Genomic DNA, 109497 nt, shown 5'->3' with positions numbered 1-109497 from the left:
CGGCCATGTCGGCCAAGGCGCCGACGAAGGATTTGCCGAATCCGGTGACCATGTCCACCAGCGCATCGCCAGCATCCTTGGATCCGGTGGCCACATCGCTCATGAACGAACTGAGCTCGCTCCTGGCGCTGCCGAGAATCGATGTGGTCGCGTCGGCAGCCATGGCCGAATAGTCAGTCGCGGCGTCTGCAAAGTTCTCCCAGGCACTGGTGACGCCATCCATCCAGTTGCTCTGAGCTTCGTCGACCTGGTTGTAGTAATCCTCTTGCAGCACCAGGCGCGCGGCGAGCGCCTCGCTCAAAATCTCGGTCTCCTGCTCATACAGCTCAGCGCTGATATCACCGCTGTTGCGCTGCAGCACCAGGTCGCGCTGCTGGCGGTTGAAGTCCTCCTCGATCGCCAACCGCTCTTTTAAGCGCTCCTTGTAATCATCGCCGCGGCCGGCACCAGCAAGGTCCTGATCAAACCCGCTCCTCGCAGTCTGGTAACCCTCGCGGGCACTGGAACGGAAAGCCGCGAGTTTCTTGGCATCTTCCTCGGCACTTTTCACCTTATTCAGTGCATCAAGTTCTGCAGCAAGCCCCTCCAGGCGCTTACGCTGCTTGTCGTTGATCCCATCGAGTTTCCCGCTGGACACTTCAAAGGCAAGCTTCTCGACTTCTGTCGCGTCTTTGCGCTTGTCCGTGGAGGTGTTGATCAGCTCGATCTGGCGCTTGTAGTTCTCTTCAGTCGTTTCAAAGGTCTGGTTGAGCTTCTTGGCGGCGGCAGCGGCAGCTTTGGCGGCGGCCTGTTCGGCCAGCGTGATGGCTTTGAATGATCCTGGTCCGCCTGTTTTGAGTCGATCCAGAAGATCGGCCAACTCTTTCACTTGGTTAGACGTGCCACCATCACCCGACGCTTTATCGAAGCTGGCCATCAGGTCGCCATAGCCAGTGACCAGAGAGTCCATCTGCGCCTTCGTGCCGCCGATAACCTTGCCCATGGCGTCAACGTTCTTGAAGGCGTTGTAGATCCTCACCGGCGGAAGATATTTGTCATACCACTTGGCGTCCTGCCCTCCGACCATGGCGTTATCTAGGTCTGACAGGGATTTTAGGCCCACGCCCAGCAAGTGGATACCGGCCACCGTACCAATTGCGAACTTGGCCAGGGCCTGAAGGCTAGCTGCCAAATCATCCGTGACTTTCTTCGCGAGTACGCCGTTAATGCTGGAGTCACTCAAGCGCCCAGCGAACTCTGACATGCTTGGTAGAAGCTCTGCCGTGAGCTGATTGGTGATTCCAGAAATGGATTGATCGACTAACCAGTTTGCAGCTTGTAGCTCTTTAGCTGCCTTAATGGTTTTATCATCCATGATAGATCCGGCTGCTTCTGCAGCATCGCCAAATCTTTTGAAGCCCTCACTATTATTTCGAAGAAGAGGAAGCAGAACGGTCGCATCATTTGCAATGGCTTCCATGTAGAAAGTCATGTCGCTCTGGCTGACTTTGGCTTTCTCTAGGCTGGAAACATACAGGCCGAGAGCCTGGCTTCCGCTCAGGTTCCTGAACTGATCAGCAGTCACTCCCACCTTTGGCGCGATCTGCTCGAAGAAATCCTTCATAGCTCCGCCGCCGGTATTTAGGAAGTCCCCGACTTTGTCGTTTACATCTTTCAGGATGTCAGAGAGCTTGTCCTGCTCTACCCCGACAATCTTGGCACCTGAGGCCAGCTTCTGAAAATCGGTTGTGCTGACGTTTGCCACTGACGCCAGCTTCGCTACTTCAGTTGCAGACCTGATAGCCGAAACGGTTATTGCTCCAAGCGCTGTAACACCCGCCGCAAGGCCACCACCTACAGCCGCGCCGAGCTTGGCAGCGCTATCACTGATCTGCTTCATTCGCTTGCTGGCTGAGCGCTCAGCCTTTTCGAGACCCTGCTCGAAACCGCCGACCTTGGCAATCAGGTCTAGCGTTAAAGTTCCTAGCGACCGGCTTGCCATTAGAGCCCCCATAAAAAGCCCGCTGGTGCGGGCCTCGATCTATTCCAACAGTCTCTTCTTTTCTATCTCGTACTCGCTTTCTGTCAGGCTTCCTGAAGACTTCAAGTTTGCGAGACGTTCTAGCTCTTCGTCCTTGTTATAATACTGCACAGGATACGGCTTGAGTCTGTGGCCAAAAATCGCCCACATGAGACATACCAACCAAACAAACCCTGCCCAGCCAAGAAAAAGATTCAGTATGAAAATTGAAGTATGTCTCTCGTGCCTACGATAAAAAGCAATCATCATAGGCACGAAATAGACCACTACAGCCATTGCCATACCGATCAAGTGCCCGGCGTAAAATAGTTCCACCTTGGTTCCCTACTATAAGTCATAGGGGCCAATTTAAAACTTGACCAGCGCCCGGCCAAATCATCCTCTAGCTCCAATCCTCAATTGCCTGTTCCAAGTTGACCGGATCGCGGTCAGCATGAGGCGTGAAATCATCAGGCGTGAAGGGCTGCGGCCTGCGCTGCGGGTCACGAGCCTGGTTAGCTAGAATTGATGCCAGAAGCGCCGCAGCACGCTCTACCCGCATGCCGATGTGTAAAGAGCCGCGGCGATTCCTGTACTTCACCCAGGAGTGAAACTCGCGCAGGCTCAGGGCTTCTTGGGCTTGCGCGATCGTGGGGCCGCCGACGCCGGCGAGGACGAGTTCGTGCCAGAGCTCGTCAAGGGCGCTGAGCTCGTCGTCTTTCCCAGGTTGTTGACCTCATGGATGGCTGTGAGCAGCGCAACGGTTAGATTGCCGTCGAGCGCGCCCATGCGCTTGGTACTGTCCGGGTCCTTGGCCAGCTCATCTTTGTCGATAGGACCATGCGTGATATCCATCGCAGTGAACACGGGGTTGCCGTCCTCGTCGCAGATGGCGGCTGCGATACGTCCCGCGATGCTGTCCTGCTTTCCGCCGGCAGCGAGCACATCGCTCACGGCGGTCTGGTAGCCCAGCGGGCGGACGAACACCGTCGCGGTGATCGTATCGCTGCCCTGCCTCCAGCTGATCTCCTTTTCAACTGGCCGTCCGGTGAAGGAGCCCGCTTTCCGCAGGCTTTCGATGTTGAGCTTCATTGGCTACCTCAGGCAGTTTTACGGATCCAGGCGGAGCCGCCCGAGCGCTGGATGGATACCGCGGTGCTGACCACGGCGTTTGCGGCGAAGTCGAATGGGAAGTCGGCGACATAGCCCTGGAAAACGAACCAAGTCCGATCATCTGGCAGCTCGAAGTCGTCACCTCCGGTGGCTACCGTGGGGACAGATATCTGCTTGCCTTCGGCGTCGACGGGACCATCGGACCAACCAACGGCCCAGCGCAGGGTAGTATCGCCGTTTGCCTCAGACAGCTGGTGCAGACGAATGTGGCTGGAGCTGTTTGGGTCAGCGTTGATGGTCAGAGAGGCTTGACCTGGGGTGCGCAAGCCCGGCTTGTAGGTACGCTCGTTGGAGCTGAGGCAGGTGTCCTCGATCTGCTCCTTGGGAGAGCCGCCAGGGTTGAAGGCGGTTGCGCACTCCACCTCCATCACAGTCATTGGGCCGGTGCCAGAGGTTGGCGGAACCAGGGCAAAGACCTGGGTGCCTTGGGTCAAAATCGACATGGTTCTCTCCTGTCGGGCAAAGAAAAGCCCGCGCTTGGCGGGCATAAAAATAACTGGCTGGGTATCCAGAGTGGATGTAACCCCAGTAACGGATGAGCAGTGGCTCGTAGTAGCGTTGCGCCTCTCTGGACTGGAAACCCACCAAGGAAGCTATATGGCCGATCAAGAAAACGTTGAATCCCTAACCCAGACAATCGGCGAGCTCAAGGATCAGATCGCCGCGATGCGCGCGGGGGTATGCACCGCTATTGGCGCGCTATCCATAGGTCTGCGGGAGGTGCCAGGGTATAACCCTGCCCTCATGGATGCATTTATCACCCACGCCCTGAAACACAGCTGGCCTTTACAGGACGTACCAGACAACGAAGTTAACGAAGAGCAGTTTTCTGCACCGCTTCGGTTTTTGCTGCAGCAGCACGAAGAGGCTCGGAAGTTTCTGAGAGACGAGATAAACCGGAGAAAGTGATTGACCCGGTTTTGAAATTAAGCCGCATGCCGTGAACCGACACTAAGATGTGGGCGCCGGGTTTTTCGTTGTCGATTTCCTTCATAAGTCCTCCGGTTGATCAGCGCTGGACTATCCAGTCCACGTCGAAGCTGGTTCGGTAGTTCTTGGTGGTGGGGTCTCGGCTCTCGCCGCCCCAGCGAGTGATGCTGGCCCTGAGTTCGATAGCGTCCCGGATGGCGTCTCGTACGCCCCGGACAGAGGTACCGGTGGTGCCGTAGATGTCGACCTGCAGCGTAAAGCCGTCGACATCAGGCCGGCCCGCCAGGTAGTTCTCGGGGTTACCGGCAATCACTTGCCAAACGGCGTAGGGCTTAGCCACTCCCTGGTCCGCTTCCCCAAAAGAGTAGAGGCGAATTTCCGCGCCGTTACCGAGCAGCGCTGTGACGGCAGAGCTCTGCAGGCAGGCCTGCACAATTGGTGGAGTCATGACGGCGCCGCCTTCTTCGCTGCGCGCCGGATAGCGCGGTCAATTGCTTTCTCGTACTCGCTGACGAATATGTTGGTGGCCTCGCTGATACTGTTGGCCAAGGCAGGCCGCATGAACGGCACTGCAGCCATTTTCTCGGTGCCGAACTCTATCAATCGCCAGTGCGGCGTCGGGGAGTTCGGGCTGAGGTCGCCACCATTCTTGAGCACGGCGCCGTGCAGCACACCGATTCGGAAACCGAGATCGCCGGTCTGCTTGAACAGCTTGCCATTCCAGCGCAAGGCGATGTTGTCCGCGATCGAGCGGCCAGTTTCCTTGTCGTCGATCCGCTCAGCGCCTTCTTTGGCCTTCTGCGCCACCACCTGTGCTGCCTTGCGCAATGCGGCTCTTCCACCCTTACGGCGAACGTCATAGCTCAGCGAGTCCAGCTTCCCCAGCAAGCTATCCAGACCGGTGAGGCTGAAGTCGACGCCGTCAGCCATCACGCACCCCCTTCGAGACCAGAATGGTCAGGTACTCCAGCCCAGACTTGTCATCCTCCAAGGGGGGACCCTCAATGCTGTACACCTCACCCCGGTAGATGATGCGCATGGTTGGCAGCACGCCTGGCCGATAGCGGATCACCATCCGGCCCGTGGCTTCGGACTGTGCAGCTTTGGCTGCAACCAGGTCGCGGGCCGATAGCGGCTCGACACGCGCCGGGCACTTTGGCCAACGCACCATCCACTGGGGTTCGCCGTATTCACCGGTCAACGGATCTCGGGGCGTGGTCATCTCCTCGATGTCGATGCGGTGACGGAGCTTGCCGGCCAGCATCACACACCCATCCGGATGCGGTATGGCATCAGCAGATGCTGGGACGCCAGGGGTAGCTCGGTGGCGATGGTGCCGGCTACCACCTCCTCGCGGTTGGCGAACAGGTGGCCCAGCTTGAGCAGGCAAGCAGCCTGGATTTGGGCATTAATCACCATGCCATAGGCGATGGCGTCGGCCTGCTCATAGGCGTCTGCCAGCGCCTGACGGGCGTGCTCAATCAGGCGGCAGCGCAGGACGTGGTCTTGCTCGGCCTCAGCAGCCGCCATGGCCGCGCTATGTGCCTCCCTGGCAGTGCGCATTGCCAGCGGCACGCCGGCGCGAGCTTGGTCGAGCGCAACCTGGTCCAGGTAGAAGCGGCGATTGAGGAAATCCATCGCCGCCCCTTCCGCCGCCTCGAGCTGCGCCTGGACCAGAACCTGGTCGTCAGGCTCTGCCAACAGGTGGTGCATGGCCAGGTCGATGGCGATCACGGACATGGCTTACTCCTTGGGCTTGGTGGCCGCGCCCTTGCCGCCCTTGTTGGCCGGTTCCGGCGCCTTCTTGTTTTCTGGCTCTTCAGCTTTTTTCACGTCGTATTCCTCGATGAGCCCGTTGCGTAACAGGTCACGGGCACGTTGCTCATCTACCGCGATGGTCGAGCCGCGCTTCGCGTAGACGCCGTCGTTGTTGAAACCCTTGATGGTCTTGACACTGACTTCTGGCATGGCATGCCGCGCCCCGTTCCCGAGGCGCGCTCCGATGATGGTTATGGGGCGTCGAATTCGCCGTGAACGAACGACTCTTCGCGGTACACCGCCAGCGCCAAACGCTCCTCGGCGCGGATGGTGACCATGTTGGTGCGGAAGTTGTCGCCGTCTTCAGTGGAGACCTCGACCGCGGCTTCCTCGCGATCGAACACCTGCGCGGCAATGTTCATGGCGCCAACGAGGAACTCACCCTCTGGCACAGCGTTGCTGTCCACCACCGGCAGTTTCCATAGGCGCTGCACGCCGCCTTCCTGCACGTTGACCCAAATGTAGGAGCCATTAGCGTCCTTGGTCAGCTCGATGTCGGCCCAGTCCACAGGGTTCAGGGCGATGGCCGAGGCGCGGTATTCGGCAACACGCACCTGCAGGATCGCGCGGCGCAGGGTATCGATCTTGGTATCGCCGGCTTTGCGCAGCGCATCGTTGAACGCGGTTGCCTGAGGGATCAGGCCCAGCAGGTTCTGACCGGTACCGTCGCCCGCCAGGATCTGCTCTTCCTCTTTGTACTTCAGGCCGTAAATGGCACGACCGTTGATGTAGCTCTGCAGAAGCGGGATGTCCGACAAGACCTGCTTGGAGGCTTTGAACCAGTGAGCAATGGTTCGAACTGGCGTGGTTTTCAGCTCGAAGGAAAGGTCCGACTGGGCCTTCATCGCGCCTTCACCGGCCTGGGCCGCTGCCATGTTCTGGAAGCCGCTTTCACGCACGTACTCGATGGAACTGGAGGACGTTCGGCCCGGCATGATCAGGTCGCGAATGGTGAATTGGCGCTCCGGCTCGGTGACGATTCCGGGCAGGCGAGTCGGCTGGATGGCGACGCCTACGCCACCGGTACCAGTGGTGGCGCTGGTGATGTTGGTGACAGCCTTGCGACCGATTCGCGCGATACCACGCCCACGAGTCTGCAATGCTTGGAAGTCATCGCACTCGGAGAGCTCTTCGCCTACCGACTTCACGTCGATAGGATCGTTGCCCGAGAAGCGGCGGGCCATCTTCTGCTCGATCTCCTGCAGGCGATCCTGCAGTCCCAGGCCGTCTTTTACCAGGCCGTCCAGAATGGTCTTGGTATCGGTCAGGATGGTGCCGTGCTCTTTGATCTCGGCCGCCGCTTTGACGGCAAAGGCCTTGATTTCCTGATCACGCTCGTCGAGCAGGTCGTTGACCGCCTTCAGCTGGACCTTGTCTTCGGCGTGTTCCTTGCGCTGGAACTGGCGGTTTTCGGAGCGAGCCTGGTTGCTCATGGCGTTATGCATGGTGAATCCTCAAAACGATGGGAGAGACAGTGCCGGGCGCGACTTCATCGCCTCGACAAGTTCGATTTCTGCCAGGTCGCCCGCGGACTCGCTCCGGAGCAGGTGCTGCAGGCCGCGGTTGGCAATCACCGCAGACTGGCTTTTCGAGAAACCTGCCTCGCGCAGGAGCAACTCGAATTCAGGCATCGAAGGCAGCCCGCCGTGGGCCAGCTTCGACTTAATGGTGTCGGTTCGCGCTTCGTCGTTGGCCGGAACTGTAACGATGGAGATTTCGATAAGGTCGAGCTTCGTCAGCGTGCGGATTCGGGTCTTCTCGTCAAAACTGGACTCGCGGACGTAGTAACCAATCGACAGGCCGGTAATAGACCGACTCTGCATGCCCCGCTGGGCGATTCGCGCATACGGCGCATCTGGCAGCCACAGCTGACCCTCACCAAACAAACCACGGTCATCTTCCTTGAGGCTGTCGATATCCCAGCTGCCAATCGGCTCGCCGGTGCGGTGCTGCCAGAGCACAGGGAAAGTGCGGCCCTTGGCCTTGGCGTCGGCGATAGACTCGAGAAAAGCGCCAGGCGCGACCACTTCGTTGTAGCTGTCGACCACGCCAAACACTGAGCCGTAGCCAGAAAAAAGGCCGTCGTCGCCGACAGCCTTCACGTCATAGTCGAAAGAGCGATACTTGACCGCCGCCAATCGATCCTTGTGTTTCATTGGGTGTTACCTCTTGGCTGGTCATTGAGCCAGTCGAGCAATGCGGACTTCGCCTGGTTGGCACCGCCTGGATCCTGGCCCAGCATGTCGATAGGCAGCATGTTGGACTGAACGCGGAGCTTGGAGGCGTTCCCCCCCTCTGGTGGCAGGTTCTCTTTCACGCGGCACTCGTCGCTTGTGTAGATGCCGTTCTGAGTCATGGAGCTGTAGAAGGCGGCGCGTGCGGCGCTGTCCATGCGCAATAGGCCTTCTGGGTTGAACTTCACGTAGAAACGGCGACGCTCGTCAGGGCGAAGCAGGCGGCGGTTGGCGCACATCTCGATGCGCTTGATCCAGGGCAGCAGAGTGAACGACAGGAAGCCGATCATCTGCTGCTCCATGCCGGTGCCCCAGCTGGTCGAGTTCTGCGTGTGCCCAACCATCCAAGGCGGGACACGGAACCAACGGCAGATCTCCTCTACGTTGAAGGCCCGCGTCTGCAGCATTTGGGCGTCCTCGGGCGTCATCGATACCTGCTGGTACTTCATGCCCGCCTCGAGCAGCATGGTCTTGCCGGCGTTCGTGGCGCCCTCGTATTGCTTGACCATGTCATCGCGAATCTCTGTCCGCTGTTTTGGATTTAGGATCTGGTCGGTTGAAAGCACCCCGCCCAACTTCATGCCGTTGGCAAACATCTTCGCAGCCGACTCATCGGCAGCCATTGCCGAGCCCAACACTTGGCGCCCGTACGACAGCGGAGAAAGCCCGCACAACGGATCAGTACCGAACGCTCGGACGTGAACCATCTGTTCGTCCGTAAGCGTGTGAGGCTTGCCGAAGGCGTCTATGAATCGGTACTCGATGCGCCCATCGGACAGGCGCCGCGGCGGCGACATATTCTGCGGAAGCAGGAACTCCAAGCTGGTCAGCGCCTGGCCACTCATATGCGGCTCGCAGAAAGCGTTGCCCTGCAGCAGTAGGCTAGCCATGACGTTCTCCCAGAACTCCACTGGGGTCTGATCGGCATTGGGCTGCTGGCTGATCACGAAGTTGACCGGGTGCGCACTGGCCACCGCCGGCGCGCCGTTCTTGTCTTCGTAGAGTGCGATTGGCAGCGTGGCGATTGTCTCGGCGATAAGCCTGACGCACGCCCAGACCGTCGACAGCTGAAGCGCCGTCTGCTGGCTGACTACCTTGCCCGACGCTGAGTCGGTGCCGTAGAACTTGGTCCAGAACGCCGAGTCAGTGAGGCCGATGCGTCTGCCAGCCCAGCTGGCCACGCTCGAAGCCATGCCCGGCTCGGCAGATTTGACCAGAGCCGCCCCAAGCACTTGAGTGAGAGATTTAGCCACCGGTCAGCCCCTTGCGTAGAAATCCGGCAGCTGCGAGGCATGCGGATGCTGCAGCCAAGAGGCTGTAACCCAGACCTGCCAGCACATAGACGCCCGCAACGCCCAGCAGAAGGCCGCCGGCAGCGAGCACCAGAAAGATGATGAGACCAGTTTTCATAGGGTTCCTATCAGCCAAGCACGATGGGGTTGGCGAAGAAGTTATCGAAGCCGCCTGAGCCGCCGGCCACCAGGCGCAGCACCGAGCCAATGGCCATGATTAGCGCGATCGCGCCGTCGATTTTGTTGTCATCGCCCTGCTTGATCGGACGCACCACATCGTCGTTACCGGGCAGGTTCTTGCCGATCACGTTGCCGATACACCAGGTCATGATCGGGTTGCCGTCATGGTGGAAGCGGCCCGCCTCGATGGCTGCTTCCAGCTCCTTCATGGGGTCGGACATGTTCGTATAGTTCTGGGTGACGGTGATGGGGTTGAATCCTTCGTCATCCAGGTCATGGCTCAAGCCTGTCGCGCCGTGTGGGTCAATCGGACTCTCGGTGATCGGCGCAAGTTGGTTTGCTTCCTTCGTGTCCTCAAGAATTTCCCGGTAGTCCACCTCGGCGCCGGGCGTTGTGTGCAGATGGCCAGTGTTGACCCAGGCTTGGAAGCGCTCGGTCATCCGCTTGTTATCCACGTCGTTGGCCGTGTCTTCGGGTACCCAGAACGCCGGCGCCACGCTGTAGTAGTGGATCTTGCCGTCGATCTCGCGCCAGAACAGCCGCGCGCGCGAGTTCATGTCGAGCTTGCGCGCCAGGTCGAATCCGGCGATCCACTCCTGCCCTTCGAACTGCTCAAGCGTGAGCGTCTTGTCCTCGCAGGCCTTCCAGCTCTCCATGTTGAAGAAGCCGGTCTTCGCGCTCACCCAGAGGTTGAGGTGCTTGGTCTTGAACGTGTTGGTGAATCGCGCAGAGCGGATCGCCCTCGCCAGCTGGCTCTCCAGATATTCCTGGAAAACCGAAACCCCCATGCAGGGGTTGGCCTTGGCCAGGTTCTTCGGGTCTGTCCAGTCGTCGCCTTCATCGAGCGTCCAGATGTAGCCGAACAGCTCGTCGTCCGGCACCGTGCCATTGAGCATCTCGATGACTTGGCGCCGCTTGTCGTAGCAAGGGCCTTCGATGTCCGCGCCCGCAGTGGTGATGATGAACATCAACGGCTGCCGGCGGGCGCCCATACCAGTCAGCATGGTGTCGTACTGGGCCGCGGTGTCGTGCTCGTGGAATTCGTCGATGATCGCGCAGGACGGCGATGCGCCGTCACCCGGGTTACCGATCAGCGGCTCGAAGCGGCTGCCGTTGGACGGGATGTTCAGGTTCGAGGCGTTGACCTCGATGCCTGCCGCCTCGATCAACATGGGCGAACGGCTGACCATCAGACGGGCCGGCCGGAACACTTCCCACGCCTGCTTCTCGGTGGTTGCGCCGGAGTAGACCTCGGCGCCGAACTCGTTGTCAGCGGTGAACATGCTGATGCCGACGCCAGCGGCGATCACCGACTTGCCGTTCTTGCGGGGCACCTCCCAGTAGCTTTCGCGAAAGCGTCGGTAGCCGCCCTTCTTCCGCACCCAGCCGAAGGTGCAGGCCAGGCCGAACAACTGCCAGGGCTCAAGGGTGATCAGCTGACGCTTGAACGCCCACTCGCCTTTCGTGTGTGGCAGCAGCTGCATCAGCCGCAGCTTCTTCTCGGCCTTGGCCGGGTCGAACTTGTAGGGGTAGACCTTTGACCGGCTGGCCGCTACGTCGTCAAAGTGCCGCTCAATCGCCTGATGGATGTAACGACAGGCCGGAAACTTGCCTTTGAGAACGGACCTCGCCCAAGCCATTGCCTTGTCGACATTGGTGAACTTGGCTCTGGCCATCAGCTACTCAGTAGGGCTGCAAACTCGTTGGTGGATTTTTGCTTGTTGCCGCCGATGATCCGCGTGCGGCTGGCCGGGTCGAGCCCCAGCATTGAGCCAAAGGTGACCATCTGGCGCATCGCTTCATTCGCTGCGGTCAGTGCTGGGTTTTTAACTGGACCACCTGAAGCGCCCGCGACAACGATGCCATGTTCGCGGACAGACTCTTGCGCCGCCCGCCAGTTGCCATACGCCGTGCAAAATGCCTCGACGTTGTGCAGGTCTGTGAGCGCAAGAACCTTGGCCCTGAGCAGTTCGGGCACCAGCATTTGCCACACGCGGGTGGCGTGTTCGCACAGCCATTCCGGCGCATCAACGTTGGTAACCAGAGCGAAATCGGGTTCGTCCTTGTTCAGCTTGCGCTTGCCGGGATTTCCGGCCAACGCCTTCTGGGCCGTGGGTTTTGGGCGACGGCCGGAGCGCCCGGCAACCCCTGGCATCGGCGCCTCCACTAAACTTTATATTTCGCGGGTGTAAAAAAACGACTGAGGGCGCGGTCTAGAAGCGAAAAGGCCTGAACTTTGGACCCTCCCCCACCCCTAAACGAGAATTCATCTCGATTACGTCGTTATTGGTCGATTTCCGATCAATTTCTGCGTGAGTTTCCGAATCCACCATCCTCAGATGCCGTCTTGGTCGAGTGGCACGGGCCACACAGGGCCTGCCAGTTGCTTCGATCCCAGAACACCGCCATGTCACCCTTGTGAGGCTCTATGTGGTCAACGTCCGTGGCCACGACCACCAGGCCGCGGGCCTGACACTTGATGCACAGAGGATGCTTGGCCAGGAACCCGGCGCGGGCCTGCTGCCACTTGTACCCATACCCGCGAGCTGTCGAGCTTTCGCGAGGCTTCTCGCGAACGAAGCTCTTCACCTGATCAGCGTGGCCATCACAGTAGCCGCTGGCATTCCGATGCAGTGCCCGACACCCTGAGGATCGGCAAGGTCGCTGCGGCCTCAGCGGCATGGTGAGCCGTCCATGTACGTCAGCGGTGGTGCATCTGGGTCTGGTTCATCACCGTCGGCCAGCGCCTCGATCAACGCCAGGTTCTGGGTCGCGATCTGTTCGAGCAGGCAGGTCTGCTTCTGCTGCTGATCCAGGATCTGCTGGAGCAAAGAGATTGCTTGCTCGTTCACGGGCTACCCTCATCCACTTAGTGATCCATTCGCGCCGGGCGGCGCATCCACTGCAGGCCATCGTTACCGCTTCCTCGGACGGTTGAGTGCTCGGCGACCGCACCGAGCGAGGACCATGTCCTGCACTTGGTGAATAGCCATGCAGAACTCATGCTGCTCAAGCGGATGTTCGATCGGCAGCTTCAGATACTCATCCCAAGCGTCAGCGAGCAGTCGAGCCACCTTGGCCTCTTGGTCAGTCAGCTCGGTCTTCATTGATCAACCTTCCGCATGCCAACCTCTCGCGCGATGTCAGAAGCGCGTTCGCGCACCTCCAGCATCTGGCCGTCGAACGTGTGGACGATGGCGCAGACGCCGTGCCACTGCGAACTGGTGCCGGCCTCCTGCACTCGGGCAATCGCGGTCGGTGCCAAGAAGTGCTGTCGGCGGTTGATGTCAGTAAGTGTGATCATTGCGTGCCCTCGCGCCACGAAACGGCGCATGTCTATTTCGTGGCGCGGATCAGTCCACGCGCAGGATCTTGGCAACGTTCCCCTTGGCCCGGCATACCAGTACAGCTGCCAGCAGGTAGAACGCAGTGTTGAACCAGGACGCATCCGCGAAATCATCATGCAGCACCATGCGGCCGATCAGGCTGACGCACTGCATGCCGGTGACAGCGCAGGCTGCCCACGCCATCAGCGATACGCTCAGCTTGTACCGAGCATCTGGGTATGGCCGGTAGCGCAGCCCGATCATCACGAAGATGACGGCACACAGCGCGGCCTGGATGACAGCAACCATTCAACCCTCCTTCCTGGCTCGCAGGCGGAAGACCCACTGCAGCCATGTCGGCATGCGGCCAGTCTGCATCCACTCCAGCAGGCCAGAGAATGTGACGACGCAGAGCACGCCGCATACGAAGGCGCTGAAGCCAGCGGTCTGGGTCCAGGCCCGGCCCATCAGTTCAGCTGCACCGAAGTAGCCGCCGATCCAGCCAGTGAGCAGATAGCCAACGCGGCGCCAGGTGCTCATGTCCTTGGCGAACACGACGTAGAAGAAAGCCCCGCCGAACGCGCCGACCAATGCAGCGAGATCCAGCTGGGGGAATGCAGCACCGAGGCTGACGCTGGCAAGTACGCCGGTCACTGCGAGGGCACCGGTACTTGGCTCGGCCATAAGCACTGCTCCAGAAACGCAAAAGCCCCGGCGTATGCCAGGGCTTTAAGGTGGTTGTCGGTGATGGTGGACTTGCTCTCGCGCACCTACCGCAAAGTAACACGAAAGATACGGACCGGGACCGGGGATGTCAAGCGGCCTCACGCCGAACTTCCAATGCACCATCAATCCAGGCCACGCCTGCCTTCCACAACTGCCGCGTCTTCTCCTCGCCGAAGCCAAGCTTCTTGCCCACGTCACGCAGAGAAGTATCCCGCGAGGTGTAGTACTTCATGATCACAGCCCCGCACTCGGCATAGCGCTTCAACAACCGACCAACCAGGCGGTCAACAAACAGCGCCTCGTCGTCCGTGATGATTGGGTCCAGAACAGTGTTCTCCCTCGATGCGCAGCACGACACGCCCGATCCCAGCACAACCCACCTGCCCCAATGCTCCAGCAGTTCCTCGGCACTTCGTTCCAAATGGCTCATGTCCTTCCCCTCAATCCCCGGTGTAGTTGGTGCCGCCGGCGCCGCGGCGGTTATTCGATTGGTACTGCGCATCTGGGCCCTCAGTGCGCGGTGGCTGCTGGCGATCAACCTGTTGCTCCAGCTCACGCACTCGCAGACCCAGCTGCGTTACAAGTTCTTCCAGCGGCAGCGGTCGGCCCGTCACCGCAGAGACCCACCCCGACGCATTGCACAGTCCGCAGGGCAGCTCATAGAAGACGCCCTTGATGACCGCTTTTCCTCGGCAGTCGTAGCACTGCGTCAGGACGATCCTTTCCTTCTTGAGCGCCGGGCCGTGGCTCTTGCTCATGCTTTCGAGCCCTCAACCTTCACGCAGCGGAACGTCTTGTTCCCCACATAGAAGCCACCCAGGCGCTCGCATTCGGCAGCGACCGTGTAATGAGCACGCAGCCAACCGATGTAGTAGGCCAGCAGCAGGCCCGATGCCTGGTATGCGAAGTCAGCAATGGTCATTTCGAATCCTCGCTAGTAACAAATTCAGTAAGACCGCTTGGAGCCTCGCCGCCCGTGGGCTGCACGCGATTCTGTGAAAATTCAAATAAGGTCTCTGTAAGGCCGTGAATGGCGGAAAAACCGATGCTGTCTAACCAGCCGTGCCACTTCTCCAAGGCTGCCCGGCGCTGCTGCATGGCTTGCGTGTGGATGTAGGTGCTGGCGATCTTGCCCAGCGAATGGTTGAGCAGCATCTCGCCGATGTGCCCGTCGATGCCGAGGTCGGTCCAGGTGCTGCGGGAGACCTTGCGCAGATCGTGACTGGTCCACGCGCCCTGCCCCAACCGGGTGAATACGTTGCTGGCCTGAGTCTCGCTCAACGGCAAGCCTCGACGATTCGGGAACAGGTAGGCGCCGCTGTAGCCTTGGCTCTGCTGCATGGCCCGGTAGCGGGTCAGCAGCGACTTGAGCTGGCTGGTCAGTGGCAGGCGGTGCTCGGTGCGGGTCTTGGTGTTGGCTGCCGGGATGAACCACTCGGACGCAGCCAGCGAGATGTCCGCCCAGCGCGCCATGCGGGTCTCGCCGATCCGGGTGCCATGGGCCAGCATCATGAGAGCCAGCATGGCACCGCCCGGGAAATCTTCGAAAGCCTTGGCCAGTTGCTGCATCAGCTCAGGCAGTTGCACGTCACGCAGTCGCGCTGCCTTGGGCCTGACACGGGCTTTGGTGAAATCCTTGAAGCGCATCCCGGCCATAGGGTTGCGCCCGATCATGCCGAGCGTGTGCGCCTGGCGGAAAGCGATCAGCAGCAGCGCGAAGATCTGCTGCAGGTAGGACAGCGACACATCGGCTTGGCACGGCCACATCAGCTGCTTGTCCAGCGATTCGGCGCTCACCTCGGCAATGGCCAGGCCGGACAGTCGTGGGCGCAGGTGCTGGGCCACGGCAGATCGGGCGCCGGCCTTGCGCTTGGTGGAGAGCGAGCGGTCGTCCAGCATCCGGTCGACATACCAGTCCAGCAGCTCACCTACGGTCGCCATGCCGGACACCGCCACCGGCGCCGCTGAGTCGCGCATTACCCGCCGCCGCAGCGTAGGCAGCTCGGCCAGCACATCGGCAACACTCAACTCCGGCCAATGGGCGATCGGCTCCCAACGCTTGCCGGTGACCATGTGCCAGGTGCCACGCTCGCGACTGGTCCAGAAACGCAGGTACAGGCCGGGGTGACGCGGGTCTCGCAGATCGCGCACCGACACATCGGCAGCCTGCCGGCGGATCTCGGCCTCGCTGAGTTTTACTGCTCGGGTCGCGCTCATGCGGCCACCGTGGCCGGCAACACCAGATACGCCCGCAGTTGCTCCATGGCATCGAAGTGCCCACGGCACACAATAGCCAGGTAGCCCTGGGCATTCAGCCGGCGAAGGCAGTCCTTCTGGCTGGTCGAGACCGGCGCAGGCTCCACGGTCGCCTTGAATTCGATGTACAGGCCGAAGTAGCCGCCGCGTGCCATCGGCAGCACCAAGTCAGGAATACCGGCCTTCACGCCCTGAGCCTTGAGCTTGGCGGCAACAGCCTTCACCCGATGTCCACCGTTCGGGACGTGGTAGATCAGCTCGAAAACCTCTGGGTAGCGCAGCTCAATCTCCCGCATCAGGGCGGCCTGCTCCTGCCCCTCTCGGTCGATTGGCTTGGCGAGGGGAGTTTTGGACTTGAACGGGCGGATGGCGGGCGGTTTCATGCGACGAAAACCCCCTCGTTGATCAGCAGCGAATGAGTGCGCATTACGCCCTCGGCGTGGTACTGGCGGGCGGTATCGCGGTCGACGGCCTTGCTGCGACCATCGCATGCGTCATGGCAGGCGCTGCAGGCCCAGGCACCCTGCAAGTCGTGCGGCTTGGAACCGACGCCGCAGGTGCCCGCCATGCGGTAGTGCGCCAGAACTGTCGTTTCAGGGTTGCCGTTGCAAACGCCCGGGATGCGCACCTGGCAATCCCGGCCGCGCGCGGCGTTGGTCAGTTTCGATTGCCGCATGGGCTGTCTTCTCCATGAAGATCAATGACGAGGTAAGTGCTCGGCCACAGCAGCTTGCCGTGGGCAGTAGCAATCTCCCTGCTGCCATAAAGCGCAATGGGCGGCGCGGGAGCGTCGGATAGTCCGAGCAGGTGGCTCTGGCAGTAGAGGGCGTAGCGGTAGGTGGACGGATCAGGAGCGAGGAGCGTGCTCATACCGACTCCTTGCCGCGGTGGGATTCCCACTCGAAAGGCACCACCACCCCGCCACCCTCGCGGAGACGGTCGTAGCAGCGTTCGCCCATGGCGTGCCGCAGCTGGCCGGGCTCCAAATTGGAGATCACCACAGTGGGGCGCATCTGCTCGTAACGGCCGTTGATGATTGAAAACAGGGTGGTCAGCTCAAATTCGCTCGGTTGCTCCTTGCTCACGCCGACCTCATCCAGCACCAGGAGCGAAGGCTCGATCAGGCTCGCCAGAATGTCGGCTTCGGACTGCTCGCTGTTGCGGTCGTAGGTCGCGCGGATGGCTTGCAGGATCGCACCCACGGTCCGGTAGACGGCTGTCGCTGACGTGTTGCGCATCAGGTCGTTGGCCATTCCAGCACCCAAATGGGTCTTGCCGGTACCGACCTTGCCCAACAGCATCAGGCAGCGCCCGGTACGCTCGATCTCCTCGAAAGCGGCCACGTAGCGCGAGCAGTAGGCCAGGGCTTTGCGCTGCCCTTCGTGCTCAACGCGGTAGTTGGACAGAGTGCGGTCGGCGAAGCGCTTCGGGATCAGCGCCGAACCCAGCTTGCGGGTCATGGCCTCGCGCTTCAGGCGGGTTTCCTCGGCCTGCTGCTTCGCCTCTCGCTCGGCAATGGCGGCCTTCTCGCACTCAGGGCAACGACCTACGATTTCGCGACCCATCAGCACGGTCACGCGCTGCTCAAAGTCGCCGTGATGCTCGCAGTGTGCAGGCTGGACACGGAAACCGGCGGCATTCCGCACGTCGGACATGGTGATCACCGATTCAGATCGCATATACGCCCCCCTCGAGTTCGGTCAGGCCGTCGGTGTAGTCGCGGTCGCTGAAGCCGTGGTGGCGGCTGTTGGGGCTGGCTTTGGCAGGCAACTGGGCGCAGATGCGCTTGGTCACCCACTCAACTTCGAAGCCTCGCCAACCGTTCTCGACGGCGATCTCCAGAGCCTGGGCAGGCTGAATTCCGAACGCCTTGCACTGCTCCAGCTTGGAGTTCAGGGTGGCCCAGATCCTGGCGGTCACCGGGGCCTTGGCGGCTTTGCGGACTACGAGGTAATCAGCGATCAGTGATTCGTCCAGGCCATGCGGGTTGTCGGCCAGCATGGCGGCCTTCCCGAAAGGCGCCTTGCGGTCAGCCTTAGCCGGTGCCGGCGGTTCATCGCTGGGGGGGCATGTAATATCTTCCGTAGGAAGATTTACATAGGGGGTTAGATTCTTAGAATAAAGAAGGGACTCGGCGGTTTTGGTCTGTTTCGACTCTTCGCCGATTCGGACCACCTGGGCCGACTCGGCTGTTTTGGTCTGTTTCGGATCAACGTACACCCAGTCTTTCGGGTCATTCACGCCGATGTCACCTCGAGCACCGCCGTCTCTGAACAACACGCGGCGGCGCAGGAGGCTGGAGACCGCCTTCGAGACAGTGTCAGGATGTGCGTGGATGGCTTTCGCGATGTCGGTAGCCGGGATGCGCTGGGCACCTGCACCGAAGTTGATTGTGGCCTTGGCCACGTACAGCACAATCTTCATCTCCCGAGCAGGGAGATCGATGGCAAGCAAGCCATCCATGAGCTGGTTGTCCATCCGGGTGAACCCCCTGGACTTGTCAAGTGGGACGATATTTGTCATGCTCAAATCCGTATAAGTGCTGTAGAGAAAGCCGCCCTGCCAGGCGGTTTTTTTTCGTCTGCGATTTAGGTACTGGATGGATCAGCAGGTGTTTCTTTGATCTGGCATACAGCGGCGGGCGACTGCATCATTAACCCATCGCCGCTAAGCAGCATGATTCGCAAGGGTTGGCCTTAGCTCTATGGCCCTGACCTTTCCCTTTGTGATTACCTCGGCGCGGATTGCAACCTCAGCGCTTACGCCATGAACCCCGCGAAACCATCCGCTCACGGTTCCCTGCTTGACCCCTAACGCGTCGGCAGTAGCTTGCTGAGAACCGAAGTGGTCGATTAATTGCTGAATGGAACTCTTCATGAACCACCGCCGAAATAAAGGTATACCTCTATGCTAGGCCAAAGGCATACCTTTTTGCAAGATCAAAGGCAAGCCTTTATCTTCACGCCCATGGAACTCAAAGACCGTCTTAAACAGGCTAGGAAGCACGCCAAAATATCCCAGGTGCAGCTGGCCGAGCGCGCAGGAATAGCGCAGTCATCTATCTCTGAGATTGAGCGTGGATTGACTCGAACCAGCGGACACTTGGTTAAATTCGCGACCATATGCGGCGTCAGTCCTGTCTGGCTCTCTGAGGGTGCAGGCCCAATGCTGTCTGCACAGAAATCAAACGTAGAGCCTGGCCCTCCTATCCTTTCTACGACCAGAAGGATCGACATAGTGGGGACAGCGCAGTTAGGGCCCGAGGGATACTGGGTAGGCCTAGACATCGGCGAAGGCTGGGTCGAAACGTACTCGAGAGACGAGGACGCCTATGCATTGCGCTTGAAGGGTGACTCAATGGCGCCAGCAATCCGAAATGGATGGGTTGCGATCTGCGAGCCAAACCACAGGCTTGTGCCGGGTGAGTACGTAATGGTCACCACGACAGATGATCAGAGCATGGTCAAAGAACTGCTCTTCGAAAACGAAGATGGCGTGAGCCTGATGTCAGTCAATGCAGCCTATGGCGAGCGCCGCACGATCCCTTGGAGTGAGATATCCAAGATCCACTACGTGGGGAATATCTTAGCGCCTTCCAAAGTCTTGGGGCGTTACTAAAGTCGACTTTCAAGGAGGAACCAGTGAGAAAAATTGCTTATGCTTTGGCTGCTTTCGTGACCATCGCGGGTTGCGCGCAGCAACCGAAGAAGCCTGACCTGACTGCTGCAGAGATGACACCGACCCCAATATGCAAAGGGGAAGAGCAGTGCTCTAGGATGTGGGCGAGAGCCATTGACGGCATCCAGATGGTTACGCGCATGAGGGTGATGAACGCTAGCGATACGTTCATACAGACCTTCCCGACCTCTAAAGTTGGCTTCATGAATGGCCAGGTCATCAAGCAGAGTCTCGGCGACGGAAAATACGCAATCAAGGCTTCGATTGACTGCGGGATACACAGTTGGTGTGACAACATGAGGAACAGAGGGGTCAGCGTTTTCAATGCCAAGGTGCAGGGGTTCGAGCCCCGAGTCGAATAGCACTAGTTATCCCCAACAAAAAGCCCGCTCCGAGCGGGCTTTTTATCGCCCCACTGAAAAAATAAAGGTATACCTGTTGACTCAAAATAAAGGCTACCCTATATTTCAGCCAGACAGACGCCCCCTTGAAACGATTTTGAGTTGGCGGCTACCGCTCTTTACACAACCAGACGTGACCACCTCGACGCACCCAGGCCATCACCTGGGTCGGGACAAGCTAAGTCGTCGACCATGCAGCCTCTGGATAGCTGCCGGACTCCGCCATCGGAGGACGCCAAACCATGCAGCCAGCCGGGAAGAACACCGAACACGAAATGTGTGACCCGGCCAGGTGGGGATAGCCGCGGCAACGGCATGGGGCGGAAGCAAGATTTCACTGGCTGGCCTTGGCGACAAGGCCAGACGGGAAATCAACCAGGAGCAAAGCTATGAAGCGCGCGGAATATGAAGATCTTGAAGGTTATGCAATGGCGGTCCTCATCGGCTTGCTGAGTCAAGGAGGGACTGACCACAGCGTGGCACCAGCCAAGGCGTTCGATATCGCCGAGGCATTCCAGCAAGAAAAGCTGAAGCGTATCGGCGAAAAGCCACCGTTCGACTGCTGAACAACCAGCGCCGCGTCAGCCTGACGATAACTGCCCGATCTACCTGGTTCCCCATCACCAGGCTGCATCGGTCGTGGCGTTCGCCCTCCCCTTGGTCCGGGAGGTAACGGCAGCGAGCGTCACGACCAATGCAGCCCACCGAGAGACACTTCATGGAAACGATCACCTGCGGCTCATGGATTGGCCAGCTCGGCAAGGCGCTGGCTCCCCGCGAGCTCGAAGCAATCCTGTGGGTGGCCCAAGGCCTCACCACCAAAGAGATCGCCCGCCAGATGACGGTCAGCCCGGGCACCGTGGCCAACCGCATCGAGGCCGCGCTGTTCAAGCTGGAAGCCGGCAGGCGCATCGAAGCCGTCACCAAGGCAATGCGCCAACAGATCATCAGCCCGCTCTGCATCCTGCTGGTCGGGATCATGGCCATGCACTCAGCAGTTAACGACGGCGACCCCATCCGACGCGATCGCCGCGCACCCGAGCGCCGCACCGCCCAAGTTCGAATCGTTCGCAGGGCTGAGGCCTTCGAACTTCACGCCTGACCCACCGAGGATCACCCATGCAAACCATCATGCATCCTGCGTTTCAGGAAAAGCTGGCTGTGCTCGCGGCTCTGCTTGAGTACAGCCGCACGCTGCGGGCCGAGACCCGCGCGAAGATCGGCGCGCCGAGCTACCAGGTGGTCAGCAAAGGACCGGCTTGGGATGTAGTCGACATGGCCACCGACTCGGTGCTGGGCTTCGCATTCAGCTATCAGGCCGCTCTGCGTTTCGCCTCAGCGATGGAGGCCGGCGCCGCCAGCAAGAGAGGCCTGCAGTGATTGGCCAAAACATTCCGGATCAGCGCCAGATCGCTCGCGACTGGCTGAGTTCGAGCGTTGATAGCTTTATCGTTCATGGCGGAGCGATTGAGGTGCTGCCTGGGGCCGGGAATGTGCCGCTGCCCGCCCGCCGCGAACCTGGCCAGCTCGGCGATGCTGCCCAGAAGCCCGTCAACAAGAAGACGGCCGCTCGCCTCAAGCGGATTGCAGAGATTCGCGAACTCGCCAAGACAATGACCTATGCCCAGGCAATGGCTCACACCGGCATATGCCAGGGCGTTCTGGTGCGTTATGCCGCTGACGGAGGCTTCAAATTCCAGCCTGACCCCCGGCGGGGAAAGGGCAATCTCGGCAGAAAGCTCAGTGACCCCATTGAGGACAGGAGAAAGGCCGAGAAGCTCGTTGCCTACCGCGACGCGGGCCTGAAAAGGAAAGACGCCATCGAGCTGCTGGGGATCTCCTACAAGCAGCTATCTCGAATCCTGCGGGAATTCAACCTCACTTTCCCTACGACCGCCGAGAAGAAGGCGAAGCGAAAGCTATGAAACGAATCACCGCGCGCGTCCGGCACGGCCGGCGCCAGCAGCACATAAATCTGCCGCCCAGCGGCTTGGGAGGTATCGAACATGGCGAAATCGCCAGCCCTGCGCAAGCAAGAACAGCGCGAGCGGGACAAGCTCTCTGCGGAGGAGCGAGAAGCCCGATTGCTGTCACGCCGCATTGTCACGGACCTTTACCACAACACTGACAGCGCGCTTAAGCGAGTGATGTCCCGCGCCGAGATCGAAGAAGACCAGGACATCATCACTCGCCTGATCCACGGTGCCGACCGCCTCACGGACAAGCAGCTTGCAGCGCTAATAAAGCTTTCGTGACTGCTCGCCGTGACATCAAACCCCATTTCCACCATGCCGCATCCGGCCACGGAGGGCGGCGCATGCATGGAGAAAGCCATGAGCACCAGCTACCACTACAAGACCACCTGCCCGGCCGTGCTCGAAGCCGTGCGCGCCTGGGATGAGAAACTCAAGGCCTTCCACTTACAGCGCGAGGCGATGACCAAGATCTTCGGCGGGCCAGGCTCCCCGATGTACAGCGGAAACGACAAGTACGTCGGCGGCGTGAAGATCAGCGCCAGCCGGGATCTGGATGTGCACTGGTGTCGGCCGGATGATCACGGTTACAGATCGCTGCGCACCGCCGCGAAGATCCCAAAAGGCACAGCCAAGGAGGCTAGGCCTGCAATCAAGGCTGAGCATGACCGACTCAAGGCTCTTTGGCTCGAGCACTGCCCGGCACGAATCAGCGCCGATGAAACATGGAAGGCCATAGGCCTGGACTGGGGAACGATCTGGCTCAGCGGTGGGGTGTTCTTCGAGCTAGACGGCACTGTGTACCTGCACCTCGGATTCAAGCTCAGCGATGACGGCGACCAGGTCGAAGGCGCCACGGAGATCATGGCAAGCGAGCTTGAAGCTGCGCGCCAGCAAATCCTCCAGCAACGCAAAGCCGCCTGACCCGCGCTGCCCGCCAGCGCCTTCCATGGTCCTTTAAACGATACGCATCCGTTCCGGGTCAGCACGCATGTACTGAATCCACCGATCCTGGTCCCCACGATCAGCGAAATAAACGATTACTTGCGGGATCAACCACCGCGCTGCATCTAGCAGCAGTGTCGATGAACCACTCGGAGCGCCTTTTTCATAGATGTATCGCAGCCCCATGAAGGTATCTTGCTTCAGCTCGAACAGTTCCTCTAGAGCGGCCAGGCCCAACGCCTCCGCTGCGTGCAAAGGTACGAGCTTGTAGAGCTGCCACAGATTATGGCCTCCCCTGAAACCAGGCTGTCGGGCGCTGTACTGCTGCATGACTGTTCCTTTCCTCTCGTTCTCCACAGGAATAGCCAACAGACTCTTCAGCGTTAACTCAATCGACAAGGCGGCGTTCACTTCACTCTCAAAAGTGAGTCCCTCCCTATTAAGCAACGCAGCTGCCCTTGCATAACGATGCGCTGACTCCAGTACCCATCCAGCCATTGTCCACCTCCGCGCGAATGCCAGTTAACGCACCTCGAGCATAAATTTATCACGCCTCCCCGGCGAGGGCGGCGCCTGCAATGGAGGCAGCATGAAGCCCATCCCCCGCTCCTACTCCCGGCCCCGAGTCGGCATGCCCCAGTTCACGCTATCCAATGTATGCGACGAGTGCGGCGGTAGTCGCGCCCACGGCAACCACAAGGCCTGCTCGAAGAAGCGACAGGCAAGGTATCAATCGGAGAATCGAGCATGAGCAATAACCAGATGGTCCTAGCGCCGCGCGAGCTGCTGGAGCGGCTCGACCTCGGAAAGAACACGGCGGTGGCCATGGCTGCGCTGCCGGAGTTGCGCGAGCTACTCGCCAAGCCAGCCGAGCAGCACCAGGGCGAGCCGGTGGCGCTGCCCGAGCGGCGTGACGAAATGACAGCAGACTGGAGAGATGATCCCGGCGCAGTGCAATGGAACGCCTGCCTTGACGAAATCGCCAAGCTTGGCCCGCTCTACACCCGTCCGGCGCAGGGTGAGCCGGCGTTTTGGATGTATGAAATGGACGGCCATATGGGGCCGCACGTTTACACTAAGACCCGTTGGCGCGAGTGCAAAGAGCCATTTACGGAGACGGCGCTCTACACCCGCGCCGATCCTGCCGAGGTTGGCGAAATCAAAAAGCACAACGCCGAACTACTGGGAGAGGTAGACACGCTGACTGCCGAGGTTGAGCGGCTGCGCGCCGAGAATCAAAGTCTGCGCAAGACTCTGCCGAATTCTACCACTGAGTTGGTAGACCTGCGCGCCCAGCTGGCCGAGGCGCAACAACAATACCGCGATGAACTGGGCAAGCGGCTTGCAGGTGAGGTGAAGTCCGAAGCCAAGCTGGCCGAGCGGGATGCGCTGCTTCGCAAGCTGGCAGCAGACCCAGGTGGCTCTATCCGTCACTACATCAACAGTATCGACGCCGCCCTGTCCGCCAGCGCAGAGCCGAGACCCGTTATCGCTTGGCATGTAGGCGGCAACGGTTATGACCGGATCTGCTTCGAGAAGCCAGACGATCTACCGGGACGCCCTTGCATCCAGGCCATCCACGACCAGCGCCAGCTGATTGACCTGCTCAAGCGCTACGACCTGCGCGACGAAGATGTGCCGCCCGATGAGCGGGGACACGGCATCCCGGGCACATCATTTCAGCGCCTGAACGCCCTTGCCAACGAGGGCGAGTAAGCGACGCGCCGCAAAGAGCACATCTGTACTCCACCCCGGCGTAACCCCTCTCCCCTCTATTTCGAAGCGGCGAGGCGGTCAGTTGCAGGAGCACCTTCAGTTGCTATACGGCGAGCAAGCCCCACGCCCCAGGCCAATGCTCTGGTCATCGACTCGCCCGGCCGTGAATTGAACGCCTCTTCATGCAGCGCCTGCCCGCCCGGGGAGTAGACGCCAATAAACATCTGGGTACTGCCAGTGCGCGACAACCTGACCTGCACGTCTATGAATGTGCCGTCATCAAGGGTCTCGTCATGGGTCCGATGATGAAGCGTAGGGTCCGCCCACTCCCAGAAAACGTCGCCTCTAATTCTCATGTCGTTCTCCTACGACTTTGGTCTTGTGAGTGTTACTCGACCATAGCGCTACCCCTGACGTTATCAACTGGTAATGGCCGAAGTCTGATCTGAATCAGACAACCGGCTTAAAAACTTGTACCCGAATCAATAATTTGTACAACTTTCTGCCGCGATATGGCGGCCAAGGAATGCCTGTGTCCGAAGTAGACGAACACGATCTCGAACTTCTCAAACTGGCCGCTAAGGCCGCACGCCTTGAGATTGAACCATGCACCTGCCGCGATCGAAAGTGGCCTTTCCGCCTGAAGGGTCAGTCGGGTGTGAGTGCTCACTGGAACCCGTTGATCAACGACGGCGACGCACTGCGGGTGGCCGTATTGATGGGCCGCGGTGATCGCCTGGGCATCCAGATCCACATCGTCGAGCCGTTCGACGGCGACACGGACGCGTACACCGTTGTGGATGCTGAGCGCTTTGGTGAGTTCGACATCTACCACGGCGATGATCCATTCCGGGCCACTCGCCGGGCAATCGTTGAGGCTGCCGCAGCGATCGGGAGCAGATCATGACCCGCCTCGCCCTCTGCCTCCTGCTGCTGGCCACCGGCGCCAGCGCTGAGCCCCTGCCATGGGGCGTCGAAACCTTCCACGACGACGAGCGCGGCGTCACCTGCTGGTACACCGCCACGGGGCTGAGCTGCATTCCTGACAGCCAGATCAAGCGCAAGACCAGGCAACAGGCCGGCAACGAGCGCCAGCTCTCCCCGCACGAAAAAGATTCAGGACCTACACCCGCACTGGCGCCTGGGCGCTGGATTGATGAGAGGTATGAGCTGTGAACAATAGTTGGCACGGTAAATCCATCCCGCCCGAAGGGACCATTTGCGAGTACAACTCAAACTGGGCGCACGCGGCGAACTTCGAGAGCTGGCACAAGGTGCGCGTTGTCTTCTTGTCCGATTGCACCTATGTCGTGCGGCGTGAAGACCAGGTGGCTGGTGAGATCACTGAGCTGTGCGGTATGGCATCAATTTTCGAGGCTAAGCGCTTCCGCCCCTTCATCACACCCGAAGAAATCGCGGCCGGTGAAATAGAGACGATCTTCAACTGGATGGTTAACCGGGACAGTGAGCGAGGGCTTCTCGGCATCGCGGAGGACCTGCACGCTGATGGGTACCGCAGGAAGCCGCCGCAGCCGCCCGAGGAGAAAGTGTGTTCCTGTCCGATTGGCGACGGCTCACTGCGCTGGCCGTGCCCGGTTCATCCTCCCGCGGAGAAGCAGCAATGATCGAGCAATTCACTCTCAATGAGCTGGAGGCGGCTCTGAAGGGCCGAGCCATCCCAGGCGACCTGCGCTGCGGCGAATCCATCGCCCAGTACCTGCACCGCGAGATCCAGAGCCTTGCAAAAGAGCGCGACAATCTCCGCGAAGACCCCGATGCCATGCTCGAAGCCGGCGCCCACCTGCTGTAACCCCTCCCCCTACTACTCAAGCCCGCCGACATGCGCGGGCACGGAGAGCTATTGCCATGACCAAAGAAGAATTGGCCGCCCAACTGACCGGCCTCGAGTACCCAACACGCATACCTGGTTCGCTGATCGTCGCAGCACAGAGCGCTGGCTTGGTGATCCTCTGCGGCGCCAGCGACGACCTGATGGAGTTCTACGGCGCCCGCCGCGAGGAGATCGGCTGCTACGACGGCGGTACTGCCTTCGTTGACGCAGATGGCGTGCTGCCCGACCGGGACTGCTTGGATGGCGATGAAGAAATTGCCGAGTACGTGCAGCGCCATAAATCAGCCAAGGCGATCGAGGCGCTGTGGTGCAAGGAGGACGGCTACAGCTGGACCTACAAGACCGACATCCCGCATGCGACCTTCGAAGTCGTTGAAGACGGACAGCCCTACTGCCGCGGGATCGTGTTCGCGCTGGCGGAGCTGGCCTGACCACTAACCTGCCGCCACTGGTGGCGTGGAGACCATCCCATGGAAACCGAGATCCTTTCGGACGAAGAGCTGGTCGAGTTGACCGGCTACAAGGCCAGGGGCTACCAGCGCCGCTGGCTCGAAGAGCGAGGCTGGGTATTCGTTGAAACCCGAAGCGGGCGGCCTTTGGTTGGTCGCCACTACGTCCGCATGAAGCTGGGCGTGACCCTTGAAGTGGTGTCGATGAAGCCACCGCCGCCAGCCGCCCCAGCGTGGACACCAGACATTTCGAAGGTGAGGTGAAATGCGCCCAAGGAGCACCGAGAATAGGGACTTGCCGCCGGGTGTTTACCGGCGCAAGCGAACCAGCAAGAGCAAGAAAAACCCGGGAAAGGCGTGGGTCAGCTACTACTTCCGCGATAAGGAAGGGAAGGAAATCCCGCTGGGCACCGACCTGAGCTTGGCGAGATTGAAGTGGGCAGAACTGGAGGCGAAGGAGAAACCGAAGGACCTAGTCACCATGGGCGCAATCTTCGATCGGTATGAGCGCGATGTCATCCCGAAGAAGGCGCCGCGCACTCAGAAGGACAACCTGGCTGAGATTCGCCAGCTTCGTAGTTACTTCGAAAAGGCGCCAATCGACGGGATTACGCCAGCGCACGTGGCGAAGTATCGCGACGCTAGGACAGCGCCGGTCCGGGCGAACCGCGAAATTGCCACCCTGTCGCACATATTCAACATCGCTCGGGAATGGGGACTCACCACAAACGAGAACCCGTGCCAGGGGATACGCAAGAACAAAGAGGTTCCACGGGACTTCTACGCGAACGACTCGATCTGGAACGCGGTATATGCGAAGGCTGTGGGTGAGCTGAAGGACGCCATGGACTTGGCGTATCTGACGGGCCAGCGTCCGGCGGACGTGCTGGTGATGAGGCGGGACGACATCGAGGGCAATGCTCTCGGCGTAAAACAGCAAAAGACCCACAAGAAGCTGCGGATCATGTTGGAAGTTGATGGCGTGGAGAGCAGCCTAGGCGCCCTGATCAGGAAGATGCTGGAGCGCAACCGATCGCATGGCTCGCCGTACCTGCTCCTCACAGATACCGGCAGACGGGTCACGGCGCCGATGCTTCGCCATCGCTGGGACGATGCCAGGGAGCAGGCGGTCAAGGCAGCAGTCGCTGCCGGCGACCAGGTGTTGGCAGGCAGGATCAGCCAGTTCCAATTCCGCGACATTCGCCCAAAGGCGGCGTCCGAGATCACCGATGTCGACCACGCCAGCCTGCTACTGGGACACACCAAGGGCGACATCACCGAGCGGGTTTATCGCCGAGTCGGAGCACTCGCCAAGCCCACCAAATAAAGAAAGTTTCGGAAGCGCTTCCGAAATAAACCATCTTCAATAGTGTTTTCACAGGTCGGTTTTACCTACCCCAGAAAAGCAAAAAGCCCTGAATAATCAGGGCTTTGAATATGGCGGAAGCGTAGAGATTCGAACTCTAGGATAGTTGCCCATCGACGGTTTTCAAGACCGTTGCCTTAAACCACTCGGCCACGCTTCCGTATACAGCGGGCGCCATAATACCGTAATGAAACACGCTGTCAAACTCTCTGTGTCGCGGCCTGCGGTGGCTCTGGTATGCTCTCAGCATCCATAGGTTTCTACCCACAGGAGTGTCGCCATGCGCGAACAGGATTATGCCCTACAACACGGCCAGCAGGCCGATCAACTGGAGGTCAGCAAGGTCCTGCGTAACACCTACAGCTTGCTGGCGCTTACTCTCGCATTCAGCGGTCTGATGGCGTTCGTTGCGCAGCAGATGCGTGTCGGCTACCCGAACATCTTCGTGGTGCTGATCGGCTTCTACGGCCTGTTCTTCCTCACTGCCAAACTGCGTGACTCGGTCTGGGGCTTGGTGTCGACCTTCGGTTTGACCGGCTTCATGGGCTTCATTCTTGGCCCGATCCTCAACCGCTACCTCGGCATGGCCGGTGGTGCGGAAGTGGTCAGCTCGGCGTTTGCCATGACTGCACTGGTGTTTGGTGGTCTGTCGGCCTACGTGCTGATCAGCCGTAAAGACATGAGCTTCCTCAGCGGCTTCATCACTGCTGGCTTCTTCGTCCTGCTGGGCGCGGTGGTTGCGAGCTTCTTCTTCCAGATCAGCGGCCTGCAACTGGCAATCAGCGCTGGTTTCGTGCTGTTCTCGTCGGTCTGCATTCTGTTCCAGACCAGCGCGATCATTCACGGCGGCGAGCGCAACTACATCATGGCGACCATCAGCCTTTATGTATCGATCTACAACCTGTTCATCAGCCTGTTGCAGCTGTTCGGCATCATGGGTCGTGATGACTGATCGTTGATTGACCGGTAACGCAGAAAAGCCCGCTTCGGCGGGCTTTTTTGTGGTCGACGTTTGGCGGCGGCCGACATCACCAGCCCTATCCCACCAGGGATAGGGCTGAAGCGCTGCATTTAGGCTACCCGAATCGGTCAGCGGACCTTAGAATGCGCTCCTTTTTTCTTCCGGGGCAGCTACCCATGAGTTCGATCGAACAAGGGCCCGGCGCGGCAGCGCCTGACAATGAACTGGTCCTTGGCCTGGAGGACAAGCCGCGGCCGCTGATTGCCATGCTCGCTGCCCTGCAGCATCTGCTGGCGATCATCGTGCCGATCGTTACCCCGGGCCTGTTGATCTGTCAGGCGCTGGGCGTTTCAGCGCGGGATACCAACCTTATCGTATCCATGTCGCTGGTGATTTCGGGGATTGCCACCTTTGTTCAGTGTCGGCGCTTCGGGCCGTTTGGTGCGGGGCTGTTGATCGTACAGGGCACCAGCTTCAACTTTGTCGGGCCGTTGATTGCCGGTGGTGCGTTGATGGTCAAGCAAGGCACGCCGGTTGAGGGTGTGATGGCGGCGATCTTTGGTGTGGTGATTGCCGGCTCCTTCGTCGAGATGGGCGTGTCGCGCATTCTGCCGTTCATCAAACGCCTGATCAGCCCGTTGGTGACCGGCATCGTGGTGCTGATGATCGGTCTGACCTTGATCAAGGTCGGCTTGATCAGCATGGGCGGTGGCTTCACGGCGATGGCCAATGGCACTTTTGCCAACGGCGATAACCTGCTGCTGTCGGGGGTGGTGCTGGCGATCATTGTGCTGCTCAACCGCATCCCGGTGGTGTGGATGCGCAGCTGCGCCATCGTCATCGCACTGGCGGCGGGCTATGCCCTGGCCGGTTACATGGGCCGGCTGGACTTTACCGGCATGCATGAGGCGGCACTGTTCCAGGTACCGACGCCGCTGCACTTTGGCCTGAGTTTCTCGTGGGCGTTGTTCATTCCGATGCTGGTGATCTATCTGGTGACGTCGCTGGAAGCCATAGGTGACGTAACGGCGACCAGCAAGGTCTCGCGTGAACCGGTCGAAGGCACGGTGTGGATGCAGCGGATCAAGGGTGGCGTGCTGGTCAACGGCGCCAACTCGCTGCTGGCTGGGGTGTTCAATACCTTCCCGAGTTCGATCTTTGCGCAGAACAATGGCGTGATTCAACTGACCGGGATTGCCAGCCGCCACATTGGTATCTGGATCGCTGCCATGCTGGTATTGCTGGGGTTGTTCCCAACCGTTGCCGGGGTGATTCAGGCAGTGCCGGAGCCGGTGCTGGGTGGCGCGGCGATGGTGATGTTTGGCGCCGTTGCTGCTTCGGGGATCAATATCCTCGCCAGCACGCGGCTGGACCGGCGTGCCCTGCTGATCATCGCGGTATCGCTGGCCTTGGGCCTGGGCGTGGCGCAGGTGCCGGAGTTTCTTGCGCACATGCCGTCGGCGCTGCGTAACGTGCTGGAGTCGGGCGTGGCCACCGGTGGCATCTGCGCGCTGGTACTGAACTGGTTCTTGCCCGAGAGCAAGGCGCAACAGTGAGCATTGCCCCGCCGGTAGCGGTGGCGGGGTTGTTTTGCTTTATCATGGCCGGATCACGTTGCAAGAGCCTCCCATGAAATTCGCCATTGCGGTTTTTTCCCCGGCCCATGCGCCCTCCTCGCGTCGCGCCCTGCGCTTCGCCGAGGCGGCGCTGGCCGGCGGGCATCAGATTGCCCGACTGTTCTTCTATCAGGACGGGGTGCACAGCGCCTCGGCCAACGTTGTCACGCCGCAGGATGAACTGGACGTGGCTGCGCAGTGGCGTGCGTTCATCGAAGGCAATCAGCTCGACGCGGTGGTGTGCATCGCTGCCGCCCTGCGCCGCGGCGTGCTGGATGCCACCGAAGCCAACCGCTACCAGCGCCCTGCCGTGAACCTGCCGGCACCCTGGGAGCTGTCAGGGCTGGGCCAGTTGCACGAGGCGGCGCAGGTTGCCGACCGTCTGGTCTGTTTTGGAGGCGATTGAAGTGGCCAAATCCTTGTTGATCATCAGCCGCCAGGCACCGTGGAGCGGCCCGTCCGCACGCGAAGCGTTGGACATCGCTCTGGCGGGCGGCGCCTTTGATCTGCCGCTGGGCATGCTGTTCATGGATGACGGCGTGTTCCAGCTCGCCGCTGCCCAGCAGCCAGCCTCGCTGCAGCTCAAAGACCTCGCCGCCAACCTCCAGGCGCTGCCGATGTTTGGCGTAGAAAAGCTGTTCGTCTGTGCCCACAGTGTGGCTGAACGCGGCCTGGACCCGGCCAGCCTGAGCTTGCCGGTCGAGGTGCTGGATGATGCAGCGCTGGCGGCATTGATTGGCCGTTATGACCAGGTGGTAACGCTCTGATGACGACCCTGCATGTAATCAGCCACTCGCCCTTTGGCGACAATCGCCTGGCCAGCTGCCTGCGTTTGCTCGGTACCGATGACGCCATCCTGCTCTGCGGCGATGCGGTTTACGCACTGCGCGCAGGCACCGCGCCGCAGCAACTGCTGCAAACGGCACGGTTGCAGCACCGCCTGTTCGCCCTCGCTGAGGATGCCCAGGCGCGTGCCATCGACAGCACCTTGGCCGAAGCGGTGGACTACCCCGCCTTCGTCGAGTTGTCGTTGCGCTTCGACAAAGTGAACAGCTGGCTATGAACGCATTGACTGTCGGCGAGCATCACATCGCTCTGGACAAGGACGGCTTTCTGCTCGACCTGCAAGACTGGTCCCCCGCCGTCGCCGAGGCTCTGGCCGAGCGCGAAGGTATCGCGCTCAGCCCCGAGCACTGGGAAGTGCTCGAGGTGCTGCGCGGGTTCTATCAGGAGTACCAGCTGTCACCGGCCACGCGCCCGCTGATCAAGTACACCGCGCTCAAGCTGGGCGTGGAAAAAGGCAACAGCCCGCACCTCAACCGCCTGTTCAATGGCACTCCCGCCAAACTTGCCGCCAAGCTGGCGGGCCTGCCCAAGCCGACCAATTGCATATGACCGAGCCACTCCCCGAACCGCGCCCGCTGACCCTGCACACCCCTGCCGAGCACCCGTTCGCCGAATTCGTGCGCATCCTCGGCAAAGGCAAGCGCGGCGCCCGCGGCCTGAGCCGTGAAGAAGCCCGTGCGGCGATGACCTTGCTGCTTGAAGGCAAGGTCGAGGACACCCAACTGGGTGCCTTTCTCATGCTGCTGCGGCACAAGGAAGAAAGCGCTGAAGAGCTCGCCGGCTTCACCGAAGCCCTGCGCGCGCACCTGCAAGCCCCGCAGATCGCGGTCGATCTGGACTGGCCGAGCTATGCCGGCAAGAAGCGTCACCTGCCGTGGTACCTGCTGGCGGCCAAGTGTCTGGCAGGCAACGGCGTGCGCATCATGCTCCACGGCGGCGGCGCGCACACCGCCGGGCGTATGTATACCGAACAGTTGCTCGGCCTGCTGCAGATCCCGCTGTGCCGAGACTGGGCATCGCTGGCTCGCACCCTGAATGATCAGCAACTGGTGTTCTTCCCACTGCAGGACTGGGCGCCGCAGTTGCAGCGCATGATCGACCTGCGCAACACCCTTGGCCTGCGCTCGCCGATCCACTCTCTGGCGCGGGTGCTCAACCCGCTGGCGGCGCGCTGCGGCCTGCAAAGCATCTTCCACCCGGGCTATCAGGCCGTACACCGCGAGGCCAGCCGCCTGCTCGGCGATCACGTAATTGTGATAAAGGGCGATGGTGGCGAGATCGAGATCAACCCGGACGTGGCCAGCCATCTGTACGGCGCCAGCGGCGGCGAGAATTGGGACGAGGAATGGCCCGCCATGAGCGCCCAGCGCCATGTCAAACCGGCCACCCTGCAACCCGAGCACCTGCTGGCGGTCTGGCGCGGCGAGGCGCAGGACAGCTACGGCGAAATGGCCGTGGTCGCCACCATGGCGCTGGCCCTGCGTGGCCTGGGCAAGGATCGCGATCAGGCCTTTGCCGACGCGCAGCGGTTCTGGGCGGATCGCAACAAGATCGACTAATTCGATAGATACCACGCAGTCTTTGCGCTATTTATCCGAACGCTAGTCCCTAGACTGGGCTCCAAAGACAAATCACTTTTGTACAAGGAGCTCAGCATGGGCCTTTTGATTGACGGTCGCTGGCATGACCAGTGGTACCAGACCAGCAAAGACGGCGCGTTCCAGCGCGAGAACGCCCAACGGCGCAATCAGCTGCCCAAGGCCGAAGCCGGTCGCTATCACCTGTACGTGTCACTGGCCTGCCCGTGGGCGCACCGCACGCTGATCGTCCGCGCGCTCAAAGGCCTTGAGCCGTTGATCGATGTTTCGGTGGTGAGCTGGCTCATGGGCGAGCACGGCTGGACCTTTGATCAGCAGCAAGGCTCCAGCGGTGATTACCTCGATGGCCTGCAGTATATGCACCAGCGCTACACCCGCGACGACCCCAGCTATACCGGTCGCGTCACTGTGCCGGTGCTGTGGGACAAGCAGGAACAACGCATCGTCAACAACGAGTCAGCCGAGATCATCCGTATCTTCAACAGCGCCTTCAATGCGCTGACCGGCAACCACCTCGACCTCTATCCCGAAGCGCTGCGCCCTACCATCGATGCGCTCAACGAGCGGATTTACCCGGCCATCAACAATGGTGTCTACCGGGCGGGCTTCGCAACTTCGCAGGAAGCCTACGAAACCGCGTTCGATGAGGTGTTCAACGAACTGGACCATCTCGAGCAGCTACTGAGTGGCCAACGCTACCTGGCGGGCGAGTACCTGACCGAAGCCGACGTGCGCCTGTTCACCACGCTGGTGCGCTTCGATGCGGTGTATCACGGCCACTTCAAGTGCAACCTGCGCCGCCTCAGCGATTACCCGAACCTGTCCAACTGGTTGCGTGAGCTGTATCAGTGGCCGGGCGTGGCCGAGACGGTGAACATGGAGCATATCCAGAAGCACTATTACCTCAGCCACAAGACCATCAACCCCAACGGCATCGTGCCCAAGGGCCCGCTGCAGGACTTCAACGCGGCGCATGATCGTCAGCGCTTGCCTGGCAAAGGTATCTGGCAAGGCGCTTGAGCCGAGACCGCCATCGCGGTCTACGCGGTGGCATCTCAAGCGCAGTCAGTCGCGCATGAAGCCACCGTCGACGTCCATGATCTCGCCGGTAACAAAGCCCGCCTCCGCCGATGCCAGAAAGCACACCGCTGCGGCAATATCCCGCGGCGTACCCGCCCGGCCCAAGGGCATCTGCGCCAGCAGCTGGGCGCGGGCCTGCGGTGCCAGCACACTGGTCATTTCAGTGTCGGTCAGGGCTGGTGACACCGCATTGACAGTGATGTCGAACGGCCCCGCCTCGCGCGCCAGACCCTTGGTCAGGGCGATCACCGCCCCCTTGGCGGCGGCATAGCAACTGTTGCCGAGCAAGCCTCCTCCACGCTTGCCGGCCACCGAGGCGATATTGATGATGCGCCCGCAGCGGCGATCCATCATGCCCGGCAGCACCGCCTTGGCGCAGAAGAACACGCTGTTGAGGTCGATCGCCATGACCCGGTTCCATTCCGCCGTGGTCAGCTCCAGCAGCGGTACGGTGGATACGATGCCGGCATTGTTGACGAGGATATCGACCGGCCCGAGCAGCCGCTCGACCTCATCGACCATCGCTAGCACCTGCTCCTCCTGAGCCACGTCCACTGCCACGCCGATGGCCTGAATGCCCTGCGCACGCAGCGCTTCGGCAGCTCGTTCGGCTGCAATCGGATCAAGGTCGGCCAGGGCCACCTGGGCCCCGCAATGACCAAGCGCGACGGCAATCGCATGGCCGATACCGCGGGCGGCACCGGTCACCAAAGCGGTGCGGCCAGCGAGGCTGAAGTTCATCGGGGCGTAGGCGACAGCTGTACTCATTATTGTTATTTCCTTGATGAGGGCGAACTCAGGCTCACCCCCTGCGCAGCAAGGGGTGTTCAAGCAAAGAGGATCAGGTGGGTTGCGGCTCAGGCGCGGCGGCAGGCATCCAGCGCCAGCTGTTCCTTGAGCGGCGGGATATCCAGCCGACGCAGCACCCGGTACAGCGAGGGCCGGCAGATGCCCAGCTCGCGCGCGGCCGCCGACATGTTCCAACGGCAGGTCTGCAGCACCTCAAGCACATCGGCGCGCTCGTCACCAGCGCGGCTCGGGCGGATCGGCGTAACGTTTGGCACCACCACGCGCACAGGAGCGTTGGCGGCGGGAAGCTGGGCGATAAAGTCCACTGGCAGGTCGGCGCGGGTGATCCGCGCGCCTTCCATCACCGCACAGGCATAGCGGATCACCGCGCGCATCTGGCGCAGGTTGCCCGGCCAGGCGTGGGTCAACAGCAGCGACCAGACTTCGGCGCTGATCACCTGGCGCGGGTCACAGCCTGGCAATTCATGGGCGACCATGTTGCACAGCAGTTCGCCACGGTCGGCGCGCTCACGCAGCGGCGGCAGCTCGACCACGCCGGTGGCGATGCGATAGAACAGGTCTTCACGGAAACTGCCGTCGGCTACCCGCGCCGACAGGTCCTGGTGGGTCGCGCAGACCAGGGCGAAGTTGACCGGTACGCTGCGTTCGGCGCCCAGCGGGGTCACCTCACGCTCAGCGATTACCCGCAGCAGGCGAGTCTGCTGCTCGTAAGGCATGTCGCCGATCTCGTCGAGGAACAAGGTGCCGCCATCCGCCTGCTGCACCTTGCCCTTCTTGCCGCCGGGCAATGCCCCGGAAAACGCCCCACGGCTGTAGCCGAACAGCTCGCTCTCGATCAGTGTCTCCGGGATCGAGGCACAGTTGAGCGCCACCATCTGCGCGGCGCGGCGTTGGCTGTGGGCATGCAGGGCGCGGGCGAGGATCTCTTTGCCGGTCCCGGTTTCACCGCGGATCAATACCGCGATGCCGCGCTCCATCAAGCGCAGCGCCCGGCGAAACGCCTGGCGCACCTGCGGGTCACTGTCGTGGGCGATATCGGTTTCGGCAACTTCGGCGTGGCAAACAGCAGGGTCGGTCAGGGAATGCATCAGCGTCACCTTTTATTGTTCTATAGCTTGTGACTATGTCGGCGGGCGACGCTTGTGGCGTGGCCGGGGCCGATGGGGTGTGGCCTGATCACATTAGGTAGGCGGACTTATATTTTCCAATACATAATCAAGCATCCACTGATACCTTTGCGAGCATCATGATCGAACTCCGCCATCTTCAGTACTTCCGCACCCTGGCCGAGACCCTGCACTTCGGCCGCGCCGCCGAGCGCCTGCATATCTCCCAGCCGCCGCTGTCGCGGCAAATTGCCCTGCTGGAAGAGGAACTGGGGGTGAAGCTGTTCGACCGCTCACGGCGGCGGGTCGAGCTGACCGAGGCCGGGCAGCGCTTTTACCTTGATACCGGCACGGTGTTCGCCGCCTTCGAGCAGGCCAAGCGTAACGCCCTGGCAGCGGCACGCGGCGCTGCGGGCGAGTTGTCGGTGGGGTTCATGATGTCGACCGCCTACAGCATCACCCCGGCCATCACCCGCCGGTATGCTGCGTTGTTCCCGCAGGTCAATCTGAAGCTGACCGAGACCCTGCCGCTGGACCTGGCACAGGACATCAGCAGCGGCCACAAAGACGTCGCCATCATGTACCGACCGCAGGACTGCAGCGGGCTGGAGACGGTCACGCTGTACCGCGAAGAGATGACCCTGGTGCTGCCACCCGGCCACCGCCTGATGCAGCAGGAGCTGATCGAGCCACAATCATTGGCGGGCGAGCCGTTCATTATCGTGCCGCGGCGAATCGCCCCGGCGCTGCATGACATGATCTGCAACTACTGCCTGCAACACGGCGTGACACCGAACATCGGCATGGAGATCAACCTGCAGCAGACCATCGTCAACCTGGTCGGCGAAGGCCTGGGCGTGGCCATCGTGCCGCGCTCGATGCGCAACATGCGCCTGGCCACCACCAGCTTCAAACCGCTGCGCAACGCGCCGGTGATCGAAGTAGTCGCAGTGTGGAAGGCAGACAATCACAACCCGTGCATTGCCACCTTCGTCGAGGCGGCGCTGCAAGCCGGCGAGCAGGCTACGCGTGAGGACCACGCGCAGCGGCTGCTGGAGGGATAACGCTCAGATTTCGAGAATGCCCGAAGCCATGAACCCGCCGTCCACCGGGATCACATGGCCACTGATGTAGGAGGCATCCTCGGACGCAAGAAACGCCACCGCACCAGCCATCTCCGCCGGCGTGCCATAGCGGCGCAGCGGCACCGCGCGGGCATACGACTCACGGGTGGCCGCCGAATGCAGCGCCTGGGTCAGCGGCGTATCCACCGGCCCTGGCGCGATGCCATTGACGGTGATGCCGTGCTCGGCCAGCTCCACAGCCATCTGCCGGGTCAGGCCGATCACCGCCGCCTTCGACGTGCCATAGGCGGTACGGCCCATGCTGGCGCGCATACCGCTGATCGAGGCAACGTTGACGATGCGCCCCCAGCCCCGTTCGCGCATTAGCTGCGCGGCGTGCTGGCTGCAGAGCAAGGTGCCGGTCAGGTTGATATTCATCAAGCGCTGCCAGCCTTCAAGCTCGGTATCGAGAAACGCCTGGGTGCGCGCCACGCCGGCATTGTTGACCAGCACATCGCAGCGGCCAAAGCGCTCGCGCAGCGCTGCGAACAACGCGCTGATCGACTGCGCATCACCGACATCGATGGCCATAGCCTGGGCCTCGATGCCCTGCACCCGCAGCCCGGCGACCATCTCCTCTGCCGCCGCAAGGTTGATATCGGCCACCACCACTGTGTGGCCATCGTGGCCGAGGCGCTCGGCAATGGCAGCACCGATGCCCATGGCAGCCCCGGTCACCACGGCCACCCGACCATAGCCCGGCGCGTTGCGTGTTGTTGTTTTCGCAGCTTGGCTCATGACAGGACTCTCTTAAAGGAAACCAATGGAAATCCACGGGAAGCAGGCTACTACCGCCAGCGCTACCAGCAGCGCCCCGAGGTAACCCCAGACGCGACGAATAACGTGGTCGGACGAGGTTTTGCTGATGGCGCAGGCGGCATAGAAACCGACCCCCAACGGCGGCGCGAACAAGCCCACGCCCATCGCCAGGATCACCACCATGGCGTAGTGCACCGGGTGAATGCCGAGCATCTCGGCCAGCGGGAACATCAACGGGCCGAACAGGACGATGGCCGGGATACCTTCAAGCACGCTGCCCAGAATCAGAAACACGAGAATCGTCACCACCATGAAGCCGAAGGTGCCGCCCGGGATTTCCTCGATCAGTTCCACCAGCGAGGCGGAGAAGCCAGATTGAGTCAGTGCCCAGGCCATCGCCGATGCCATGCCGATGATCAGCAGGATCGCCCCCGACAGCGACGCCGCTTCCAGCAGCATCGGATACAGCCGGGCAAAGTCGATATGACGCATGAACAAGTGCATGACCAGGCCGACCAGCACCACGTAGGCGACACCAATCGTCGACACCTCGGTCGCGGTCGCCGCGCCTTCGAGCACTGCCACGCGGATCAGCAACGGCAAGGCCAAGGCTGGCAAGGCGATGAGGAAGGTCTTGCCCACCCGCGACATCGGCGCGCGCTCGATCTTCGGCGCGTCTTCCTTGCGTGAACGCCACCAGCACACCGCAGCAATGGCAATGGTCGCGACCACGGCGGGCATCAGGCCGCCGATGAACAGCGCGGTAATCGAAACGCTGCACACCGCACCGATGGTGATCAGCACCAGGCTCGGCGGAATGGTCTCGGTCATGGCCCCGGTAGCAGCCAGCAGCGCCGCCAGTTCTTCAGGCTTGGAGCCGCGTTTTTTCATTTCAGGGAACAGCGCCGGTGCGACTGCAGCCATGTCGGCCACTTTCGAGCCGGAAATCCCCGACACCAGAAACATCGCCCCCAGCAGCACATACTGCAGGCCGCCACGGACATGACCGAGCAGCGAGGCCATGAAGTCGATCAGCGTGCGGGCCATGCCCGACAGCTGCAGCACCACGCCGAGCAGCACGAACAGCGGCACCGCCAGCAGGACCAGATGTGACATGCCCTCGTCCATCCGGCCGACCACGATCGACAGCGGCGCATGAGTCACCAGCGCCAGATAGGCCATGGTCGCAGTGCCGAAGGCGAAAGCAATCGGGATACCGCCAAACACGCAGGCACCGAGCAACACCAGGAAGAACACCACCAGATTGTAGTTACCCATGGCCGCCAGCAGCGGCTGCGCCAGCCACAGCACCGCGGCCACTGCCGCAACCACCACCAGCCCGGCCATGAACTGGCGCACCGTCGAATAACGCGCCATCCGCGCCACCGCAGCCAGCAGCATCAAAACCGCGCCAACCGGCAAGGCCGCCGCCCGCACACCGTCGGGAATGCCCAGCGCCGGCGTGGTGATCGACATCTGCTCGTGGGAGTGTTCCATGGCCGGTGAGATGATCATCGCCACGAACAAACATACGATCAGCGCCGACAACGTCTCGCTGAACCCGCGCCAGGCAATCGGCAGCTTGTTGACCAAGGCCGACATGCGCATGTGCTCGCCACGGTCGAGTGCCAGCACCGCGCCGAACATCGACAGCCAGATAAACAGCGACGAGGCCAGCTCGTCGGTCCAGATCAGTGGGCTGTGCAGCACATAACGGGAGATCACCCCCGCCAGCAGCACCAGCGTCTCGATTACCATCAAGGCAACGGCGAGTGCGCCAACGACGCGCATGATCCAGCTGTTCAGACAGATCAGCGCCCGGGCCGGCAGGCGCAGCGATTGGTTAGGGGCCATGACGGCTGGCGCGCTCATCAGGCCAGCTTCCCGGAGAACTGCTCAAGAATCGCCCACGCCTCGTCACCGAACTTGCCATGCCAGTCGGCATAGTAATTGGCGCTGCGCAGCTTCTCACGGAACGGCTCGGCCGGCGACTCGACCAGCTCCAGGCCTTTGCCCTTGAGGATGTCGCGGGTGCTGCCTTCAAGGGTGGCAAGGTCGGCGCGCTGGGCCATCACTGCCTTCTCGATGTGCTTGCGCAGCACCTCTTGCAGTTCAGGCGGCAGGCGCCCGATCGAAGCGCTGTTGCCAGCATCCAGAAGCCGTCCCAGACGTGGTTGGTCAGCGAGCAGTATTTCTGCACCTCGTACAGCTTGGCCGACGACACCAGGGTCAGCGGGTTTTCCTGCCCTTCGACGATGCGCGTCTGCAACGCCGAATACACTTCGGCGAAGTTGATGCTGGTCGGCGCCGCATCCAGCGCACGGAAGATCGACATGATGATCGGGCTTGGCGGCACACGCAGCTTCATCCCGCGCAGGTCATCCGGGGTGGCCACCGGGCGCGTGCTGGTGGTGGTCACGCGGAAGCCGTTGTCCCACATCCGGTCATAGGCGAACAGGGTGCCGGTCTTGGCGATCTCGCTGCGCACATGAGCGCCGAGCGCGCCGTCCATGGCACTCCAGACCTGCTGGTAGTCCTTGAAGGCAAAGCCAACGGCGCTGATCTGCACCGACGGCACCATGGTGCCGAGGATCACCGGCGACAGCGAGAACAGGTCGACCGCCCCCGAGCGCACCTGCGCCAGGGTATCGGTGTCGCTGCCCAACTGGCTGCTGGGGAACACCTGCACGCTCAAGGCGCCATTGGTTTCCTCCTTGATCGCCTTGGCCATTTCCCGGGCACGGATATTCATCGGGTGGCTGATGGGCAGGTTGTTGGCAAACTTCAGTTTGAAGTCGGCGGCGCGGCTGTTGCCGCTGTACAGGCCCATCCCGGCAGCGGCGACAGCAGCCCCTGCCAGCGAGGCGGTCTTGATAAAGGAACGGCGGGTGAAATCGCTCATGAAGCTCTCCTGACCTATTTGTTCTTATTGATCGAGTTGCGGCGATGATAGGCATGTTGTTAGCAATACGGGTGCCACGCTTGAGTAACAGCGCTCAGCAGGCCCCTTTGCAGGCTCGTAAGCACCGGGCAAGCAACTGATTTATCTTGAGAAATTATTTATCCGAGGGCTTGTTAGATTTTGTGACAGGCCTGCCAGAGGAGCCCAGCAGGTGTAACAGGTGTCTCCTTGAACTGTCGCCCTGGCAGCCAGGGCGACACCTGTAGACCGGCATTCGCTACCGATAACCACCCTCTTGCGCCAGCAAAGCCCCAGCCTAGAGGGCTCTTACCGAGCTTGGCACCGCCCTTGCTATTGACCTCGCAAACAACATCATGCGAGGACGCACCTCATGGATTCCCCGGTCATCAGCGGTTGGTACCACTCCCCATTCGGCAAGTTTCCCGATATCGACCCCGAGCAGATGATGGCCGATGCCGCCATCGGCGCCCTACAGCACGCCGGGCTCGACGCCGAGCAGATCGACTCGGTTCACGTCGGCCACTTCAATGCAGGCCTGATCTACCAGGACTTCCCTTCCGCGCTGCTGGCCAATCATCTGCCGGCGCTACGCTTCACCCCGTCGGTGCGGGTTGAAAACGCCTGTTCGACAGGCTCCGCAGCGATCCACTCGGCGCTGCAGGCCGTGCTCAGTGGCCAGGCCCGCCATGCCCTGGTGGTGGGCTTCGAGAAGATGAACGGGCTGCCCACCGCCGAAGTCGGCAAGATCCTGCTCAAGTGCTGTTATGCCCGTGAAGAAGCGCAGATCGAAAACGGCTTTGCCGGTGTGTTCGGCAACATCGCCCAGGCCTACTTCGAGCGCCACGGCGATCAGTCCGACGCGCTGGCGATGATCGCTGCAAAAAACCACGCCAACGGCGCCTTCAACCCGTTTGCTCATATGCGCCGGGATGTCGGCTATGACTTCTGCCGTAACCCGTCCGAGAAAAACCCGTTTGTGGCCGGCCCGCTCAAGCGCAGCGACTGCTCGCTGATTACTGATGGCGCTGCGGCGCTGGTGATCAGCCGTGCCGAACAACTGCCCGGGCAACAACCGGCTGTGCGCTTCCGCGCTGCGGTACAGGTCAACGATTACCTGCCGCTGTCACGCCGCGACCCGACCGTGTTCGAAGGCGCCGCACGCGCCTGGCAGCAGGCCTTGAGCGAGGCCGGCTTGAGCCTGGCCGACCTGTCACTGGTCGAGACCCATGACTGCTTCACCATCGCCGAACTGCTCGAATACGAAGCCATGGGCCTGGCGCCACGCGGCCAGGGCGCGCGGGTGATTGTCGAAGGCATCAGCCGCAAGGATGGCCGCCTGCCGGTCAACCCGTCGGGCGGGCTCAAGTCCAAAGGCCACCCGATCGGCGCTACCGGCGTGTCGATGCACGTAATGGCCGCCATGCAGCTAACCGGCCAGGCTGGCGACATGCAGCTGCCACGGGCTGACCGTGCCGGGGTGTTCAATATGGGCGGCGCGGCGGTAACCAACTACGTCAGCATCCTGGAGGCTGTGCAATGACCGGGATCGACAATGTCATGAACCTCGGCGAGCTGCTCGCCCAGATCGCCCGGCGCCTGCCCGATGCCCCCGGCTTCATCCGCGGTGCCGACAGCTACAGCTGGCAGCAACTGCTGACCCGCGTCGACAGCGTCGCCGCAGCCCTGCGCGAGCGCGGCCTGGGCAAGGGCGACAAGCTGCTGGTGCACTCGCGCAACAATTTGCAGCTGTTCGAGAGTGCCTGGGTGGCGTTCCGCCTGGGCATGGTCTGGGTGCCGACCAACGTGCGCATCACCCCGCCCGAAGCGGCTTACCTGGGCAGTTCCAGCGGCGCGGTGGCGATGCTTTACGACGATGGCATGGCGGCCTATGTCGACGCAGTTCGCGAAGCTTCGCCAGCACTGCGCATGGTCATCGCCATCGGCGCCCCGCGCGACGGCGAGCTGAGCTATGACGCCCTGCTCGACCAAGGCGCGCCACTGCAACCAGTGTTTCGCCCCGCCGAGGTGAGCTACCACGACCCGCTGTGGTTCTTCTACACCTCCGGCACCACCGGCCACCCCAAGGCGGGCATCCTCACCCACGGCCAGATGGCGTTCGTCATCAACAATCACCTGGCCGACCTGATGCCCGGCCTGAGCCCACACTCGCGCTCGCTGGTGCTGGCGCCACTGTCCCATGGCGCCGGTATCCATGCCCTGATCAACGCCGCCCGTGGCGCCGCCTGCGTGCTACCGGCCGGCGACCGGCTGGACTGCGACGAAGCCTGGCGGCTGGTCGAGGAGCACCGGGTCGACAACCTGTTCACCGTGCCAACCATCGTCAAGATGCTCACCGAAGACCCGGCCGTCGACCGTTACGACCACAGCAGCCTGCGCTATGTGATCTACGCGGGCGCGCCGATGTACCGCGCCGATCAGTGCCACGCTCTGCGCACCCTGGGCAAGGTGCTGGTGCAGTACTACGGCCTTGGCGAAGTGACCGGCAACATCACCGTGCTGCCGGCGGACTGCCACGATGCCGAGGACAGCCCCCAGGTCAAGGTCGGCTCCTGCGGCTACCCGCGCACCGGCATGCAGGTGGCCATCCTCGATGAGCACGGCACTGAACTGCCAACCGGCAGCGATGGCGAGATCTGCGTGCGCGGCCCGGCCGTGTTCGCCGGCTACTACAACAATCCCAAGGCCAACGCCGAGTGCTTCCGCCATGGCTGGTTCCACACCGGTGACCTCGGCCACGTTGACCAAGAGGGTTATCTATTCATCACTGGGCGCGCCTCGGACATGTACATCTCCGGCGGCTCCAACGTATATCCACGCGAGATCGAAGAGGCGCTGCTGACTCATCCGGCAGTCACCGAAGTCGCAGTACTGGGGCTGCCCGACGAGAAGTGGGGCGAGTGCGGCTGCGCCGTGATCGTGGTCACTGCCGAGGTCAGCGACGAGCAACTGCTGGCCCACCTGGAGCCGCGCCTGGCCCGCTATAAATGGCCGAAGCGTTTTGTGCGCTGGACCGAGATGCCCAAGTCCGGCTACGGCAAAATCGTCAAAAAACAAATCCGCGCCCTGCTCGACGCCAGCGAGGCGGTGCTATGAACCCGCATTTTGAAGAGCGCAACGGCGTGCGCGTTTTCATCCACGGCGGCCAACCGCAACAGCCGCGCTTGCTCGACTGTGAAGTGCCCGACTGCGAAGAGCTGCGCGTAGTGCTGCCACTGGCCTGCAACGTTGCCCAAGGCCTCCTGCAGGCGCTGGAGGGCCGCCGCTATCGCAGTGCAGTCGGGCGCATTCTGTGTGGCGGCGCAGCGCACCTGAGCTATCACCGCATGGTCACCACCACTGACCAGCAACGGCCCTATGACTATGGCCAGGCGGTGGTGCTGGACGGCTATATCACCTTTGTCAGCGGCGCCATCACCGTCGGCCGCGATGCCCACGGCGCGCCGCTGCTGCACTGCCACGCCGGCTTCATCGACCGCGACGGTCAGCAGCATGGCGGCCATCTGGTGCTCGACCGGCTGGTGGTCGGCAGCGAACCGCTGGTGCTGCGCCTGTGCCTGTTCGACCAGGTCGCCTATCAGGTCAAGCCTGATGCCGAAACCCACTTCAACCTGCTTCATCCGGTGTTCCAGGAGGCGTCATGAACACTGCAGCAATCCAGAGCGAAGCGCAGGTACAGAGCGGCCGGCTTGGCCGTCTTGTAGTGGCCCGGCTCAAACCCAACGAAGACATCATCGACAGCGCCGAGGCCCTCTGCGCCAGCCACGGCATCAGCCTGGCGGTGGTCCGTGGCGGCCTCGGCAGCTTGATCGACGGCGAGTTGCAGTACCTGGGCCGCAGCGGCATGCAGGACATCCATGTGCCAGGCCCGGGTGTGGAAATCCTCAGCCTCAGTGGCGAAATCGCCCCCGGCGCGAGCAGCCTGCAAGCGGTGCTGGCCGACGCCGACGGCAAGATCTTCGCCGGCCGCCTGCAGCGTGGCCGCAACCTGTCGTTCATCACAGTCGAGCTGACCTTGCAGGAATGGCTGCCTGACTGACTGTCCTTATTGAAGAGCATCACCCGGGCGTTGCCGCGCCCGGCTTTCTTGCGCCCGCGCGTTGGGCGCCCCACCGCATCAGGAAAACAACAATGACAAGAAAGCCCTTAATGCACCTTTCACTGCTGACCGCTACCAGCGCCCTGCTCGTCCCCGCCGCCCAGGCGGCCTTCATCGAAGATGGCAAGGCCACGCTCAACCTGCGCAACTACTACTTCAACAACGACATGCGCGACCGCCCCGGTGCCGCCGGGCAAAGCAAGACGGCCGAATGGGCGCAGGGCTTCATGCTCGACTACAAGTCAGGCTTCACCGACGGCACGGTCGGCTTTGGCGTCGATGCCCTCGGCCTGCTTGGGGTGCGCCTGGACGGCGGCGCCGGCAATCATCGCGGCAGCTCGATGATCCCCGACGACAGCGACGGCAGCGCCGTCGACGAATGGAGCCGGCTGGGCCTGACCGGCAAGATGCGCTTGTCCAAAACCGAAGCGCGCTACGGCACCTTGCAGCCCAAGCTGCCGATTCTGGTGGCCAACGATGGTCGGGTGCTACCGCAGACATTTGAAGGCGGCATGATCACCTCGCAAGAAATCGACGGCCTGACCCTTATCGGCGGGCGCCTCGAGCATGCCACCGGGCGCGCCTCGACCAACCGCTCAGGGCTGGCCGTGGCGGGCGGCACCGAGCAAAGCAACGAGTTCATCTTCGCCGGTGCCGACTATCAACTGAGCAAGGCGCTCAAGCTGCAGTACTACGCCGCCCAGCTCGAAGATTATTACGTGCAGCACTTCGGCGGCCTGGTGCATGTATGGGCACTGAGCGACAACCAGTCGCTGACCACCGACCTGCGCTACTTCAAGACCGATGCAAGCGGGCGCAACGATTCGGCCAGCGGGCGCGGCGAGGGGTATCGCGTCAGTGGCTTGGCTGATACGCCCGGCAAGATCGACAACGATACCTGGAGCGCCATGTTCACCTATGCCATTGGCGGCCACAGCGTACTGCTCGGGCATCAGCGAGTGTCCGACAGTGGTAACTTCGTTCAGCTCAACCAGGGCAATACCGGCGAAGGCGCCGCAGGGTCGAGCATCTACCTGTTCACTGACCGCCTGGTTACCAGCTTTACCCGCGCTGGCGAGCGCACCACTTTTGGTCAGTACGGCTACAATTTCGCCGCACTCGGTGTGCCAGGGCTGGTGGCATCGGTCACTTACCTGAAGGGCACGAATATCCGCATGGCCTCAGGCGGCGACGAAAAGGAATGGGAGCGCGATATCGCCTTGGATTATGTGGTGCAGGGCGGCACCTTCAAGGGGCTGGGGTTCAGCTGGCGCAACGGCATGTTGCGCAGTGGCGTGCCCAGCGAGTGGGATCAGGATCAGAACCGCTTGACCGTCAGCTATTCGGTGCCGCTGTTCTAGGCCCACAACCCTAAGAAGACTCGGGGCCATTGCCGCAGGTTTTTACAACCTGACAGCCATGGCCCCGAGTTTTCAAACATAGCAGCGCAGCTTAGTCCTGAGTGCCTTCGAACCAAGCCAGCTTCTCGCGCAACTGCACCACCTCACCCACGATCACCAGGGTCGGCGCATGCACTTCATGCTCAGCCACCATCGCCGGCAGATCTGCCAACGTGCCGGTGAACACTCGTTGATTACGCGTGGTGCCCTGCTGCACCAAGGCCGCTGGCGTAGTCGCCGCACGGCCATGGCGAATCAGTTCGGCGCAAATCGTCGGCAAGCCGACCAGGCCCATGTAGAACACCAGAGTCTGCCCAGGTGAAACCAGATCGTGCCACGGCAGGTTGCTGCTACCGTCCTTCAGGTGACCGGTAACGAAGCGCACTGACTGCGCGTAATCACGGTGAGTCAGCGGAATCCCGGCGTACGCCGAGCAACCGCTGGCAGCGGTGATGCCTGGGACTACCTGAAACGGAATACCATGCTCGGCCAGCTCCTCGATCTCTTCGCCACCGCGGCCGAAGATGAACGGGTCGCCGCCCTTGAGCCGCAATACGCGCTTGCCCTGCAAGGCCAGCTCAACCAGCAGCTGATTAATCTGCTCCTGCGGTACCGAGTGATCGGCGCGGCGCTTGCCGACGTAGATCCGCTCAGCATCGCGCCGGCACATGTCGATGATCGCCGGTGCCACCAAGCGGTCGTACAGCACCACATCGGCCTGCTGCATCAGGCGCAAGGCACGAAAGGTCAGCAGATCCGGATCACCCGGGCCAGCGCCCACCAGATACACCTCACCGCCCTGCTGCACCGGTGCGCCGTCGACCATCGCTTGCAACAAACGCTCGGCTTCAGCGCTCTGCCCGGCCAGCTGACGCTCGGCAATCGGGCCCTGGAACACCGTCTCCCAGAAGCCGCGGCGCTGATTGACGTCCGGGTACAGCGATTTCACCTGATGGCGAAACCGCGCGGCAAGCCCGGCCAGTTCCCCATAGGCCGCCGGAATCCAGGCTTCCAGCTTGGCCCGGATCAGCCGCGCCAACACCGGCGCATCGCCGCCACTGGACACTGCTACCACCAACGGCGAGCGATCGACGATGGCCGGGAAGATCACCGTACACAGGGCCGGCGCATCGACCACATTGACCGGCAGGCTGCGTGCCTGCGCTTCGGCCGACACCTGAGCATTGAGCTGCGGATCGTCGGTGGCAGCGATCACCAGCCGGCACCCTTCCAGGTCCGTGACCTGGTAGCCACGCACCAGTACCTCGCCGCCGGTTGCCTCGGTCAAGCTGATCAGCTGGCTGTCGATTTGCGGCGCCACCACGCGCAGCGCGGCGCCGGCATCGGCCAGCAAGCGCGCCTTGCGCAGGGCGATTTCGCCACCGCCGACGACCAGTACCCGGCCGCCCTGCAACTTGTGAAACAGCGGCAGGTAATCCATTTAACCGATGACCTCGACGCCGCCCATGTACGGCTTGAGTACTTCCGGCACACGGATCGAACCGTCGGCCTGCTGGTAGTTCTCGAGTACCGCGACCAGGGTACGACCTACCGCCAGGCCGGAGCCGTTGAGGGTGTGCACCAGCTCGGGTTTGCCGGTTTCCGGGTTGCGCCAGCGCGCCTGCATGCGGCGCGCCTGGAAGTCGCCACAGTTGGAGCACGAGCTGATCTCGCGGAACTTGTCCTGGCTCGGCACCCACACTTCCAGGTCATAGGTCTTGACCGCACTGAAGCCCATGTCGCCGGTGCACAGGGCCAATACCCGGTACGGCAGCTCCAGCAGTTGCAGGACGCGCTCGGCGTTGGCGGTCAGGCCTTCCAACGCTTCCATCGACTTGCTCGGCTCGACGATCTGGACCATTTCGACCTTGTCGAATTGGTGCTGACGGATCATGCCGCGGGTATCGCGGCCCGACGCACCGGCTTCGCTGCGGAAGCACGGTGTGTGCGCAACGAACTTGATCGGCATTTGCTTGGCGTCGAGGATTTCGCCGGCAACGATGTTGGTCAGCGAAACTTCGGCGGTCGGGATCAAATAGAAGTCAGCTTCGCCTTCGCGACTGATCTTGAACAGGTCTTCCTCGAACTTCGGCAGCTGGCCGGTGCCCTGCAAGGCAGGCGCCTGCACCAGGTACGGGGTATAGGCCTCTTCGTAGCCGTGCTCGCTGGTGTGCAGGTTGATCATGAACTGCGCCAGGGCGCGGTGCAGCCGGGCGATCGGGCCACGCAGCAGGGCAAAGCGCGCGCCGGAGAGCTTGGCCGCGGTCTCGAAGTCCAGGCCACCGCTGATTTCACCCAGGGCAACGTGGTCTTTGACCTCGAAGTCGAAGGCACGCGGGGTGCCCCAGCGGCGCACTTCGACGTTGCCGTCTTCATCGGCACCGACCGGCACGCTGGCGTCCGGCAGGTTGGGGATGGTCAGCAGAATGCCGTCCAGCTCAGCCTGGATTTCGTCCAGCTCGGTCTTGCCGGCCGCCAGTTCGTTCGCCATGCGCTCGACATCAGCCATCAGCGGCGCGATGTCTTCGCCCTTGGCTTTGGCCTGGCCGATCGACTTGGAACGGGCGTTACGCTCAGCCTGCAGCTGTTCGGTACGAGTCTGCACCGCCTTGCGGCGCTCTTCCAGTGATTCGATGCGCGCGACATCCAGGCTAAAGCCACGGGAGGCCAGGCGATCCGCCACTTCCTGAAGTTGGCCGCGTAACAGTTTGGCATCGAGCATATCGTTCTCTCGTTATAGGTGTGTTGGTTCAGAATTTGGTTAGCGACAGGCCGGCCCAGGTGGCAAGCAACCCGCCGCATACGCTAATAGCGGTATAGCCTAGGGCCAGAGGTATCTGGCCGTTTTCCAGCAGGCGCACGGTATCGAGCGAAAATGACGAAAATGTGGTCAGCCCGCCGAGAAAACCGACGATCAAACCAGCGCGTAGCTCGACCGGGACCATCGGTTTGTACAGAAACAGCCCGTACAGCAGGCCGATCAGCAAGCAGCCGACCAGATTGACCGCCAGCGTACCGAGATAGAAGTGCCGTGGCCAGTGGGCGCTGACCCAGTTGCTGGTGGCAAACCGTAGCAGGGTGCCGGCGACGCCGCCGGCGCTGACGGCCGCAATCAAGGCAATCATGGTTTTCTCCGTTGGCGAGGACTGTTGCGATCGAGCTCGGCAAGGTGGCGCAGCTTCTCGCCGATCTTCAGTTCCAGGCCGCGTGGCACTGGCTGATAGTAAGGTCGTGGTTCGAGTTGGTCCGGGAAATAGTCTTCGCCTGCGGCGTAGGCATCCGGCTCATCGTGGGCGTAGCGGTATTCTTCGCCGTAGCCCAGTTGCTTCATCAATTTGGTCGGCGCATTGCGCAGGTGCAACGGCACTTCCAGCGAGCCGTGCTCGGCTGCCTCGCGCATGGCCGCCTTGAAGCCCATGTACACCGCGTTGCTCTTCGGCGCACAGGCGATGTAGGTAATGGCCTGGGCCACTGCCAGCTCGCCTTCCGGGCTGCCGAGGCGGTCCTGCACGTCCCACGCCGACAGGCACAGGCTCAGCGCCCGCGGGTCGGCGTTGCCGATGTCTTCGCTGGCCATGCGCACCACGCGCCGGGCGATGTACAGCGGGTCGCAGCCACCATCGAGCATGCGCGCGTACCAGTACAGCGCGCCATCCGGGTTGGAGCCGCGCACTGACTTGTGCAGCGCCGATATCTGGTCGTAGAACGCCTCGCCGCCCTTGTCGAAGCGCCGGCGGCTGTCGCCGAGCAGGCTCTGCAGCAGATCAACGCCGATATCAGCGCCATCTTCGGCCAGGTCCGAGGCGTTTTCGAGGAAATTGAGCATGCGCCGGCCGTCACCGTCGGCAGCGGCCATGAGCATCTTGAAGGCTTCATCGCCCACCGTCAGCTGACGCTTGCCCAGGCCGCGCTCTTCGCTGAGGGCGCGATTGACCAATTTGCGCAACGCATCCTCATCCAGGCTTTTGAGCACATAGACGCGCGCCCGCGAGAGCAAGGCGTTGTTCAATTCGAATGAGGGATTCTCGGTGGTCGCACCGATAAAAATCAGCGTGCCGTCTTCAACGAACGGCAGAAATGCATCCTGCTGCGACTTGTTGAAGCGGTGCACTTCATCGACGAACAGGATGGTTCGCCGGCCGTATTGAGCAGCTTGTTGCTTGGCCACCTCAACCGCCTGGCGGATCTCCTTGACCCCGGCCAGTACTGCCGAGACCGTTTCGAAGTGGGCATCACAGAACTGCGCCAGCAGCCGCGCCAGGGTGGTCTTGCCAACCCCCGGCGGACCCCAGAAAATCATCGAGTGCAGCGCCCCCTGCTCCAGCGCCTCGCGCAGCGGCTTGCCGCGCGCCAGCAGGTGCTCCTGGCCTACATACTCGTCCAGGTTGGACGGACGCAGCCGGGCAGCCAGTGGCTGCGAGACGGGTTCACTACGAAACAGGTCCATGACGGCCTCTGATTATTCCTGGATGACGTCCGCGCCTTGCGGTACATCGAACTTGAACTTGTTAGCCGGCACCGGCTGGTTGGCCTTGACCGCAGTGAACAGGATGTTGGTGCGCTGGCCAACGCTGTCAATCAGTTGCATGTCGTTGATCAGACCCTTGCGGAAGGAGATGCGCAGGGAATCGAACAGGGTGTCCTTGGTTTTTGGCTTGAGGGTGAAGTCCATCACCTCGCCTTGTTCCTTGGAGGTGATATCGAAGCTCTGGCTGATCTTGGAGACATCACCGGACAGCAGCAGCGCCGGGGTCTGGTTCAGGCGCACATCAAGCTTTTTTACCGTGGCCTGTTCCAGGTCCGGGTCCCACAGGGTGACCTTCTGACCATCGGACACCACTACCTGCTCCTGCGGCGCATCGGTGTGCCAGTAGAACAGGCCCGGGCGCTTGACGGTCATCTCGCCTGCAGTTTCCTGCAGGCTGGTGCCGCCGGCATCCAGGGTCAACTGGGAGAACCTGGCTTCGATGGTCTGCGACTTCTCGAGCAGATCGGTCAGGCGCCTCACATCGTTCTCGCCGGCATGCGCCGACAGGGTGCCCAGAGCCAGGGCGGAAACCAACAGCATGCGAATCGCGCGCATGGAAATCCTCGTTGAACAGTAGATGGGCCGGGCGCCGTGATTGGCGCCCGGCAGGGTGATGATCAATCGCGTGGGCCGCCCGGCGCAATCACTTCGCGCGAGCCGTTGGTGTTCATGGCGGTGACTACCCCGGCCATTTCCATCGACTCGATCATCCGCGCGGCGCGGTTGTAGCCGATTTTCAGCTTACGCTGCACGGCCGAGATCGAGGCGCGGCGGCTTTCAAGTACGAACTGCACAGCTTCGTCATACAGGGCGTCGGTTTCGGCATCGTCATCACCGCCACCGCTGCTGCCTTCAAAGCCGCTGCCGGCCTCTTCGACACCGTTGAGGATGTCGTCGTTGTAGTCCGGCGCGCCACGCAGCTTCCACGCTTCCACCACGCGGTGGACTTCTTCGTCGGAGACGAACGCACCGTGCACGCGGATCGGCAGGCTGGTACCCGGCGGCATGTAGAGCATGTCACCGTGACCCAGCAACTGCTCGGCGCCGCCCTGGTCGATGATGGTCCGCGAGTCGATCTTGCTCGACACCTGGAACGCCATACGGGTCGGGATATTGGCCTTGATCAGGCCGGTGATGACGTCAACCGATGGCCGTTGGGTAGCGAGGATCAGGTGAATACCCGCCGCCCGCGCCTTCTGCGCGATACGGGCGATCAGTTCTTCCACCTTCTTGCCGACGATCATCATCATGTCGGCGAACTCGTCGACCACCACGACGATGGTCGGCAGGGTTTTCAGGGTTGGCGGCTCGTCATCCATGCTCTCGCGACGGTACAACGGGTCATGAATGACCTCGCCAGCCTCCTGGGCATCCTTGATCTTGCGGTTGAAGCCGGCCAGGTTCCGTACGCCCATGGCCGCCATCAGCTTGTAGCGACGCTCCATTTCGGCAACGCTCCAGCGCAGGGCGTTGGCTGCGTCCTTCATGTCGGTAACGACCGGGCAGAGCAGGTGCGGAATGCCTTCGTAGATCGACAGCTCGAGCATTTTCGGGTCGATCATGATCAAGCGGGCGTCTTCCGGGCCGGACTTGAACAGGATCGACAGGATCATGGCGTTGACCCCCACCGACTTACCCGAGCCGGTGGTACCGGCCACCAGCAAGTGCGGCATCTTGGCCAGGTCGGTGATCACCGGCTTGCCGCCGATGTCATGACCCAGGGCCAATGCTACTGGCGACTTGGCGTCATCGTACTGGGACGACGACAGCACTTCGGAGAAGCGCACCATCTGCCGGTTCTCGTTGGGGATCTCGATACCGACGGTGGTCTTGCCGGGGATAACCTCGACCACCCGCACGCTGGTCACAGCCAGGGAACGGGCCAGATCCTTGGCCAGGTTGGCGATACGGCTGACCTTGACCCCGGCTGCCGGCTGGATCTCGTAACGAGTGATCACCGGGCCAGGATGGATCGAGTCAACCGAGACCTCGACACCAAACTCCTTGAGCTTGATTTCCAGCAGATGGCCAACACCGGCCAGGGACTCTGGCGAGTATTCGATTTTCTTTTCTTCTGCCGGATCGAGGATCGAGATCGGCGGAAGAGTGCCTTCGACGGCGCTGTCGACGAACAGCGGCGTCTGTTTTTCCTTGAGGATGCGTTTGCTCGGCTCCGGCGCCTTGACCGGGGCTGGCATGATCACCGGCGCCGGCTGCTGGACGCGCTGGGCAACGTGCTTGGTCAGCGCGTCGTCACGCTCGATGATGCGTTCGCGCGCCTTGAGCTGCTCGCGCTTGTCGGCCACCACCGGCGCTACGACCGTGTCGACCTGCTCGTCGACCTCACGCAGCTGCGCCACCAGGCGTTTGCGCTCGTTGCGCGCTTCCCACCAGCGATTGGCCGCACCTTGCACCAGCTCGAACAGGTCGAGGGTGATCTTGCCGGTCATGTCCATGACCTTGAACCAGGACAGATCGGTGAACACCGTCAGGCCGAACAGGAACAGGGCAATGAACATCAGCGTGCTGCCCTGCACATTCAACAGGCTGCGGGCCAGGTCGCCGAGGCTCTCGCCCAGCGCGCCGCCGGCCGAGAACGGCAGACTTGCCGACGGGTGGAAATGGATATGGGCCAAGGCTGCGCCCGACAACACCAGAAACACCAGACCAATCAGCCGCCACGAGAACAACCAGCCACTCCACTGCCACGGCTGATGACGCTCACGGAAGATCTGCCAGGTCTTGATCCCCAGCAGCAACGGGAAGATATAGGCGAAGTAGCCCAGCACCATGAACAGAATGTCGGCGAAATACGCGCCAGCGCGGCCAGCCGCGTTCTGCACCTGATCGACATTGCTGGTGTGAGTGAAGCCTGGGTCGGCGGTGTCGTAGGTCAGCAGCGCCATCCACAGGTACAGGCACAGCGCGCCGACGGCGATCAGCGCACCTTCCTTGAGGCGATAATGCAACTGCTGGCGCCACATCGGTACCGGCAGAGGGGGCGGAGTTGCGGTGGATTTCTTCAAAACGCGTCTATTCCTGCGCTTGCTGCGCGTCCAGTAGTGATCGACCCGATGTCCGGTCAATGAACCCGTACTTTTAACATTACTGCCCGCCAGCCGCCATGGCGGCGCGCCGGATGGGCGCGAACGGTGAGCAAACTTTCATGGGTGCAATTTGAGCACGCATTGCCTTGCGTGACAAAGGCTTATGCTGTGTTTTTGCACAGGTGTGACAACAAAGCCTCGGGTTGGTGCCGATTGCCTGAAAAATCTGCTGGCAATTGCCTTGGCGAGCGTCAGCGCTGCGGGTTGGCGTTGGATTGACCTGCTGACGAGGGCGGGCCATGCTGTCAGCCCTCCCCTCCCCCACTGCACATGATGCCCATGCTGATCTGGCTGACCCGCGACTCGCTGACCTTTCCGCCCCTGACAAAGGCTCTGCAGGAGCCCAACGGATTACTTGCCGCTGGCGGCGACCTGAGCCCTGAGCGCCTGGTTCAGGCCTATCGGCATGGCTGCTTTCCGTGGTTTCAGGATGGTCAGCCCATTCTCTGGTGGTCACCCGACCCACGCACGGTGTTGTTCCCCGACGAGCTGCACGTGTCACGCTCGCTGGCCAAGCTGATCCGCCAGCAGCGTTACCAGGTCAGTTTCGATACTGACTTCGAAACGGTAATCGCCGCTTGTGCAGCGCCACGCGACTACGCCGACGGCACCTGGATCACCGACCCCATGCGCGCCGCCTACTGCGAGCTGCACCGGCGCGGCTTCGCCCACTCGGTTGAAGTGCGCGAGAACGGCGAGCTGGTTGGCGGCCTGTACGGCCTGGCCATGGGTCGGCTGTTTTTTGGCGAGTCGATGTTCAGCCGCGCCGACAATGCCTCCAAGGTCGGCTTCGTGACCCTGGTCGAGCATCTGCGCGCGGCTGGTTTCGTTCTGATCGACTGCCAGATGCCCACCAACCACCTGCACAGCCTAGGCGCTCGCGCAATCAGCCGCGAAAGCTTTGCCGAGCACCTCGCACGCCATCTCGACCAGCCCGTCGAGGTCAGCTGGGTTCGCTAGGCGAGTTTGCCCAGCTGGCTTACACTTAGGACTACGTCTTGCCGAGGGGTCGATCATGACAGAGTTGGCGCGGTTGAAGTTCTATGCCACTCAGCCCCACTCCTGCAGCTACCTGCCTGATGAGCAGGCCACCACGCTGTTCCTCGACCCTAGCCAGCCGATGGACGTCGATGTGTATGCCGACCTCTCCGAAATGGGCTTTCGCCGCAGTGGCGACCACCTGTATCGCCCGCATTGCCAAAACTGCAATGCCTGCGTGCCAGCGCGCATCCCCGTCGCCCGCTTCATCCCCAACCGCCAGCAGCGGCGTATCCTCAAGCGCAACAGCGATCTGCAGGTGACTGCCGCCCGGCCGTCGTTCAAAGAAGAATATTTCGACCTTTATCGGCGCTACATCGAGCAGCGCCACAGCGACGGCGACATGTATCCGCCCAGTCGGGATCAGTTTTCCACCTTTCTGGTGCGCGATCTGCCATTCTGCTGGTTCTATGAGTTTCGTCTGCATGGACGGCTGCTTGCGGTGGCGGTATGCGATATGCTGCCCAACGGGCTGTCGGCGGTGTACACCTTCTACGAGCCGGATGAAGAACGCCGCAGCCTGGGGCGCTTCGCCATTCTCTGGCAGATCAGCGATGCACTGCGCCAGAACCTTGAGGCGGTGTACCTTGGCTACTGGATCAAGAATTGCAAAAAGATGAGCTACAAGACCCAGTATCGCCCCATCGAACTGCTGATCAACCAACGTTGGGTCAGCCTCAATTGAAAGCATTGGCTTGAAATACTCTTTTCGGGCATAATCCACGCCACTTTTTTGCCCGGTGCAGTTGCGCGTCGGGCCTACACTGGATACCGAGGGCTTTACTGCATGTCGAAAGAAGACAGCTTCGAAATGGAAGGCACTGTCGTCGACACCCTGCCCAACACCATGTTCCGCGTGGAGTTGGAAAATGGGCACGTCGTAACCGCGCATATCTCCGGAAAAATGCGCAAGAACTACATCCGTATTCTCACTGGCGACAAGGTTCGCGTCGAACTGACGCCTTATGACCTGAGCAAGGGCCGCATCACTTACCGCGCTCGTTAAGCTCCAGCCATGAAAAAGCCCGGCCAATGTGCCGGGCTTTTTTGTGGCCAAAGAAAGAGGGCCACCGAGGCGGCCCACTCTGCTCGATCACGCCACTTCGGCAGTGGTCTCGAAGTCGAACACCAACTCGCCATCACGTAGCTCGATGTGCACCACGCCGCCATGCTCGGCCAGCTCACCGAACAGAATCTCTTCAGCCAAGGGCCGCTTGATCTTGTCCTGGATAAGCCGTGCCATCGGCCGGGCACCCATCTGCACGTCATAGCCGCTGGCAGCCAGCCAGCCACGTGCCTCGTCACTGACCTCAAGCAGTACACGCTTGTCTTCCAGCTGAGCCTGCAGTTCGATAAGGAACTTGTCGACGATGCTTTTGATCGTCTCGTGGCTCAGGCGACCGAACTGGATGATGGTATCCAGGCGGTTGCGGAATTCCGGCGTGAAGCTCTTGCGAATGACTTCCATCGCATCCGACGCATGGTCCTGATGGGTAAAGCCAATGGAAGCCCGCGCGGCAGTTTCGGCGCCGGCGTTGGTGGTCATGATCAGAATCACGTTGCGGAAATCCGCCTTGCGCCCGTTGTTGTCGGTCAGGGTACCGTGGTCCATCACCTGCAGCAGCAGGTTGAAGACTTCCGGGTGGGCCTTCTCGATCTCGTCGAGCAGCAGTACGCAGTGCGGCTGCTTGGTGATTGCCTCGGTGAGCAAGCCACCTTGGTCGAAACCGACATAGCCTGGCGGCGCACCGATCAGGCGCGACACAGTGTGCCGTTCCATGTACTCGGACATGTCGAAGCGCACCAGCTCAACCCCCAGCGCCTTGGCCAGCTGACGCGCAGCCTCGGTTTTGCCGACGCCGGTAGGGCCAGCGAACAGGAACGAGCCTACGGGCTTGTCCGGGGCCTTGAGGCCGGCTCGCGACAGCTTGATCGCAGTCGACAGCGAGTCGATCGCTGGATCCTGACCAAATACGGTCAGTTTCAGGTCGCGCTCCAGGTTACGCAGCAGCTCCTTGTCGGAGCTGGACACGTGCTTTGGCGGAATCCGAGCGATTTTCGCGACGATATCTTCGACCTGCGCGACTTCGATGCGCTTGACCCGATTGGCCTCCGGCTGCAGACGCTGGTAGGCACCCGCCTCGTCGATCACATCGATGGCCTTGTCCGGCATATGCCGGTCATTGATATAGCGCGCGGCGAGCTCGGCAGCGGCGCGCAGGGCCTCGTCGCTGTACTCGATGTGGTGATGCGACTCGAAGCGGCCTTTCAGCCCACGCAGGATACCCACGGTGTCTTCCACCGACGGCTCCGACACATCGACCTTCTGGAAGCGCCGCGCCAAGGCCCGGTCCTTCTCGAAGATGCCACGAAATTCCTGGAAGGTAGTCGAGCCGATGCAGCGTATATCACCTGACGAGAGCAGTGGCTTGAGCAGGTTGGACGCATCCATTACCCCGCCCGAGGCCGCCCCAGCACCGATGATGGTGTGGATCTCATCGATGAACAGGATCGCCTGCGGACGTTTTTTCAGCTCACCAAGCAGCGCCTTGAAGCGCTTCTCGAAGTCGCCACGGTACTTGGTCCCGGCCAGCAGTGCGCCGAGATCGAGCGAATAGACCACGCTCTGCGCCAGCAGATCAGGCACCTGACCGTCGACGATACGTTTGGCCAGGCCTTCGGCGATGGCCGTCTTGCCGACGCCCGCTTCACCGACCAGCAACGGGTTGTTCTTGCGCCGGCGAGCGAGAATCTGCGCTACGCGCTCGACTTCTTGCTCACGGCCCACCAACGGATCGATACGACCCTGACGCGCCTGCTCGTTGAGGTTGCTGGCATAGGTATCCAGCGGATTGCTCGAGGACGACGTTTCGCCACCCTCTTCATCCTGCATGTCCTGGTCGCTGTCGGCGCTCGGCCCATGGCCTGGCACCTTGGAAATGCCGTGGGCAATGAAGTTGACCACGTCGATACGGGCCACGCTCTGCTGCTTGAGCAGAAACACGGCCTGACTTTCCTGCTCGCTGAAGATAGCCACCAGCACATTGGCGCCGGTCACTTCACGCTTGCCCGAACTCTGCACATGGAACACCGCGCGTTGCAGCACTCGCTGGAAGCCCAGAGTTGGCTGGGTTTCGCGGTCTTCGTCGTGCACCGGAATCAGGGGGGTAGTGGAGTCGATGAACTCTTGCAGGTCGTGCTTGAGCTTGTCGAGATTGGCGCCACAGGCGCGTAGAACGGTTGCGGCCGCCTCATTGTCTAGGAGTGCCAACAGCAGATGTTCGACGGTCATGAACTCATGACGCTTCGAACGGGCCTCCTTGAAGGCCAGATTGAGGGTGACTTCGAGCTCGCGGTTTAACATAGCTTCACCTCATACCCAAGTGGTCGGCGATTAACCGTCCTTCTCGATTTCACAGAGTAGCGGATGCTGGCTCTCCCGGGCGTATTGGTTGACCTGCGTCGCCTTCGTTTCGGCGATATCGCGGGTAAACAATCCGCATACTGCCCGCCCTTCGGTATGGACGGTCAGCATGATCTTGGTCGCCAGCTCGCGGTTCAAACTAAAGAACGTCTCGAGCACTTCGACGACGAAATCCATTGGCGTGTAGTCATCGTTGAATAAAACCACCTTGTACATGGGTGGCGCCTGCAGGATCGGCTTGGCTTCTTGAACAGCCAGACCGGAGCCATCGTCCTCGTTGGTCTGAGGACCATCCTGATTGAATGTTAGTCGAATCTGACTGTGTGCATGCATGGAAAGAATTTCATCACATCGACAAGTTAAGGTTGTGGGTTGACCGCATAGGGCTGGCGCCGGCGCAGGCGCCGCATGACCTTGACTATCGGCAAAACGGTGTTACAACCAATAGAACCCACCGTGGGCGATAAAGATCCGCGCAGTCAACCAGATTTTTCGCAAGGTTCGTATGCGGATACGTGGATGATACTCCAGTGATGGAGTCCTTTGCAGAGGGACATAGGGATGACAAGCGGTAAAGTCAAGTGGTTCAACAATGCCAAGGGCTACGGGTTCGTCAACGAAGACGGCAAGACTGAAGACCTCTTTGCCCACTATTCGGCCATCGTAATGGACGGATACAAGACGCTGAAGGCAGGCCAGCTGGTCAAGTTCGACATCATCCAGGGCCCCAAGGGCCTGCACGCGGTGAACATCAGCGACGCCAAAGCCGAGGTCACAAGTTCAGCAGATCCGGCGACTGAACGCACGAAGGCCACTGCCTGACCATTTGCCTGCCGCTGAGATGTGAACGGGCCGATCGCCTCTTGAACGAGGCGATCGGTTTTTCGTGTCTACATGTGTTTGATCATCTCATCGCCAAAACCTGAGCTACCCACCAGCGTAGCGCCGTCCATCAGGCGCTCGAAATCATAGGTAACGGTTTTCGCCGCAATTGCGCCGTTGGTGCCTTTGATGATCAGGTCGGCAGCCTCGGTCCAGCCCATATGCCGCAGCATCATTTCGGCTGAGAGGATAACCGACCCCGGGTTGACCTTGTCCTGGCCAGCATACTTGGGCGCGGTACCGTGCGTCGCTTCGAACATTGCCACGGTATCCGACAGGTTCGCCCCAGGCGCGATGCCAATCCCGCCCACTTCTGCCGCCAGCGCATCGGACAGGTAGTCACCGTTCAGGTTGAGCGTGGCAATCACGTCATACTCTGCCGGGCGCAGCAGGATCTGCTGCAGCATGGCATCGGCGATCGCATCCTTGACCACCACCTTCTTGCCACTCTTGGGGTTGGTGAACTGCATCCAGGGCCCGCCATCGAGCAACTCGGCGCCGAATTCTTCCTTGGCCACCTCGTAGCCCCAGTCCTTGAACGCGCCCTCGGTGAATTTCATGATGTTGCCCTTGTGGACCAGGGTCAGCGACTCGCGGTCATTGTCGACCACATACTGCAACGCCTTGCGCACCAGGCGCTTGGTGCCTTCCTTGGAGACCGGTTTGACGCCGATGCCGCAGTCCTGGTCGAAGCGGATCTTGGTGACGCCCATTTCCTCCTTGAGAAACTTGATCACTTTGATGGCTTCGGGCGAACCGGCCTTCCACTCGATGCCGGCATAAATGTCTTCGGAGTTTTCCCGGAAGATCACCATGTCGACGTCTCCCGGCTTTTTCACCGGACTCGGCACGCCTTCGAACCACACCACCGGGCGCAGACACACATACAGGTCAAGCTGTTGGCGCAGGGCCACGTTCAGCGAGCGGATGCCGCCGCCGACCGGCGTGGTCAGCGGGCCTTTGATCGACACCACGTATTCTTTGACTGCGTCGAGGGTCTCTTGCGGCAGCCAGGTGTCCTGGTCATACACCTGCGTAGCTTTTTCACCGGCATAGACCTCCATCCAGGCGATCTTGCGCTTGCCGGCGTAGGCCTTGTGCACCGCGGCATCGACTACCTTGATCATCACCGGGGAAACATCGACCCCGATGCCATCGCCTTCGATATAAGGAATGATCGGATTGTCGGGCACATTGAGCGAATGGTCGGCATTAACGGTGATCCTGGCGCCGTCGGTCGGCACCGTGATTTTCTGGTATCCCATGCTTGCACTACTCCGGAGTCGGGTGTGGTTGGACATCATGCGATCCAATCAGCCTAAACCACATCTGCCGACCTGCAAGGCCGGGCTTGCACCTGCGGCAATGCACCACATTGCAGGTAAGTCTTTGGTCTTATAAATGCGCTGATACCACTTGGCCTTGCTGATTAGCCCGAAGGGTTTGGTATACTCCGGCCCTGACCGTAAGGTCATGGGGGCGAATCCCCGGAAATCGCGGCTTGCCCCCGGCCCTCGAAGGCCACAAAGTCTGGGCTGTTACCGCATCCCAGCCGCTTGACGCTCGACTGATGCATCCACCATCACCGCTCGTAGCCTCTCGACCTTTTGCCCATGGCGCGCCGTGGGCGATGCGCCTACCCAGCGCACCCCGAGACTCGAGTACGCTCAGCAAAACAGAGAGTTAACCCGCATGCCCACCCGCTCTAAGATCATCTATACCTTCACCGACGAAGCCCCTGCCCTCGCCACCTATTCGCTGCTGCCGATCGTCGAAGCGTTCACCGCCTCGGCTGACATCGCCGTCGAAACTCGCGACATCTCCCTGGCTGGCCGTATCCTTGCGGCATTCCCGGAGCAACTCGGCGCAGACAAGCAGGTAAGCGATCATCTGGCGGAGCTGGGCCAACTGGCCACCACCCCTGAAGCCAACATCATCAAGCTGCCGAACATCTCGGCCTCGGTGCCTCAGCTCAAGGCTGCGATCAAGGAACTGCAAGCCAAGGGTTACGCCATCCCTGACTACGCTGACGAGCCTGCCAGCGCTGCCGAAAAAGAATCCCGCGCGCGCTACGACCGCATCAAGGGCAGCGCCGTGAACCCGGTACTGCGCGAAGGCAACTCCGACCGCCGCGCGCCGCTTTCGGTCAAGAACTACGCTCGCAAGCACCCGCACAAAATGGGCGCCTGGGCTTCCGATTCGAAATCGCACGTGGCCCACATGAGCCAAGGCGACTTCTACGGCAGCGAAAAAGCCGCACTGATCGAAGCTGACGACAGCCTGCGCATCGAACTGCTGGACAAGAACGGCGCAACTACCGTTCTGAAGGAAAAAACCGCTGTCAAAGCCGCAGAAGTCGTTGACTGCGCGACCATGAGCCGCAAAGCCCTGAAAGCCTTCATCGCCGAGCAGATCGCAGATGCAAAGGCCAGCGGCGTACTGCTCTCGGTGCATTTGAAAGCAACCATGATGAAGGTTTCCGACCCGATCATGTTCGGCGTCATCGTCGAAGAGTTCTACGGTGAAGTGCTGGCCAAGCACGCTGCAGCGCTGGCCGACATCGGTTTCAATGCCAACAACGGCATCGGCGACCTGTACGCCCGCATCAAGGACCTGCCAGCTGACCAGCAAGCGCAGATCGAAGCCGACATCCAGGCCCTGTACGCCGTACGTCCAGCCCTGGCCATGGTCAACTCCGACAAAGGCATCACCAACCTGCACGTGCCGAGCGACGTAATCGTCGACGCCTCGATGCCGGCCATGATCCGTGACTCGGGCAAGATGTGGAACACTGCCGGCGAGCTGCAAGACGCCAAGGCCGTGATCCCGGACCGCTGCTACGCCGGTATCTACCAGGCTGCCATCGAAGACTGCAAGGTCAACGGCGCCTTCGATCCGACCACCATGGGCAGCGTACCGAACGTTGGCCTGATGGCGCAGAAAGCCGAAGAGTACGGCTCCCACGACAAGACCTTCGAAATCAAGGCCGATGGCGTCGTGCGCGTCGTTGATGGCAAAGGCAACGTGGTTCTGCAACAGAATGTCGAAGCCGGCGACATCTTCCGCATGTGCCAGACCAAGGACGCGCCGATCCAGGACTGGGTCAAGCTGGCCGTCAACCGTGCCCGCCTGAGCGGTACCCCAGCGGTGTTCTGGCTCGACCCGGAACGCGCCCACGACGGCGTGATGATCGAGAAAGTCCAGAAGTACCTGAAAGACCACGACACCACTGGCCTGGACATTCGCGTCCTGCCGCCGGTCGAGGCGATCAAGTTCTCCCTGGCCCGTATCCGCGAAGGCAAGGATACCATCTCGGTGACCGGCAACGTTCTGCGCGACTACCTGACCGACCTGTTCCCGATCATGGAGCTGGGCACCAGCGCCAAGATGCTGTCGATCGTGCCGCTGATGAACGGCGGCGGCCTGTTCGAAACCGGCGCTGGCGGTTCGGCACCCAAGCACGTGCAGCAGCTGGTCGAAGAGAACTTCCTGCGTTGGGATTCGCTGGGTGAGTTCCTCGCTCTGGCGGCCTCGCTCGAGCACCTGGGCGACACCTACGCCAACCCACGCGCCAAGGTTCTGGCCAACACCCTGGACCAGGCTACCGGCAAGTTCCTCGACAACAACAAGTCGCCTTCGCGCAAGGTTGGCGGTATCGACAACCGCGGTAGCCACTTCTACCTGACCCTGTACTGGGCTCAGGCCCTGGCTGCGCAGAGCGACGACGCTGCGCTGCAAGCGCGCTTCGCCCCGCTGGCCAAGACCCTGACCGAGAACGAAGCGACCATCGTCGCCGAACTCAACGCCGTACAGGGCAAGCCAGTCGACATCGGTGGCTACTATGCCCCGGATGCCGAGCTGACCGCCAAGGTGATGCGTCCAAGCCAGACCCTCAATAACGCGATTGCTGCGCTGTAAGGTTCGCTTGAAGTAACCCCACAAACCCCGGCCACGCACCGGGGTTTGTGCTTTTCAGGATTCCACTATGACCTGGCACCCCCACATCACCGTAGCCACCGTGGTCGAAGACCAGGGCCGCTTCCTCTTCGTCGAGGAATTCAAAGCCGGCCAGCACGTCTTCAACCAACCGGCCGGCCACCTCGAGCCCAACGAAACCCTGCAGCAGGCCGCCCTGCGCGAAACCCTCGAAGAAACCGCCTGGGACGTCGAACTGACCGGCGTGGTGGGCATCTACCTGTACACTGCCCCCAGTAACGGCGTCACCTACCAACGCATCTGCTTCGCTGCTCGCCCCGTCCGGCACCATCCGCAACGCGCCCTCGACAGCGATATAACCCGTGCGCTGTGGATGACCCGCGCCGAGCTGCTGGCCGAGCCACAACGCTGGCGCAGCGAGCTGGTGCCGCGCTGCATCGACGACTACCTGGCAGGGCCGCTGCACAGCCTCGCCCTGCTGCGCGACTGACGCGCACGAGCGGGCCTGATAGAATCGACCTTTTTCCCTGATACACATCGGTAGCCATGACCAGCCCAGCACTTAAAGACCCCGCCAAGACCCGCGTCATCGTCGGCATGTCCGGCGGCGTCGACTCTTCCGTATCCGCCCTTCTGCTGATCGAGCAGGGCTACCAGGTGGAAGGTCTGTTCATGAAAAACTGGGAAGAGGACGACGGCACCGACTACTGCACCGCCCGCGAAGACCTGGCCGACGCCCAGGCCGTGTGCGATCGCATTGGCATCAAGCTGCACACGGCCAACTTTGCCGCCGAGTACTGGGATAACGTGTTCGAGCACTTTCTTGAAGAGTACAAGGCTGGGCGCACGCCAAACCCGGACATCCTCTGCAACCGCGAGATCAAGTTCAAGGCCTTCCTCGACTACGCGCTGTCGCTCGGCGCCGACCTGATCGCCACCGGTCACTATGTACGCCGGCGCGACACCGGCGAGCTGACCGAGCTGCTCAAGGGCCTGGACCCGAACAAGGACCAGAGCTACTTTCTGCATGCCGTCGGCGGCAAGGAAATCGCCCGCACCCTGTTCCCGGTCGGCGAGCTGGAAAAACCCGAAGTGCGCGCCATCGCCGAGAAACATGGCCTGGCGACTGCCAAGAAAAAGGATTCCACCGGCATCTGCTTCATTGGCGAACGACGCTTCAGCGACTTCCTCAAGCAGTACCTGCCGGCCCAGCCGGGCAACATCGAAACCACCGAAGGTGAAGTCATCGGTCGCCACCACGGCCTGATGTACCACACCATCGGCCAGCGCCAGGGCCTGGGCATCGGCGGCCTAAAGGACGCCGGTGACGACCCGTGGTACGTGCTGGTCAAGGACCTCGCCCGCAACGTGCTGGTGGTCGGCCAGGGCAACGAGCACCCATGGTTGTTCTCCCGCGCCCTGCTCGCCTCGGACATCTTCTGGGTCAACCCAGTCGACCTCGCCACCCCGCGCCGCCTCACGGCAAAGGTGCGCTATCGCCAGGGCGACCAGGGCTGCACCCTGGAACGCACCGACAGCGGCTACCGCGCCGTGTTCGACGAGCCGCAACGTGCGGTCACCCCCGGCCAGTCGGTGGTGTTCTACGATGGCGAGGTGTGCCTGGGCGGCGGCGTGATCGAAACTGCCGAGCCGTGGAGCCCGCGCCCATGAGCAACCTGCACGAGCAGTTGATTGCCCTGGGCGGCGTGTTTCAGGCTGCGGTGCTGGTCGACAAGCTGGCACGCACCGGCCAGTCCAATGACGCCGAGCTTGGCTGCATGCTTGGCAGCCTGCTGGTGATGGACCCCAAGGACACCCTCGAAGTGTTCGGTGGTGATGACCTGAACCTGCGCGACGGTTACCGCGCCCTGGTCGGCGCACTCGAGCGCGAGCCCAGCAGCCTGCAGCGCGAGCCGCTGCGCTATGCGCTGTCGATGCTCGGCCTCGAGCGCCAGCTGGCCAAGCGTGGCGACCTGCTGGAAACCATCGGCAACCGCCTGCCGCAAATCCAGGGTCAGGCCGATCACTTCGGCCTGACCCACGAGAATGTCATCGCTTCCAGTGGCGCCTTGTATCAGGACACCCTGAGTACCTTGCGCCAGCGCATTCAGGTGCATGGCGACATGCGCTTCCTGCAGCAAGCCAGCAACGCCTCGAAGATCCGCGCACTGCTGCTGGCCGGGATCCGCGCCGCACGCCTGTGGCGCCAGCTTGGCGGGCACCGCTGGCAGCTGGTGTTCAGCCGGCGCAAATTGCTCAACGAGCTGTACGGCATGATGCGCACCAATTCCTGAATGCCGCGCACTCCCGCCTTGCGCGCCCCCTGTAGGAGCGGCCTTGTGTCGCGAAAGGGCTGCGATAAGCATCAAACGGGCTCGACCTTTGGTCAGCCACCCGACCTCGGCGCATTTTTCATGTATGATATGCGCCCTCCAAAAGCCTGACTGTCCGAGAACACCCCATGCAGCTTTCCTCGCTCACTGCGGTTTCCCCTGTAGACGGCCGCTACGCCGGCAAAACCCAGGCCTTGCGCCCTATTTTCAGCGAATACGGCCTGATCCGTTTCCGCGCCTTGGTCGAAGTGCGCTGGCTGCAACGCCTGGCCGCTCACCCGCAAATCGGTGAAGTGCCGGCATTCTCGGCCGAGGCCAACGCCGTTCTCGATACCCTGGCCAGCGATTTCCAGCTGGCCCACGCCGAGCGCGTCAAGGAAATCGAACGCACCACCAACCACGACGTCAAGGCCATCGAGTACCTGCTCAAGGAGCAGGCTGCACAACTGCCTGAGCTGGCCAACGTCAGCGAGTTCATCCACTTCGCCTGCACCAGCGAGGACATCAACAACCTGTCCCACGCGCTTATGCTGCGCGCGGGCCGTGATGACGTACTGCTGCCGCTGATGCGCCAGATCGCCGAAGCGATCCGCGCGCTTGCCCACCAGCATGCCGACGTGCCGATGCTGTCGCGCACCCACGGCCAGCCAGCCTCGCCGACCACCCTGGGCAAAGAGATGGCCAACGTCGTCTACCGCCTCGAGCGCCAAATTGCGCAAGTCGCTGCCGTGCCGCTGATGGGCAAGGTCAACGGCGCCGTCGGTAACTACAACGCGCACCTGTCGGCCTACCCGCAGATCGACTGGGAAGAAAACGCCCGCGCCTTCATCGAAGACGAGCTGGGCCTGCAGTTCAACCCGTACACCACCCAGATCGAGCCGCACGACTACATTGCCGAGCTGTTCGACGCGATCGCCCGCTTCAACACCATCCTGATCGACTTCGACCGGGACATCTGGGGCTACATCTCGCTGGGCTACTTCAAGCAGCGCACCGTTGCCGGTGAAATCGGCTCGTCGACCATGCCGCACAAGGTCAACCCGATCGACTTCGAAAATTCCGAAGGCAACCTCGGTATCGCCAACGCCCTGTTCCAGCACCTGGCCAGCAAACTGCCGGTTTCGCGCTGGCAGCGTGACCTGACCGACTCCACCGTGCTGCGCAACCTGGGCGTGGGCTTCGCTCACAGCGTTATCGCCTACGAAGCCAGCCTGAAGGGCATCAGCAAGCTGGAAGTCAACACCCAGCGCATCGCTGCTGACCTGGACGCCTGCTGGGAAGTGCTAGCCGAGCCGATCCAGACCGTCATGCGCCGCTTCAACATCGAAAACCCCTACGAGAAGCTCAAAGAGCTGACCCGTGGCAAAGGCATCACCCCTGAGGCGCTGCTGACCTTCATCGATGGCCTGGACATGCCAGCCGATGCCAAGGCCGAGCTCAAGCAGCTGACTCCTGCGACCTACATAGGTAACGCAGTAGCGCAGGCCAAACGTATCTAAGATTACGCCTGCGTCTGACGCCCGGCCTAGCCGGGCGTTTTTATTCCCGGACGAAAGTTACGTTTTTTCAATAGGTTGAACATGAATTCTGATACTCCACTTCAGCTGCTTGGCGGTTTGACTGCTCGCGAGTTCCTGCGTGACTACTGGCAGAAGAAGCCATTGCTGGTACGCCAGGCATTCACCGACTTCGAAAGCCCGATCGACCCTGACGAGCTGGCTGGCCTGGCCCTGGAAGAGGAAGTCGAATCGCGCCTGGTCCTCGAACACGGCGAACGCCCGTGGGAGCTGCGTCGCGGCCCGTTCACCGAGGACGACTTCGCCACCCTGCCAGAGCGCGACTGGACCCTGCTGGTGCAAGCGGTCGACCAGTTCGTGCCAGAAGTGGCCGAACTGCTGGAAAGCTTCCGCTTCCTGCCAAGCTGGCGCATTGACGATGTGATGATCAGCTATGCCGCGCCCGGCGGCAGCGTTGGCCCGCACTTCGACAACTACGACGTGTTCCTGCTGCAGGGCCACGGTACCCGCAACTGGAAAGTCGGCCAGATGTGCGACAGCGACAGCAAGCTGCTCGAGCACGCTGACCTGCGCATCCTGGCTGACTTCGAGCAGACCGACGAGTGGCGCCTGGAGCCGGGTGACATGCTCTACCTGCCACCACGCCTGGCCCACTTCGGCGTTGCCGAAGACAACTGCCTGACCTACTCGGTCGGTTTCCGCGCGCCAAGCGCAGCTGAAGTGCTGACCCACTTCACCGACTTCCTCAGCCAGTTCCTGCCGGACGAAGAGCGCTACAGCGACGCCGACGCCCAGCCGGTCAGCGACCCGCACCAGATCCAGCACGACGCTCTGGACCGCCTCAAGGCGCTGCTGGCCGAGCACATGGGTGACGAGCGCCTGCTGCTGACCTGGTTCGGCCAGTTCATGACCGAGCCACGCTACCCTGAGCAGGTCGCCGGCGAGCCGCTCAAGGAAGAAGAGCTGATCGACAGCCTGGAACAAGGCGCTATTCTTATCCGTAACCCAAGCGCACGCTTGGCCTGGTCGGAAGTCGATGACAACCTGCTGCTGTTCGCCAGCGGCCAGAGCCGTCTGCTCTCGGGTCACCTGCGCGATCTGCTGAAGATGATCTGCGCCGCCGATGCGCTGCACATCGAAAACCTGGGCCAGTGGCTCAAGGATGAAGAAGGTCTGACCCTGGTCTGCCAGCTGGTCGAACAAGGAAGTCTGGGTTTTGCCAATGAATAGAATCAGCGTTCGGCTTGCCGATTGGATCAAGGACAACAGTGACATCCGCCACATCCGCGATGCGGTGTTCGTTGCCGAGCAGCACATTCCGCCTGAGCTGGAATTTGACGCCGAAGACCCCCAGGCTGTGCATTTCCTGGCCCTCGAGGGTGACTACCCGATCGGCACCGCGCGCTTGCTGGCAGACGGCACCATCGGCCGCATCTCGGTGCTCAAGGACTGGCGCGGGCTGAAAGTGGGCGACGCACTGATGCATGCAGTGATCGCCGAAGCCCAGGCTCGCGACCTCAAGCAACAGACCTTGAGCGCCCAGGTGCATGCCACACCGTTCTACGAGCGGCTGGGCTTCAAGGTGGTCAGCGAGGAGTTCCTCGAGGCCGGCATCCCCCATGTGGAGATGGTGCGCGAGTCCTGCGACCTGGCCTGAGCAATCTCAGGGCCGCTTAAACCGGCCCTGTTTCGCAGCGGGCTGCAATGGCCCGCTGCGTGCTCTGCAACATTGACTCACCAGCAAGCTGTATATGCATACAGATAAAACTTGCCTGGCGGCGCTTCTTTGTTCATCCTGACGCTCATCGTCTGCCCATGAAGCGTTCTCGGCCATGCGCCTGTTTCTCTGCGAAAAACCCTCCCAGGCCAAAGATATCGCTAAAGTGCTCGGCGCCACCCGCCGCGGTGACGGCTGCTGGCAAGGCACTGACGTGTGCGTTACCTGGTGCATCGGCCACCTGCTCGAAACCGCCCCGCCCGACAGTTACGACGCCCGCTACAAGCGCTGGAGCCTGGACGATCTGCCGATCATCCCGGGCCAGTGGAAAATGCTGGTCAAGCCAAAAACCGCCAGCCAGTTCAAGGCAGTCAAACGCCTGCTTGGCGAAGCGCGCGAACTGGTCATCGCCACCGACGCCGACCGCGAAGGCGAGATGATCGCCCGTGAGCTGGTCGAGCACTGCCGGTACCGCGGCCCGATCCAGCGCCTGTGGCTGTCGGCGCTGGACGATGCCTCGATCCGCAAGGCCCTGGCCAAGCTGCTGCCCGGCAGCGAGACCTTCAGCCTGTACCATTCAGCCCTGGGCCGTTCGCGTGCCGACTGGCTGATCGGCATGAACATGAGCCGGCTGTTCACTCTGCTCGGGCGTCAATCCGGTTATCAAGGCGTGTTGCCCGTCGGCCGCGTGCAAACCCCGACCCTGCGCCTGGTGGTAGACCGCGATCGCAGCATCGCCGACTTCGTGCCGGTGCCGTTCTGGGCGATCGACGTGCAGCTTGAGCATGCCGGCAGCCTGTTCAACGCACAGTGGCGCGCGCCTGAAGACGCCTGCGATGATCAGGCCCGCTGCCTTAACCAGAGCCTGGCCCAGCAAGCCGCCGCCGACATGGCTGCGGCTGGCAGTGCGCAGGTCAGCAAGCTGGTCACCGAGCGCGTGCGCGAAGCCGCACCGCTGCCGTTCGATCTGGGCACCCTGCAGGAAATCTGCTCGAAGAAGTTCGGCTACGGCGCCCAGGAAACCCTCGACATCGCCCAGGCCTTGTACGAAACCCACAAACTGATCACCTACCCGCGCAGCGACTGCGGCTTTCTGCCAATGAGCCAGCATGCCGAGGCGCCGGCAATTCTCGCTGCATTGCAGCGCGCCGATGCCAGCCTGGCGCCGCTGCAAGCGCACCTGCAGCCGCAACGCCGCTCGCGCGCCTGGAACGACGCCAAGGTCAGCGCCCACCACGGCATCATCCCCACTGCCGTCGCCAGTGACCCGGCGCGCCTGCCGCCCAAATACAAGGCCGTTTACACCCTGATCCGCGCGCGTTACCTGGCGCAGTTTCTGCCCAACCATGAATACGACCGCACCCAGGCTGATTTCGATTGCGCCGGCCACGCCCTGCGCGCCGTCGGCAAGCAGATTGTCGAACCCGGCTGGCGCCGCGCCCTGCCAGAGGCGCTGACGCCAGCCAAAGGCCGTGAGGCGCCGCCGGCGCAGGTGCTGCCAGCCTTGCAGCAAGGCCAGGCCTGCGCAGTGCGCAACGTCCAACTCAAGGACCTGTGGACCCAGCCGCCGAAACCCTTCACCGAAGGCGACCTGATCAAGGCGATGAAAAACGTCGCCAAGCTGGTGGATGACCCCAAGCTCAAGCAAAAGCTCAAGGAAACCACCGGCATCGGCACCGAGGCCACCCGCGCCAGCATTATCCAGGGCCTGCTCGACCGCAGTTATCTGGTCAAGAACGGCAAGGCCCTGGCCGCCACCCCAGCCGCGTTCAGCCTGATTGACGCCGTCCCACGGGCCATTGCCGACCCGGGCACCACGGCGATCTGGGAGCAGGCTTTGGACATGGTCCAGAGCGGCGAAATGACTCTCGAGGAATTCGTTGCCCGCCAATCGGCCTGGATGGGCAAGCTGGTAGAGCGCTGTAGCGGCATGCGCATGACCATCAGCGGCCCGCTGGTACCCGCCGGTGGCAAGAAGGCGCCCTGGAGCAAGAAGCGCCGCTCAGGCACCAAGGCCAAAGCGGCCGACGGCAAGCCCAAGGCGGCCAAGCCGAGGGTTGCCAGGCGCAAGGCCACTACCTGAGCCTTCGACCTGGCCTCAGGTGCCGCTCTTGAGTCGGCTGAAGGCTCGGGTCAGTTCGCGGTTGAATTGCTTGCCATTGTCGTTCTTGCTGTACAACCGCGCGCGCACCTCGGCCGGCGGATAGGTGCCGGGGGCGTTGCGGATCTGTGCATCGACCAGGCTGTCGGCGGCGCTGATCGCATTGGCGTAGTGAATGGTGTCGGTGATCGGTGCGATCACCTCCGGGCGCATCAGGTAGTCCATCAAGGCCCAGGCCGCCTGCGGGTGCGGTGCGTCCTTGGGCACCACCAGCGCGTCAAGCCAGATCAACGTGCCCTCCTTGGGGATTCGGTAAGCGAGGCTGTAGGTTTTGCCCGCCTGCTGCGCCTGGCCCTGGGCGATAGCCACGTTGCCGTTCCACGACATCGCCACGCAGGTCTCGCCGTTGGCCAGGTCGTTGATGTTGCGATCATTGTCGAAGTAGCGGATGTACGGGCGGATCTTGCGCAGTTGTGCCTCAGCCAGCTTTAGGTCCTCGAGGCGCTGCTGATTGATGTCCAGGCCCATGTAGCGCATCACTGCGGCAAACACTTCGTTGGGGTCATTGAGCAGGCTGACTCCGCAATCGGCAAATTTCGCTACCACCGCCGGGTCGAACAGCATCGCCCAGCTGTCCAGCGGCGCATCGCTCAGGCGTGCGGTCACGGCCTGCTGCTGAAAGCCGACCCCGGTGGTGCCCCAGGCGTAGGTCCCGGCATAGCGGTTGCCGGGGTCGAACACGGCCATGTGCTGACGAAACTCCTCGCCCACACCCTGCAGATGGGGCAGCCGGCTTTTATCCAGCGGCTGCAACGCGCCGCTGGCAATGGCCCGACTCAGGTGCTGACCGGCGCTGAGCACCAGGTCATAGCCGCTGCGCCCGGTCAGCAGTTTGGTTTCGGCGGTTTCAAGCGAATCGAAGTGGTCGGCGACCACGCGGATGCCGGTTTCCTTCTCGAAATTGCTCAGCGTGTCTGGCGCCAAATACTCGCCCCAGATGTACAGGTTGACGGTGGGCTGCGCCGCATCGGCGGCGTGCCCCGCCGCCGCGCTGCCGGCCAGCGCCAACCCAAGTGCCAGCACAGAGGTTTTCATCAGCGAGGTCCTCCGGCGTATTGCGGCATGGTGATGCAGGCAACGTTGCCGCCGCCGAGCAGAATCTCCCGCGAGTTTTCGATGCCGATGATGCGCTTGCCCGGGAACAGCTCTGCCAGGGTTGCCTGGGCCACGCTGTCATTGCGGTCGCCGAACAACGGCACGACGATGGCCGAGTTGCCGGCGTAGTAGTTGATGTAAGACGCACAGATCCGCGTGCCGGCTTCGCGCACATGAGTGCCGTCGACCTGATCCAGCCCGGCGGCTTCGGCAGAGGTCCACTGCAGCACATCAGGTTGGGGCAGCTTGTGCACCTTGAGCTCACGGCCGCGGCTGTCGCGGGTGCTGCGCAGGATGTCATAGGCTTCCTGGTAGATCTCCCACTGCGGGTCATCGCGGTTGTCGGTCCATTGCAGCACCACCTCGCCGGGCCGTACAAAGCAGGCCAGGTCGTCGACATGGCCGTCGGTTTCATCGAACTTGCAGCCACGTGGCAGCCAGATCACCTGCTCGGCACCAAGGTAATCCTGCAGGCGCCGGGTCACCTCTGCTTTGCCCAGATGAGCGTTGCGATTGCGGTTGAGCAGGCATTGCTCGGTGGTCAGCAGGCTGCCTTGGCCGTCACTCTGGATGCCGCCGAGTTCTGCGATCAATGGCGCGCGGTAGCGGTCCAGGTTTTCGATCTCGAGGACCTTGCGAGCGATCTGGTCGTCCTTGTCCCATGGGTAATAGAGGCCACCGTCGAGGCCGCCATAGGCGTTGAATTCGAAGTCGACGCCGCGTACCTCGCCGCTGTCATCGTTGACCACGAAGCACGGCCCGCTGTCGCGAAACCAGGTGTCATTGCAAGTCATCTCCATTACCCGCACCGCCTCCGGTAGCAGGCGTCGGGCATTGGCGTATTGCGCGGCGGAGGCACATACAGTGACCGGCTCGCTGCTGGCAATCGCCTTGACGATCTCGACCCACACCTGCTGCGCCGGCTTGGCGCCATTGCGCCACACGTCCGGCCGTTCCGGCCAACCGAGCCAGCAGCCGCCCTTGGCTTCGAACTCGCCGGGCAAGCGGAAACCATCGGCCTTGGGGGTAGTGCTGAGCGAACGTGCCATGGGTCACCTCGTCGTGACTGAGTGGGATGAGCCGAAGCTACGCCGCTAGCGGGCGCACATCTAACGATGAAAACTCAGCGATTGGTGAATTGAATTCACGGTTCGCTGATCTGTTCGATGAACCAGTCAACGAAGTCGCCCACTGCACCGCGCTCTAGGCGCAAGCGCTCGCAGACCAGCGCGTACTGCCCCTGCGCGGTAACACTGGCGCTGAACGGGCGCACCAGTCGGCCACTTTGCAGGTCGGCCTGGCAGGTCAGGTTGTCGCCCATGGCTACGCCCTGGCCGAGCAGCGCCGCCTCCAGCGCCAACGCCGCATGGGGGAAGTACAGCTGGCGGTTGGGCTGGCCGTCTTCGGCGTGGGTGGCCAGCCACGAAGTCCAGGTCTTGCCGTCCTGGTCGTCGTGCAACAGACAGTGGCGCAACAGCTCGCGCGGGCGCTTCATGGCGCTCTGGTTGAACAGGCCGGGGCTGCACACTGGAAAGAACTGCAGCAGCGGCAACGGCCGCACGAAGTGCGTGCTGGCGTCCAGCGCGCTGGTGCCGTAGGTGATCGCCAGGTCAACGTCCAGTGCTGGCGCCCCGGCATTGATCGGCTGTTCGAGTAGATGCAGGGTGATATGCGGGTAGCGGCTGCTGAAATCAGCCAGGCGATTGATCAGCCATTTTTGCGCCAGCTCTGCCGTCACCGCAACCCGCAGCACTGCCTGCGAAGCCGGGTCACGCAGCTCGTCACAGGCCTTGCCGATCAACTCGAAGGCCTGTTGCAACTGCTGCAGCAGGCGCTCTGCTTCAGCACTCGGGCGCACCTGGCGGCCGACCCGCTCGAACAACGCCACGCCCAGCTGCGCTTCCAACTGGCGAATCTGGTGGCTGACTGCGCTGTCGGTGACGCACAGCTCGGCCGCGGCCCGGCCGAAATGGCCATGGCGGGCGGCGCACTCGAACGTGCGCAAGGCGGTCAGCGAGGGCAGACGGCGCATGGTTTAAGTCCTGAAAGGCGGCTGATGGGCATCGCCAGCATCAGCCAGGCGTTGCAATAAATACAAGCTTGCTGGCGAAACCAGCACCAGCTGCTAGATTTTTCAGGCTGAATCACAGCGCCGTCTAGAGCTCGCAATGACCCCCACTACCCTGCTGGATGAAGTCCGCGCGTTTCGCAGCCAACACCCCGAAGTGCGCTATGTCGACCTGATCAGCCTGGACATCCCCGGGCATTTCTACGGTAAACGCTACCCCATCGACATGCTCGAAAAGCTCGCCGCCGGCAGCCCGCTGAAGCTGCCGCAGAACTGCGTGCTGCTCGGTGCCCAGGGTGGCTTGTTTCCGATTGGCGATTACTGCTTCAACGATGGCGACCCGGATGCACTGCGCCGGCTGATCCCCGGTACGCTTAAGCCGGTCAGCTGGGAGACGCAGCCACTCGGGCAGATGCTGATCAGCTCCGACGGCACCGATGCGCCCATAGAGTTCGAGCCGCGCGAGGTCCTCGCCAGGGTGCTGCAGCGTCTGCAGGCGCGGGGCATTCGCCCGGTGGTTGCATTCGAGCTGGAGTTTTACCTGTTCGACTGCGCGCTGCAGGACGGCCTGCCGCAGTTTCCCCGCGACCCGATCAGTGGTGATCGCGACGACCAACCCAACCTGCATATCGAACGCCTGTCGCGCTTCTCCGAAGTACTGCACGACATGGTCGAAACCGCCAACGCCCAAGGCGTCGATGCCAATGTCATCACCGCAGAGCTCGGCCCGGGTCAGTTCGAGATCAACTTCGGCCACTGCGACGACGGCCTGCGCGCCGCCGACTGGGCCGCCCTGTTCTGCCGCAGCAGCCGCGGTGTGGCGCGCAAGCACGGCCTGCGCGCCAGCTTCATGAGCAAGCCCTACCTGCAGGCACCCGGCAGTGGCATGCACGTGCATGTCAGCCTCTACGACAGCAGCGGCAACAACGTACTCGACGCCGACCAGCAGCAGCCGTTGCGCCATGCCGTGGCCGGCTGCCTGGCGCTGCTGCCGCAGTGCATGCCGATCTTTGCCGGCAACCACAATGCGTTTCGCCGCTATGGCGCCATGGTCAACGCCGCCAGCCGCGCCAGCTGGGGCTTTGAAGACCGTGACGCGTGCATTCGCATTCCCGAGTCCGACTCACGCAACCTGCGCATCGAGCACCGCCTGGCCGGCGCCGACGCCAACCCGTACCTGGTGCTGGCGGCAATCCTCTGCGGCATGGAGCAAGGCCTGGCGGCCCGGCAAGAGCCGATTGCCCCGCTCAATGATGATCGCGCCAGCGGCATCGACTTTCCCAAGGACATGCTTAGCGCGGTGGCCGCGATGCAAGCGCATCCTGCGGTCAGTGCCGGGCTCGGTGAGGAGTTTGTGAAGGTGTATTGCGAAAACAAACGCCAGGACCACCTGGCCTTCATGGATGAAGTCAGCGCTCGCGAGTATCACTGGTTCCTGTAGCGGGCGGCAAAACCGCCTCGATACTGGCCACACCCGACGCTGGCGTTTACCATGGCAGCCTTTGGCGCGGCCTTTTGCCGCGCACTGCCGCTAAGCCTGAATCCTCATGCCTTTCGAACTCTCCGTTGAACCGCTGACGCTGCTGATCCTGACTCTGGTTGCGTTTGTTGCCGGCTTTATCGACGCCATTGCCGGCGGCGGTGGTCTGTTGACTACCCCTGCGCTGCTGACCGCGGGCATGCCGCCGCATCTGGTGCTGGGCACCAACAAACTCAGCTCGACCTTCGGCTCGGCCACCGCCGGCTTCACCTACTACCGGCGCAAGCTGTTCCACCCGGCGCAGTGGCGTCCGGCGCTGTTCGGCACGCTGCTAGGTGCCCTGCTCGGCGCGGTGATCGCCCATTACCTGCCGGCAGAGTGGCTGAACAAGATGCTGCCGGTGGTGGTGTTTGCCTGTGGCATCTACCTGTTGTTCGGTGGCACGCCCAAGGCGCCGCTGGACGCCGATGCGCCGATCAAGAAAACCTGGCAGTTGCCTCAGGGCTTTACCCTGGGTTTCTACGACGGCGTCGCCGGGCCAGGCACCGGCGCGTTCTGGACAGTCAGCACGCTGCTGCTGTATCCGATCGATCTGGTCCGCGCCAGTGGTGTGGCGCGGAGCATGAACTTCGTCAGCAACGCGGCGGCGCTGACGGTGTTCATCGCCTCCGGTCAGGTCGACTATATCGTGGGCCTGGCCATGGGCCTGGCGGTGATGGTCGGGGCGTTCTTTGGTGCACGCACGGCGATCAGCGGCGGCAGCAAGTTCATCCGCCCGGTATTCATCACCGTGGTCCTGGCGCTGACCGTGCGCCTAGCCTGGCAGCACTGGTTCGGCCAGGCCTAAGCGGCGCGCCACATACAGATCGATCAAGTGCCGGGCAATCGAACGCCCGGCCGGCAGTGGCGGCAGAGCATGCACGTTGAACCACTGCGCATCCTCGATCTCGTCCGGCTGCATGACGATCTCGCCACCGGCGTACTCGGCGTGAAAACCGAGCATCATCGAGTGCGGGAACGGCCAGCACTGGCTGCCGACGTACTGGATGTTCTTCACCTCTACCGCCACCTCTTCACGCACTTCACGCACCAGGCAGTCCTCAGCCGACTCGCCGGGCTCGGCAAACCCGGCCAGCGTGCTGTACACCCCAGTGACAAAGCGCGGTGAACGCGCCAGCAGGATCTCGTCGCCGCGGGTGACCAGCACGATCATGCTGGGCGAAATGCGCGGATAGCTGCGCAGGTCGCAGCTGGCACAGTGCATGGCCCGCTCCCAGTGGATCTGGGTCATGGCCTGGCCGCAGCTGCCGCAAAAGCGATGCTCCCGCGCCCAGGTGCCGATCTGCGCCGCGTAGCCAAGCAGCTTGTAGATATCGAAGTCGCCTTCGAGCATGAACTGGCGCAGACCACGCCAACCGCAGCCGCTGACCACGGCGGCGCTGCGCAGCTCCAGCAGAAACACCGGCTCACCTTCGAAATGACCGATGCCGTGCTCGCAGAGGATGTCCAGGTCCTGGCGCTTGAGCCATTCACGCGGGAACAGCACGCCGTTATCGTCCAGCAGAAACCCGTCCGGGCCGCGGGCCACGGCCAACCCTCCGGCGACATTGGGGTCGAGTACTGCGCTAGTCCAGCGTGCTGACATGGTGGGCTTTCCTTCAAGCGCGTCCACCGCCTCGGTCAGTCGGCGAACGTCGGTTTCTGTTTGCTCATGTGAGCCGCAAAGGCGACCCGCAAGTCTTCGGACTGCAGCATGGCGGCGTTCCAGGTCGCAATGTACTCAAGGCCATCGGCGATACTGTGCTCGCGCATGTAATTGAGCATCTGCTTGCTGCCGGCCACGGCAATGGGGGATTTTCCCGCAATTTCACGGGCAATGGCAAAGACTCCGTCGAGCAGCGCCGCGTGATCGGGGTAAACCCGGTTGACCAGGCCGATCTGGCGCGCCTCCTGCGCCTCGACATAGCGCCCGGTGTAGGCCATTTCGCGCATTACGCCATCAGCGATGATCCGCGGCAGGCGCTGCAGGGTGCCGACGTCGGCGGCCATACCCATGTCGATTTCCTTGATCGAAAACTGCGCGTCGCTGCTGCAATAACGCATGTCACAGGCCGAGATCAGGTCGATGGCGCCGCCCAGGCAGTAGCCCTGGATCGCTGCCAGCACAGGTTTGCGGCAGTTGTCGACGGCGGTGAACGACGCCTGCATGTTGAGGATGGTCTTGCGTAGCAAGCGCGCATTGCGGCCGACGTCCTTGCCCAGCTGGTTGGCCAGCGAGGCCAGCATCATCAAGTCGATGCCTGACGAAAAGTGCTTGCCGGCGCCGCTGATGACCACTGCGCGGACCGCATCGGTGTCATCGATCCACTGGAAGATCTCGATGATTTCCTGCCAGAACGCCGCGTTCATCGCGTTGATTTTTTCCGGGCGGTTGATCTGCACGTGAGCGATGTTGTCGGTCAGTTCGACTGTGAACGCGGTGTAGTCGGTCATCGGCGGCATTCCTGTGGCAAGGGTGGTCAGCGCCGGACTATAGCGCACCCTCATGGCGGTACTTGTGCCAAAAGCGGGACTGTTGCCCTTGCGCAGCGGGCGTGCTTTGCGGCACCGTGCTCGACTGCAGAATCATAAGGATACAAATTCATGCAACGCTCCCTGCCGGGCACCATCGCCCATTCGTTTCTTGGCCAGGCGCCGCGCTGGTACAAGGCGGTCATCTGCCTGTTCCTGTTGCTCAACCCGCTGGTGCTGGCCACTTTAGGTCCGGTAGCGACGGGCTGGCTGCTGGTGATCCAGTTCATCTTCACCTTAGGGATGGCACTCAAGTGCTACCCGCTGATGCCAGGCGGGCTGCTGCTGATTGAGGCGTTGTTGCTCAAGCTGACCACCGCCCAGGCGCTGTACGACGAACTACTGCACAACTTCCCGGTGATTCTGCTGCTGATGTTCATGGTCGCCGGCATTCACTTCATGAAGGAATTGCTGCTGTTCCTGTTTTCGAAGATCCTGCTCGGGGTGCACAGCAAGACCGTGCTGGCGCTGCTGTTCTGCGTACTGTCGGCGATCCTCTCGGCGTTTCTCGATGCACTGACGGTGACGGCAGTGATCATCAGTGCCGCAGTCGGCTTTTATGCGGTGTATCACCGGGTCGCTTCCGGTGCCAATCCGCGTGAAGACTCGGAGTTGGGCAGCGACCAGCAGGTCGCCCACCTACACCGCGAAGACCTTGACCAGTTCCGCACCTTTCTGCGTAGCCTGCTCATGCACGGCGCTGTCGGCACCGCGCTGGGCGGCGTCTGCACGCTGGTCGGCGAGCCGCAGAACCTGCTGATCGGGCATGAGCTGGGGTGGCACTTCGCTGAATTCTTCTTCAAGGTCGCGCCGGTATCGCTGCCGGTGCTGGGTGCCGGCCTGCTGACCTGCGTCGTGCTGGAAAAGCTACGCCTGTTCGGCTACGGCACCCTGATGCCGACGCGCGTGCGCCAGGTGCTGGCCGCCCACGCGGCCGAGGACGATGCCGCACGCACGCCGGCCCAGCGCCTGGCACTGTGGGTGCAAGGGCTGGCGGCGCTGCTGTTGTGCGTCTGCCTGGGCCTGCACATTGCCGAAGTCGGCTTGATCGGCCTGATGGTGATCGTTTTGATCACGGCCTTCACCGGTATCACCGATGAGCACCGTCTGGGCCGTGCCTTCCAGGACGCCATGCCATTCACCGCGCTACTGGTGGTGTTTTTTGCGGTAGTGGCGGTGATCCACCAGCAACAGCTGTTCAGCCCGTTGATCGCAGCTGTATTGGCCCTGCCGCCCGAGCAACAACCGGGCATGCTCTATCTGGCCAACGGCTTGCTCTCGGCAATCAGCGATAACGTGTTCGTTGCCACCATCTACATCACCGAAGTGAAGCAGGCGTTCATCGACGGGCGCATGAGCCGCGAGCACTTCGAGGCCCTGGCGGTGGCGATCAATACCGGCACCAACCTGCCCAGCGTGGCCACGCCCAATGGCCAGGCAGCGTTTCTGTTTCTGCTGACCTCGGCGATCGCGCCGCTGGTGCGTCTGTCGTACAGGCGCATGGTGTGGATGGCGCTGCCCTACACCGTGGTCATGGGCGGCCTGGGCTGGTATGCGGTGACCTACTGGTTGTAACGGCAGTGCTCAGGCGCTCTGGCGCCGCATGGCCAGGATCGCAGCGCCAAAGCCGATGAAGGTAGTGCCCACCACCCGGCTGACCCAGCGGGCAAACTGCGGCCGGGTCAGTACGCCTTTGGCCCGTGCTGCGAGGCTGGCGTAGACCGCCAGCGACAGCAGCGACAACGCCATGAAGATCGCGGTCAGGATCAAGAACTGCGGCAGCAATGCCGCGCCCTGATCGATGAACTGCGGAAACAAGGCGGTGAAAAACATGGTCGCCTTCGGGTTGGTCGCTGCGGTCAGAAATGCCGACTTGTATAGTTTCAGCCGCGTCGGCCTGAGCACTTTCACCGGCGCTGCGCCCGCCTCCGCCAGCATCGGATTCTTTTTCAGCAGCTGCTTGCCGCCGAGATAGAACAGGTAGGCTGCACCGAGAATCTTCACCGCATTGAACAGCACTTCCGAACTGGCCAGCAGCGCGCCCAAACCGAGCATCGCCGCAGCCGACAGGCAGAACAGCCCGCTGACATTGCCCAGCGATGACCAGATCGCCGAACGTGCGCCGTACAGAATACTGTTGTTGATTGCCATCAACGAGGCCGGCCCTGGGCTGGCAATGGCGATCGCGGCGACCAGGGTGTAGGCAAGTAGCGAGTGGCTGTCCATGGCGTGTAACCCGATAAGAAAGTGAGGTGCTGCAGCGCTTGGCTGGGCACAAGAGGCTCCGATGCTAAAGCACTCACTCACCCGGCATAAGTTACAGATGACCCTGAATCAGGCCATACAGAGCCTTTGTGAATTCATTCGGACCTAGCGTCTGGCGCGCGAATCTTGCCGGCGAACACCCTGAAGCCGAGCGTGTTGTAAGCCAGGGTGATCGGCGCAATGATGGCGAAGCCGACCAGCATGAACGTCTGGCTGGTGGGTGAAGAAGCCGCCTGGGCCAGGCTCAGGTCTGGCGGGATGATCAGCGGAAACAGCGCCAGCAGCATCAGCGCAAATGCCACCGCCACCACGCCCAGTGCCATCAACAGCGGCAGGCAATGCCACCGGCTGCGCCAGGCCAGTTGATAGCCGAGCAGCAACAGCGTCACGCTCGCTAGCGAAGGCCCCGCAATCCACGGTTCGGACAAGCGCTGCCAGTAGCGCTGATCCACGCCCAGGGTGCAGATCAGCACTGCTGCCAGCAGGCTCAACGCCAACAGCGACAGATAGCGAGCCTGGCGCCGGCTGCGCTGGTGCAGGTCGCCCTCGCTGCGCCAGTACAGCCAGCAGGCGCCCAGCCACAGATAACCTGCGACCAACGCCAGGCCACACAACAAGGGAAAGCTGCCCAGCCACTCCCAACCATTACCGTTGTACTGCCCGGCCTTGTGCGGCACACCCTGCAGCAAGGTGCCCAGTGCCACGCCCTGGCAAAGCGTGGCCAGCAGCGAGCCGCCCAGCAACAGCGCATCGCCCATGCCCTTGCGCGGTAAATGCTCGCGAAACTCAATCCCCACCGCACGCACCAGCAGCGCCATGAACATCAGCAAGAACGGCACATACAGCGCCGGCAGCAAAATCGCATAGGCCAGCGGAAACAGCGCCAGCAAACCGCCCCCGCCGAGTACCAGCCAGGTTTCGTTGGCATCCCAGATCGGCAGAATCGACAGCAGCATGACCTGGCGTTGCTCAGGCCGCCGATTGATGCCCATCAGCATGCCCACGCCCAGGTCGGTGCCATCGAGCATCACATAGGTGAGCAACGCAAAGGCCAGCGCGCCGGCACTGAGCAAGGTCAAGGCATCCACGCCGAACATGCTCAAGTCTCCTCGCTCAAGGCCGGCGCCGGGCTGCGCTCGTCTGGCCCGGGTGGTTTGCCCAGCAGGCGCAGCAACAGCCACAGGCCCAGGCCAAATACCAGCGTGTACACCAACAGGATCGCCAGCGTGGCCCAGATCACTTTCGGCGCGGCCACCGGCGACAGGCTGTCTGCCGTGCGCAGCAGGCCATAGACAGTAAACGGCTGGCGGCCGACCTCGGTGACGATCCAGCCGCTGAGCATGGCGACAAAGCCCGCCGGCGCCAGCGCAACACTCGCGCATTGCAGCCAGCGGGCGTGCCACAACCGTCCGCGCCAGCGCAGCAGCAGGCTGGCAAGGCCCAACGCGGCCATCAACACACCGAGGCCGACCATCACGCGAAAGGCGTAGAACACGATGGCCACTGGCGGTAAGTCGGCCCGCGGGAACTCGTCCAGCGCACTGATGGTGCCGCTCAGGTCATGGGTCAGGTACAGCGAACCGAGGCGCGGAATCGCCACTTCGAAATGATTGCGCTGCTCGGCCATGTCAGGCACGGCGAACAGTCTTAGCGGCTCACCGGCACCTGCTGGCGGGCGGGTCCAGCTGCCTTCGATGGCAGCGACCTTGATCGGCTGCACCTGCAGTGTGTGCTGACCGTGCAGGTCGCCGGCAATGATCTGCACCGGTGCCAGCAGCGCGATTGCCCACAGCGCCATCGAGTACTGCAGCCGAGCACGCGGATTGCCCGGCTGGCGCAGCAGATGCCAGCCCGCAGCGCCGGCGAGCATGGTCGCCGTGCCCAGCATTGCCGCCAGCAGCATGTGCGTTAGCCGATAAGGAAACGAAGGGTTGAACACGATCGCCCACCAGTCCTCGGCCAGAAAGCGGCCGTCGCCGGCCAGCGAGTAACCCGCTGGCGTGTGCATCCACGAGTTGGCCGAAATGATCCAGAAGGCACTGACCAGCGACCCCAGCGCCACCGCACAGGTCGCCAGAAAATGCAGGCGCGGGCCGACCTTGTTCAGGCCGAACAACATCACCCCGAGAAAGCCCGCCTCAAGAAAGAACGCCACCATCACTTCATAGAACATCAGCGGGCCGATCACCTCGCCCGCCTTCACCGACAACACTGACCAGTTGAGGCCGAACTGATATTCCATCACCAGCCCCGACGCTGTGCCGACCGCGACGGTCAGGGCGAAGATCTTCAGCCAGTAGCGGTAAAGGTCGAGACAGTGCTGATTGCGCCGCCACAGCCACAGCGCCTCGAGCACCAGCAACCACTGCGCCAGGCCAATGCTGAAGGCGGCCAGAACGATGTGAAAGCTGATGGTGATCGCGAACTGCGCGCGCGCCGCCAGCAACGCGGCGCCGGCATCAGCGGCTTCAAACAATCTGCTCGCCCTGCGCCAGCGCGCGCTGCAGGTCCTGCGCCGAGGGCTGCCCAGGATGCAGCGTCACCGGCACCGACTTGGCCGCCGGCACTTTGCTCCGTTCGGCGTGATGCCACAGCGGGATCAATGCGTTGCACTCGGGGTAATACGCCGCCGCGCAACCTGCGGGGATGTCGTAGGCGATGATCTGCATCGGCCCGACTTCGCGGCGTACGTCAGGCTCGACCGCGGTACGCAGGTTGACCCAGTCGCCCGGAACGAAGCCCAGCCGGGTCACATCGCTGCGGTTCATGAACACCACGCTGCGGGTACCATGCACGCCGCGAAAGCGGTCATCGTAGCCATAGATGGTGGTGTTGAACTGATCGTTGCTGCGCAGCGTCATCAACTGCAGTACATCACGCCGCTCAGGACTGACAGACACGTCATCATCCTCATCCAGACGCCCGGCCGTGACGAACTGCGCCTTGCCCGATTCGGTCTGCCACTGGCGCTCGCAGGCCGGCAGCGGCCGATGGAAACCACCGCGCTGCCACATGCGGGTTTCCATGTCGTGGAATATCTGCGGATACACCGCTGCGATCGCCTCGCGTATCAGCGCGTAGTCACGGCGCCAGGCGTCCCAGGGGATGTTCGCCTGCCCCGCGGTCAGGGTCGCTTCGGCCAGCCCGGCAATGATCGCTACTTCGGCGCGCAGGTGCTCGCTGGCCGGCTCCGCGGTGCCGCGCCAGCCATGCAGGCAGCCGGTACTGTCTTCGGTGCTGTAGCTTTGCGCCACACCGTCCTGGCGGTCGATCTCGATACGCCCCAGACACGGCAGCAACCAGCCATCGCGCCCCGGCAGCAAGTGGGTGCGGTTGAGCTTGGTGGCGACCTGCACGTTCAACTCAAGGTTGGCCCAGGCCGGCTCCATTCGCGAGGTGTCCGGGATAGCCCGGAGGAAGTTACCGCCCAGACCGATGAAGGCTTTCACCGAGCCTGCGAGGATGCCCTCACAGGTATCCACGGTAGCCAGGCCCATCTGCTCGGGCACCTTGAAGGCGAACAGCGCTTCAATCTTGTCCACCGGCACTTTGGCCGGATCTTCGGTGATCCCTACCGTGCGCTGGCCCTGTACGTTGGAATGGCCACGCACCGGGCACACCCCGGCACCGGGCTTGCCGATGTTGCCGCGTAGCAGCAACAGGTTGACCAGCATCTGCACGTTGGCTACGCCATGACGATGCTGGGTCATGCCCATGCCGAACACCAGCATCACCCGCTCACTGCGGGCATATACCGTGGCGGCGGCTTCCATCGCTGCGCGGGGCAGCCCAGAGCGCTGCTCGAGCGTAGCCCAGCTGTAGCTGTTGATCTGTTCGACAAAGCTGGCAAATCCCTCGGTATGTTCGGCGATGAAGGCATGATCGAGCACCGCCGGCCGGCCCTCGACATGCGCCACGCGGTCCATCTCCAGCAGCGTCTTGCTGATGCCAAGCACCGCCGCCAGATCGCCACCGATGGCCACTTGATGATACTGGCTGCTGATCACCGTAGAGTCTGGGCCAAGCATCTCGCGCGGTGACTGCGGGTTGACGAAGCGCTCCAGGCCGCGCTCGCGCAGCGGGTTGAAGGTGATGATCGGCACCCCGCGCCTGCGCGCGTGCTGTAGGGGGTGAAGCATGCGTGGGCTGTTGCTGCCGACGTTCTGGCCGAAGAAGAAGATGCAGTCGGTCTGCTCGAAGTCTTCCAGGGTAACCGTGCCGACCGGCACGCCAATGCTCTCCTGCAAGCCAACCGAGGTGCTCTCGTGGCACATGTTGGAGCTGTCCGGCAGGTTGTTGCTGCCGTAGGCACGGGCAAACAGCTGGTACATGAACGAGGCTTCCAGCGAAGCCCGCCCCGAGGCATAGAACACCACTTGCTCGGGCGACAGCCTGCGCAAGGTCTGGCCGATTTCACGGTAGGCCTGCTCCCAGCTCACCGGCAGATAGCGATCACTGGCACGGTCATAGCGCAGCGGTTCGGTCAAGCGCCCATGCTGCTCAAGGTCGTGGTCACTCCAGCTGCGCAGTTCGCTGAGCGTATGCCGTGCGAAGAACTCAGGCTCGGTGCGTAACGAAGTCAGCTCCCAGGCGGTAGCCTTGGCGCCGTTTTCACAGAACTCCAGCGCGTGCGGATTACGCGGTTTGGCCCAGGCGCAACTGACGCAGGCAAAGCCGTCCGGTTTGTTCTGCTTGAACAGCGCCTTGGGCGACTTGGCCAAGGCCTGCTCACGCCAGAGGATGGTCATCACGGAGTGCGCCGAACCCCAACCTCCCGCCGCCGAGTGATAGGGCTTGAAGCGGGCGTGCGGATGAATAAGCGACGACATGGCGTGCCTCGGTTGACTGGATCAGAGGATGTGTCTAGATATTACGAGGCGAGACTGAGGGCTAAAGTTCAGGGCGGTTGCGGCGGGTCGACGCCAACGGTCGATCCGGCTACTGTAGGCGGCCGAGTTCCCTCACGCAAAGGATTGAAGCTGTGATCACCTGCCACCTGAAATACGTTATCGACCCCTATCAGATACCTGCATTCGAGACCTACGCGCGGCTATGGATCGGCCTGGTCAATCGCATGGGCGGCACCCATCACGGTTATCTGCTGCCCGCAGAGGGCGCGAGCAATATCGCTTACTGTCAGTTCAGCTTCCCCAGCCTTGCCGCCTACGAGCAGTACCGCAAGGACTCGGAGAGCGACCCTGAGTGTCAGGCCGCATTTGCCCTGGCAACCGAACAGCGCTTTATCCTCAGCTACGAGCGTAGCTTCATGCGTCCAGTGTTCGGTTAAGTGCATCAGGGCAGCGTCTGCTGCCCTTTGCACATGTGCCCCGCTAGGCCGCCAGGCGCCCGCTGGCAATCGCCTCCGAGGCCGCCAGCATGGCGCGCAACAATACCGCGCATCCAGCGCCAAGATCTTCCGGTGTAGCGTTCTCGATTTCGTTGTGGCTGATGCCGTTTTCGCATGGCACAAAGATCATCCCGGCCGGCCCCAGCTCGGCAAGAAAGATCGCGTCATGCCCTGCCCCGCTGACGATATCCATATGCGACAGCCCCAGCGCACCTGCAGCACTGCGTACGGCTTCGACACAGGTCTTGTCGAAATACAGCGCAGGGAAATCCGCAGTCGGCGTCAGCTCGAAACTCAGACCATGTTTGGCACAGGTCGCCTCGATCACCGCTTGCACTTCGGCGATCATCGCCTGCAACCGATCGGCTTCAAGGTGACGGAAATCCAGGGTCATGCGTACTTCGCCGGGGATCACGTTGCGTGAGCCGGGATACGCCTGCAGGCAGCCGACCGTACCGCAGGCATGCGGTTGATGGCTGTGCGCGGTGCGGTTGACCGCTTCGACCACCGCCGCCGCGCCGACCAGAGCGTCCTTGCGCAGGTGCATCGGCGTCGGCCCGGCATGCGCCTCGACCCCGCGCAGGGTCAGGTCGAACCACTTCTGGCCAAGCGCGCCGAGCACCACGCCGATGGTCTTGGCCTGATCCTCAAGGATCGGCCCCTGCTCGATATGTGCCTCGAAATAAGCGCCCACCGGATGGCCGAGCACCGCGCGCGGTCCGGCGTAGCCGATCGCGTTCAAGGCCTCGCCGACGCTGACGCCTTGCGCATCGGTCTTGGCCAGCGTCTCTTCCAGGGTGAACTTGCCGGCGAACACCCCGGAACCCATCATGCACGGCGCAAAGCGTGAACCTTCTTCATTGGTCCACACCACCACTTCCAGCGGTGCTTCGGTTTCTACGCCCAGGTCATTCAGGGTGCGGATCACCTCCAGCCCGGCCATGACGCCGAAGCAGCCGTCGAACTTGCCGCCAGTGGGTTGGGTGTCGATATGGCTGCCGGTCATCACCGGTGCCAGCGCAGGATTACGCCCGGGCCGGCGGGCGAAGATATTACCGACTGCGTCGATGCTGACGCTGCAGCCAGCGGCCTCGCACCACTGCACGAACAGGTCGCGCGCCTGGCGGTCGAGGTCTGTCAAGGCCAGCCGACAGACGCCGCCCTTGGGCGTGGCACCGAGGCGCGCCAGTTCCATCAATGATTGCCACAAGCGCTGGCTGTCGACGTGGCTGTGGCTGGATTGCAGGACTTCCTTGGCAGGGGTCATGGGCATATCTCCTCAGGCAAATGAGTGGCTGCGTGGTTGTGCGTGCGGTTTCATGGCAACGGCTTGGCCAGGCGCACCGGGCTGCGTGCGGCCAGCGGGCCGAGCACGTAGTACAGCGCCGCACCCAGCAGCGAACCGGTGAACCAGCCGTAGTCGTAGAACCAGCTGAAGCTGCTGTTGCTGATCGACATCACCGTCAGCGCCACCGGCAGGGCGAAGGCGACGAAGCCGGCCCAGTTCCAGGCCGGATAGACGTCATCGCGGTACAGCCCGGCCAGGTCCAGTTGCTGCCGGCGGATCAGGAAGTAGTCCACCACCATGATCCCGGCAATCGGCCCGAGCAGGCTCGAATAACCCAGCAGCCAATTGGAATACACGCTCTCAAGGCTCAGGTCGGAGACGATCCAGCCCAGTTTCTTCAGCAGCTCATGGCCCATCAGCAGCAGGCCGATTACACCGGTCAGGAGCACTGCGCGGGTGCGCCCGATCAGGCGCGGGGCGATGTTCTGAAAGTCGTTGGTCGGTGAGACGATGTTGGCCGCGGTGTTGGTCGACAAAGTGGCAATCACGATCAGAGCCATCGCCAGCGCGACCCAGCCTGGGCTCTGGATGCGGCCGATCAGGCTGACCGGGTCGGATAGGGTTTCACCCACCAGCGACGCCGAGGCAGCGGTCAGCACCACGCCCAGTGAAGCGAACAGGAACATGGTCAGCGGCAGGCCGAAAATCTGCCCGAGAATCTGGTCCTTCTGGCTCTTGGCGTAGCGACTGAAGTCGGGGATGTTCAACGACAAGGTGGCCCAGAAGCCGACCATCGCCGTCAGCCCGGCGCAGAAGTAACTGACCACGCTGGCGCCTTCCGGGCGTTTTGGCGGCTGCGCCAGCAGTTCGGTCATCGACATATGCGGCAAGGCCCAGAACAGCAGGCCAAAACCGACCGCCACCAGCAGCGGTGCCGAGAGCGTCTCCAGCCACTTGATCGACTCAGCCCCGCGCAGCACCACCCATAGGTTGAGCACCCAGAAGATCATGAAGCCGATCACCTCACCGGTGCCGGCCAGGGCCTTCCAGCCATCGAAGATCGAGCTGAGGAACAGGTGGATGGCCAGGCCGCCGAACATGGTCTGAATGCCAAACCAGCCACAGGCCACCACCGCCCGGATCAGGCACGGCACGTTCGAGCCGATGATGCCGAATGACGAGCGCAGCAGCACCGGGAACGGGATGCCGTACTTGGTGCCGGGAAAGGCGTTAAGGGTCAGTGGGATCAACACGATCAGGTTGGCCAGCAGGATCGCCAGCAGCGCTTCGCCCACACTCAGGCCGAAATACGCCGTGAGCACACCGCCCAGGGTGTAGGTCGGCACGCAGATGGACATGCCCACCCACAGCGCGGTGATGTGCCACTTGTTCCAGGTGCGCTGGTGCACCTTGGTCGGTGCCATATCGTCGTTGTAGCGCGGGCTGTCGAGGACGTCGGAGCCTTCGGACAACTCGCACAAGCCGTCCTTTTCGATCACTTGCGATCTGCTCTGTTGCATGGGGCCTTCTCCAGGTTTTTCTAATTGTTTGCTCATCGGGCTAATGCGATGGCCGGAGTACCACCAGCAGTACTGCACCTGCGGCCCGGCCTGGCTGCGGGCGCACTCAATAAACGTGCCGAGTCGGCCAAGGCCTGTCTCGCTTGCCGCCGCCGGCCGCAGGTAACGTGCTGTTGTGCAAAGCATTCAAGTCATTGTTCGGTGTTGCCCTCGGTGGTGGCGGCCGGTGAACGTCAAACCCTATTCACCGCTGCGGGTTTCAAACTGGTGCAGGCAATTTATTTTCAGTTTGACGTGCCTGAGTGTGACTGGATTTAAACAACTGATTTCGCATGAGAAATCTTGACCAAATTGGCATCTTGTCAAGTGCGTCAAAATGGTGAGGTGCCTCACCATTTTGGTGAATTTTGATTTTTATCCTTATAAATCAGTCGCTTAATAACGATATATGCTTATAAAAATATTTCTTGAACAATAGTAGATCAACAACTAGATTTCATTCTTGTCAGGTCTGACAGGATTGAAAATATCCTCCAGCTACTGGCAGCACGATAATTTCAAGAACCGGCCAAGACCGGTCAGCCTGCGAGGAAGACGGCATGTCCCTGATGATCCGTGGTGCCACCGTGGTCACCCACGAAGAGAGCTACTCCGCCGATGTCCTGTGTGTCGATGGCCGTATCCAGGCCATTGGGCAAAACCTCGATGTACCCGCCGGCTGCGAGATCCTCGATGGCAGTGGCCAGTACCTGATGCCTGGTGGCATCGACCCGCACACCCATATGCAATTGCCGTTCATGGGCACCGTGGCCAGCGATGACTTTTTTACCGGCACCGCTGCAGGCCTGGCCGGTGGCACCACCTCGATCATCGACTTCGTCATCCCCAACCCGCAGCAGTCGCTGCTCGAGGCTTTTCATAGCTGGCGCGGCTGGGCCGAGAAGTCGGCCAGTGACTATGGTTTTCATGTCGCCATCACCTGGTGGAGCGAACAGGTTGCCGAAGAGATGGGCGAGTTGGTGGCCAAGCATGGGGTCAACAGCTTCAAGCATTTCATGGCCTACAAGAACGCGATCATGGCGGCCGACGATACTCTGGTCGCCAGCTTCGAGCGCTGCCTGCAACTGGGCGCGGTGCCGACCGTGCATGCCGAAAACGGCGAGCTGGTCTATCACCTTCAGCAAAAGCTGCTGGCCCAGGGCATGACCGGCCCCGAGGCACACCCGCTGTCACGCCCGCCGCAGGTAGAAGGTGAAGCCGCCAGCCGTGCCATCCGCATCGCCGAGACGCTGGGTACGCCGGTGTATCTGGTGCACGTCTCGACCCGCGAAGCACTCGACGAAATCACCTACGCCCGGGCCAAGGGCCAGCCGGTCTACGGCGAAGTGCTGCCGGGCCACCTGCTGATCGACGACAGCGTCTATCGCCACCCGGACTGGTCCACAGCCGCCGGCTATGTGATGAGCCCGCCGTTCCGCCCGCGCGAGCACCAGGAAGCGCTGTGGCGCGGCTTGCAATCGGGCAACCTGCACACCACTGCAACCGATCACTGCTGCTTCTGCGCCGACCAGAAAGGCGCCGGGCGCAATGACTTCAGTCGCATCCCCAACGGCACCGCCGGCATCGAAGACCGCATGGCCGTGCTCTGGGACGCAGGCGTAAACAGTGGCCGGTTGTCGATGCACGAGTTTGTTGCGCTGACCTCGACCAACACCGCGAAGATCTTCAACCTGTTCCCGCGCAAGGGCGCGATTCGCGTCGGCGCCGATGCCGACCTGGTGCTGTGGGACCCGCAAGGCACACGGACGATTTCGGCCAAGACCCACCATCAACGGGTCGACTTCAATATCTTCGAAGGCCGCACCGTGCGCGGTATCCCCAGCCACACCATCAGCCAGGGCCGACTGGTCTGGGCTGACGGTGACCTGCGCGCCGAAGCCGGCGCCGGGCGCTACCTGGAACGGCCCGCCTACCCCTCGGTATTCGAAGTGCTCAGCCGCCGCGCCGAGCACCAGCACCCGACGCCAGTCGAGCGTTGATTCAGCCTGCAAGGCGCACCGGCCCGGGAGAGGCCGGGCGCAGCCGTATTGCTGTTGTCTGCCATCAACCCAGACCGGCCAGGCGAGTAACCGCCGCCTGTACCGACAAAAAAAAGAGAGAGGCTCCAACCGTGATCGATGCCCTGAAGCACTTGCCGCGCCCGCGTGCCGGCGCCGAACAACTGGCCGATAACTTCGGCGATCTCGCCCCACCCCTCACCGCCCGCCAGGCCGCTGTGGAAAGCGCTCGCTGCCTGTATTGCTTCGATGCACCGTGCATCAACGCGTGCCCCAGCGATATCGACATTCCGTCGTTCATCCACCGAATCAGCGACGACAACCTGCAAGGTGCGGCCGAGAAGATTCTCTCGGCGAACATCCTCGGCGGCAGCTGCGCGCGGGTCTGTCCGACCGAGATCCTCTGCCAGCAAGCCTGCGTACGCAACAGCGCCCAGGAATGCGCACCGGTCCTGATCGGCTTGCTGCAACGCTACGCAGTAGACAATGCCAATTTCAGTGAGCACCCGTTCAAGCGCTCACCCGCCAGCGGCAAGCGCATTGCCGTGGTCGGCGCAGGCCCTGCCGGGCTGTCGTGCGCGCACCGGCTGGCCATGCACGGGCATGACGTGGTGATCTACGAAGCGCAGGAGAAGGCCGGTGGCCTCAATGAATACGGCATCGCCCGCTACAAGCTGGTGGACGACTACGCCCAGCGCGAGGTCGATTTCTTGCTCGGCATCGGCGGCATCGAGATTCGCCATGGCCAGCGCCTGGGCGCCAACCTCAGCCTCACCGAGCTGCATCAGCAATACGATTCGGTGTTCCTCGGTGTGGGCCTGAATGCCGTGCGCCAGCTGGGTCTGGCGGACGAAGAGGCGCCAGGCCTGCTTGCAGCCACCGAGTACATCCGCGAGCTGCGCCAGGCTGATGACCTCAGCCAACTGCCGCTGGCAGAGCGCTGCCTGGTGATCGGCGCGGGCAACACGGCGATTGATATGGCCGTACAGATGAGCCGCCTCGGCGCTCGCGACGTCAACCTGGTGTATCGCCGCGGCCATGCCGACATGGGCGCCACCGAGCATGAACAGGATATCGCCAAGGCCAACCAAGTCCGCTTGCACACCTGGGCGCGCCCCGATGCGGTGTTGCTGGATGACATGGGTCGCGTGCGTAGCATGCGCTTCATACGTACCGAGATGGCCGACGGTCGCCTGCGCGACACCGGCGAAAGCTTCGAGCTGGCGGCCGATGCCATCTTCAAGGCCATCGGCCAACGCTTCGACGACGCCAGCCTGAGCGACCCACTGGCCGCGCAACTGGCCCGCGACGGCGAGCGCATTCGCGTCGACCAGTGCCTGCGCACCAGCCTACCCGGCGTGTATGCCGGCGGTGACTGCACGGCGCTCGGCCAGGACCTCACCGTAGAGGCAGTGCAACACGGCAAACTGGCCGCTGAAGCCATCCATGCCCAACTCATGCTCAATGTGGAGGCCGCATAAATGGCCGATCTGTCGATCGTATTCGCTGGCATCAAGGCGCCCAACCCGTTCTGGCTGGCCTCCGCACCACCCACCGACAAGGCCTACAACGTGGTTCGCGCATTCGAGGCGGGCTGGGGCGGTGTGGTCTGGAAAACCCTCGGCGAAGACCCGGCCGCAGTCAACGTGTCGTCGCGCTACTCGGCGCACTTCGGCGCCAACCGGCTGGTGCAGGGCATCAACAATATCGAACTGATCACCGACCGTTCCCTGGAGATCAACCTGCGCGAGATTACCCAGGTGAAGAAGGACTGGCCGGATCGCGCGCTGATCGTGTCGCTGATGGTGCCCTGTGAAGAGGAGTCGTGGAAGTTCATCCTGCCGCTGGTCGAAGCCACCGGCGCCGACGGCATCGAGCTCAACTTTGGCTGCCCCCACGGCATGCCCGAGCGCGGCATGGGCGCGGCGGTCGGCCAGGTGCCCGAATACGTCGAGATGGTTACCCGCTGGTGCAAGACCTACTGCTCGCTGCCGGTGATCGTCAAGTTGACGCCGAACATCACCGACATCCGCCAGTCGGCCCGCGCTGCCCATCGCGGAGGCGCCGATGCGGTGTCGCTGATCAACACCATCAACTCGATCACCAGCGTCGATCTGGACCGCATGGTCGCCCACCCTATCGTTGGCGATCAGAGCACCCACGGCGGCTACTGCGGCTCGGCGGTCAAGCCGATCGCGCTGAACATGGTTGCAGAAATTGCCCGCGATCCGCAGACCCGCGGCTTGCCGATCTGCGGCATCGGTGGCATTGGCAACTGGCGTGATGCTGCCGAGTTCATCGCCCTGGGCAGTGGCGCGGTACAGGTGTGCACGGCGGCGATGCTGCATGGTTTTCGGATTGTCGAGGACATGCAGGACGGCTTGTCGCGCTGGATGGATCAGCATGGCCATCAAAGCCTGGAAGCGTTCTGCGGTCAGGCGGTGGCGCACACGACTGACTGGAAGTACCTAGACATCAACTATCAGGTCATCGCCAAGATCGATCAGGATGCCTGCATCGGTTGTGGCCGCTGCCATATTGCCTGCGAAGACACCTCGCACCAGGCCATCGACAGCACGGTCAAGGCTGATGGCACGCACATCTACAGCGTGATCGATCAGGAGTGTGTGGGCTGTAACCTGTGCCAGATCACCTGCCCGGTCGAGAATTGTATCGAGATGGTCCCGCAGGACACCGGCAAGCCTTATCTGAACTGGACCCAGGACCCGCGCAACCCCTACCGCGAAGCCAGCTGAGGGCTGAACAGCGGCTATACAGTGCGCCGGGCTCAAGCCCGGCGCAGCTGTTTCAGGGCTCCAGGCCGATCCCGCGCAGGATCACCCCGGTTACGGTCTGGATGGCGCGCTCAAAGGCCATGTCCGACAGCGGCTCACCACCATTGAGCAACGTCACCTGATAGCCAAAGTCGGCGTAGTGCTGGGTGGCGGCCCAGATCATGTACAGCAAGGCAGACGGCTCGACCGGCAGAATCTGCCCTTCTTCGACCCAGCGACGGATCTTGTTCTCCTTCAACTGCGCCCACGGCACCAGGCTTTCGTCCAGACTGGTGCCGAGCAGCGGCGCGCCGTGAAGCATCTCTTCAGCCCAGATCTTTGAGCCCAGCGAGCGCGAGCGCGAGTGGCTCATCTTGGCCCGGATATAACTGGTCAGCACCACCCGCGGGTCGTCGAAACGCTCGAAGCACAGGGCGTCCTGCTTCCACACTTCGAGCAGGTCCTGCAGCACGGCGCGGTACAGGTCGTCTTTGGTGTTGAAGTAGTAATGCAGGTTGGACCGCGGCAGCTCGGCCTGCTCGGCGATATCGCCCATCGACGTCGCGCCGAAGCCCTTCTCGGCGAAGACCTTTTCGGCAGCGTGGAGAATCTTTTCGACGTTACGGCGGCGGATCTCGATCTTGTGGTTGGCCATGGCCTGTCCAAAACGACTGAAACCCGTCAAGGCTAACAGTTTTGCCGGCGTTACTCACTCGGCAAGCGGCGCTCTGCGCTGCAGGCGTTGCAACAGGCAACGGCCAGCTGCAAGCGCCCAGACCAACAGCGCGATCACGCTGACGGTGAACAACATGCCCGAGACGCCGCTCTGGCTGATCAGCTTACCGGCGAAGAACGGGAAGCCGAATACGCCGATGAAATACGCCAGGCTGAACAGCAGCAACGCCTGCGCGGTCCGTTGCGGCGGCGCTTCATTGGCTGCCAGGCCATTGATCACCGAGTAATTCAGGCCATAGCCGATGCCCAGCACGCCGGCAGCCAGCACATAGCTGAGGCTGTCATGCACCCAGCTGGCAAAACCCAGCACGGCGATCAGCATCAACGTGGTCAATGCCAGCGAGGTCGGCAGCGGGCTGCGCTTGACCACCCAGCCAGCGATCAACAACCGGCAGGTGATGGCGGCGCCCATGAAACCGATGAAAAACAGCGAATAGTCCAGACCAAGACTGGCCGCGTAACTGGTCTGGAAACTGCCCATGCCGCCAAAGATCGCCCCACCCAGGCCGACCATCACGATCGACAACGCCGAGCGCGAGCGCAGCACCTCGGCCGCCGAGCGCAGGCTGATCTGTACCGGCTCGCTGGGGCGCTGCTGGGCGATGGCGGTGGCCGCGCCCAAGCGCCAGAAGTAGCCACCGCCCAGCGCTGCGGTCAACGCGGCAGTGATGAACGTGGCCTGCACCGGCAGCCCCGCCAGCGCCGCCAACTTGCCCGCCAAAGGGCCGCTGCCGATGCCGGCCAGCATGCTCCCGGACAACAGCGCAAAGCAGTGCGTGCGCCGCGCCGGCGCGACCATCGCCGCGACCATGATCGGCCCCACGGTGTAGAACACGCCCCAGCCGATGCCAAGCAGTGCGCCGCAAGCCATCAGCATCAGGCCCAGCCCCGGCGCCATGGCGAAGCCCAGTGACGCGAGCACAAGGCACAATGCACCCAGCGCAATACAGCGGGCCGCGCCTAAACGCTGTAGCACGTGGCCGGAAACCAGCACCGCGATCAGAGTACTGACCATGGCCACCGCGAACACCTGACCAGCATCGTGCTCGTTACCGCCGAACGAGCGCACCAGCAGCGACAGCAGAAAGGTCGCGCCATAGGCAATCGAGAGCAGGAAGCTGGCAAAGCAGAAGGCGCCGAAACGAGGGGTGGCGGGTGAGTTCATCGGCGCGATCCGTGGGCTACTGGGAGCTGATTTCTAACACGGCCGGAGGCTGCCTTAGGCATGCCAATGCCGGAGTTTAGTTAACCAGGATTGCATCTTTCAGTCTGGATGACCGCGCTCGCTAGAGATCGCGGGCCATCAGCCACTGCTCCTTGTCCCAGGCCTCGAAGCGTTGCAGCACATGCCAGCCGCGCTTGGCGTAGTAAGCGCTCTGGTCGTGGGTGTGCAGGTACAGGCGAGGGATGCCCAGTGAGCTGGCGTGGGCGCAGATCGCTTCGATCAACTGCGCCGCCAGGCCCCTGCCGCGAGCCTCGGGTTCGATCAGTACACATGCCAGCCAAGGGCCGAGGTCTGGTCGCTCAGGCAGGTCAGCGGCTGCCAGGCAGGCGCCGCCCAGCAAGCGCCCTTGCTCGAGCGCGACCAGGCACTTCCAGTCACCATTGCGCTGGCCCTCGGCAAACTCCACTTGCCAGTCGGCCAGCGGCTGCGTTGCATACTCGTAGCTGAATTGCTGGTGAAGCCGTTGCGCCATATCGGCGCAGTGGTGCATGTGCTGTTCGAGCCAGTGCAGCGAATGCATGAGCAAATCCTTTACAGGCAGATCCCTGAAGACCGCATTCAACCACAACGCGCCCGCGCCGGACACTGCACCTTATGCAGGTTCAACGCGGTGTTGATGATGCCGATATGGCTGAATGCCTGCGGGAAGTTGCCGAGCATACGCTGCCCGGTTGGGTCGTATTGCTCGGCCAGCAAGCCAAGGTCGTTGCATAGCCCGAGCAAGCGCTGATACAGCGCGTCGGCCTGCTCGTGGCGACCCTGCAGCACATACACGTCAGCCAACCAGAACGAACATACCAGGAACGTCCCCTCCCCCGACGACAGCCCATCGCCGCAACTGTCACTGTCGTAACGCAGCAACAAGCCGTTCTTCTGCAGCCGGCTTTCGATCTGCTCCAGGGTGCGGACAAAACGTGGATCGTCGGCTGGCAAGAATCCGGTCAGGGCAATCTGCAGCAGGCTGGCGTCCATTTCGCTGGAGCCGTAGGCTTGGACGAAATGCTCACCGCTTGGGTCGAGCCCCTTGGTACAGACTTCGCGGTGAATCTCGTCCGCCACCCGACGGTAATGCTTGCTGCGATCAAGCTCCTCTTCGGTGGTTTCCGCCAGGCTCGCGGCACGGTCAAAAGCGACCCAGGCCATGACCTTGGAATGCACGAAGTGCTGGGGGCCGCCGCGCACTTCCCAGATACCTTCGTCCGGCTCGCGCCAGATGCTCTCCACATAGGGCAGGATCAACCGCGCAATGGCCGCGCTGCGGGGATGGCGCGGCAGGCCGCCCTTGATCGCCTGGGTCATGGCATCGGCAACTTCGCCATAAATATCCAGCTGATGCTGCCCGGCCGCAGCGTTGCCGACCCGTACCGGCTGAGAGTGCTCATAGCCCGCCAGCCACGGCAGGTCGTACTCCTGCAGATCGCGCTCACCGGCCAGGCCGTACATGATCTGCATCTGCTCAGGGTTGCCCGCCACCGAACGCAGCAGCCATTCGCGCCAGGCTTGCGCCTCGTCGAAGTAGCCCAGGTTCATGAATGCCAGCAAGGTCATGGTCGCATCGCGCAGCCAGCAATATCGGTAGTCCCAGTTACGCTCACCGCCGACCCGTTCTGGCAGCGAGGTGGTCACCGCCGCGACGATGCCGCCAGTTGGCGCATAGGTCATCGCTTTGAGCGTGATCAGTGAACGCCTCACCTGAGCGCTATAGCGGCCAACGTCGGGGCAGCGGCCGGCAAAGGTCTGCCACTCGTTGAGGGTATGGACAAATGCCTCGTCCAGGTCGCAGTCGGGCTGCACCGGCAGATGCGAAGGCTGATGGCGCAGGCTGAACACCTGGCGCTCGCCGGCAGCTACGCGAAAGCGCACACCGGTATGGTGGTCCCAGGCATGGGTGGCGACGCTGCTGGAAAGAATCAGGCGGTCGGGCCCAGCCACCGCGCTGAGGGTCAGCAGGTCGATCTTTTCCACCCAGGGCACGCTGCGGCCGTAATCAAAACGCAGCACCAGGTCCATCTCGAAGCTGGTCTCGCCAGCAAGCCCCTCGACGATGCGAATCACTGAGTTGGTGTCACCCAGCGGCATCAAATCAAGCACCCGCGCCCGACCGCTGGCGGTGCTGTACACCGTTTCCAGAATCAGGCTGTCTTCAAGGTACTGGCGCGTGCTGCTCTCAACCGGATCGGAGGGCGCCAGGCGCCAGCGGCCGTTCTCTTCGTTGCCGAGCAAGGCGGCAAACACCGCCGCGGCGTCGAACCGCGGCAGGCATAGCCAGTCGATCGAACCGTCGCGGCTGACCAGGGCGGCGCTACGGCAGTTGCCGAGCAGAGCGTAGTCTTCGATCGGGGCTGGCATTGAAACTCCTTGGCATGGGTTGAACAGGTTGGGCGGGTTAAATCACCGAAAAGTTCTACCGACCCGGCAACATCAGCCCAGGCTATGCCACTCACGCTTGTCACGGCTGAGCAGCTCGTTGCCCGCTTCCGGGCCATCCTCGCCGGCGGGGTATTCATGCACCTTGCTCTCGCTGGCCCAGGCATCGAGAAACGGCTGTACGGCACGCCAGCCGTTTTCGATGTTGTCAGCGCGCTGGAACAGCGTCTGGTCACCGGTCAGGCAGTCGTAGATCAAGGTCTCGTAGCCGGTGGCCGGCGGCATCTTGAAAAAGTCCTTGTAGGCAAATCCGAGCTCGACATTCTCCATGATCATCTCCGGCCCCGGGCGCTTGGCCTGCAGGTCGAACCACATACCTTCATTGGGCTGGATCTGGATTTTCAGGTAGTTGGGCTTGGGTCGCTCCAGCTCCGATTCACGAAACTGGGCGTACGGCGCTGGCTTGAAGCAGATGGCGATCTCGGTGTCACGCACACTCATGCGCTTGCCGGTACGCAGGTAAAAAGGCACCCCAGCCCAACGCCAGTTGTCGATCATCACCTTCAAGGCAACGTAGGTTTCGGTCTGGCTGTCGGGGGCTACGTTGGCTTCTTCGCGGTATCCCGGCACGCGCTTGCGGCCCTGCTTGCCGACGCTGTACTGGCCACGCACCGAGTTTTTCAGGGCCATCTTGGTCGACCAAGGGCGGATGGCGCCGATCACCTTGGCCTTCTCGCCGCGCACCGCATCGGCGCCGAATGCAGCTGGTGGCTCCATGGCGACCATGGCCAACAGCTGGAACAGGTGATTGGGGACCATGTCGCGCAACGCGCCGGTGTTGTCATAGAACGCGCCACGGGTCTCGACGCCGACGGTCTCGGCAGCGGTGATCTGCACGTGGTCGATGTAGTGATTGTTCCAGAACGATTCGAACAGGCCATTGGAGAAGCGGCTGACCAGGATGTTCTGTACGGTCTCTTTGCCCAGATAATGGTCGATGCGGTAGATCTGTCGTTCATGCATGACCTTGAGCAGGCAGGCGTTGAGCGCCTCGGCGCTGGCCAGGTCAGTGCCAAACGGTTTTTCGATCACCACCCGGCGGAAACCCCCAGCCGACTCATCGAGCAAGCCCGCCTCGCCCAGCCGCTGCGCGACCTCAGGGAAGAATCGCGGCGACGTGGCCAGATAGAAGATGGCGTTGCCATGGCGGGTGCCCTCGACGCGCTTGGCCAGGGCCTGATAAGTGGCCGGGTCGAGGAAATCACCGGTCTGGTAATCCAGCCGCTTGGCCAGCCGCGCCCAGACCTTTTCATCGAGATTTTTGGTCGCGCCCTCGCCCTGCTCGCGGTTGGCCATGAAACTGTGCAGGCGCTCGGCAAACTCCTCTGCGCTGGCGGCGTTGTGGTCAACGCCGACGATACGCAAATTGCGATCGAGCAGGCCGTCGCGGCTGAGGTTATACAGCGCCGGCATCAGCAGGCGCTTGACCAGATCACCGCTGGCGCCGAACAGGAACAACGTGCAAGGCGGTGCTGCGGGTATCTTCGCTTGGCTCATGGGCGCTTGTTCTCGACATGCCCGCCAAAGCCCAGGCGCATGGCCGACAGGACCTTGTCGCCGAAGGTGCCCTGCTGCTGGCGTGAACGGAAGCGGGCAAACAGCGCGCTGGACAAAACCGGGACCGGCACGGCCTGCTCGACGGCAGCGTCGATGGTCCAGCGGCCTTCACCACTGTCCGACACCGAACCACTGAACTGAGCCAAGGCCGGGTCGGCGACCAGCGCGTCGGCGGTCAGGTCGAGCAGCCACGAGGTGACCACGCTGCCACGGCGCCAGACTTCGGCGATTTCTGCCACGTTCAAGTCAAAGCGCTGGGCCTCGGGCAATTCATCACTGCCCTTGCTGCGCAGCAGGTCGAAGCCTTCGGCATAGGCCTGCATCAAGCCGTACTCGATGCCGTTGTGGATCATCTTCACGTAGTGGCCGGAGCCTGCCGGGCCGGCATGGATGTAACCGTGCTCGGCACGTGCGTGCGCACCTTCGCGGCCCTGGGTGCGCGGGATCTCGCCAACACCCGGGGCCAGTGCGCTGAACAGCGGCTCCAGGCGCTCAAATACGTCTTTCTCGCCGCCAATCATCATGCAATAGCCGCGCTCCAGGCCCCAGACGCCGCCGGAGGTACCGACATCCAGATAATGCAGGCCACGCTGGGACAGCTCGGCCGCGCGGCGCATGTCGTCCTTGTAGAAGGTGTTGCCGCCGTCGATGATCGCATCGCCTGGTTCGAGCAGGTCGGCCAGCTGGCGGATGGTCTGCTCGGTCGGCTCGCCGGCTGGCAGCATCACCCACACGGCGCGCGGGGCTTTCATTTTTTGAATCATTGCTCCCAGGTCGTGGGCGCCCTGGGCGCCTTCATTTTCCAGGGCGGTGACCGCGTCGCGGTTGCGGTCATGGACCACGGTACGATGCCCGGCACGCATCAGCCGTCTTGCAATATTGCCGCCCATGCGGCCCAGCCCGACGATTCCCAGTTGCATGTGGCGTCGCTCCCCTCAGAAATAAATGACAAGGCGGTTCAGGTTTTCAGATTAGTCCAGCTCATCGGCAAAGGGTTCAGCGACGAACGGCCTGACCACCATAAACAAAAAAGTTCCCAAGCTCGCAGAAAGAATTCAGAATGCGCGCCGTATGAGCGGCTACGCTTAGAATGTCACTAGCCAATTGCGAGGTGTGCAATGGGTACCTTGATGCAAAACACTCCTGTCCAGACCCTTTTTGTTTCCGTTCGCCGTGATGAACTGCGTCGTCTGAAGGAAGAGCGTGACCTGCTGTTGCAACAGGTCGCGCAGTTGAGCCTGCAGCTTGAGCAGGGCAAAAACAGCGAAAAGTCGCTCATTAGCTGAGACCCTTTACCTACATTTATCGCACGTAGTTGTTTCTACCTTGGATGCCTCGCAGGCCCACCCGGCGGCCTGCTTCCAAGGAGTTTCAACATGAACCGCCCCTGCCTTTACCTATCTGTAGCTTTCCTGTGCCTGCCTGCGTACGCGACTGCGGTAACCAAAGAGTGCCAGCCAGTTGCCGACGATGACGTGCTGTCGCTGTTCAGCCAATGGAATGCAAGCTTGCAGAGCGGTGATCCCACGGCCGTGGCCAGGCTGTATACAGCAGACGCGCTGTTGCTACCCACAGTGTCCAGTCTGCCGCGGCTGAGCACTGCCGAGCGTGTTGACTACTTCAAGCATTTCCTTGCTGACCGCCCATCCGGCACGCTCGATAGTCACCATGTCAGCATCGGTTGCAACCAGGCGTCACTGGCCGGGCTGTACACATTCGATTTTGCGGCGACCGGCAAGCAAGTGGCCGCTCGATATACCTTTACCTACAACTGGACCGGCAGCGAGTGGCTGATCAGCCATCATCATTCCTCGCTGCTGCCTGCTGGCTGAAGCTTGCGCCAGGCTTAGCAGGGCACGGCAGGCGGCGCCAAAAGAGCTTCGCAGCAGACAATAAATAAGTTGAATTGGGAACCATTCGCTTTTATCTTGCGCCCGGTCCTCAATTCAACTGTGCCTGTCTGCCAGGGGCGTCGCATGTCGCTGCATGAAACAGATTCGATCATCCCTCTTGAGGTTCTCTACGGCACCCAGCGCAGCTGGCTACAGGCATGGCTGCGGCGTTCGCTGGGCTGCTCGCAGCAGGCTGCCGACCTGGCGCAGGACACGTTCGTGCGCTTGCTGGTGCGCAACCAGCCGATCAGCGACCGCGCCCCGCGGGCGTTGCTGGCGCGCATCGCCCGCGGCCTGGTGATCGATCACTGGCGCCGCGATGCACTGGAACGCGCCTACCTTGAAACCCTGGCCCTGCAGCCAGAGGCCAGTTTTCCATCCCCAGCAGTACGCCATGAGGCGCTGCAATGTCTGGAGCGCATCGCGCAAATGCTCGATGGTCTCAAGCCGGCCGTGCGTGAGGCATTCCTGCTTTACCAACTGAGCGGCCTGACCCACGTGCAAGTGGCCGAGCAGTTAGGTATTTCCAGCCGCACGGCCGAGCGACACGTAGCCAGCGCCCTGCTCCACTGCTATCGGGTGTGCTTCGAGGATGCCCTGTGAGCGCGAGCGCGGAGCGGTTGCCGGAGGCGATCGTGTGCAAGGCCATCGAGTGGCAAATGCGCCTGCGCGATCAGCCGCACCACCCCGAGTTGCAGGCGCAGCTAATGGCCTGGCGGCAGCGCGATGGCCGGCATGAGTTGGCCTGGCTGCGCTTGGGCCAGTTGGCTGGTCAGTTTGACCCCGGGCGGTTACCGGATGCAGCGCAGACCTCGGCCGTGTTACGCCGGGCCGAGGTTGATGTGGGTCGACGGCGGATGCTGTCGTTGCTTGGAGTGGGTTTGGCGGTTGGCAGTGGCGCGTTGCTGTTGAGCCATACCGCACCTGGCTGGCGGAGTGACTTTGCCACGGCTACCGGGGAGCGTCGACGGGTGCCGATGGCCGCTGGTGGTGAGGTGCTGTTGAACACTGACAGTGCAGTGGATATCGAAGCTGGGCGGGTGCTGCTGCGTTCGGGTGAAGTTTTGCTGGACGGGCCTAGCTGGGTTGTCGGTTGCCGCTTCGCCAGTTGTGAAGGGCGCGGAGCGCGGGCGGTGGTGCGGGAGCGGGCTGGGTTCACTGAGGTGCATGTTGCGCGCGGACAAGTGCTGGTGCGCGTGGCTGGCGGGGTGCAGCAGTTGGCTGCGGGGGATGGGGTGGCGGTAGATGGCGGAGGGATCAGGCCGTTGGTAGGCGTGGGGATCGATCCGTTTGGTTGGAGTCGGGGGGTGTTGGTTGCCAGTGATGTGGGGCTTGGGGAGTTTTTGGCCGAGGCTGGGCGGTATCGGGCTGGGTGGCTTGGGTGTGATGCAGGGGTTGCCGGGCTGCGATTGAGTGGGGTGTTTCGTTTGGATGACCCTGAGGGGTTGTTGGGCAATATCGAGCGGTTGTTGCCGGTCAGGGTGGTGGAGCGGACGCGGTGGTGGGTTCGGGTTGTGGCGGTTTGATCTGTGGTCTGCTGCTTGTTTTGTGAGCTTATCCATTTTCTGTTGTGGCAGTGCGGGCCCCTTTCGCCCTTACGGCGAGTCACTTTTTTGGCAAACGCCCCAAAAAAGTAACCAAAAAAGGGCTCGCTCCCACATACGGCCCCTGCGCTGCGCTCCGGGGTCCCCTCACTCCGGCATAGCTCCCGGGAGGACCGCGCTGTACGGCCCATCCTGGGCCGCAGCGCTTGCCGGCCATCCATGGCCGGCACCTCCCTTCGCAATGCCTGCGTTCGGCCTTCTGAGGTCGCTGGTAGATCAAGATCAAGATCAAGAGCACGCCTCGCTGCGCTGGCGCAGATCAAGGGCGGGACCGCAAAGCGGCCCCAGCATTTGACCTTCGCTTTTGATCTGCGCCAGCGCAGCGAGGCGTGCTCTTGATCTTGATCTTGCTCTTGATCCACCGGCGACTCAGGAGGCCGAGCGCAGGTCTTGCGAAGGGAGGTGACGGGCATGGATGCCCGGCAAGCGCTGCGGGCCAGGATGGCCCGTACAGCGCGGTCCTCCCGGGAGCAAGACCGAAGCGAGGGAACCCCGCAGCGCAGCGGAGGGGCCGGATGTGGAGCCAAGCATTTTTTTGGTTACTTTTTTGGGGCGTTTGCCAAAAAAGTGACTCGCCGTAAGGGCGAAAGGGGCCCTAACAGCCACCACAGAAAACGGATAAGCCCACAGAGCCAGAGGACAACCCACAAATAGCCGAAGCCGCCAGAAAAAAACTGTCGGACTTCCCCACCTCATCCGGTTAGCAGTGATATCCCCTCGAACGGACCCGCCCCAATGTCACCCCACAGCAGCAACCTCCCCACCGCCCTGGCCCTGGCCCTGGCCCTCTTGGCCAGCAACGCCAGCGCCGCCGAAAAAACCGCGCCAACCATCCCCCCGGGCCCGCTGGCCCAAGCCCTGAGCACCTTCGCCGAACGCTCGGGCATCACCCTCTCCTTCTCCCCAGAAAACGTTCAAAACCTCACAACCCAAGGCACCCAGCCAGGCGGCACGCTCGACGAAGCCCTCGCCCGCCTGCTCCAGGGCACCAACCTTAGCCCGCACAAAACCCAGTCCGGCTACGTCATCCTGCCCACCGCAACCGACACCAGCCTGCAACTCGACCCCACCAACATCGACGCCAACGCCAGCCAAAGCGCCTTCGCCCCGGTCAGCGGCTACTACGCCAGCAACGCCAGCAGCGCAACCAAGACCGATCGCCCAATCCTTGAAACCGCGCAAAGCGTCAGTGTCGTCACCGCCGCGCAGATCGCCGACCGCAAGGTCGACCGCGTCGAAGACGCCGTCGCCTACACCGCCGGCGTGCGTGTGGGCAGCTCGGGCCTGGACCCGCGCTTTGACATGATCAGCGTGCGCGGTTTCGAAACCACCATGTCCGCCGACTTCCTCGACGGCCTGCGCCAACCCGGCAGCGGCTGGCTGTCGCTGTACCAGACCGAAGCCTACAACCTGGAACGCATCGAAGTGGTCAAAGGCCCTGCTTCGGTGCTGTACGGCCAGATCAGCCCCGGCGGCATGGTCAACAGGGTCAGCAAGCGCCCGAGCCTGGACGCACGCAACGAAGTGCAGATCCAGGCCGGCAACTACAACCACCAACAAGGCCAGTTCGACCTCGGCGGACGCCTGGACGAACAAGGCGACCTGCTCTACCGCGTGGTCGGTGTCTACCGCGATGCAGAAAACTACATCGAGCAACTGAACAACGACGTGCGCCTGATCGCGCCATCGCTGAGCTGGCAGATCGACCCCGACACCCGTCTCACCCTGCTCGCCCAATACCAGGAGCGTGAAACCGCCGGTTCACCGATGCTCTACCAGCAAGGCGAGCACCTGAGCAACTTCTGGCAGGGCGATGAATACTTCGACAAACTCGAACAGCGCCAGTGGACCCTGGGTTACGAGTTCGAGCACATCCTCAACGACACCTTCACCTTCCAGCAAAACCTGCGCTACGGCCAGGTCGACACCACCAACCAGTACATGCAGCCCTTCCAGGAGCGTGGCTCGGTGCTCGATCGACAAGCCGTCGGCGTCTACGAAAACATGACCTCGCTGTCGACCGACACCCGCCTGGTCAGCCGCTTCGATACCGGCAGCCTGCGCCACACCCTGGTCAGCGGTTGGGACTATGCCCTGCTTGAAACCGACCTGCTGTACGCCATGGGCCCCGGGCCTTCGATCGATCGCTACGCGCCCGACTACCACCAGCCGGTTGCGCGCCCGAACACGGCCTGGGCCGACGAGGACGGTCTGGAGCACCGCAGCGGCCTGTACCTGCAAGACCAGATCGAGATCGACCGCTGGCGCCTGTCGGCCGGGCTGCGCCGTGACAAGGTAGATGTTCGCCGCAGCAATCACCTCGCCGGCAGCAAGCGCAAGGACGACGACGCGGCCACCACCGGCTCAATCGGCGCGCTGTACCTGTTCGATAACGGTGTCGCGCCCTACGCCAGCTACGCCACCTCGTTTTTGCCACAGAGCAGCAGCCAGCCCGATGGCAGCCCCTACAAGGCCACTGAGGGCGAGCAATATGAGTTGGGCGTGAAGTACCAACCACCGGGCAGCTCGACCCTGCTCACCGCTTCGCTGTACCACCTGACCCAGCAAAACGTGTTGACCCGCGACCTAGCCGACCCGACCCGCAGCATCGCCACCGGTGAGCAGACCTCCAAGGGCCTGGAGCTGGAAGCGGTATCCGACCTGAGCGAGCGCCTCAAGCTGACTGCCAGCTACAGCTACAACGATGCCGAGGTGACCAAGAGCAACGACGGCAATCAGGGCAAGCAACCGCTCAACGTGCCACGCCATCTGGCATCGATGTGGCTCGACTACCGCTTGCCGTTCGGCCTCGGCCTGGGCGCGGGTGCGCGTTACACCGGCAGCAACTTCGGCGATGCCGCCAACACCCAGAAGAACGAGGGCTACACCCTGGTCGACGCTGGCGTGCACTACGACTTTGCCGGCGACCTGGACGGCGTGCGCCTGGGCTTCAACGCGCGCAACCTGCTCGACAAGCGCTACATCAATTGCCAGCAGGGTTACTGCTATCGCGGCGAGGCACGCAGCCTGGTCACCAGCCTCAGCTATCGCTGGTAAGGAGAACACTGATGATGCGCACACTGTGGATTTACCTGAGCGCCCTGTTTTTTGCCGGGCTGGCACACGCCGCGCCGGTGACACTGGACGGCACTGAACAATGGACGATGAAAAGCGCCCAAGGCCGCGAGTACCGGATCATGGTCAGCCTGCCGGAAGGCGATGTGCCGTGGACCGGCGGCTACCCGGTGATCTACCTGCTCGACGGCAACGCGTACTTCCCGGCCTTCCATGCCGCCAAGCGCGCGCAGGAGCGCTTGCGCGGCTCGATTCTGGTGGCGATCGGTTATCCCAGTGATACCCCGCTGGACTTCGAGCGCCGCGCCTTCGACCTGTCTCCGCCGCAACCAGCCGAACGCAACGTGCCGCCGCAGGGCGGCCAGGACGTGTTTCTGGACTTCATCGAAAAGCGCCTGATGCCTGAGGTCAACAGCCGCTTCAAGGTCGATCAAGACCAACGCAGCCTGGTCGGGCACTCGTTCGGTGGCATGTTCGCGGTGTATACCCTGTTCACCCGCCCGGCGCTGTTTCAGCATGCCGTGGCGATCAGCCCCAGCCTGTGGTGGCGGGACCGCTACTTGCTGGAACACGAGCGCACGTTCACCCAACGCGCCCATGCCGGGCAGATCGACCTCACCCACAGCAGCCTGAACCTGCTGATTGGTGATCGCGAGATGCCCCAAGAGATCCAGGACGCGCGCTCGCTGCAGTTGCGCCTGGAGCAGCTGTCGCAGTACGGCCTGCGCAGTGATTTCCAGATCGAGCCAGGCGAAGACCATATGTCGGCGCCATTTCGTGTTGCCCCGCGCGTGCTCGACGAACTGATGAGCACACGTCGCTACTAACCGACCGACATCACCCAAAATGGCGCACCAATACAGTGCGCCAGATCCAAGGCGCACCCCGCTGGCGCATTGCATCCATGACATAAAAATGTCGTAAATGGTCGACATCTTCGCGATTTACACCCATCTACAGACGCCAACGTTTGCGTCTGGCCCGCCTCATAACGAAAGTGACCGGCGGGTCACCTTTTTATCACCTACTCTCCTACACTCGAATCCGGCCCGCCATTTGCTCTGTCTTCAAGTGACGCAAATAAGTCGAACTTTTCAAAACTGCGGTGGGTCAGCAAGTAAGTAGGCCAGGCAAAGGTAAAAACCCAGCCCTGGTCAAGCCATCCCGGACTGATCGACCGCCTTTGGCAAGTACGCTGATTGCGCAGTGCCCGCGCGCACGTTCAGGAGCATGGATAGCACTACACCGTTTAGACCAGAGAGAACCCAACACGAAGCAATGCGACGGGTGCCAGCCACCCGACCAGATTAGGGACGGAGAGAAGAATGATCAGTGCCGCTGTCGAGCCACACGCAAGTAGTTTCAACCCGAACAACCGCGAGCCGCTGCAGATGGAGCGCGGGACGGCAGGCAAGGCACCTGGCGCAGAGCGCCAGAACAACCCGAACAAGCGCAAGGTTCTCTTTGTTACTTCGGAATTCGCCGATCTGGTCAAGACCGGCGGCCTGGGCGATGTGTCTGCCGCACTGCCGCGGGCCATGGCTCACCTGCACGATGTGCGGGTGCTGATCCCCGGCTACCCGCAGGTGGTCGACAGCGACTACCCGATCCATATCGTTGGTGAACTCGGCGGCCACGCTGCTCTGCCGCCGTGCAAGATCGGCCGTATGGACCTGCCCGATGGCCTGGTCATCTATGTGCTGATCTGCCCGGAACTGTATGAGCGTGAAGGCTCGCCCTACGGCGCCAACAACGGGCGCGATTGGCCGGACAACCATATTCGCTTCGCCCGCCTCGGCTTGGCCGCAGCAGAAATCGCTGCTGGCGAGGGCCTGGCACACTGGACCCCGGAACTGGTCCACGCCCACGACTGGCCGGCTGGCCTGGCACCGGCGTACATGCACTGGCGCGGTCTGAAGACACCGACTCTGTTCACCATCCACAACCTGGCCTATCAGGGCGTGTACAACCGTGGCTGCAGCCCGGAGCTGGCGATCCCTGATCACGCCATGCAGCAGGAGGGCATGGAGTTCTACGGCAAGCTGTCGTTCCTCAAGGCCGGCCTGGCTTATTCCAGCCACATCACCACGGTCAGCGCCACTTACGCCAAGGAAATCACCACCCCCGAGTTCGGTTGTGGCCTGGACGGCTTCCTTGCCAGCAAGGCGCAACAGGGCTTGCTTGGTGGCATTCCCAATGGCATCGACGAAAGCTGGGATTCGGCGACCGACAAGCACCTGGTGCACAACTTCAGCATCAACGACTGGGACGGCAAGGCGCGCAATGCCGCGCAGGTCCGCGAGCTGTTCGAACTCGAGCCATCCGACGGCCCGCTGTTCGCGGTGGTCTCGCGGCTGGTGTTCCAGAAAGGTCTCGACCTGACCTTGGCCGTTGCCGACTTCATCGTCGAGCAAGGCGGTCAGATTGCGATCATCGGCCGCGGCGAGCCAGAAGAAGAACAAGCCATGCGCGAGCTGGCGCTGCGTCACCCAGGCCGTATCGGCGTGCGCATTGGCTTCAACGAAACCGACGCCCGGCGCATGTTCGCCGGCAGCGATTTCCTGCTGATGCCATCGCGTTACGAACCCTGCGGCTTGAGCCAGATGTACGCCCAGCGCTTCGGTTCGCTGCCGGTGGCGCGCAATACCGGCGGCCTGGCCGACACCATCGACAATGGTGTCACCGGTTTCCTGTTCAACGAATCCACCGTCGACAGCTACCGCGAGGCGCTGAGCCGCGCCTTCTATATCTATGGCAAGAAAGACCTGTTGCATGCCATGCGCTGCCTGTCGATGACCCAGCCATTCAACTGGTGTCAGGCGGTCGAACCCTATGCGCACCTTTATGAAGATCTGGTCAAACAGGTCCAGCTGAGCAATTACTGATCGGAGTTACGAAGATGCACAGACATGGCGCACACATGTTGGACGCCACGTCGGCGCGCTTCGCCCTCTGGGCGCCGGATGCGCGCAGCGTGAGCCTGCAACTGCAAGACCAACCTGAAATCCTCATGCAGCGTGACAGCGATGGCTGGTTCAGCATCGATGTCGCCTGCCCGCCCGGCAGGCGTTATCGCTATCGGGTCAACGCTGAACTGGAAGTGGCCGACCCGGCCTCGCGCTATCAGCCCGAGGGCGTACACGGCCCCAGCCAACTGGTCGATCTTGCTGCATACCCCTGGCTGCACCCGTGGCAGGGCCGGCCCTGGCATGAAGCAGTT

The 109497-nt window shown here is 62.2% G+C and carries 124 protein-coding genes and 1 tRNA gene (2 of these 125 cut by a window edge); 58 read left to right on the top strand and 67 right to left on the bottom strand.

All coding sequences use genetic code 11. The features are described 5' to 3' along the window. The 5 genes from FW789_RS03255 to FW789_RS03235 all read right to left on the bottom strand — a co-directional run. Window positions 1-1981: the 5' portion of a phage tail tape measure protein gene (locus FW789_RS03255; RefSeq protein ID WP_446430902.1), read on the bottom strand. The gene continues 551 nt to the left of window position 1, outside the view; the window shows 1981 of its 2532 coding nt (coding positions 1-1981); its start codon is at window positions 1979-1981; its stop codon lies beyond the left edge, outside the window. A 39-nt stretch (window positions 1982-2020) separates the two neighbouring features. Further along, entirely contained in the window at window positions 2021-2296 is a 276-nt protein-coding gene (locus FW789_RS03250; RefSeq protein ID WP_446431052.1) for a superinfection immunity protein, read from the bottom strand. A gap of 106 nt (window positions 2297-2402) precedes the next feature. Then, window positions 2403-2621, bottom strand: coding sequence for a phage tail assembly protein T (locus FW789_RS03245; protein WP_446431051.1), 219 nt, complete (start codon window positions 2619-2621; stop codon window positions 2403-2405). A gap of 2 nt (window positions 2622-2623) precedes the next feature. After that, on the bottom strand, window positions 2624-3091 hold the full coding sequence (locus tag FW789_RS03240; protein WP_446430901.1) for a phage tail assembly chaperone family protein, TAC: 468 nt from the start codon (window positions 3089-3091) through the stop codon (window positions 2624-2626). An 8-nt stretch (window positions 3092-3099) separates the two neighbouring features. Continuing rightward, a complete protein-coding gene (locus tag FW789_RS03235) occupies window positions 3100-3615 on the bottom strand; it encodes a phage tail tube protein (protein WP_446430900.1) in 516 nt (171 codons plus the stop codon). A 154-nt stretch (window positions 3616-3769) separates the two neighbouring features. On the opposite strand from FW789_RS03235, the gene FW789_RS03230 reads away from it, so the two are divergent. Next, window positions 3770-4081: a hypothetical protein gene (locus FW789_RS03230; RefSeq protein WP_446430899.1), complete on the top strand. Its 312-nt coding sequence runs from the start codon at window positions 3770-3772 to the stop codon at window positions 4079-4081. A gap of 100 nt (window positions 4082-4181) precedes the next feature. On the opposite strand, the gene FW789_RS03225 is transcribed toward FW789_RS03230, so the two are convergent. The 27 genes from FW789_RS03225 to FW789_RS03095 form a co-directional block, all read right to left on the bottom strand. Continuing rightward, the gene (locus tag FW789_RS03225) at window positions 4182-4550 is read right to left on the bottom strand and encodes a DUF3168 domain-containing protein (protein WP_446430898.1); all 369 of its coding nucleotides are present in this window, start codon (window positions 4548-4550) and stop codon (window positions 4182-4184) included. After that, the gene (locus FW789_RS03220) at window positions 4547-5032 is read right to left on the bottom strand and encodes an HK97-gp10 family putative phage morphogenesis protein (protein ID WP_446430897.1); all 486 of its coding nucleotides are present in this window, start codon (window positions 5030-5032) and stop codon (window positions 4547-4549) included. Before FW789_RS03220 ends, FW789_RS03225 begins: the two co-directional genes overlap by 4 nt. Continuing rightward, on the bottom strand, window positions 5025-5366 hold the full coding sequence (locus tag FW789_RS03215) for a phage head closure protein (protein ID WP_446430896.1): 342 nt from the start codon (window positions 5364-5366) through the stop codon (window positions 5025-5027). The genes FW789_RS03220 and FW789_RS03215 overlap by 8 nt, the downstream gene beginning before the upstream one ends. Continuing rightward, window positions 5366-5842 carry a head-tail connector protein gene (locus FW789_RS03210; protein WP_446430895.1) on the bottom strand — a complete coding sequence of 159 codons (477 nt, stop codon included), beginning with the start codon at window positions 5840-5842 and terminating at the stop codon, window positions 5366-5368. Before FW789_RS03210 ends, FW789_RS03215 begins: the two co-directional genes overlap by 1 nt. Window positions 5843-5845: 3 nt before the next feature. Further along, entirely contained in the window at window positions 5846-6070 is a 225-nt protein-coding gene (locus FW789_RS03205; RefSeq protein WP_446430894.1) for a hypothetical protein, read from the bottom strand. A 41-nt stretch (window positions 6071-6111) separates the two neighbouring features. Beyond that, window positions 6112-7365, bottom strand: coding sequence for a phage major capsid protein (locus FW789_RS03200; RefSeq protein WP_446430893.1), 1254 nt, complete (start codon window positions 7363-7365; stop codon window positions 6112-6114). 9 nt (window positions 7366-7374) lie between these two features. Continuing rightward, window positions 7375-8076: an HK97 family phage prohead protease gene (locus FW789_RS03195; RefSeq protein ID WP_446430892.1), complete on the bottom strand. Its 702-nt coding sequence runs from the start codon at window positions 8074-8076 to the stop codon at window positions 7375-7377. Further along, window positions 8073-9407, bottom strand: coding sequence for a phage portal protein (locus tag FW789_RS03190; protein ID WP_446430891.1), 1335 nt, complete (start codon window positions 9405-9407; stop codon window positions 8073-8075). Before FW789_RS03190 ends, FW789_RS03195 begins: the two co-directional genes overlap by 4 nt. Then, the gene (locus FW789_RS03185) at window positions 9400-9564 is read right to left on the bottom strand and encodes a hypothetical protein (protein ID WP_446430890.1); all 165 of its coding nucleotides are present in this window, start codon (window positions 9562-9564) and stop codon (window positions 9400-9402) included. Before FW789_RS03185 ends, FW789_RS03190 begins: the two co-directional genes overlap by 8 nt. A 10-nt stretch (window positions 9565-9574) precedes the next feature. Beyond that, complete coding sequence (locus tag FW789_RS03180; RefSeq protein ID WP_446430889.1) at window positions 9575-11302, bottom strand: terminase large subunit; 1728 nt, start codon at window positions 11300-11302, stop codon at window positions 9575-9577. Then, on the bottom strand, window positions 11302-11781 hold the full coding sequence (locus FW789_RS03175) for a phage terminase small subunit P27 family (RefSeq protein WP_446430888.1): 480 nt from the start codon (window positions 11779-11781) through the stop codon (window positions 11302-11304). The genes FW789_RS03180 and FW789_RS03175 overlap by 1 nt, the downstream gene beginning before the upstream one ends. 146 nt (window positions 11782-11927) lie before the next feature. After that, a complete protein-coding gene (locus FW789_RS03170) occupies window positions 11928-12308 on the bottom strand; it encodes an HNH endonuclease signature motif containing protein (RefSeq protein ID WP_446430887.1) in 381 nt (126 codons plus the stop codon). Next, window positions 12299-12478: a hypothetical protein gene (locus FW789_RS03165; protein ID WP_446430886.1), complete on the bottom strand. Its 180-nt coding sequence runs from the start codon at window positions 12476-12478 to the stop codon at window positions 12299-12301. The genes FW789_RS03170 and FW789_RS03165 overlap by 10 nt, the downstream gene beginning before the upstream one ends. A gap of 63 nt (window positions 12479-12541) precedes the next feature. Continuing rightward, entirely contained in the window at window positions 12542-12733 is a 192-nt protein-coding gene (locus tag FW789_RS03160) for a hypothetical protein (RefSeq protein ID WP_446430885.1), read from the bottom strand. Continuing rightward, complete coding sequence (locus FW789_RS03155) at window positions 12730-12960, bottom strand: hypothetical protein (RefSeq protein WP_446430884.1); 231 nt, start codon at window positions 12958-12960, stop codon at window positions 12730-12732. Before FW789_RS03155 ends, FW789_RS03160 begins: the two co-directional genes overlap by 4 nt. 19 nt (window positions 12961-12979) lie before the next feature. Continuing rightward, window positions 12980-13261: a phage holin family protein gene (locus FW789_RS03150; protein ID WP_446430883.1), complete on the bottom strand. Its 282-nt coding sequence runs from the start codon at window positions 13259-13261 to the stop codon at window positions 12980-12982. Continuing rightward, the gene (locus FW789_RS03145) at window positions 13262-13636 is read right to left on the bottom strand and encodes a putative holin (RefSeq protein WP_446430882.1); all 375 of its coding nucleotides are present in this window, start codon (window positions 13634-13636) and stop codon (window positions 13262-13264) included. Window positions 13637-13766: 130 nt separating this feature from the next. Next, a complete protein-coding gene (locus FW789_RS03140; protein WP_446430881.1) occupies window positions 13767-14108 on the bottom strand; it encodes an antiterminator Q family protein in 342 nt (113 codons plus the stop codon). A gap of 10 nt (window positions 14109-14118) precedes the next feature. Then, window positions 14119-14436, bottom strand: coding sequence for a hypothetical protein (locus FW789_RS03135; RefSeq protein ID WP_446430880.1), 318 nt, complete (start codon window positions 14434-14436; stop codon window positions 14119-14121). Beyond that, window positions 14433-14600: a hypothetical protein gene (locus tag FW789_RS03130; RefSeq protein WP_446430879.1), complete on the bottom strand. Its 168-nt coding sequence runs from the start codon at window positions 14598-14600 to the stop codon at window positions 14433-14435. The genes FW789_RS03135 and FW789_RS03130 overlap by 4 nt, the downstream gene beginning before the upstream one ends. Beyond that, the gene (locus FW789_RS03125) at window positions 14597-15895 is read right to left on the bottom strand and encodes a tyrosine-type recombinase/integrase (RefSeq protein WP_446430878.1); all 1299 of its coding nucleotides are present in this window, start codon (window positions 15893-15895) and stop codon (window positions 14597-14599) included. The genes FW789_RS03130 and FW789_RS03125 overlap by 4 nt, the downstream gene beginning before the upstream one ends. Further along, window positions 15892-16317, bottom strand: coding sequence for a VRR-NUC domain-containing protein (locus FW789_RS03120; protein ID WP_446430877.1), 426 nt, complete (start codon window positions 16315-16317; stop codon window positions 15892-15894). The genes FW789_RS03125 and FW789_RS03120 overlap by 4 nt, the downstream gene beginning before the upstream one ends. Next, on the bottom strand, window positions 16314-16610 hold the full coding sequence (locus FW789_RS03115) for a DUF1364 domain-containing protein (protein WP_446430876.1): 297 nt from the start codon (window positions 16608-16610) through the stop codon (window positions 16314-16316). The genes FW789_RS03120 and FW789_RS03115 overlap by 4 nt, the downstream gene beginning before the upstream one ends. Beyond that, entirely contained in the window at window positions 16592-16804 is a 213-nt protein-coding gene (locus FW789_RS03110) for a hypothetical protein (RefSeq protein WP_446430875.1), read from the bottom strand. The genes FW789_RS03115 and FW789_RS03110 overlap by 19 nt, the downstream gene beginning before the upstream one ends. Beyond that, a complete protein-coding gene (locus FW789_RS03105; protein WP_446430874.1) occupies window positions 16801-17613 on the bottom strand; it encodes an ATP-binding protein in 813 nt (270 codons plus the stop codon). The genes FW789_RS03110 and FW789_RS03105 overlap by 4 nt, the downstream gene beginning before the upstream one ends. Further along, window positions 17603-18457, bottom strand: coding sequence for a replication protein (locus FW789_RS03100; protein ID WP_446430873.1), 855 nt, complete (start codon window positions 18455-18457; stop codon window positions 17603-17605). Before FW789_RS03100 ends, FW789_RS03105 begins: the two co-directional genes overlap by 11 nt. A 144-nt stretch (window positions 18458-18601) precedes the next feature. Then, window positions 18602-18811 carry a Cro/CI family transcriptional regulator gene (locus FW789_RS03095; RefSeq protein WP_446430872.1) on the bottom strand — a complete coding sequence of 70 codons (210 nt, stop codon included), beginning with the start codon at window positions 18809-18811 and terminating at the stop codon, window positions 18602-18604. 90 nt (window positions 18812-18901) lie between these two features. Between FW789_RS03095 and FW789_RS03090 the strand changes: the two genes are divergently transcribed. The 8 genes from FW789_RS03090 to FW789_RS03055 all read left to right on the top strand — a co-directional run bounded on the left by FW789_RS03090 (window position 18902) and on the right by FW789_RS03055 (window position 22910). Beyond that, on the top strand, window positions 18902-19552 hold the full coding sequence (locus tag FW789_RS03090) for an XRE family transcriptional regulator (RefSeq protein ID WP_446430871.1): 651 nt from the start codon (window positions 18902-18904) through the stop codon (window positions 19550-19552). Window positions 19553-19575: 23 nt separating this feature from the next. Further along, on the top strand, window positions 19576-19974 hold the full coding sequence (locus tag FW789_RS03085; RefSeq protein ID WP_446430870.1) for a hypothetical protein: 399 nt from the start codon (window positions 19576-19578) through the stop codon (window positions 19972-19974). 428 nt (window positions 19975-20402) lie between these two features. Further along, window positions 20403-20579 carry a hypothetical protein gene (locus tag FW789_RS03080; RefSeq protein WP_181106599.1) on the top strand — a complete coding sequence of 59 codons (177 nt, stop codon included), beginning with the start codon at window positions 20403-20405 and terminating at the stop codon, window positions 20577-20579. A gap of 152 nt (window positions 20580-20731) precedes the next feature. Then, window positions 20732-21115 (top strand): response regulator transcription factor, encoded by a 384-nt coding sequence (locus FW789_RS03075; protein WP_446430869.1) that lies wholly within the window; start codon window positions 20732-20734, stop codon window positions 21113-21115. Between the two features lie 17 nt (window positions 21116-21132). Next, entirely contained in the window at window positions 21133-21393 is a 261-nt protein-coding gene (locus FW789_RS03070; RefSeq protein WP_259073177.1) for a hypothetical protein, read from the top strand. Further along, window positions 21390-21938: a hypothetical protein gene (locus tag FW789_RS03065; RefSeq protein WP_446430868.1), complete on the top strand. Its 549-nt coding sequence runs from the start codon at window positions 21390-21392 to the stop codon at window positions 21936-21938. The genes FW789_RS03070 and FW789_RS03065 overlap by 4 nt, the downstream gene beginning before the upstream one ends. Window positions 21939-22019: 81 nt before the next feature. Then, window positions 22020-22268, top strand: coding sequence for a hypothetical protein (locus FW789_RS03060; RefSeq protein WP_446430867.1), 249 nt, complete (start codon window positions 22020-22022; stop codon window positions 22266-22268). Between the two features lie 78 nt (window positions 22269-22346). Next, complete coding sequence (locus tag FW789_RS03055) at window positions 22347-22910, top strand: hypothetical protein (protein WP_446430866.1); 564 nt, start codon at window positions 22347-22349, stop codon at window positions 22908-22910. Window positions 22911-22943: 33 nt separating this feature from the next. Here the strand turns inward: FW789_RS03055 and FW789_RS03050 are convergent, their stop codons facing one another. Next, the gene (locus FW789_RS03050) at window positions 22944-23429 is read right to left on the bottom strand and encodes a hypothetical protein (RefSeq protein WP_446430865.1); all 486 of its coding nucleotides are present in this window, start codon (window positions 23427-23429) and stop codon (window positions 22944-22946) included. 249 nt (window positions 23430-23678) lie between these two features. On the opposite strand from FW789_RS03050, the gene FW789_RS03045 reads away from it, so the two are divergent. Then, window positions 23679-24647 carry a coiled-coil domain-containing protein gene (locus tag FW789_RS03045; protein ID WP_446430864.1) on the top strand — a complete coding sequence of 323 codons (969 nt, stop codon included), beginning with the start codon at window positions 23679-23681 and terminating at the stop codon, window positions 24645-24647. A 56-nt stretch (window positions 24648-24703) separates the two neighbouring features. On the opposite strand, the gene FW789_RS03040 is transcribed toward FW789_RS03045, so the two are convergent. Beyond that, a complete protein-coding gene (locus tag FW789_RS03040; protein ID WP_446430863.1) occupies window positions 24704-25003 on the bottom strand; it encodes a hypothetical protein in 300 nt (99 codons plus the stop codon). Window positions 25004-25179: 176 nt separating this feature from the next. On the opposite strand from FW789_RS03040, the gene FW789_RS03035 reads away from it, so the two are divergent. Genes FW789_RS03035 through FW789_RS03005 form a run of 7 tightly spaced genes read left to right on the top strand, consistent with a single transcriptional unit; the run spans window position 25180 to window position 28275 of the window. Then, complete coding sequence (locus FW789_RS03035; RefSeq protein WP_446430862.1) at window positions 25180-25554, top strand: hypothetical protein; 375 nt, start codon at window positions 25180-25182, stop codon at window positions 25552-25554. Continuing rightward, on the top strand, window positions 25551-25823 hold the full coding sequence (locus tag FW789_RS03030) for a hypothetical protein (protein WP_446430861.1): 273 nt from the start codon (window positions 25551-25553) through the stop codon (window positions 25821-25823). Before FW789_RS03035 ends, FW789_RS03030 begins: the two co-directional genes overlap by 4 nt. After that, window positions 25820-26272, top strand: coding sequence for a hypothetical protein (locus FW789_RS03025; protein WP_446430860.1), 453 nt, complete (start codon window positions 25820-25822; stop codon window positions 26270-26272). Before FW789_RS03030 ends, FW789_RS03025 begins: the two co-directional genes overlap by 4 nt. Beyond that, on the top strand, window positions 26269-26457 hold the full coding sequence (locus FW789_RS03020; protein WP_446430859.1) for a hypothetical protein: 189 nt from the start codon (window positions 26269-26271) through the stop codon (window positions 26455-26457). The genes FW789_RS03025 and FW789_RS03020 overlap by 4 nt, the downstream gene beginning before the upstream one ends. Before the next feature lie 56 nt (window positions 26458-26513). Next, on the top strand, window positions 26514-26930 hold the full coding sequence (locus tag FW789_RS03015) for a hypothetical protein (RefSeq protein ID WP_446430858.1): 417 nt from the start codon (window positions 26514-26516) through the stop codon (window positions 26928-26930). 39 nt (window positions 26931-26969) lie between these two features. Beyond that, window positions 26970-27212, top strand: coding sequence for a DUF4224 domain-containing protein (locus FW789_RS03010; protein ID WP_446430857.1), 243 nt, complete (start codon window positions 26970-26972; stop codon window positions 27210-27212). Between the two features lies 1 nt (window position 27213). Next, the gene (locus FW789_RS03005) at window positions 27214-28275 is read left to right on the top strand and encodes a tyrosine-type recombinase/integrase (RefSeq protein WP_446430856.1); all 1062 of its coding nucleotides are present in this window, start codon (window positions 27214-27216) and stop codon (window positions 28273-28275) included. A gap of 111 nt (window positions 28276-28386) precedes the next feature. Here FW789_RS03005 and FW789_RS03000 read toward each other — a convergent pair. Then, window positions 28387-28474, bottom strand: a tRNA-Ser gene (locus FW789_RS03000). A gap of 120 nt (window positions 28475-28594) precedes the next feature. Between FW789_RS03000 and FW789_RS02995 the strand changes: the two genes are divergently transcribed. The 8 genes from FW789_RS02995 to FW789_RS02960 all read left to right on the top strand — a co-directional run bounded on the left by FW789_RS02995 (window position 28595) and on the right by FW789_RS02960 (window position 34355). Next, window positions 28595-29266 carry a Bax inhibitor-1/YccA family protein gene (locus FW789_RS02995; RefSeq protein ID WP_446430855.1) on the top strand — a complete coding sequence of 224 codons (672 nt, stop codon included), beginning with the start codon at window positions 28595-28597 and terminating at the stop codon, window positions 29264-29266. 185 nt (window positions 29267-29451) lie between these two features. After that, the gene (locus FW789_RS02990; RefSeq protein WP_411562868.1) at window positions 29452-30831 is read left to right on the top strand and encodes a nucleobase:cation symporter-2 family protein; all 1380 of its coding nucleotides are present in this window, start codon (window positions 29452-29454) and stop codon (window positions 30829-30831) included. 73 nt (window positions 30832-30904) lie between these two features. After that, complete coding sequence (gene tusD, locus FW789_RS02985; RefSeq protein WP_101320790.1) at window positions 30905-31297, top strand: sulfurtransferase complex subunit TusD; 393 nt, start codon at window positions 30905-30907, stop codon at window positions 31295-31297. A 1-nt stretch (window position 31298) separates the two neighbouring features. Beyond that, window positions 31299-31658, top strand: coding sequence for a sulfurtransferase complex subunit TusC (gene tusC, locus FW789_RS02980; RefSeq protein ID WP_103437862.1), 360 nt, complete (start codon window positions 31299-31301; stop codon window positions 31656-31658). Beyond that, entirely contained in the window at window positions 31658-31954 is a 297-nt protein-coding gene (gene tusB, locus FW789_RS02975) for a sulfurtransferase complex subunit TusB (RefSeq protein ID WP_186698910.1), read from the top strand. Before tusC ends, tusB begins: the two co-directional genes overlap by 1 nt. Next, on the top strand, window positions 31951-32286 hold the full coding sequence (locus FW789_RS02970; protein WP_101320796.1) for a TusE/DsrC/DsvC family sulfur relay protein: 336 nt from the start codon (window positions 31951-31953) through the stop codon (window positions 32284-32286). Before tusB ends, FW789_RS02970 begins: the two co-directional genes overlap by 4 nt. After that, window positions 32283-33296 carry a glycosyl transferase family protein gene (locus tag FW789_RS02965; protein WP_446430854.1) on the top strand — a complete coding sequence of 338 codons (1014 nt, stop codon included), beginning with the start codon at window positions 32283-32285 and terminating at the stop codon, window positions 33294-33296. The genes FW789_RS02970 and FW789_RS02965 overlap by 4 nt, the downstream gene beginning before the upstream one ends. 96 nt (window positions 33297-33392) lie before the next feature. After that, on the top strand, window positions 33393-34355 hold the full coding sequence (locus FW789_RS02960) for a glutathione S-transferase C-terminal domain-containing protein (protein WP_207073069.1): 963 nt from the start codon (window positions 33393-33395) through the stop codon (window positions 34353-34355). 45 nt (window positions 34356-34400) lie between these two features. Here the strand turns inward: FW789_RS02960 and FW789_RS02955 are convergent, their stop codons facing one another. Together FW789_RS02955 and FW789_RS02950 are read right to left on the bottom strand one after the other, a co-directional pair. Next, on the bottom strand, window positions 34401-35183 hold the full coding sequence (locus tag FW789_RS02955; protein WP_411562866.1) for an SDR family NAD(P)-dependent oxidoreductase: 783 nt from the start codon (window positions 35181-35183) through the stop codon (window positions 34401-34403). Window positions 35184-35272: 89 nt separating this feature from the next. Beyond that, window positions 35273-36313 (bottom strand): sigma-54-dependent Fis family transcriptional regulator, encoded by a 1041-nt coding sequence (locus FW789_RS02950; RefSeq protein ID WP_207073067.1) that lies wholly within the window; start codon window positions 36311-36313, stop codon window positions 35273-35275. Between the two features lie 158 nt (window positions 36314-36471). Here FW789_RS02950 and FW789_RS02945 point away from each other — a divergent pair, with 158 nt between their 5' ends. Then, entirely contained in the window at window positions 36472-37395 is a 924-nt protein-coding gene (locus FW789_RS02945) for a LysR family transcriptional regulator (protein WP_103437867.1), read from the top strand. A gap of 3 nt (window positions 37396-37398) precedes the next feature. Here FW789_RS02945 and FW789_RS02940 read toward each other — a convergent pair whose 3' ends face one another. The 4 genes from FW789_RS02940 to FW789_RS02925 are packed head-to-tail and all read right to left on the bottom strand — an operon-like array spanning window position 37399 to window position 41116. After that, window positions 37399-38193: an SDR family NAD(P)-dependent oxidoreductase gene (locus tag FW789_RS02940; protein WP_103437868.1), complete on the bottom strand. Its 795-nt coding sequence runs from the start codon at window positions 38191-38193 to the stop codon at window positions 37399-37401. A gap of 12 nt (window positions 38194-38205) precedes the next feature. Continuing rightward, the gene (locus tag FW789_RS02935; protein ID WP_219811706.1) at window positions 38206-40086 is read right to left on the bottom strand and encodes a TRAP transporter large permease; all 1881 of its coding nucleotides are present in this window, start codon (window positions 40084-40086) and stop codon (window positions 38206-38208) included. Further along, the gene (locus tag FW789_RS02930) at window positions 40086-40286 is read right to left on the bottom strand and encodes a hypothetical protein (RefSeq protein ID WP_446430853.1); all 201 of its coding nucleotides are present in this window, start codon (window positions 40284-40286) and stop codon (window positions 40086-40088) included. The genes FW789_RS02935 and FW789_RS02930 overlap by 1 nt, the downstream gene beginning before the upstream one ends. Next, window positions 40286-41116 (bottom strand): TRAP transporter substrate-binding protein, encoded by an 831-nt coding sequence (locus FW789_RS02925; protein WP_446430852.1) that lies wholly within the window; start codon window positions 41114-41116, stop codon window positions 40286-40288. The genes FW789_RS02930 and FW789_RS02925 overlap by 1 nt, the downstream gene beginning before the upstream one ends. Before the next feature lie 391 nt (window positions 41117-41507). Between FW789_RS02925 and FW789_RS02920 the strand changes: the two genes are divergently transcribed. From FW789_RS02920 to FW789_RS02900, 5 genes are all read left to right on the top strand, one after another. After that, the gene (locus FW789_RS02920) at window positions 41508-42677 is read left to right on the top strand and encodes an acetyl-CoA acetyltransferase (protein ID WP_411564598.1); all 1170 of its coding nucleotides are present in this window, start codon (window positions 41508-41510) and stop codon (window positions 42675-42677) included. Then, window positions 42674-44251 carry an acyl-CoA synthetase gene (locus FW789_RS02915; RefSeq protein ID WP_411564597.1) on the top strand — a complete coding sequence of 526 codons (1578 nt, stop codon included), beginning with the start codon at window positions 42674-42676 and terminating at the stop codon, window positions 44249-44251. The genes FW789_RS02920 and FW789_RS02915 overlap by 4 nt, the downstream gene beginning before the upstream one ends. Then, window positions 44248-44799, top strand: coding sequence for a hypothetical protein (locus FW789_RS02910; RefSeq protein ID WP_101320814.1), 552 nt, complete (start codon window positions 44248-44250; stop codon window positions 44797-44799). Before FW789_RS02915 ends, FW789_RS02910 begins: the two co-directional genes overlap by 4 nt. Beyond that, window positions 44796-45194 carry a PPC domain-containing DNA-binding protein gene (locus tag FW789_RS02905; RefSeq protein WP_101320816.1) on the top strand — a complete coding sequence of 133 codons (399 nt, stop codon included), beginning with the start codon at window positions 44796-44798 and terminating at the stop codon, window positions 45192-45194. The genes FW789_RS02910 and FW789_RS02905 overlap by 4 nt, the downstream gene beginning before the upstream one ends. 110 nt (window positions 45195-45304) lie before the next feature. Further along, window positions 45305-46615, top strand: coding sequence for an OprD family porin (locus tag FW789_RS02900; RefSeq protein WP_186698898.1), 1311 nt, complete (start codon window positions 45305-45307; stop codon window positions 46613-46615). 91 nt (window positions 46616-46706) lie between these two features. Here the strand turns inward: FW789_RS02900 and cysG are convergent, their stop codons facing one another. The 6 genes from cysG to ftsK form a co-directional block, all read right to left on the bottom strand. Next, window positions 46707-48095: a siroheme synthase CysG gene (cysG, locus tag FW789_RS02895; protein WP_340610457.1), complete on the bottom strand. Its 1389-nt coding sequence runs from the start codon at window positions 48093-48095 to the stop codon at window positions 46707-46709. Beyond that, window positions 48096-49376 carry a serine--tRNA ligase gene (serS, locus tag FW789_RS02890; protein WP_101320823.1) on the bottom strand — a complete coding sequence of 427 codons (1281 nt, stop codon included), beginning with the start codon at window positions 49374-49376 and terminating at the stop codon, window positions 48096-48098. It lies immediately after the preceding gene. A gap of 28 nt (window positions 49377-49404) precedes the next feature. After that, window positions 49405-49779, bottom strand: coding sequence for a fluoride efflux transporter CrcB (gene crcB, locus FW789_RS02885; RefSeq protein ID WP_101320825.1), 375 nt, complete (start codon window positions 49777-49779; stop codon window positions 49405-49407). Beyond that, window positions 49776-51101: a replication-associated recombination protein A gene (locus FW789_RS02880; protein WP_446430851.1), complete on the bottom strand. Its 1326-nt coding sequence runs from the start codon at window positions 51099-51101 to the stop codon at window positions 49776-49778. Before FW789_RS02880 ends, crcB begins: the two co-directional genes overlap by 4 nt. A gap of 12 nt (window positions 51102-51113) precedes the next feature. After that, on the bottom strand, window positions 51114-51737 hold the full coding sequence (gene lolA, locus FW789_RS02875; protein ID WP_103437877.1) for an outer membrane lipoprotein chaperone LolA: 624 nt from the start codon (window positions 51735-51737) through the stop codon (window positions 51114-51116). A 62-nt stretch (window positions 51738-51799) separates the two neighbouring features. Beyond that, entirely contained in the window at window positions 51800-54166 is a 2367-nt protein-coding gene (gene ftsK, locus FW789_RS02870; RefSeq protein ID WP_178080833.1) for a DNA translocase FtsK, read from the bottom strand. 402 nt (window positions 54167-54568) lie between these two features. Here ftsK and aat point away from each other — a divergent pair, with 402 nt between their 5' ends. The 3 genes from aat to infA all read left to right on the top strand — a co-directional run bounded on the left by aat (window position 54569) and on the right by infA (window position 56333). Beyond that, window positions 54569-55249: a leucyl/phenylalanyl-tRNA--protein transferase gene (gene aat, locus FW789_RS02865; protein ID WP_103437878.1), complete on the top strand. Its 681-nt coding sequence runs from the start codon at window positions 54569-54571 to the stop codon at window positions 55247-55249. A 55-nt stretch (window positions 55250-55304) separates the two neighbouring features. After that, entirely contained in the window at window positions 55305-56012 is a 708-nt protein-coding gene (locus FW789_RS02860; RefSeq protein WP_103437879.1) for an arginyltransferase, read from the top strand. A gap of 102 nt (window positions 56013-56114) precedes the next feature. Next, window positions 56115-56333 (top strand): translation initiation factor IF-1, encoded by a 219-nt coding sequence (infA, locus tag FW789_RS02855; protein WP_002553999.1) that lies wholly within the window; start codon window positions 56115-56117, stop codon window positions 56331-56333. A gap of 87 nt (window positions 56334-56420) precedes the next feature. Here infA and clpA read toward each other — a convergent pair whose 3' ends face one another. Next, window positions 56421-58691, bottom strand: a complete 2271-nt coding sequence (gene clpA / locus FW789_RS02850; protein ID WP_101320837.1) for an ATP-dependent Clp protease ATP-binding subunit ClpA — start codon at window positions 58689-58691, stop codon at window positions 56421-56423. A gap of 30 nt (window positions 58692-58721) precedes the next feature. Continuing rightward, window positions 58722-59084 carry an ATP-dependent Clp protease adapter ClpS gene (clpS, locus tag FW789_RS02845; RefSeq protein WP_101320839.1) on the bottom strand — a complete coding sequence of 121 codons (363 nt, stop codon included), beginning with the start codon at window positions 59082-59084 and terminating at the stop codon, window positions 58722-58724. A gap of 228 nt (window positions 59085-59312) precedes the next feature. Between clpS and cspD the strand changes: the two genes are divergently transcribed. Next, window positions 59313-59573, top strand: a complete 261-nt coding sequence (gene cspD, locus FW789_RS02840) for a cold shock domain-containing protein CspD (protein ID WP_186698890.1) — start codon at window positions 59313-59315, stop codon at window positions 59571-59573. A gap of 68 nt (window positions 59574-59641) precedes the next feature. Here the strand turns inward: cspD and icd are convergent, their stop codons facing one another. Beyond that, complete coding sequence (gene icd / locus FW789_RS02835; protein WP_103437880.1) at window positions 59642-60898, bottom strand: NADP-dependent isocitrate dehydrogenase; 1257 nt, start codon at window positions 60896-60898, stop codon at window positions 59642-59644. 427 nt (window positions 60899-61325) lie between these two features. Here icd and FW789_RS02830 point away from each other — a divergent pair, with 427 nt between their 5' ends. The 8 genes from FW789_RS02830 to FW789_RS02795 all read left to right on the top strand — a co-directional run bounded on the left by FW789_RS02830 (window position 61326) and on the right by FW789_RS02795 (window position 71219). After that, entirely contained in the window at window positions 61326-63551 is a 2226-nt protein-coding gene (locus FW789_RS02830; protein ID WP_186698886.1) for an NADP-dependent isocitrate dehydrogenase, read from the top strand. A 67-nt stretch (window positions 63552-63618) separates the two neighbouring features. After that, the gene (locus FW789_RS02825) at window positions 63619-64059 is read left to right on the top strand and encodes an NUDIX hydrolase (RefSeq protein ID WP_101320845.1); all 441 of its coding nucleotides are present in this window, start codon (window positions 63619-63621) and stop codon (window positions 64057-64059) included. A 56-nt stretch (window positions 64060-64115) separates the two neighbouring features. Beyond that, entirely contained in the window at window positions 64116-65240 is a 1125-nt protein-coding gene (gene mnmA, locus FW789_RS02820) for a tRNA 2-thiouridine(34) synthase MnmA (protein ID WP_103437882.1), read from the top strand. Further along, window positions 65237-65863 (top strand): high frequency lysogenization protein HflD, encoded by a 627-nt coding sequence (gene hflD / locus FW789_RS02815; RefSeq protein ID WP_101320849.1) that lies wholly within the window; start codon window positions 65237-65239, stop codon window positions 65861-65863. Before mnmA ends, hflD begins: the two co-directional genes overlap by 4 nt. A gap of 167 nt (window positions 65864-66030) precedes the next feature. Then, window positions 66031-67401 (top strand): adenylosuccinate lyase, encoded by a 1371-nt coding sequence (gene purB / locus FW789_RS02810; protein WP_101320851.1) that lies wholly within the window; start codon window positions 66031-66033, stop codon window positions 67399-67401. Between the two features lie 81 nt (window positions 67402-67482). Then, entirely contained in the window at window positions 67483-68649 is a 1167-nt protein-coding gene (locus FW789_RS02805) for a ribosomal protein uL16 3-hydroxylase (protein WP_103437884.1), read from the top strand. Next, a complete protein-coding gene (locus FW789_RS02800; RefSeq protein ID WP_103437885.1) occupies window positions 68642-69076 on the top strand; it encodes a GNAT family N-acetyltransferase in 435 nt (144 codons plus the stop codon). The genes FW789_RS02805 and FW789_RS02800 overlap by 8 nt, the downstream gene beginning before the upstream one ends. A 175-nt stretch (window positions 69077-69251) precedes the next feature. After that, a complete protein-coding gene (locus FW789_RS02795) occupies window positions 69252-71219 on the top strand; it encodes a DNA topoisomerase III (RefSeq protein WP_446430850.1) in 1968 nt (655 codons plus the stop codon). Window positions 71220-71234: 15 nt separating this feature from the next. Here the strand turns inward: FW789_RS02795 and FW789_RS02790 are convergent, their stop codons facing one another. The 3 genes from FW789_RS02790 to FW789_RS02780 all read right to left on the bottom strand — a co-directional run bounded on the left by FW789_RS02790 (window position 71235) and on the right by FW789_RS02780 (window position 74424). Beyond that, on the bottom strand, window positions 71235-72332 hold the full coding sequence (locus FW789_RS02790) for an extracellular solute-binding protein (RefSeq protein ID WP_103437887.1): 1098 nt from the start codon (window positions 72330-72332) through the stop codon (window positions 71235-71237). Continuing rightward, entirely contained in the window at window positions 72332-73441 is a 1110-nt protein-coding gene (gene aguA, locus FW789_RS02785) for an agmatine deiminase (protein ID WP_446430849.1), read from the bottom strand. The genes FW789_RS02790 and aguA overlap by 1 nt, the downstream gene beginning before the upstream one ends. Before the next feature lie 95 nt (window positions 73442-73536). Further along, window positions 73537-74424: a LysR substrate-binding domain-containing protein gene (locus FW789_RS02780; protein ID WP_186698875.1), complete on the bottom strand. Its 888-nt coding sequence runs from the start codon at window positions 74422-74424 to the stop codon at window positions 73537-73539. 136 nt (window positions 74425-74560) lie between these two features. Between FW789_RS02780 and FW789_RS02775 the strand changes: the two genes are divergently transcribed. Then, window positions 74561-75901: a glutamine synthetase family protein gene (locus FW789_RS02775; protein WP_411564590.1), complete on the top strand. Its 1341-nt coding sequence runs from the start codon at window positions 74561-74563 to the stop codon at window positions 75899-75901. Between the two features lie 106 nt (window positions 75902-76007). Beyond that, a complete protein-coding gene (locus FW789_RS02770; protein WP_186698871.1) occupies window positions 76008-76787 on the top strand; it encodes a TSUP family transporter in 780 nt (259 codons plus the stop codon). Here FW789_RS02770 and nudC read toward each other — a convergent pair. Both nudC and FW789_RS02760 read right to left on the bottom strand, forming a co-directional pair. After that, window positions 76755-77585: an NAD(+) diphosphatase gene (gene nudC, locus FW789_RS02765; RefSeq protein WP_207073059.1), complete on the bottom strand. Its 831-nt coding sequence runs from the start codon at window positions 77583-77585 to the stop codon at window positions 76755-76757. The genes FW789_RS02770 and nudC overlap by 33 nt on opposite strands. A gap of 35 nt (window positions 77586-77620) precedes the next feature. Then, window positions 77621-78433, bottom strand: a complete 813-nt coding sequence (locus FW789_RS02760) for a crotonase/enoyl-CoA hydratase family protein (protein WP_446430848.1) — start codon at window positions 78431-78433, stop codon at window positions 77621-77623. Between the two features lie 150 nt (window positions 78434-78583). On the opposite strand from FW789_RS02760, the gene nhaB reads away from it, so the two are divergent. Beyond that, window positions 78584-80086 carry a sodium/proton antiporter NhaB gene (nhaB, locus tag FW789_RS02755; RefSeq protein ID WP_446430847.1) on the top strand — a complete coding sequence of 501 codons (1503 nt, stop codon included), beginning with the start codon at window positions 78584-78586 and terminating at the stop codon, window positions 80084-80086. A gap of 9 nt (window positions 80087-80095) precedes the next feature. On the opposite strand, the gene FW789_RS02750 is transcribed toward nhaB, so the two are convergent. From FW789_RS02750 to FW789_RS02735, 4 genes are all read right to left on the bottom strand, one after another. Then, on the bottom strand, window positions 80096-80737 hold the full coding sequence (locus FW789_RS02750) for a LysE family translocator (RefSeq protein WP_101320875.1): 642 nt from the start codon (window positions 80735-80737) through the stop codon (window positions 80096-80098). Window positions 80738-80871: 134 nt separating this feature from the next. Beyond that, window positions 80872-81873, bottom strand: coding sequence for a cytochrome d ubiquinol oxidase subunit II (gene cydB / locus FW789_RS02745; RefSeq protein WP_103437894.1), 1002 nt, complete (start codon window positions 81871-81873; stop codon window positions 80872-80874). A 2-nt stretch (window positions 81874-81875) separates the two neighbouring features. After that, window positions 81876-83252 (bottom strand): cytochrome ubiquinol oxidase subunit I, encoded by a 1377-nt coding sequence (locus FW789_RS02740; RefSeq protein WP_103437895.1) that lies wholly within the window; start codon window positions 83250-83252, stop codon window positions 81876-81878. After that, window positions 83245-85605: an FdhF/YdeP family oxidoreductase gene (locus tag FW789_RS02735; protein ID WP_446430846.1), complete on the bottom strand. Its 2361-nt coding sequence runs from the start codon at window positions 85603-85605 to the stop codon at window positions 83245-83247. Before FW789_RS02735 ends, FW789_RS02740 begins: the two co-directional genes overlap by 8 nt. 152 nt (window positions 85606-85757) lie before the next feature. Between FW789_RS02735 and FW789_RS02730 the strand changes: the two genes are divergently transcribed. Continuing rightward, complete coding sequence (locus tag FW789_RS02730) at window positions 85758-86063, top strand: NIPSNAP family protein (protein WP_103437897.1); 306 nt, start codon at window positions 85758-85760, stop codon at window positions 86061-86063. Window positions 86064-86106: 43 nt separating this feature from the next. Here FW789_RS02730 and FW789_RS02725 read toward each other — a convergent pair whose 3' ends face one another. Together FW789_RS02725 and FW789_RS02720 are read right to left on the bottom strand one after the other, a co-directional pair. Continuing rightward, window positions 86107-87390, bottom strand: a complete 1284-nt coding sequence (locus FW789_RS02725) for a Zn-dependent hydrolase (protein WP_103437898.1) — start codon at window positions 87388-87390, stop codon at window positions 86107-86109. 50 nt (window positions 87391-87440) lie between these two features. Next, window positions 87441-88931, bottom strand: a complete 1491-nt coding sequence (locus tag FW789_RS02720; protein WP_207073055.1) for an NCS1 family nucleobase:cation symporter-1 — start codon at window positions 88929-88931, stop codon at window positions 87441-87443. Window positions 88932-89530: 599 nt separating this feature from the next. Between FW789_RS02720 and hydA the strand changes: the two genes are divergently transcribed. The 3 genes from hydA to preA all read left to right on the top strand — a co-directional run bounded on the left by hydA (window position 89531) and on the right by preA (window position 93744). Beyond that, on the top strand, window positions 89531-90970 hold the full coding sequence (hydA, locus tag FW789_RS02715; protein ID WP_446430845.1) for a dihydropyrimidinase: 1440 nt from the start codon (window positions 89531-89533) through the stop codon (window positions 90968-90970). A gap of 131 nt (window positions 90971-91101) precedes the next feature. Continuing rightward, a complete protein-coding gene (locus FW789_RS02710) occupies window positions 91102-92469 on the top strand; it encodes an NAD(P)-dependent oxidoreductase (protein ID WP_446430844.1) in 1368 nt (455 codons plus the stop codon). Next, a complete protein-coding gene (gene preA / locus FW789_RS02705; protein ID WP_427116049.1) occupies window positions 92470-93744 on the top strand; it encodes an NAD-dependent dihydropyrimidine dehydrogenase subunit PreA in 1275 nt (424 codons plus the stop codon). Between the two features lie 52 nt (window positions 93745-93796). Here preA and FW789_RS02700 read toward each other — a convergent pair whose 3' ends face one another. The 6 genes from FW789_RS02700 to gnd form a co-directional block, all read right to left on the bottom strand. Continuing rightward, on the bottom strand, window positions 93797-94417 hold the full coding sequence (locus FW789_RS02700) for a TetR/AcrR family transcriptional regulator (RefSeq protein WP_101320893.1): 621 nt from the start codon (window positions 94415-94417) through the stop codon (window positions 93797-93799). Window positions 94418-94471: 54 nt separating this feature from the next. Then, window positions 94472-95662 carry an MFS transporter gene (locus FW789_RS02695; RefSeq protein ID WP_446430843.1) on the bottom strand — a complete coding sequence of 397 codons (1191 nt, stop codon included), beginning with the start codon at window positions 95660-95662 and terminating at the stop codon, window positions 94472-94474. 121 nt (window positions 95663-95783) lie between these two features. Further along, window positions 95784-96242 (bottom strand): GNAT family N-acetyltransferase, encoded by a 459-nt coding sequence (locus tag FW789_RS02690; protein WP_411562852.1) that lies wholly within the window; start codon window positions 96240-96242, stop codon window positions 95784-95786. Window positions 96243-96280: 38 nt separating this feature from the next. Continuing rightward, window positions 96281-98071: a glycoside hydrolase family 15 protein gene (locus tag FW789_RS02685; RefSeq protein WP_207073051.1), complete on the bottom strand. Its 1791-nt coding sequence runs from the start codon at window positions 98069-98071 to the stop codon at window positions 96281-96283. Between the two features lie 72 nt (window positions 98072-98143). Beyond that, the gene (gene zwf, locus FW789_RS02680) at window positions 98144-99646 is read right to left on the bottom strand and encodes a glucose-6-phosphate dehydrogenase (protein WP_207073050.1); all 1503 of its coding nucleotides are present in this window, start codon (window positions 99644-99646) and stop codon (window positions 98144-98146) included. Next, complete coding sequence (gnd, locus tag FW789_RS02675) at window positions 99643-100626, bottom strand: phosphogluconate dehydrogenase (NAD(+)-dependent, decarboxylating) (protein ID WP_186698856.1); 984 nt, start codon at window positions 100624-100626, stop codon at window positions 99643-99645. Before gnd ends, zwf begins: the two co-directional genes overlap by 4 nt. A gap of 198 nt (window positions 100627-100824) precedes the next feature. Here gnd and FW789_RS02670 point away from each other — a divergent pair, with 198 nt between their 5' ends. From FW789_RS02670 to treZ, 8 genes are all read left to right on the top strand, one after another. Beyond that, window positions 100825-100992, top strand: a complete 168-nt coding sequence (locus tag FW789_RS02670; RefSeq protein WP_178080778.1) for a DUF6026 family protein — start codon at window positions 100825-100827, stop codon at window positions 100990-100992. A gap of 90 nt (window positions 100993-101082) precedes the next feature. Then, window positions 101083-101538, top strand: a complete 456-nt coding sequence (locus FW789_RS02665) for an SgcJ/EcaC family oxidoreductase (protein WP_186698855.1) — start codon at window positions 101083-101085, stop codon at window positions 101536-101538. A gap of 144 nt (window positions 101539-101682) precedes the next feature. Beyond that, window positions 101683-102201 (top strand): sigma-70 family RNA polymerase sigma factor, encoded by a 519-nt coding sequence (locus FW789_RS02660; protein ID WP_103437908.1) that lies wholly within the window; start codon window positions 101683-101685, stop codon window positions 102199-102201. Continuing rightward, window positions 102198-103124: a DUF4880 domain-containing protein gene (locus tag FW789_RS02655; RefSeq protein WP_207073047.1), complete on the top strand. Its 927-nt coding sequence runs from the start codon at window positions 102198-102200 to the stop codon at window positions 103122-103124. Before FW789_RS02660 ends, FW789_RS02655 begins: the two co-directional genes overlap by 4 nt. 813 nt (window positions 103125-103937) lie before the next feature. Then, window positions 103938-106259: a TonB-dependent siderophore receptor gene (locus FW789_RS02650; RefSeq protein WP_207073046.1), complete on the top strand. Its 2322-nt coding sequence runs from the start codon at window positions 103938-103940 to the stop codon at window positions 106257-106259. Between the two features lie 11 nt (window positions 106260-106270). Continuing rightward, entirely contained in the window at window positions 106271-107104 is an 834-nt protein-coding gene (locus FW789_RS02645; protein ID WP_225912992.1) for an alpha/beta hydrolase, read from the top strand. A gap of 498 nt (window positions 107105-107602) precedes the next feature. After that, a complete protein-coding gene (glgA, locus tag FW789_RS02640) occupies window positions 107603-109162 on the top strand; it encodes a glycogen synthase GlgA (protein ID WP_103437910.1) in 1560 nt (519 codons plus the stop codon). A 14-nt stretch (window positions 109163-109176) separates the two neighbouring features. Next, window positions 109177-109497 carry the start of a malto-oligosyltrehalose trehalohydrolase gene (treZ, locus tag FW789_RS02635; RefSeq protein ID WP_446430842.1) on the top strand. 1422 nt of this gene lie beyond the right edge of the window, so only the first 321 of its 1743 coding nucleotides appear in the window; its start codon is at window positions 109177-109179; its stop codon lies off the right edge, out of view.

This window comes from Pseudomonas sp. 1121_17 (assembly GCF_052850745.1).
This window is presented reverse-complemented; position numbering and strand designations above follow the sequence as displayed.

What these genes read in the sequence shown, in the direction of transcription:
- FW789_RS02920 (WP_411564598.1), top strand. Translation starts at nt 41,508, where the DNA reads ATGGATTCCCCGGTCATCAGCGGTTGGTACCACTCCCCATTCGGCAAG.
- FW789_RS02860 (WP_103437879.1), top strand. Translation starts at nt 55,305, where the DNA reads ATGACAGAGTTGGCGCGGTTGAAGTTCTATGCCACTCAGCCCCACTCC.
- FW789_RS02990 (WP_411562868.1), top strand. Translation starts at nt 29,452, where the DNA reads ATGAGTTCGATCGAACAAGGGCCCGGCGCGGCAGCGCCTGACAATGAA.
- zwf (WP_207073050.1), bottom strand. Translation starts at nt 99,646, where the DNA reads ATGAGCCAAGCGAAGATACCCGCAGCACCGCCTTGCACGTTGTTCCTG.
- FW789_RS03120 (WP_446430877.1), bottom strand. Translation starts at nt 16,317, where the DNA reads ATGAAACCGCCCGCCATCCGCCCGTTCAAGTCCAAAACTCCCCTCGCC.
- FW789_RS03155 (WP_446430884.1), bottom strand. Translation starts at nt 12,960, where the DNA reads ATGCGCCGTTTCGTGGCGCGAGGGCACGCAATGATCACACTTACTGAC.
- crcB (WP_101320825.1), bottom strand. Translation starts at nt 49,779, where the DNA reads ATGATTGCCTTGATTGCGGCCGTCAGCGCCGGCGGCGTCGCCGGCACC.
- FW789_RS02970 (WP_101320796.1), top strand. Translation starts at nt 31,951, where the DNA reads ATGAACGCATTGACTGTCGGCGAGCATCACATCGCTCTGGACAAGGAC.
- FW789_RS03170 (WP_446430887.1), bottom strand. Translation starts at nt 12,308, where the DNA reads ATGCCGCTGAGGCCGCAGCGACCTTGCCGATCCTCAGGGTGTCGGGCA.
- FW789_RS02790 (WP_103437887.1), bottom strand. Translation starts at nt 72,332, where the DNA reads ATGAAAACCTCTGTGCTGGCACTTGGGTTGGCGCTGGCCGGCAGCGCG.
- FW789_RS03075 (WP_446430869.1), top strand. Translation starts at nt 20,732, where the DNA reads ATGGAAACGATCACCTGCGGCTCATGGATTGGCCAGCTCGGCAAGGCG.
- FW789_RS02830 (WP_186698886.1), top strand. Translation starts at nt 61,326, where the DNA reads ATGCCCACCCGCTCTAAGATCATCTATACCTTCACCGACGAAGCCCCT.
- FW789_RS02905 (WP_101320816.1), top strand. Translation starts at nt 44,796, where the DNA reads ATGAACACTGCAGCAATCCAGAGCGAAGCGCAGGTACAGAGCGGCCGG.
- hydA (WP_446430845.1), top strand. Translation starts at nt 89,531, where the DNA reads ATGTCCCTGATGATCCGTGGTGCCACCGTGGTCACCCACGAAGAGAGC.
- clpA (WP_101320837.1), bottom strand. Translation starts at nt 58,691, where the DNA reads ATGTTAAACCGCGAGCTCGAAGTCACCCTCAATCTGGCCTTCAAGGAG.
- FW789_RS03015 (WP_446430858.1), top strand. Translation starts at nt 26,514, where the DNA reads ATGACCAAAGAAGAATTGGCCGCCCAACTGACCGGCCTCGAGTACCCA.
- FW789_RS02995 (WP_446430855.1), top strand. Translation starts at nt 28,595, where the DNA reads ATGCGCGAACAGGATTATGCCCTACAACACGGCCAGCAGGCCGATCAA.
- FW789_RS02665 (WP_186698855.1), top strand. Translation starts at nt 101,083, where the DNA reads ATGAACCGCCCCTGCCTTTACCTATCTGTAGCTTTCCTGTGCCTGCCT.
- FW789_RS02825 (WP_101320845.1), top strand. Translation starts at nt 63,619, where the DNA reads ATGACCTGGCACCCCCACATCACCGTAGCCACCGTGGTCGAAGACCAG.
- FW789_RS03180 (WP_446430889.1), bottom strand. Translation starts at nt 11,302, where the DNA reads ATGGCCAGAGCCAAGTTCACCAATGTCGACAAGGCAATGGCTTGGGCG.
- preA (WP_427116049.1), top strand. Translation starts at nt 92,470, where the DNA reads ATGGCCGATCTGTCGATCGTATTCGCTGGCATCAAGGCGCCCAACCCG.
- tusD (WP_101320790.1), top strand. Translation starts at nt 30,905, where the DNA reads ATGAAATTCGCCATTGCGGTTTTTTCCCCGGCCCATGCGCCCTCCTCG.
- FW789_RS03005 (WP_446430856.1), top strand. Translation starts at nt 27,214, where the DNA reads ATGCGCCCAAGGAGCACCGAGAATAGGGACTTGCCGCCGGGTGTTTAC.
- FW789_RS03230 (WP_446430899.1), top strand. Translation starts at nt 3,770, where the DNA reads ATGGCCGATCAAGAAAACGTTGAATCCCTAACCCAGACAATCGGCGAG.
- FW789_RS03240 (WP_446430901.1), bottom strand. Translation starts at nt 3,091, where the DNA reads ATGAAGCTCAACATCGAAAGCCTGCGGAAAGCGGGCTCCTTCACCGGA.
- nudC (WP_207073059.1), bottom strand. Translation starts at nt 77,585, where the DNA reads ATGTCAGCACGCTGGACTAGCGCAGTACTCGACCCCAATGTCGCCGGA.
- FW789_RS02965 (WP_446430854.1), top strand. Translation starts at nt 32,283, where the DNA reads ATGACCGAGCCACTCCCCGAACCGCGCCCGCTGACCCTGCACACCCCT.
- FW789_RS02690 (WP_411562852.1), bottom strand. Translation starts at nt 96,242, where the DNA reads ATGCATTCGCTGCACTGGCTCGAACAGCACATGCACCACTGCGCCGAT.
- FW789_RS02685 (WP_207073051.1), bottom strand. Translation starts at nt 98,071, where the DNA reads ATGCCAGCCCCGATCGAAGACTACGCTCTGCTCGGCAACTGCCGTAGC.
- infA (WP_002553999.1), top strand. Translation starts at nt 56,115, where the DNA reads ATGTCGAAAGAAGACAGCTTCGAAATGGAAGGCACTGTCGTCGACACC.
- FW789_RS02955 (WP_411562866.1), bottom strand. Translation starts at nt 35,183, where the DNA reads ATGAGTACAGCTGTCGCCTACGCCCCGATGAACTTCAGCCTCGCTGGC.
- lolA (WP_103437877.1), bottom strand. Translation starts at nt 51,737, where the DNA reads ATGCGCGCGATTCGCATGCTGTTGGTTTCCGCCCTGGCTCTGGGCACC.
- FW789_RS02645 (WP_225912992.1), top strand. Translation starts at nt 106,271, where the DNA reads ATGATGCGCACACTGTGGATTTACCTGAGCGCCCTGTTTTTTGCCGGG.
- FW789_RS02935 (WP_219811706.1), bottom strand. Translation starts at nt 40,086, where the DNA reads ATGAGCGCGCCAGCCGTCATGGCCCCTAACCAATCGCTGCGCCTGCCG.
- FW789_RS03045 (WP_446430864.1), top strand. Translation starts at nt 23,679, where the DNA reads ATGAGCAATAACCAGATGGTCCTAGCGCCGCGCGAGCTGCTGGAGCGG.
- FW789_RS02900 (WP_186698898.1), top strand. Translation starts at nt 45,305, where the DNA reads ATGCACCTTTCACTGCTGACCGCTACCAGCGCCCTGCTCGTCCCCGCC.
- FW789_RS03185 (WP_446430890.1), bottom strand. Translation starts at nt 9,564, where the DNA reads ATGAAAACTGGTCTCATCATCTTTCTGGTGCTCGCTGCCGGCGGCCTT.
- icd (WP_103437880.1), bottom strand. Translation starts at nt 60,898, where the DNA reads ATGGGATACCAGAAAATCACGGTGCCGACCGACGGCGCCAGGATCACC.
- FW789_RS03055 (WP_446430866.1), top strand. Translation starts at nt 22,347, where the DNA reads ATGAGCACCAGCTACCACTACAAGACCACCTGCCCGGCCGTGCTCGAA.
- FW789_RS02735 (WP_446430846.1), bottom strand. Translation starts at nt 85,605, where the DNA reads ATGTCGTCGCTTATTCATCCGCACGCCCGCTTCAAGCCCTATCACTCG.
- purB (WP_101320851.1), top strand. Translation starts at nt 66,031, where the DNA reads ATGCAGCTTTCCTCGCTCACTGCGGTTTCCCCTGTAGACGGCCGCTAC.
- FW789_RS03090 (WP_446430871.1), top strand. Translation starts at nt 18,902, where the DNA reads ATGGAACTCAAAGACCGTCTTAAACAGGCTAGGAAGCACGCCAAAATA.
- FW789_RS02945 (WP_103437867.1), top strand. Translation starts at nt 36,472, where the DNA reads ATGATCGAACTCCGCCATCTTCAGTACTTCCGCACCCTGGCCGAGACC.
- FW789_RS03095 (WP_446430872.1), bottom strand. Translation starts at nt 18,811, where the DNA reads ATGAAGAGTTCCATTCAGCAATTAATCGACCACTTCGGTTCTCAGCAA.
- FW789_RS02925 (WP_446430852.1), bottom strand. Translation starts at nt 41,116, where the DNA reads ATGAGCGATTTCACCCGCCGTTCCTTTATCAAGACCGCCTCGCTGGCA.
- aat (WP_103437878.1), top strand. Translation starts at nt 54,569, where the DNA reads ATGCTGATCTGGCTGACCCGCGACTCGCTGACCTTTCCGCCCCTGACA.
- FW789_RS02950 (WP_207073067.1), bottom strand. Translation starts at nt 36,313, where the DNA reads ATGCATTCCCTGACCGACCCTGCTGTTTGCCACGCCGAAGTTGCCGAA.
- FW789_RS02725 (WP_103437898.1), bottom strand. Translation starts at nt 87,390, where the DNA reads ATGACCCCTGCCAAGGAAGTCCTGCAATCCAGCCACAGCCACGTCGAC.
- FW789_RS02660 (WP_103437908.1), top strand. Translation starts at nt 101,683, where the DNA reads ATGTCGCTGCATGAAACAGATTCGATCATCCCTCTTGAGGTTCTCTAC.
- FW789_RS03030 (WP_446430861.1), top strand. Translation starts at nt 25,551, where the DNA reads ATGACCCGCCTCGCCCTCTGCCTCCTGCTGCTGGCCACCGGCGCCAGC.
- FW789_RS03235 (WP_446430900.1), bottom strand. Translation starts at nt 3,615, where the DNA reads ATGTCGATTTTGACCCAAGGCACCCAGGTCTTTGCCCTGGTTCCGCCA.
- FW789_RS03100 (WP_446430873.1), bottom strand. Translation starts at nt 18,457, where the DNA reads ATGACAAATATCGTCCCACTTGACAAGTCCAGGGGGTTCACCCGGATG.
- FW789_RS03010 (WP_446430857.1), top strand. Translation starts at nt 26,970, where the DNA reads ATGGAAACCGAGATCCTTTCGGACGAAGAGCTGGTCGAGTTGACCGGC.
- FW789_RS02750 (WP_101320875.1), bottom strand. Translation starts at nt 80,737, where the DNA reads ATGGACAGCCACTCGCTACTTGCCTACACCCTGGTCGCCGCGATCGCC.
- FW789_RS02915 (WP_411564597.1), top strand. Translation starts at nt 42,674, where the DNA reads ATGACCGGGATCGACAATGTCATGAACCTCGGCGAGCTGCTCGCCCAG.
- FW789_RS02880 (WP_446430851.1), bottom strand. Translation starts at nt 51,101, where the DNA reads ATGGACCTGTTTCGTAGTGAACCCGTCTCGCAGCCACTGGCTGCCCGG.
- FW789_RS02695 (WP_446430843.1), bottom strand. Translation starts at nt 95,662, where the DNA reads ATGAACTCACCCGCCACCCCTCGTTTCGGCGCCTTCTGCTTTGCCAGC.
- FW789_RS03200 (WP_446430893.1), bottom strand. Translation starts at nt 7,365, where the DNA reads ATGCATAACGCCATGAGCAACCAGGCTCGCTCCGAAAACCGCCAGTTC.
- FW789_RS02700 (WP_101320893.1), bottom strand. Translation starts at nt 94,417, where the DNA reads ATGGCCAACCACAAGATCGAGATCCGCCGCCGTAACGTCGAAAAGATT.
- FW789_RS03205 (WP_446430894.1), bottom strand. Translation starts at nt 6,070, where the DNA reads ATGCCAGAAGTCAGTGTCAAGACCATCAAGGGTTTCAACAACGACGGC.
- FW789_RS03215 (WP_446430896.1), bottom strand. Translation starts at nt 5,366, where the DNA reads ATGCTGGCCGGCAAGCTCCGTCACCGCATCGACATCGAGGAGATGACC.
- FW789_RS03135 (WP_446430880.1), bottom strand. Translation starts at nt 14,436, where the DNA reads ATGAGCAAGAGCCACGGCCCGGCGCTCAAGAAGGAAAGGATCGTCCTG.
- clpS (WP_101320839.1), bottom strand. Translation starts at nt 59,084, where the DNA reads ATGCATGCACACAGTCAGATTCGACTAACATTCAATCAGGATGGTCCT.
- FW789_RS03250 (WP_446431052.1), bottom strand. Translation starts at nt 2,296, where the DNA reads ATGGCTGTAGTGGTCTATTTCGTGCCTATGATGATTGCTTTTTATCGT.
- FW789_RS03060 (WP_446430867.1), top strand. Translation starts at nt 22,020, where the DNA reads ATGGCGAAATCGCCAGCCCTGCGCAAGCAAGAACAGCGCGAGCGGGAC.
- FW789_RS02800 (WP_103437885.1), top strand. Translation starts at nt 68,642, where the DNA reads ATGAATAGAATCAGCGTTCGGCTTGCCGATTGGATCAAGGACAACAGT.
- FW789_RS03130 (WP_446430879.1), bottom strand. Translation starts at nt 14,600, where the DNA reads ATGACCATTGCTGACTTCGCATACCAGGCATCGGGCCTGCTGCTGGCC.
- FW789_RS02960 (WP_207073069.1), top strand. Translation starts at nt 33,393, where the DNA reads ATGGGCCTTTTGATTGACGGTCGCTGGCATGACCAGTGGTACCAGACC.
- FW789_RS03145 (WP_446430882.1), bottom strand. Translation starts at nt 13,636, where the DNA reads ATGGCCGAGCCAAGTACCGGTGCCCTCGCAGTGACCGGCGTACTTGCC.
- FW789_RS03080 (WP_181106599.1), top strand. Translation starts at nt 20,403, where the DNA reads ATGAAGCGCGCGGAATATGAAGATCTTGAAGGTTATGCAATGGCGGTC.
- FW789_RS03225 (WP_446430898.1), bottom strand. Translation starts at nt 4,550, where the DNA reads ATGACTCCACCAATTGTGCAGGCCTGCCTGCAGAGCTCTGCCGTCACA.
- FW789_RS03175 (WP_446430888.1), bottom strand. Translation starts at nt 11,781, where the DNA reads ATGCCAGGGGTTGCCGGGCGCTCCGGCCGTCGCCCAAAACCCACGGCC.
- nhaB (WP_446430847.1), top strand. Translation starts at nt 78,584, where the DNA reads ATGCAACGCTCCCTGCCGGGCACCATCGCCCATTCGTTTCTTGGCCAG.
- FW789_RS02770 (WP_186698871.1), top strand. Translation starts at nt 76,008, where the DNA reads ATGCCTTTCGAACTCTCCGTTGAACCGCTGACGCTGCTGATCCTGACT.
- aguA (WP_446430849.1), bottom strand. Translation starts at nt 73,441, where the DNA reads ATGGCACGTTCGCTCAGCACTACCCCCAAGGCCGATGGTTTCCGCTTG.
- FW789_RS02910 (WP_101320814.1), top strand. Translation starts at nt 44,248, where the DNA reads ATGAACCCGCATTTTGAAGAGCGCAACGGCGTGCGCGTTTTCATCCAC.
- FW789_RS03070 (WP_259073177.1), top strand. Translation starts at nt 21,133, where the DNA reads ATGCAAACCATCATGCATCCTGCGTTTCAGGAAAAGCTGGCTGTGCTC.
- FW789_RS02670 (WP_178080778.1), top strand. Translation starts at nt 100,825, where the DNA reads ATGGGTACCTTGATGCAAAACACTCCTGTCCAGACCCTTTTTGTTTCC.
- glgA (WP_103437910.1), top strand. Translation starts at nt 107,603, where the DNA reads ATGATCAGTGCCGCTGTCGAGCCACACGCAAGTAGTTTCAACCCGAAC.
- gnd (WP_186698856.1), bottom strand. Translation starts at nt 100,626, where the DNA reads ATGCAACTGGGAATCGTCGGGCTGGGCCGCATGGGCGGCAATATTGCA.
- FW789_RS02930 (WP_446430853.1), bottom strand. Translation starts at nt 40,286, where the DNA reads ATGGCCCAGCGCGCCGACCTTGCCACCCTTGAAGGCAGCACCCGCGAC.
- FW789_RS03020 (WP_446430859.1), top strand. Translation starts at nt 26,269, where the DNA reads ATGATCGAGCAATTCACTCTCAATGAGCTGGAGGCGGCTCTGAAGGGC.
- FW789_RS03040 (WP_446430863.1), bottom strand. Translation starts at nt 25,003, where the DNA reads ATGAGAATTAGAGGCGACGTTTTCTGGGAGTGGGCGGACCCTACGCTT.
- FW789_RS03210 (WP_446430895.1), bottom strand. Translation starts at nt 5,842, where the DNA reads ATGTCCGTGATCGCCATCGACCTGGCCATGCACCACCTGTTGGCAGAG.
- FW789_RS03050 (WP_446430865.1), bottom strand. Translation starts at nt 23,429, where the DNA reads ATGGCTGGATGGGTACTGGAGTCAGCGCATCGTTATGCAAGGGCAGCT.
- FW789_RS02650 (WP_207073046.1), top strand. Translation starts at nt 103,938, where the DNA reads ATGTCACCCCACAGCAGCAACCTCCCCACCGCCCTGGCCCTGGCCCTG.
- serS (WP_101320823.1), bottom strand. Translation starts at nt 49,376, where the DNA reads ATGCTCGATGCCAAACTGTTACGCGGCCAACTTCAGGAAGTGGCGGAT.
- FW789_RS03115 (WP_446430876.1), bottom strand. Translation starts at nt 16,610, where the DNA reads ATGCGGCAATCGAAACTGACCAACGCCGCGCGCGGCCGGGATTGCCAG.
- FW789_RS02775 (WP_411564590.1), top strand. Translation starts at nt 74,561, where the DNA reads ATGACCCCCACTACCCTGCTGGATGAAGTCCGCGCGTTTCGCAGCCAA.
- hflD (WP_101320849.1), top strand. Translation starts at nt 65,237, where the DNA reads ATGAGCAACCTGCACGAGCAGTTGATTGCCCTGGGCGGCGTGTTTCAG.
- FW789_RS02940 (WP_103437868.1), bottom strand. Translation starts at nt 38,193, where the DNA reads ATGAGCCAAGCTGCGAAAACAACAACACGCAACGCGCCGGGCTATGGT.
- cysG (WP_340610457.1), bottom strand. Translation starts at nt 48,095, where the DNA reads ATGGATTACCTGCCGCTGTTTCACAAGTTGCAGGGCGGCCGGGTACTG.
- FW789_RS03150 (WP_446430883.1), bottom strand. Translation starts at nt 13,261, where the DNA reads ATGGTTGCTGTCATCCAGGCCGCGCTGTGTGCCGTCATCTTCGTGATG.
- FW789_RS02795 (WP_446430850.1), top strand. Translation starts at nt 69,252, where the DNA reads ATGCGCCTGTTTCTCTGCGAAAAACCCTCCCAGGCCAAAGATATCGCT.
- FW789_RS03140 (WP_446430881.1), bottom strand. Translation starts at nt 14,108, where the DNA reads ATGAGCCATTTGGAACGAAGTGCCGAGGAACTGCTGGAGCATTGGGGC.
- cydB (WP_103437894.1), bottom strand. Translation starts at nt 81,873, where the DNA reads ATGTTCGGCGTGGATGCCTTGACCTTGCTCAGTGCCGGCGCGCTGGCC.
- FW789_RS02780 (WP_186698875.1), bottom strand. Translation starts at nt 74,424, where the DNA reads ATGCGCCGTCTGCCCTCGCTGACCGCCTTGCGCACGTTCGAGTGCGCC.
- FW789_RS02805 (WP_103437884.1), top strand. Translation starts at nt 67,483, where the DNA reads ATGAATTCTGATACTCCACTTCAGCTGCTTGGCGGTTTGACTGCTCGC.
- tusB (WP_186698910.1), top strand. Translation starts at nt 31,658, where the DNA reads ATGACGACCCTGCATGTAATCAGCCACTCGCCCTTTGGCGACAATCGC.
- FW789_RS03195 (WP_446430892.1), bottom strand. Translation starts at nt 8,076, where the DNA reads ATGAAACACAAGGATCGATTGGCGGCGGTCAAGTATCGCTCTTTCGAC.
- ftsK (WP_178080833.1), bottom strand. Translation starts at nt 54,166, where the DNA reads ATGTGGCGCCAGCAGTTGCATTATCGCCTCAAGGAAGGTGCGCTGATC.
- FW789_RS03220 (WP_446430897.1), bottom strand. Translation starts at nt 5,032, where the DNA reads ATGGCTGACGGCGTCGACTTCAGCCTCACCGGTCTGGATAGCTTGCTG.
- FW789_RS03160 (WP_446430885.1), bottom strand. Translation starts at nt 12,733, where the DNA reads ATGAAGACCGAGCTGACTGACCAAGAGGCCAAGGTGGCTCGACTGCTC.
- FW789_RS03105 (WP_446430874.1), bottom strand. Translation starts at nt 17,613, where the DNA reads ATGCGATCTGAATCGGTGATCACCATGTCCGACGTGCGGAATGCCGCC.
- mnmA (WP_103437882.1), top strand. Translation starts at nt 64,116, where the DNA reads ATGACCAGCCCAGCACTTAAAGACCCCGCCAAGACCCGCGTCATCGTC.
- FW789_RS02720 (WP_207073055.1), bottom strand. Translation starts at nt 88,931, where the DNA reads ATGCAACAGAGCAGATCGCAAGTGATCGAAAAGGACGGCTTGTGCGAG.
- FW789_RS03110 (WP_446430875.1), bottom strand. Translation starts at nt 16,804, where the DNA reads ATGAGCACGCTCCTCGCTCCTGATCCGTCCACCTACCGCTACGCCCTC.
- FW789_RS02760 (WP_446430848.1), bottom strand. Translation starts at nt 78,433, where the DNA reads ATGACCGACTACACCGCGTTCACAGTCGAACTGACCGACAACATCGCT.
- FW789_RS03125 (WP_446430878.1), bottom strand. Translation starts at nt 15,895, where the DNA reads ATGAGCGCGACCCGAGCAGTAAAACTCAGCGAGGCCGAGATCCGCCGG.
- cspD (WP_186698890.1), top strand. Translation starts at nt 59,313, where the DNA reads ATGACAAGCGGTAAAGTCAAGTGGTTCAACAATGCCAAGGGCTACGGG.